The sequence below is a fragment of the Massilia endophytica genome, assembly GCF_021165955.1.
GTDB lineage: Bacteria > Pseudomonadota > Gammaproteobacteria > Burkholderiales > Burkholderiaceae_D > Rugamonas > Rugamonas endophytica.
Window position 1 is genome coordinate 4905234 of the sequence record NZ_CP088952.1, and the last position, 115343, is coordinate 5020576.

Here is a 115343-nt window from a genome sequence, read left to right on the forward strand (position 1 = left end):
GCGCCGGACCAAGGACAGCGTGGCCAAGGAACTGCCGCCGAAGACGGAAATGGTGCGCAAGGTGGAGCTCACGGGCCCGCAGCGCGACCTCTACGAGACCGTGCGCCTGGCCATGGACCAGAAGGTGCGCGAGGAGATCGACCGCAAGGGCGTGGCGCGCAGCCAGATCGTGATCCTGGAAGCGCTGCTCAAGCTGCGCCAGGTCTGCTGCGACCCGCGCCTGGTCAAGACGCTGTCCAGCCGCAAGCAGCAGGCGGCGGGCTCGGCCAAACTTGCCGACCTCATGCAGATGCTGGAAGACCTGCTGGAAGAGGACCGCAAGATCCTCGTCTTCTCCCAGTTCACCTCCATGCTGGAGCTGATCGAGGAGGAGCTCGAGGAGCGCAACATCCCCTACGCCATCCTGACCGGCGAAACGCGCGACCGGGGCGCCCAGGTGGCGGCCTTCCAGCAGGGCGCGGTGCCGGTCTTCCTGATCAGCCTGAAGGCAGGCGGCGTCGGCCTGAACCTGACGGCGGCCGATACCGTGATCCACTACGACCCGTGGTGGAACCCTGCCGCCGAGAACCAGGCCACCGACCGCGCCTGGCGTATCGGGCAGGACAAGCCGGTCTTTGTCTACAAGCTCATCGCAAAGGGTACACTGGAGGAAAAGATTCAGCTTCTGCAACAGAAGAAAGCCGACCTGGCGCAATCCGTGCTGGCCGAAGGCGAGTCGCAGAAACTGGCCCTGACCCAGGAAGACCTGCAGCAGATTTTTGCGCCGCTTGTGGACTGATCGATGCCGACCAACGAAGATTTCCGCCTCATTCTCGACTACAGCAGCGACCTGCACTGGATGATCGACTGCGCCAGCGCCCGGGTGCTGTACACCAGCCCGGCCGCCGGCCGCAAGTTCGGCTATGGCCCGGAAAAATCCCAGGCCGTGGCCGATGCGCTGATGCACGACCTGCCCGCCCGCATCGCCCGTTTCGAGGCGGGCGACGAATCGCGCCGCACCCTGCGCCGGGAGGCCGAGCTCGAAGGGCGGGGCGGCGCCAAGGTGCCGGTGGAGATCGAATCGACCCTCGTGCATGCCGAGGACGGCTCCCTGCGCCTGGTGGGCGTGGTGCGCGACATCAGCGAGCGGCGCGAGCAGGAAGCCCAGCAGAAGCGCTTCGTGTCCATGATCTCCCACGAATTCCGCACGCCGCTGTCCACCATCGACGGCGCTATCCAGCGCCTGGAAATGACGGCGGACGAGGCGGACGAAGCCACCCAGAAGCGCTACCGCAAGATCGCCACGGCCGTCGAAAGGCTGCTGGGCATGATCGAGGAATACCTCACGCCCGAGCGCCTGGCCTCGATCGGCCGCAAGCGCCAACCCAATGAAATCTCGCCGGAGGCCCTGCTGGAAACGGCCGCCGAGCAGGCCCGGCTGCGGCGCGGCGCCGTCGCCGTGCAGAACGAAGGCCTGCCGCAGTGGCTGCGCTGCAATCCGCAGGGTCTGCGCATGTGCCTGGACATCCTGCTCGACAATGCCATCAAGTACTCGCCCGACGGCACACCCGTGGTCCTGTCCGGCCGCAAGGCGGCCGAGGGCGGGGTGGAGCTGACGGTAACGGACTACGGGCCGCCGATACCCGCGGACGAGCTGGGGCGGATCTTTGAAAAAGGCTTCCGCGGCGCCGGTGCGGCGGCGGTGCCGGGATCGGGCCTGGGGCTCTACATGGCCCGTTCCGTGGTGGAAGTCCACGGGGGAACGCTCGGCGTGGAAAATATGCCGGAAAGCGGCAAGAAGTTTCGGATTTGGTTGCCCTTACCCGTATAAGCCTTGCGTATGACGAATTCAGCTATGATAATTCTTAGTTGCAGGCTCTGGCTGCCTAACAAACTGTAAGAATGGCGCATCAATGACGCAAATACTCATCGTGGAAGACAATCTGGAGTACGCCGAGGAGATGGCGGACTTCCTGACTGAGCTGGGCCACGAGGCCCACACCACCAACAATGCCAGTGAAATGTGGTCGGCACTCAGCCAGGGCAAGGTCGGCGTCGTCGTGCTCGACCTGGGCCTTCCCGACGAGGACGGCATCAACGTCATTCCCCGCATGCGCCAGCTCTATCCGCAGATCGGCCTGCTGGTGCTGACGGGCCGGGTCAATTTCGACAGCCGCATCATGGGCCTGCGCCTGGGCGCGGACCACTACCTGACCAAGCCCATCAAATTCCCCGAGCTGGCCGCCCACATCGAGGCGCTGGACCGGCGCGTCGGTCCGCACGAGCCCCAGCCCCTGCCCAACAAATGGACCCTGCGCCTGGCCGACCGCCAGCTCCAGGTGGAAGGGCAATCGATTACCCTCACCGAGAAAGAGTGCAACTTCCTGCACCTGCTCACCATCAATACCCGTCCTGTCCCGCGCGACGTCATCGTGCAGGGCATTGGCGGCGACGATCCGGACGCGGGCCGCCGGGTCGACATGCTGGTCTACCGCCTGCGCAAGAAAGCGCGCAACGGCCTGGGCCAGGACCTTCCCCTGCGCAGCGCCTACGGCGAAGGCTACAGCCTTTCCGCCAGCTTCAACCTTTCCTGATACGTAAATAGGGACAGAGTCGATCGCCATTTTTCGCCGATCGAAATAATTGGGGACGGAGTCGGAGAAAAGCGCTAATATCGGTTTATCCGAACAGCGTTTTTCTCATTTATGGCCCGCCTGCCCCGTCTTGTCATCCCTTCCCAGCCCCATTACATCATCCAGCGCGGCCTGAATGGGCTGCCGGTCTTCCAGGATAGCGCCGACTACGAGGCCTTCATCGGCTGGATGCGGGGCGCCGCGAAGCAGTTCAAGGTCGCCGTCCATGCCTACTCCCTCCTGCCGGGCGAGCTTCACCTGCTCGCCACGCCCGCGGACGAGGGCGGGCTGGCGGGCATGATGCAGCTGCTGGGCCGCTATTACGTTCCCTACTACAACCAGAAATACGCCCGCGCCGGCACCCTCTGGCACGGGCGCTACAAGACTTCCGTCATCGATGCCGCCAACTACCTGCTGCTGTGCAGCCGCTATATCGAGCTGGCGCCCGTGCGCGCCGGGCTGGCGGGGCATCCGGAGCAGTATGCCTGGTCGAGCTACGCCCACCATGTAGGCCAGAAGCCGGAAGGGGCGGTCACGGACCACGCGCTTTACTGGGGGCTGGGCAATACGCCTTTCCAGCGCGAGGCCGCCTATACCGAACTTTCCGCCAACGGCCTGGGCAGCGCGGACATCAAGGCCATCGAAAGCGCCGTCCTCAAGGGCTGGCCCCTTGGCTCGGACAAGTTCAAAACGGAGCTGGAACACCGGGCGAAACGCCAGGTATTGCCCGCAAAACGGGGCCGTCCATTCAAGAAGCCTGTGCAAGCGTGACTGTGTCCCCAATTAATTTTTCGTCCGACTCGGTCTGAATTAATGCGACTCCGACCCTAATTATTTCTGTTGAGTTTTCTTGTGCATTGCACTAATCTGGTTTTTCGTCACTGAAAAGCACCGGAGAATCTGCATGAACGCGCAAGGTTTGTACGACCCAGCCAACGAACACGACGCCTGCGGCGTGGGCTTCGTGGCCCACATCAAGGGCAACAAGAGCCATTCCATCATCGAGCAGGGCCTGCTGATCCTGAAGAACCTCGACCACAGGGGCGCCGTGGGCGCCGACAAGCTGATGGGCGACGGCGCGGGCATCCTGATCCAGATTCCCGACCAGTTCTACCGCGACGAGATGGCCAAGCAGGGCGTGGAGCTGCCTCCGCCCGGCGAGTACGGCGTGGGCATGGTCTTCCTGCCCAAGGAGAACGCTTCGCGCATCGCCTGCGAACAGGAGATCGAGCGCGCCGTGCGCATCGAAGGCCAGGTGGTGCTGGGCTGGCGCAATGTGCCGGTCGATACCGACATGCCTATGTCGCCCCTGGTGCGCGACAAGGAGCCCGTGATCCGCCAGATCTTCATCGGCCGCGGCCCGGACATCATGGTGACCGATGCCCTGGAGCGCAAGCTCTACGTGATCCGCAAGTCCTCCGGCCACGCCATCCAGGCGCTCAAGCTCCTGCACGGCAAGGAATTCTTCGTGCCCTCCATGTCCGCCCGCACCGTGGTGTACAAGGGCCTGCTGCTGGCCGACCAGGTGGGCGTGTACTACCGCGACCTGCAGGACCCGCGCTGCGTTTCCGCGCTGGCGCTGGTGCACCAGCGCTTCTCCACCAATACCTTCCCCGAGTGGCCGCTGGCCCACCCCTACCGCCTGATCGCGCACAACGGCGAGATCAACACCGTGAAGGGCAACTTCAACTGGATGCGCGCCCGCGAAGGCGTGATGAAGTCCGCCGTGCTGGGCGAAGACCTGCAGAAGCTCTTCCCGCTGATTTACGAAGGCCAGTCCGACACCGCCTGCTTCGACAACGCGCTGGAACTGCTGCTGATGGCAGGCTATCCGCTGGCCCAGGCCATGATGATGATGATCCCGGAAGCGTGGGAGAACCACACGCTCATGGACGACAACCGCAAGGCCTTCTACGAATACCACGCGGCGATGATGGAGCCGTGGGACGGCCCCGCCGCCATGGCCTTCACCGACGGCCGCTATATCGGCGGCACGCTTGACCGCAACGGCCTGCGCCCCGCCCGCTACATCGTCACCGACGACGACCTGGTGGTGATGGCTTCCGAATCGGGCGTGCTGCCGATTCCCGAATCGAAGATCATCCAGAAGTGGCGCCTCCAGCCGGGCAAGATGTTCCTGATCGACCTGGAAGCGGGCCGCATCATCGACGACAAGGAATTGAAGGACACCTACGCCAACGCCAAGCCCTACAAGGCCTGGATCAACGCCGTGCGCATCAAGCTGGGCGGCCTGAAGCTGTCCGAATCGCAGAAGGCGCACAATGTGGTGAAGTACGGCCCGGCCACCGGCGAGAAGCCCACCGCCTCCCTGCTGGACCGCCAGCAGGCCTTCGGCTACACCCAGGAAGACCTGCGCTTCCTGATGGCGCCAATGGCCACGGCAGGCGAGGAAGCCGTGGGCTCCATGGGCAACGACTCGCCGCTGGCCGTCATGTCCAACAAGCTCAAGCCGCTGTACCACTACTTCAAGCAGCTCTTCGCGCAAGTGACCAACCCGCCGATCGACCCGATCCGCGAAGCCATGGTGATGTCGCTGGTGTCCTTCATCGGCCCGAAGCCGAACCTGCTGGACACGAACAACGTCAACCCGCCGATGCGCCTGGAAGTGTCGCAGCCCGTGCTGTCCTTCGAGGACATGGAACGCCTGCGCAATATCGGCCAGCACACGGGCGGCAAGTTCAAGTCCTATGAGCTGAACATCTGCTATCCGCTCGCCTGGGGCAAGGAAGGCGTGGAAGCCTCGCTGGCCTCCCTGTGCGCGGAAGCCGTGGACGCCATCAAGTCCGGCCACAATATCCTCATCGTGTCCGACCGCCAGGTGGGCCCGGACCGCGTGGCGATTCCGGCCCTGCTGGCCACCTCCGCCATCCACCAGCACCTGGTGAGCAAGGGCCTGCGCGCCTCCACCGGCCTGGTGGTGGAAACCGGTTCCGCCCGCGAGACCCACCACTTCGCCCTGCTGGCGGGCTACGGCGCGGAAGCCGTCCACCCCTACCTCGCCATGGAAACCCTGATGGACCTGGCGCACGCGCTGCCGGCCAAGGTCACGGGCGAGGAAGCCATCTACAACTTCACCAAGGCCGTGGGCAAGGGCCTGATGAAGGTGATGTCCAAGATGGGCATCTCCACCTACATGTCCTACTGCGGCGCCCAGATCTTCGAAGCCGTTGGCCTGAACAAGTCCCTGGTGGACAAGTACTTCAAGGGCACGGCCTCGAACGTGGAAGGCATCGGCCTGTTCGAAGTGGCGGAAGAGGCCCTGCGCCTGCACAACCTCGCCTTCGGCAACGATCCCGTGCTGGCCGACCAGCTGGATGCGGGCGGCGAATATGCCTACCGCGTGCGCGGCGAAGACCACCTGTGGACGCCGGACGCCATCGCGAAGCTGCAGCACTCCACCCGTGCCAACAACTTCTCGACCTACAAGGAATACGCCCAGATCATCAACGACCAGAGCCGCCGCCACCTGACCTTCCGCGGCCTCTTCGAGTTCAAGATCGACCCGGCGAAGGCGATTCCGCTGGACGAAGTGGAACCGGCCAAGGAGATCGTGAAGCGCTTCGCCACCGGCGCCATGTCGCTCGGCTCCATTTCGACCGAAGCCCACGCCACCCTGGCCATCGCCATGAACCGCATCGGCGGCAAATCGAACACGGGCGAGGGCGGCGAAGACCCGTCGCGCTACGTGAACGAACTCAAAGGCATCCCGATCCGCAAGGGCGAGACCATGGCCTCCATCCTGGGCAAGGACCAGGTGGTAGTGGACATTCCGCTGGAAGAAGGCGACTCCCTGCGCTCGCGCATCAAGCAGGTGGCGTCCGGCCGCTTCGGCGTCACGGCGGCCTACCTGAACTCCGCCGACCAGATCCAGATCAAGATGGCCCAGGGCGCGAAACCGGGCGAAGGCGGCCAGCTGCCGGGCCACAAGGTATCCGAATACATCGCCACGCTGCGCTTCTCGGTGCCGGGCGTGGGCCTGATCTCGCCGCCGCCGCACCACGACATCTACTCCATCGAAGACCTGGCGCAGCTGATCCACGACCTGAAGAACGCCAACCCGCGCGCTTCCATCTCGGTCAAGCTGGTGTCGGAAGTGGGCATCGGCACCGTGGCCGCGGGCGTCTCCAAGGCCAAGGCCGACCATGTGGTGGTGGCAGGCCATGACGGCGGCACGGGCGCATCGCCCCTGTCCTCCGTGAAGCATGCCGGCACGCCGTGGGAGCTGGGCCTGGCCGAAACCCAGCAGACGCTGGTGCTGAACGGCCTGCGCAGCCGCATCCGCGTGCAGGCCGACGGCCAGATGCGCACGGGCCGCGACGTGGTCATCGCCGCCATGCTGGGCGCCGACGAAATCGGCTTCGCCACCGCGCCGCTGGTGGTGGAAGGCTGCATCATGATGCGCAAGTGCCACCTCAACACCTGCCCCGTGGGCGTGGCGACCCAGGACCCCGTCCTGCGCGCCAAGTTCCAGGGCAAGCCGGAACACGTGGTGAACTACTTCTTCTTCGTGGCCGAGGAAGCGCGCCAGATCATGGCCCAGCTGGGCATCCGTACTTACGACGAACTGATCGGCCGTTCCGACCTGCTGGACAAGTCGAAAGCCATCACGCACTGGAAGGCGCAGGGCCTGGACTTCTCGCGCATCTTCTACCAGGCCGTCACGGACAAGCCCCTGGCCATCTACCACAACGAGGAACAGGAGCACGGCCTGGAAAAGGCGCTGGACCACAAGCTCATCGCCCAGGCCCGTGCGGCGCTGGAGAAAGGCGAGCGCGTGTCCTTCATCTCGCCGGTGCGCAACCTGAACCGCACCGTGGGCGCCATGCTCTCGGGCGAAGTGGCCAAGCGCTACGGCCATGAAGGCCTGCCGGACGACACCATCCACATCCAGCTGCAGGGCACGGCGGGCCAGTCCGCGGGCGCCTTCCTGGCCCATGGCATCACCATCGACCTGGTGGGCGAAGGCAACGACTATGTGGGCAAGGGCCTGTCCGGCGGCCGCATCATCGTGCGCCCGAACACCGAGTTCCGCGGCTGGGCGGTGAACAACATCATCGTCGGCAATACCGTGATGTACGGCGCCATTGCAGGCGAAGCCTTCATCAACGGCGTGGCGGGCGAGCGTTTCGCGGTGCGCAACTCGGGCGCCACGGCCATCGTGGAAGGCCTGGGCGACCACGGCTGCGAATACATGACGGGCGGCACCGTGGTGGTGCTGGGCGCCACCGGCCGCAATTTCGCGGCGGGCATGAGCGGCGGCATCGCCTACGTCTACGACCCGGACGGCGAGTTCGAGCGCAAATGCAATATGTCCATGGTCAGCCTGGAAGCCGTGCTGCCTGCGGCCGAGCAGCATGTGGACAAGTCCACCTGGCACGCCCAGCACCGCAACGGCACGCCGGAAGCGGACGAGACCATCCTGAAGCGCCTGATCGAACGCCACTTCAAGCACACGGGCAGCACCCGCGCCCGCCTGTTGCTGGACAACTGGGCGGAGAGCCGCACCAAGTTCGTGAAGGTCTTCCCGAACGAGTACAAGCGCGCCCTGGTCGAAATGGCCGAGAACGCCGCCGTCGAAGCGGAAACCCAGGCGATCGCCGCCTAAAGCCTGGACAGAAAGGAATACAAAGTGGGAAAAATCACCGGTTTCATGGAATTCCAGCGCCAGGAAGAGGGCCATCTGGCGCCCGAGGCGCGGGTCAAGAACTACAAGGAGTTCGTGCTGCACCTGACGGACGAGCAGGCCAAGGTGCAGGGCGCGCGCTGCATGGACTGCGGCATCCCCTTCTGCAACACGGGCTGCCCGGTCAACAACATCATCCCGGACTGGAACGACCTGGTCTACCGCAACCATTACCGCGCCGCGCTGGACGTGCTGCACTCGACCAACAACTTCCCCGAGTTCACGGGCCGCATCTGCCCCGCGCCCTGCGAGAGCGCCTGCACCCTGGGCATCGGCGACGACCCGGTCGGCATCAAATCCATCGAGCACAAGATCATCGATACCGGCTGGGAAAACGGCTGGGTCCTGCCCCAGCCCGCGTCCGTCAAGACGGGCAAGAAGGTCGCCATCGTCGGTTCCGGCCCTGCGGGCCTGGCGGCGGCCCAGCAGCTGGCGCGCGCCGGCCATGAGGTGACGGTCTTCGAGAAGTCCGACCGCGCGGGCGGCCTGCTGCGCTACGGCATCCCCGACTTCAAGATGGAAAAGTCCCATATCGACCGCCGCATCGAACAGATGGAAGCGGAGGGCGTGAAGTTCCGCCTTTCCACCCTGATCGGCAAGGATTTCCCGGCCACGGTGAACAACTGGGCCAAGGAGACCATCTTCCCCGAAGACCTGGAAAAGGACTTCGACGCGGTGGTGATCGCGGGCGGTGCCGAGCAGCCGCGCGACCTGCCAGTGCCGGGCCGCGAACTCAAGGGCGTGCACTTCGCCATGGACTTCCTGCCCCAGCAGAACAAGGTGAACGCAGGCGACAAGGTCAAGGACCAGATCAAGGCCACCGGCAAGCACGTGGTGGTGATCGGCGGCGGCGACACGGGTTCGGACTGCGTGGGCACCTCCAACCGCCACGGCGCGGCCAGCGTGACCCAGTTCGAACTCATGCCCATGCCGCCCGAGCAGGAAAACAAGCCCCTGGTCTGGCCTTACTGGCCGACCAAGCTGCGCACCTCTTCGTCCCACGAGGAAGGCTGCGAGCGCGACTGGGCAGTGGCCACCAAGCGCCTGGAAGGCAAGGGCGGCAAGGTCGAGAAGCTGATCGCCTGCCGCGTCGAATGGAAAGACGGCAAGATGAGCGAAGTGCCGAACTCCGAGTTCGAGCTGAAGGCCGACCTGGTGCTGCTGGCCATGGGCTTCGTGTCCCCGGTCCAGCAGGTGCTGGATGCCTTCGGCGTGGACAAGGACGCCCGCGGCAACGCCCGCGCCACCACGGACGGCGAAGGCTGCTACAAGACCAGCAAGCCGGGCGTGTTCGCGGCCGGCGACATGCGCCGTGGCCAGTCCCTCGTGGTCTGGGCCATCCGCGAGGGCCGCCAGTGCGCCCGCGCGGTGGACGAATACCTGATGGGCTCTTCCGTCCTCCCGCGCTGAGCCGGGCCTGTTACGCACAACGCAGCGCCCCGCCGGGGCGCTGCGTTGTTTGCGCTACCATTTTCGGCCCCCTGATGGTTGTGTTCTTGCAACCTAAGGTTAGATAAATTCCAAATATTGTTGATCTGTTTCGCTAAGCAGGCCAAAATGCAATCTCAAGAAAACGTTTTCAAGCCCTCAAGAAAACGTTTTCAAAAAATAGAACCGGCACGGCCGACATAAAGGAGACTCCATGAACTGCTCACGCCCCGCAGGCGGCTGAGGCCATCGCCAGGTGGCCGCCCTCAGGCTGCCCACAAGACATTCGAAGTTTTGTAGCACCCACCCCACGGCCGAGCCCGCCCAAGAGGCCCGTCCGTTACCAACTCTCAGAGAGGAGACGCAGTGCGTAATCGTAAGAAAGGCGTTGCCGTTCAGCCAAACACCAAACAACGGTTGATTTCCCTTGCCGTGGCCAGCGCGTGCGCGGCCATCGTGCCAGCCCATGCCCAGACCACCGGCGCGGCGCCGGACGAGGAACCCCAGAAGATCATCGTGACCGGCCTGCGCGCCGCCATGCAGTCCACCCTGAACCTCAAGCGCAACGCCGACGGGTTCGTGGACGGCATCGTGGCCGAAGACATCGGCAAGTTCCCGGATACCAACCTGGCCGAGTCCCTGCAGCGCATTTCGGGCGTCTCCATCGACCGCAACCTGGGCGAAGGCGCGCGCGTTACCGTGCGCGGCGTGGGCCCCGACCTGAACATGGTGCTGCTGAACGGCCGCCAGATGCCGACCTCGGCGCTGGACAACCTGAACGGCCGCTCCTTCGACTTCGCCAACCTGGCCTCGGAAGCCGTGTCCCAGATCCAGGTGTACAAGTCGAGCCGTGCCGACACGCCGCCGGGCGGCATCGGCGCCACCATCAACATCATGAGCGCGCGCCCCTTCGACCGTCCCGGCCGCCAGGCGTCCGTGGGCGTAAAGGCCGTCTACGACGAGTCGAACAACCGCCTGCCGGGCGAGAACAAGGTCGGCAAGTCCCTGACCCCGGAAGTGTCCGGCCTGTACAGCGAGACCTTCGGCATGTTCGGCGTCGCCATCTCGGGCAGCTACCAGGAACGCAATTCGGGCGTGAATTCGGCCCTGGTTGCCAACGGCTGGGTCGGCCCCTACAAGGGCAATGAATCGAAGGCCGTGGAACGCCTGGTGCCGGGCGCGGCCGGGATCAAGAACTTCCCTGACGCCAACGATATCTATCTCTGGCCGCAGAACATGAACTACAACACCCGCGGCACCCACCGCGAGCGTACCAACGGCCAGCTGACCCTGCAGTTCAAGCCCAACAAGGACCTGGTCACCACGCTGGACTACACCTACTCGCAGAACAAAATCCACAGCAAGTACAACGAGATGAGCGTGTGGTTCAACAACGGCCCGTCGAGCGGCACCTGGACCGACGGTCCGGTGGCGGCGCCCCTGGTCTACACCACCAACATCACCGACCGCGGCCCCACCACCGCGCCGGAAGACCTGAGCACCAACGGCGGCGACTACGGCACCAAGTCCACCAACGGCTCCACCGGCCTGAATGTGCAGTGGAAGGTTACGCCCTCCCTGAAACTGAACCTCGACGGGCACCACTCCACCGCCGTATCGAAACGGGACAGCCCCTTCGGAAGCAACAACGACCTGGCCACGGCCACCTTCAACCGCGCCATCACCTCGCTGGACTTCAACAACTACATGCCGGTGCTGAGCGTCACCACCGTTCCTGGCAACTCGCCGCACATGGTGGCAGGTTCCTGGTTCCAGGACGGCTACCAGCGCATGGTCATCGACCAGTTCCAGGCGGGCGGCAAACTGTCGCTGCTGGAATCGTCGAACCTGAACTTCGGCCTGTCGCACACCAAGGTCAAGAACCGCTCCCTGTTCAAGCAGGTGCAGCAGAACGCCTGGGGCGGCGCGGGCGACAAGACCCAGGACCAGTCCCTGTGGCATCAGTCCAGGTTGAGCGACTACTTCGGCAAGCTGGGCGGCAGCAGCGACCCGAAACTGATGCAGACGTACTACACCTTCAACCTGGCCGCCATGCGCGAGGCCGCCATCAAGAGCACGGGCGCCCCGCAGGACTTCACGCCCACCCTGGTGAATCCGGACTGGGAACGCCGCACCACGGAGAAGAGCAAGTCGCTGTACCTGCAGATGAACACCGAGTGGGAAATCGCCGGCATGCCGGCCCACACCGGCATCGGCGCGCGCTACGAGAAGACCGACGTGCTCTCCACCACCCTGTCCACCGTGCCGCAGTCCATCGACTGGGTTTCGCAGAATGAGCTGAACCTGAACTCCAGCGGCAGCACCTTCGTCAGCGGCACGGGCAGCTACAACCACGTGCTGCCAAGCCTGGACTTCGACATCGACCCGCGTTCGGACGTGAAGCTGCGCGCCAGCTACGGCGAAACCATCGGCCGCCCGATGTACGACCAGATCATCGCCAGCACCTCGCTGTCGAACAGCCTGGGCGTGACGGGCGTGAACGGCACGGCCGGCAATCCTGGCCTGAAGCCGGTCAAGTCGAAGAACAAGGACCTGTCGGCCGAATGGTATTACGACAAGCAGAGCATGGTATCGCTGGGCCTCTTCCACAAGAGCCTGAGCAATTACGCGGGCAACCGCGTGGTGCAGGGCACCGGCACGGTGACCACCCCGATCGGCGGCAAGTACTACAACCAGGCCATTTCCGCCAGCGGCGGCGGCTGCACCGCGACCGACACCATCTGCGTGCGCAACTACATCTTCCGCACCTTCAACGGCCAGCCTGGCGTGAAGGCCGTGTCGCTGACGCCGAACTCGCTGGGCGTGATCGAGGGCACCATCACCGGCATCGCCGGCGATCCCTTCGTGCCGACCCGCGTGACCACGCCGGTCAACGAGAAGAACGCCAACCTGAAGGGCGCCGAGATCAATGTGCAGCACATGTTCGGCAGCAGCGGCTTCGGCGTGCAGGCCAACTACACCTACGTGAAGTCGGGCCTGACCTTCGACAATACGGGCACGACGGACCAGTTCGCGCTGGTCGGCCTCAGCGACTCTGCCAACCTGGTCGGCATCTACGAAGATGCCAAGTGGAGCATCCGCGCCGCCTACAACTGGCGTGACAAGTTCCTCGTCACCCCGGCGGACAACGGCAAGTCGAACCCGCGCTACACCGACGCCTACGGCCAGCTGGACCTGAGCATCGGCTACAACATCGACAAGAACCTGTCGGTGCAGTTCGAAGGCATCAACCTCACCGACGAAACCGTGCGCCAGTACGGCCGTACCGAGTCGATGGCCCTGTACGCAGCCCAGCAGGGCCCGCGCTACATGCTGTCGGCGCGCTACAAGTTCTAAGCGTGTGAAGCATCCGGCCCGGCGCAAGCCGGGCCGGTTTTCAAGACGGGCCGCGAAGATTGCGGCCCCTGTCGTTTTGGACTGTGCAACAATATCCTCATCAACAGTACGAAGAAGCGCTGTCTTCATGGCCAAAGCACTACCCGAGATCACCCTGGCGCCCGGCGCCACCCTGGACGACGCCCAGCTCACCTCGACCGAACCGTATGTGATCCGCGGACTGGCCGCCGCCTGGCCGCTGGTGCAGGCCGCGCGCGCCTCGGCCGCGGAGGCAGCCGCCTACCTGCAGCGCTTCGGCGGCGGCGCCCCCGTCACCGCCTGGCTGGGCGGCCCTGAGATCGGCGGCCGCTTCTTCTATAACGAGGACATGAGCGGCTTCAATTACGAAGCGCGCCGCGCGCGCCTGGACCAGGTGCTCGGCGAACTGCTCGCCTGTGCGGACAAGGAGCAGCCGCCCGCCATTTACGTGGGCTCGACCATGATCGACGCCAGCCTGCCCGGCCTGCGCGCGGAGAACGACCTGGATTTCGGCGCGCGCGAACCCCTGGCCAGCATCTGGATCGGCAACCGCACCCGTGTCTGCGCCCACTACGACCTGCCGGACAATATCGCCTGCGTGGCCGCGGGCCGCCGCCGCTTCACCCTGTTCCCGCCCGGGCAGATCGGCAACATGTACATGGGCCCTCTCGACTTCAACCCCGCGGGCCAGGCCGTGTCCATGGTGGACCTGGCGCAGCCGGACCTGCAGCGCTATCCCCGCTTCGCCGACGCGCTGGCCGAGGCCCGCGTGGCCGAGCTGGAGGCGGGCGACGCCATCTTCATTCCCAGCATGTGGCTGCACGACGTGGCCGCGCTCGAACCCTTCAACATCCTGGTCAACTACTGGTGGCGCCAGTCCCCGCCCTGGATGGACACGCCGCAGAACACCCTGATGCACGCGCTCCTCAGCATGCGCGACCTGCCGCCCGCGCAGCGGCAGATCTGGAAACAGCTGTTCGGGCACTACGTTTTCGACAGCGACGGCAGCGAGGCGGCCCATCTGCCGCCTTCGGCGCGCGGCATTCTGGCGCCGCTCGACGCCGACGCCGCGCGCAGCCTGCGCGCCTTCCTTCTCAACCGGCTCAATCGTTAAGGTGATTTATGCAAGCTAGCCGCCCGTCCCAACCCCGCCCCATCCGCCGCCTGATCATCGCCGGCGGCGGCACCGCCGGCTGGATGTCGGCCGCCATGCTCTCCAAATCGCTGGGCAGGCTGATGGAGATCATCCTCGTCGAGTCCGACGAAATCGGCACCGTGGGCGTGGGCGAGGCCACCATTCCCACCATGATCAACTTCCACAAGCTGCTGGAGCTGGACGAAGCGCAGTTCATGGCCGCCACCAACGCCACCTTCAAGCTGGGCATCAGCTTCGAGAACTGGCGCGCCATCGGCGAGCACTACATCCATTCCTTCGGCGAAACGGGCATCGACCACTGGACCGCCGGCTTCCAGCATTTCTGGCACAAGGGGCGGGAACGAGGCTTGGCGGGCGGCTACGGCGATTACTGCCTGGAGCTGCGGGCGGCCCAGAAGGAGCGCTTCGCCCACCTGCCGGACGACGGCCTGAACTACGCCTACCACCTCGACGCGGGCGCCTACGCGCGCTTCCTGCGCCGCTTCAGCGAAGGCTTCGGCGTGCGCCGGGTGGAGGGCAAGATCGGCAGCGTGAATACGGACCCGGAGAGCGGCCACATCGCCTCCCTCACCCTGGCGGACGGCAGCGTGCTCGAAGGCGATTTCTTCATCGACTGCACGGGCTTCCGCTCCCTGCTGCTGGGCGGGGCCCTCGGCGTGCCCTACGAGGACTGGTCGGAGCTGCTGCTGTGCGACAGCGCGCTGGCGGTGCAGACGGAATCGACGGAGCGCATGGTGCCCTACACCCGCTCCATCGCCCACGGGGGCGGCTGGCAGTGGCAGATTCCCCTGCAGACGCGGGTGGGCAACGGCCTGGTCTACAGCAGCCGCTACCTGGACGACGACAGCGCGCGCGAGACCCTGCTCGGCAATCTCGACAGCAAACCCCTGTTCGAGCCGCGCCTGATCCGCTTCAAGCCAGGCCAGCGGGCCCAGACCTGGAAGGCCAACTGCGTGGCCTTCGGCCTGTCGAGCGGCTTCCTGGAACCCATCGAGTCGACCAGCATCCACCTGATCTCGCGCAACCTGATCCGCCTGATGCAGCTCTTCCCCACGGACGGCATCAGCGCCGCCGACATCGAGGAATACAACCGCCAGGTGAGCGAGGAAATGGTCCACATCCGCGACTTCATCATCCTGCACTACCACCTCAACGAGCGGCAGGAGCCCCTCTGGCGCGCCTGCCGCGAGATGGAAGTGCCCGCCACGCTGCGCCACCGGCTCGAGCTCTTCGGCGACACGGGCCGCGTGTTCCGGGAGCAGAAGGAGCTCTTCGCGGAAAACTCCTGGATCCAGGTGATGCTGGGCCAGGGCCTGATCCCGGCCAGCCACCACCGCAGCGCCGACCTCATGCCCGACCACGAACTGAAGGGCTTCCTCGACAGCATCCGCACGCGGGTCGACCAGCTCGTGGCCCAGCTCCCGCCCCACAAGGACTACGTGCGCCGCTACTGCGGCAGCTGAGCCCGTGTCCCCTGCTGGTGCCTGGCACCAGAAGGGGACATTTTTGCTGCGGAGCAGCAGATCGGGAAATATTTCCAAATGTAAATTGCTGACCGGCGGGTTATTAGTGTTGTATTATTGACTTCTTGCTCTCCGTCCTGGCGCCCCCTCCGAGGCGTCGCCAGCAGAGGGGGACGTTTCTGGATTACAATATGACATTAAAAACAAAGAGCGTAGCCCGTGCCGAATCTTGTCGAAATCCGTGACCTGCACTTTTCCTATGGTAAGCGGCCCATCCTGGCCGGCCTCCATATGGATTTCCCCAAGGGGAAGGTGATTGCGGTCATGGGCGGCTCCGGTTCGGGCAAGACCACCGTGCTGCGCCTGATCGGCGGCCAGGTCCGCCCCAGGCAGGGCCATGTCCAGGTGGACGGGCAGATCGTCCACAAGCTGAAGACGGCCGACCTGTATCTGCTGCGCCGCAAGATGGGCATGCTCTTCCAGCACGGCGCCCTGTTCACCGACCTCACCGTGTTCGAGAACGTGGCCTTCCCGCTGCGCGAGCATACCGACCTGCCCGATGAGCTGATCCGCGACCTGGTGCTGATGAAGCTGCACGCCGTCGGCCTGCGCAACGCCGCCAAGCTGAAGCCGGGCGAGATCTCGGGCGGCATGGCGCGCCGCGTGGCCCTGGCCCGCTCCATCGCGCTCGACCCGCAATTGATCATGTACGACGAACCCTTTGCCGGCCTCGACCCCATTTCCATGGGCGTGACCGCCAACCTGATCCGCAACCTGAACGACGCCCTGGGCTCGACCAGCATCCTGGTCTCGCACGACGTGAAGGAGTCCTTCCAGATCGCGGACTATGTGTACTTCCTCTCGCAGGGCAAGATCGTGGCCCATGGCACCCCGGCGGACATGCTGGTCTCCACCGACCCTTACGTGAAGCAGTTCGTGCACGCCGAGGCCGACGGCCCCGTGCCCTTCCACTATCCCGGCAAGTCGCTGGCCGACGACCTGGGCCTGGGAGGGCGCGCCTGATGCTGATCCGACCCATCGAACGCCTGGGCCTGGCGGTCCACACCACCGCCCGCGAGTACGTGGAGGCCGTGGGCCTGGCCACGCGCATGTTCTTCGTGATGCTGGGCCTCTCGCCTGGCCTGCTGCGCCGCCCCCGCCTGCTGATCGAGCAGATGCATTTCATCGGCAACTACTCGATGCTCATCATTACCCTGTCCGGCCTCTTCGTGGGCATGGTGCTGGGCCTGCAGGGCTATTACACCCTGAACAAGTACGGCGCCGAGGAGTCGCTCGGCCTGCTGGTCGCCCTCGGCCTGACCCGCGAGCTGGGCCCTGTGATCACGGCACTGCTGTTCGCCGGCCGCGCGGGCACCTCGCTCACGGCGGAGATCGGCCTCATGAAGGCCGGCGAGCAGCTCTCGGCCATGGAAATGATGGCCGTGAACCCGATCCAGCGCGTGCTGGCGCCCCGCTTCTGGGCGGGCGTGGTGTCGGTGCCGGTGCTGGCCTCCATCTTCAGCGCCGTGGGCGTCTTCGGCGGCTACATCGTCGGCGTGAAGCTGATCGGCGTGGACGAGGGCGCCTTCTGGTCGCAGATGCAGAACGGCGTCGACGTGTGGAAGGACGTGTTCAACGGTTTCGTGAAGAGCGTGGTGTTCGGCGTGGCCATCACCTTCATCTCCCTCTACCAGGGCTATGAGGCGCAGCCGACTCCCGAGGACGTGGCAGGCGCCACCACCCGCACCGTGGTGGTGTCGTCCCTGATGATCTGGTGGCTGGACTTCATGCTCACGGCGCTGATGTTCAGCAAGTAATACCCGAGCCGGGCGCTGCTGCCCCGGCAAAAAACGATAGGATAAGTTTTATGCAACGCAAATCTGTGGATCTCTGGGTGGGTCTCTTCGTGGTGGCCGGTGTCGCGGCGCTGATGTTCCTCGCCCTGAAGGCAGGCAATATGAGCACCCTGTCCTTCGCCAAGACCTATGAAATCACGGCCAAGTTCGACAATATCGGCAGCCTCAAGCCGCAGGCGGCCGTCAAGGCCTCGGGCGTGGTGGTGGGCCGCGTGTCGCGCATCGTCTTCGACGACAAGAGCTACAAGGCCTCCGTGACCCTGGACATGGAAGAAGCCTACAAGTTCCCCAAGGACAGCTCGGCCAAGATCCTGACTTCGGGCCTGCTGGGCGAGCAGTACATCGGCATCGAGGCCGGCGGCGAGGAAACGAACCTGAAGGCGGGCGACCGCATCGCCCGCACCCAGTCCGCGGCCGTGCTGGAAGACCTGATCAACCAATTCATCTATAGCAAGGCTGCTGAAGGAAAGGACTCCAACTGATGAGCCAATCGACCCTGCGCCACAGCCTGCTGGCCCTGGCCGCCGCCGCCGCGCTGAGCGGCTGCGCCACCAGCAGCAATCCGGCCGACCCGCTGGAAGGCTACAACCGCGCCATGTTCAAGTTCAACGACGCGGTGGACCGCGCCGTCCTCAAGCCCGTGGCCACCGGCTACAAGAACGTCACCCCGGACTTCGTGCAGACCGGCGTCGCCAACTTCTTCGGCAACCTGTCCGACGTGTGGACCGCCGCCAACAACCTGATGCAGGGCAAGGGCAAGGAAGGCATGTCGGACGTGATGCGCGTGGCGCTGAACTCCACCTTCGGCCTGCTGGGCGTGCTGGATATCGCCTCCGAGGCGGGCCTGCAGAAGCATAACGAGGACCTGGGCCAGACCATGGGCTACTACGGCGTGACGCCCGGCCCCTACATCGTGCTGCCCCTGTTCGGCCCCTCCACCCTGCGCGACACGGTGGGCCTGCCGGCCGACCTGGCCGCCGATCCCTGGGCCTACAAGGACCCCGTCAATGTGCGCAATATCGGCAGCGGCGTGCGCCTGATCGACAAGCGCGCCCAGCTGCTCGACGCGAGCAGCCTGCTGGAGGACGCGGCCCTGGACCGCTATGAATTCGTGCGCGACGGCTGGCTGCAGCGCCGCCGCAGCCAGGTCTACGACGGCGACCCGCCGCCGGAGCCGCAGAAAAAGGAAAGCGACTGAGCAGGGCGCTGCCCCTGCCGGGGGCCGGGCTATAATGGCCCTGTCCGGCTGCGCAGGGGCGCCAGCCGATTTTAAAGGTTAGACAAGATGAAACTGATCAAGCAATTTATCGCATTCGCCACCATGGCCTTCGTGCTGGCCGCTCCGGGCGCCCAGGCGCAGTCCGCCAACGAGGCGCCGGACGTCCTGGTCAAGCGCATCAGTTCGGAAGTGCTGGAAACGGCCAAGAACGACAAGGAAATTCAGGCTGGCAACACCAAGCGCGTCATGGACCTGGTGGAAACCAAGATCCTGCCCTATGTGGACTTCGAGCGCATGACCCAGCTGGCCGCCGGCCGCTACTGGCGCGAAGCCACGCCGGAGCAGAAGCGCGCCCTGTCGGCCGAGTTCCGCACCCTGCTGATCTTCACCTACTCGGGCGCCCTGTCCCAGGTGAAGAACCAGACCGTGGAGTTCAAGCCCCTGCGGGCCGACCCGGCCGATACGGAAGTGGAAGTGCGCTCCCAGGTGAACCAGCCGCGCGGCGAGCCCATTCCCCTGAACTACCGCGTCGCCAAGACCCCGGCAGGCTGGAAGATCTACGACATCAACGTGCTGGGCGCCTGGCTGGTGGAAACCTACAAGGGCACCTTCAGCAGCGAAATCAGCAAGGGCGGCATCGACGGCCTGATCAAGACCCTGGCCGCCAAGAACAAGCAGCTGGCCAGCAAGCCCCTGAACACCAAACCTGCCGTAAAGTAAGCACCATGTCCGAAGCTGCCGACAACCCCATGCAGTCCCTCAGCGCCATGACCGTGGATAACGCCACGGCGGCGCTGGAACACGGCCTGGCCGCCATCCGCGCGGGCCATACCGTGTTCGACCTGCGCAATGTGGTGTCGGTGGACTCGGCCGCCGTGTCCGTCATGCTGGCCTGGCAGCGCGCCGCCGCCGCCGCCGGCGTGGCGCTCCGCCTGGAGCACCTGCCGCCCTCCCTGCGCAGCCTGACCAAGCTCTATGGCGTATGTTCGCTGGTGTCGCCCGCCCTGGCCGACTCCCCGGCGGACCTGCACCACCATTGACCCCCGCCCCACCCCGCCGCGCAGTACCCGCTTTTGCCCCTGCGGCATAGCAAATCCGAAATTCCAATATAATTGACCGTTGCCGTGCCTGTAGAGCACGGCGCTCGCATCCCCGGCCCGCGGGCCGCCAGCGCAACGGTCGAGCGTTGCTCAGAAAACTAACAGCCAAGCATGACAGCAATCGAAATCAGCAATGTCGAGAAGCGCTACAAGTCGCTCCAGGCACTGGGCGGCGTGTCACTCAGGATCGAGGAGGGCGAGTTCTTCGGCCTGCTCGGACCGAACGGCGCAGGCAAGACCACCCTCATCTCCATCATCGCGGGCCTGATCCGGGCCGACGCGGGCACGGTGAAGATCCACGGCCACGACGTGGTGGGCGACTTCCGCGAAGCGCGCAGGAAGCTGGGCGTGGTGCCCCAGGAACTGGTCTTCGATCCCTTCTTCACGGTGCGCGAAACCCTGCGCCTGCAATCGGGCTACTTCGGCCTGAAGAACAATGACAAGTGGATTGACGAGGTCATGGAAAACCTCGACCTCACGAAGAAGGCGGACACCAATATGCGCGCCCTCTCCGGCGGCATGAAGCGGCGCGTGCTCGTGGCCCAGGCCCTGGTGCACAAGCCGCCCGTCATCGTGCTGGACGAGCCCACCGCCGGCGTGGACGTGGAGCTGCGCCAGACCCTGTGGAAGTTCATTTCGCGCCTGAACCGCGAAGGCCACACCGTGGTGCTCACCACCCACTACCTGGAAGAGGCGCAGGCGATGTGCAAGCGCGTCGCCATGCTCAAGCTGGGCAAGGTGGAAGCGCTGGACACCATGTCGAACCTGATCCGCCGCATCAGCGGCTCCCAGCTCATCGTGCACATGAAGCAGGGCGTGCTGCCGGAGGACCTGCGTCCCCTCATCACGCATCCCGAGGAAGCGCAGACGGGCCACAAGTACAGCCTGCGCATCAACGAATACTCCGAGGTCGAGACCATCCTCGCCCGCCTGCGCGAAAGCGGCGCCGTCATCGACGAGATGCAGCTGCAGCAGGCCGACCTCGAAGACATCTTCATCCAGATTATGGAAGGGAACCCCGTCGCATGATTTCCACCGGTTTCCGCACCCTCGTCTACAAGGAAACGCTGCGCTTCTACAAGGTCGCCACCCAGACCATCGCCGCGCCCATCCTGACCGCCATGCTCTACCTGCTGATCTTCGGCCATGTGCTCGAAGGCCGCGTGCAGGTCTATCCCGGCGTGAGCTACACGGCCTTCCTCATTCCCGGCCTGGTGATGATGAGCGTCCTGCAGAACGCCTTCGCGAATTCCTCGTCCTCGCTGATCCAGTCCAAAATCACGGGCAACCTCGTGTTCGTGCTGCTCACGCCCCTGTCGCACTGGGAGCTGTTCTCCGCCTATGTGATCGCCGCCATGGTGCGCGGCATCGTGGTGGGCCTGGGGGTCTTCGTGGTGACGGCCTGGTTCGCGCACATGAGCTTCCAGTGGCCGCTGTGGATCCTCGTGTTCGCCCTGCTGGGCGCCGCCATCCTGGGCACCATGGGCCTGATCGCGGGCATCTGGGCCGAGAAATTCGACCAGCTGGCCGCCTTCCAGAACTTCCTGATCATGCCGCTGACCTTCCTCTCCGGCGTGTTCTACTCCATCCATTCGCTGCCCGCCTTCTGGCTGGGCGTGTCGCACCTGAATCCGTTCTTCTACATGATCGACGGCTTCCGCTACGGCTTCTTCGGCCAGTCCGACATCAATCCCTGGACCAGCCTTGCCATCGTGACCGCCTTCCTGGTGGTGCTGGCGCTGCTGGCCATCCGTCTTCTGCGCAGCGGCTACCGCCTGCGCCACTGAAAGGAATCACCGTGACCACCACTCCTGAAGCCATCCACGGCTATATCGCCGCAGGACTCGAATGCACCCACCTGGAAGTGGAAGGCGACGGCCAGCACTTCCAGGCCGTGATCGTGTCGCCAGCCTTTGCGGGCAAGCGCCCGATCCAGCGCCACCAGCTGGTGTACGCAGCGCTGGGCGACCGCATGCGCGAGGAGATCCACGCGCTGTCGATGAAGACCCTGACCCCCGAAGAATTCCAAGGATAAGCCGACATGGACAAACTTCTCATCACCGGCGGCAAGCGCCTCATGGGCGACATTCCCATCTCCGGCGCCAAGAACGCGGCGCTGCCCATCCTGTGCGCGGGCCTGCTGACGGCGGGCGAGCTGGAACTGTCCAACGTGCCGAACCTGCACGACGTTGCCACCATGCTCAAGCTGCTGCGCCAGACCGGCCTGGCCGTGGAGCAGAACGGCGACAAGGTCACCATGAACGGCAGCAAAATCGACAAGTTCGAGGCGCCGTACGAGCTGGTGAAGACCATGCGCGCTTCCATCCTGGTACTGGGACCGCTGCTGGCGCGCTTCGGCCAGGCCAAGGTGTCGCTGCCGGGCGGCTGCGCCATCGGCTCGCGTCCCGTTGACCAGCACATCAAGGGCCTGCGCGCCCTGGGCGCGGAGATCTCCATCGACGCGGGCTATATCTACGCCAAGGCGAAGAAGCTGAAGGGCGCCCGCGTGGTGACGGACATGATCACCGTCACCGGCACCGAGAACCTGCTCATGGCAGCGACCTTGGCCGAAGGCGAAACCGTGCTGGAAAATGCGGCGCGCGAACCGGAAGTGACCGACCTGGCCCACCTGCTGGTGGCCATGGGCGCGAAGATCGACGGCATCGGCACCGACCGCCTGGTGATCCAGGGCGTGCCCGCGCTGAACGGCGCCAAGCATGCCGTGATCTCGGACCGCATCGAGGCGGCCACCTTCCTCTGCGCCGTGGCGGCGGCTGGCGGCGACATCACCATCCGCAACACCCGCACGGACATCATGGACGCGGCCCTCGACAAGCTGCGCGAGATGGGCGTGCAGCTCACCGTGGGCGACAACTGGATCCGCGCGAAGATGGACGGCCGTCCGAAGCCGGTGAATTTCCGCACCACCGAATACCCCGGCTTCCCCACCGATATGCAGGCCCAGTTCATGGCCGTGAACATCATTGCCGACGGTTCGAGCCGCGTGACCGAAACCATCTTCGAGAACCGCTTCATGCACGTGCAGGAAATGAACCGCCTGGGCGCGAAGATCGACACGGACGGCAACACGGCCCACATCACCGGCGTGAACCAGCTGATCGGCGCGCCCGTGATGGCGACCGACCTGCGCGCATCGGCCTCGCTGGTCATCGCGGGCCTGGCGGCCAAGGGCGAAACCCTGGTGGACCGCATCTATCACCTGGACCGCGGCTACGACCGCATGGAAGTCAAGCTCTCCGCCGTCGGCGCCAATATCACCCGTATCAAGTAAATCATGTCTTCCAACCAGCTTATCCTTGCCCTGTCGAAGGGCCGCATTTTCGAGGACACCCTGCCGCTGCTGGCGGCAGCCGGCATCACGGTCACCGAGAATCCGGAAACTTCGCGCAAGCTGATCCTGCCCACCAACGATCCGGACGTGCGCGTGCTGATCGTGCGCGCCACCGACGTGCCGACCTATGTGCAGCATGGCGCGGCGGACTTCGGGGTGGCAGGCAAGGACGTGCTGCTGGAACATGGCGGCGAGGGCCTCTACCAGCCCATCGACCTGAATATCGCCCAGTGCCGCATGTCGGTGGCGGTGAAGGCGGGCTTCGACTATGAAAGCGCCGTGCGCCAGGGCGCCCGCCTGCGCGTGGCCACCAAGTTCACGCAGACGGCGCGCGAGCACTTCGCGGCCAAGGGCGTGCACGTTGACCTCATCAAGCTGTACGGCTCCATGGAGCTGGCGCCGCTGGTGGGCCTGTCCGACGCCATCGTCGACCTGGTGAGCACGGGCAGCACCCTGCGCGCCAACAACCTGGTGGAAGTGGAGGAGATCATGGACATCTCCTCGCGCCTGGTCGTCAACCAGGCCGCGCTGAAGCTCAAGCGCGCCCGCCTGCAACCGATCATCGAGGCCTTCGACCGCGCCTCCAAAGCCAAGGCCCAACAATCATGATCCGCAAGCTCGACTCCGCCCAGATCGATTTCCAGGAAAAGCTCGACGCCCTGCTGGCCTTCGAAGCAGAAACCGACTACGCCATCGAAACCGCCGTCGCCGATATCATCAAGCAGGTGCGCGCGCGCGGCGACGAGGCCGTGGTGGAATACACCAACAAGTTCGACCGCATTCCCAATGGCGGCGCGCAGGACATGCACGCCTTCGAAATCGGCCGGCAGGAGCTGGACGCGGCGCTGGCCGCGCTGCCGGAGAAGCAGCGCGCGGCGCTGCGCACGGCCGCCGAACGCATCCGCCTCTTCCACGAGCGCCAGAAGCAGGAGCTGCAGGGCTTCAGCTACACGGAGGCCGACGGCACGGTGCTGGGCCAGCGCATCACGCCCCTGGACCGCGTGGGCATCTACGTCCCGGGCGGCAAGGCGGCCTATCCTTCCTCCGTGCTGATGAATGCAGTGCCCGCGAAAGTGGCCGGCGTGGGCGAGATCGTGATGGTGGTGCCGACGCCGGACGGCGTGAAGAACCAGATGGTGCTGGCCGCCGCCGCCATTGCGGGCGTGGACCGCGTGATCGGCATCGGCGGCGCCCAGGCGGTGGCCGCGCTGGCCTATGGCACGGAGAGCATCAAGGCGGTGGACAAGATCGTCGGTCCAGGCAACGCCTATGTGGCCGCTGCCAAGCGCCGCGTCTTCGGCGCCGTGGGCATCGACATGATCGCCGGGCCTTCCGAAATCCTCGTCCTCTGCGACGGGACCACGGACCCGGACTGGGTGGCCATGGACCTGTTCTCCCAGGCCGAGCATGACGAACTGGCGCAGGCCATCATGCTCTGCCCGGACGCGGACTACATCGCGAAGGTGGAAGCGAGCATCGCCAAGCTGCTGCCGGAAATGCCGCGCGCGGAAGTGATCCGCACCTCGCTGAAGGACCGCGGCGCCCTGGTCAAGGTGAAGGACATGGAGGAAGCCTGCGCCATCGCCAACAGCATCGCCGCCGAACACCTGGAGATCTCCGCCGAGAACCCGCAGCAGTGGGCCGGGCGCATCCGCCACGCGGGCGCCATGTTCCTGGGCCGCTTCTCTTCCGAATCCCTGGGCGACTACTGCTGCGGCCCGAACCACGTGCTGCCGACTTCGCGCACGGCGCGCTTCTCCTCGCCCCTGGGCGTCTACGACTTCCAGAAGCGCTCCTCCGTGATCCACGTGAGCGAGGCGGGCGCGCAGACCCTGGGCAAGGTGGCGGCCGAACTGGCTTATGGGGAGGGCCTGCAGGCACACGCCCGCAGCGCCGAACTGCGCCTGAAGACGGGCGCATGAAGAGCTGGGTCAACCAGGTATTCTGCGAGGACGCGCTGGAAGGGTTAAAGCGCATCCCGGACGGTTCCGTCGACCTGATTTTGACCGACCCGCCGTACAACCTGGGCAAGGACTACGGCAACAGCTCGGACCAGCAGACAGTGGACGACTACCTGCGCTGGACCGAGCAATGGGTGGATGCCGCGCTGCCGAAGCTGAAAGCCAACGGCAGCCTGTACATCTTCCTCACCTGGCGCTTTTCGCCGGAGATCTTCGTGATGCTGAAAAAGCGCATGACGATGATGAACGAGATTATCTGGGACCGCCGCGTGCCTTCCATGGGCGGCAGCACCCGCAGCTTCACCTCGGTGCACGATACGGTAGGCTTCTTCGTGCGCCGCAAGGATTACTACTTCGACCTCGACGCCGTGCGCATTCCCTACGACGCCGAAACGAAGAAAGCCCGTTCGCGCTCCATCTTCGTGGGCGCGAAATGGCTGGAAGTGGGCTACAACCCGAAAGATTTGTGGAGCGTATCCAGGCTTCACCGCGAGCATTCCGAGCGGGTCGATCACCCGACGCAGAAGCCGCTGGAGATTATCGAGCGCATGGTCAAGGCCTCCTGCCCGCCGGACGGCGTGGTGCTGGACCTGTTCATGGGCAGCGGAACGACGGCCGTCGCGGCAAAGCGCTGCGGCCGCAACTTTGTCGGCTTCGAACTGAATGCCGAGTACTGCAGGATCATCGCCGAACGGCTGGCGCGGGAAGACGAACCCGCGCCGCAGAAGAAACCATCGACCCGGAGTAAAACGAAATGTCCCTCGATCGCCTGATCGCCAACACCATCCGTTCCGACGTGCGCGCCATCGGCGTGTATCACGTGCCGGACGCGAGCGGCTACGTGAAGCTCGACGCGATGGAGAATCCCTACGAGCTGCCGCAGGCGCTGCGCCGCGAGCTGGGCGAGCGCCTGGCCGACGTGGCCCTGAACCGCTATCCCGTGGGCTCCTATGCCACGATCAAGCAGCGCATCGTGGCCAAACTGGGCGTCCCGGCGGGCTACGACGTCATGCTGGGCAACGGCTCGGACGAACTGATCGCCATCATGGCCGCCAGCTGCGCCCACCAGGACCGCCGCGCCGTGATGATGGCGCCCATTCCCGCCTTCGTGATGTTCCAGCGCTCGGCCCAGATGGCGGGCATGGATTTCGTGGGCGTGCCCCTGAAGGCCGACCTCTCGCTCGACCTGCCCGCCGTGCTGGCCGCCATCGCGGAGCACAAGCCCGCGCTGGTCTTCCTGGCCTACCCGAACAACCCCACGGGCAACCTGTTCGACGAGGCGGCGATGGTGGAGATCATCCGCGCCCAGGGCGAGAACGGCCTGGTGGTGGTGGACGAAGCCTACGAGCCCTTCGCCCAGAAGAGCTTCATGGCCCGCCTGCCCGAGTTCGAGAACCTGATCGTGATGCGCACCCTGTCCAAGCTGGGCCTGGCGGGCATCCGCCTGGGCTACATGTCCTGCGCCCCGGCGCTGCTGGAAGAGTTCGACAAGGTGCGTCCGCCGTACAATGTGAACGTGATGACCCAGGCCGCCGCCGAATTCGCCCTCGACCACCTCGAGGTGCTGAACGAACAGGCCGGCCTCCTGCGCGACCAGCGCGGGAAGCTGGGCGCCGCCCTGGCCGCGCTGCCGGGCGTGACGGTCTTCCCGTCCGCCGCCAATTTCATCCTGATCCGGGTGCCGGACGCCGATGCTGCTCAGAAGCAACTGCTGTCCCGCAAAGTCCTGATCAAAAATGTGAGTAAAATGCACGATGTGCTGGCCAATTGCCTCCGTATCACGGTCAGCACGCCGGAAGAGAATGCCGCCCTCCTCGACGCCCTCAAGGCTTCGCTGGCGGCCTGATCCAACCAAGAGCCCTTCATGAACCGCACCGCCGACATTACGCGCAACACCAACGAGACCCAGATCCGCGTCGCCCTCAACCTGGACGGCACCGGCGTCCAGAAGCTGAACACGGGCGTTCCCTTCCTGGACCACATGCTGGACCAGATCGCGCGCCACGGCCTGATCGACCTGGACGTGCAGGCCACGGGCGACACCCATATCGACAACCACCATACGGTGGAAGACGTCGGCATCACCCTCGGCATGGCCGTGGCCAAGGCCATCGGCGACAAGAAGGGCATCCGCCGCTACGGCCACGCCTATGTGCCGCTGGACGAAGCCCTGTCGCGCGTCGTCATCGATTTCTCGGGCCGTCCCGGCATCGAATACCATATTCCGTTCACCCGCGCGATGATCGGCGGCTTCGACGTGGACCTGACCCTGGAATTCTTCCGCGGCTTCGTGAACCACGCCCAGGTCACCCTGCACATCGACAACCTGCGCGGCACCAATGCCCACCACCAGTGCGAAACGGTGTTCAAGGCCTTCGGCCGCGCCCTGCGCATGGCCGCGGAGCTGGACGACCGCGCCGCAGGCGCCATCCCATCCACCAAAGGAAGCCTGTAATCACCCTCATTCAGGCTCTGGGCATATGAAAAAGATCGTTGTAGTTGACTACGGCATGGGGAATCTGCGCTCCGTCGCGCAGGCCCTGCGTGCCGTCGCGCCGGAAGCGGATGTCCGCATTTCCGGCGAAGTGGCCGATATCGAAAGCGCCGAGCGCATCGTGCTGCCCGGCCAGGGCGCCATGCCGGACTGCATGCGCAGCCTGCGCGAATCCGGCGTGCAGGAGGCCCTGCTGCGCGCGGCCGAAAGCAAGCCCCTGCTGGGCGTGTGCATCGGCGAGCAGATGCTCTTCGACGGCAGCGAGGAAGGCAATGCCTCCGGCCTGGGCCTCCTGCCCGGCAAGGTGGTGCGCTTCCGCCTGGACGGACGCGTGCAGGACGACGGCTCCCGCTTCAAGGTGCCGCAGATGGGCTGGAACAAGGTGAAGCAGGTGCGTCCGCACGCGCTGTGGGAAGGCATTGCCGACGACGCGTACTTCTACTTCGTCCACAGCTATTTCGCGCAGCCGGAAAACAGCGCGCACGTGGCGGGGGAAACCGTGTACGGTGAGGCCTTCTGCTGCGCCGTGGCACGGGACAATATCTTCGCCACCCAGTTCCACCCCGAGAAGAGCGCAGGCGCGGGCCTGCAGCTGTACAAGAATTTCGTTCACTGGAACCCTTAACTTTTCACCCAACCTTTTATCGAAACCATGCTGCTCATTCCTGCCATCGACCTCAAGGACGGTCACTGCGTTCGCCTGAAACAGGGCGACATGGAACTTGCCACCGTGTTCTCCGAAGACCCCGCCGAGATGGCGCGTCATTGGCTGAAGCAGGGCGCGCGCCGCCTGCACCTGGTTGACCTGAACGGCGCCTTCGCGGGCAAGCCGAAGAACGAGGGCGCGGTGAAGTCCATCCTGGCGGCCGTGCGCGAGTTCGCCGAAGAGAACGACATCGACGAGATCCCCGTGCAGCTGGGCGGCGGCATCCGCGACCTGGACACCATCGAGCGCTATCTGGACGACGGCATCAGCTACATCATCATCGGCACCGCCGCCGTGAAGAGCCCCGGCTTCCTGCATGACGCCTGCGGCGCCTTCCCCGGCCACATCATCGTGGGCCTGGACGCCAAGGACGGCAAGGTGGCCACCGATGGCTGGAGCAAGATGTCCGGCCACGAGGTGATCGACCTGGCGCAGAAGTTCGAAGGCTATGGCGTGGAGTCCATCGTCTACACCGACATCGGCCGCGACGGCATGATGGCGGGCGTGAACATCGAGGCCACCGTGAAGCTGGCCCAGGCCGTGCGCATCCCCATCATCGCATCGGGCGGCGTGCACACCATCAAGGACGTGGAAGCCCTGTGCGCCGTGCAGGACGAAGGCATCGAAGGCGTGATCTGCGGCCGCTCCATCTACGAAGGCACGCTGGACCTGAACTCGGCGCAGCTGCGCGCCGACGAACTGTCGGGCGACACCGAATAAGGACATCATGCTCGCCAAACGCATCATCCCCTGCCTGGACGTGACCAATGGCCGCGTCGTCAAGGGCGTCAACTTCACCGAGCTGCGCGACGCCGGCGACCCGGTGGAAATCGCGCGCCGCTATGACGAGCAGGGCGCGGACGAACTCACCTTCCTCGACATCACCGCATCGAGCGACAACCGGGGCCTGATCCTGGACATCATCGAGGCCGTGGCCTCGCAGGTCTTCATTCCCCTCACCGTGGGCGGCGGCGTGCGCCAGGTGGAGGACGTGCGCCGCCTGCTGAACGCGGGGGCGGACAAGGTCAGCCTGAACACCTCCGCCGTCAGCAATCCCCAGCTGGTGTACGACGCCTCGCAGAAGCACGGTTCCCAGTGCATCGTCGTGGCCATCGACGCCAAGCAGGTCGCTCCCGGCAAGTGGGAAGTGTTCACCCATGGCGGCCGCAATGCCACGGGCCTGGACGCCGTGGAATGGGCGAAGAAAATGGAATCGCTGGGCGCGGGCGAACTGCTGCTCACCAGCATGGACCGCGACGGCACCAAGTCCGGCTTCGACCTGGGCTTGACGCGTGCCGTGTCCGACGCGGTGAGCGTGCCCGTGATCGCCTCCGGCGGCGTGGGCGGCTTGCAGGACCTGGCGGATGGCGTGAAGGAAGGCCGTGCCGACGCGGTGCTGGCCGCCTCCATCTTCCACTATGGCCAGCACACCGTGCAGGAAGCCAAGCGCTTCATGGCGGCGCAGGGCATTCCCATGCGGCTGGTGTAAGCATGACGACGCCAACCCTCGCCAAAGCCAAGTGGCTGAACCGCGTAAAATGGGACGAGCACGGCCTGGTGCCGGTGATCGCCCAGGAGGCGGTCAGCAACGACGTGCTGATGTTCGCCTGGATGAACCGCGATGCCCTGTACAAGACCGTGGAGCTGGGCGAAGCCGTCTACTGGAGCCGCTCGCGCAAGAAGCTGTGGCACAAGGGCGAGGAGTCCGGCCACGTGCAGAAGGTGCTGGAGATCCGCCTCGACTGCGACGAGGACGTGGTGCTGCTCAAGATCGAGCAGGCGGGCGGCATCGCCTGCCATACCGGCCGCCATTCCTGCTTCTTCCACAAGTTCGAGGGCGACCCGAAGGAAGGCGACTGGCAGGATGTGGAGCCGGTGCTGAAGGACCCTGAAACGATTTATACGGACAAGAAGAAATGAGCACGGTACTGGACCGCCTGGCGCTGCTGATCGAAGGCCGCAAGCCCGCCAACGGCGGCGACCCCGCCACCTCCTATGTGGCCAAGCTCTTCGCCAAGGGCGACGACGCCATCCTGAAGAAGGTGGGCGAGGAAGCCACAGAGACCGTGATGGCGGCCAAGGACGCCCGCGTCTCCGGCGACAGCAGCAAGGTCCTGTACGAGTGCGCCGACCTGTGGTTCCATTCCATGGTGATGCTGGCCCAGTTCGGCCTCACGCCGCAGCAGGTGCTGGACGAGCTGGCGCGCCGCGAAGGCATGTCCGGCATCGAGGAAAAAGCTTCGCGCCAACCAGATTAAGGATAGAAAAGTGGACAACTGCCTGTTCTGCAAGATCGCCGCCAAACAGATCCCTTCCTCCATCGTCTACGAGGACGATGAGCTGATGGCCTTCAAGGATATCAACCCCGCCGCGCCCGTGCATCTGCTGGTGATCCCCAAGCAGCACGTGGCCACCCTGGCCGACACCAGCGAGGCCCACGCTCCCCTGCTGGGCAAGATGCTGGCCCTGGCGCCGAAGCTGGCGAAGGAGCACGGCATTTCCGTGTCCTACGACGCGGACGGCACGCCGAGCGGCGGCTACAAGACCACCATCAACACGGGGCCGGATGGCGGCCAGGAAATCTACCACCTGCACCTGCACGTCTACGGCGGCCCCCGCCCCTGGCGCGGCCTGCGTTGACTTTCTGACAGCCAACATGACAGGCACATGACAGTGCCTGCATCGCGTATACTGTCTGTTCTAACCGAATTCGGGCGTTGCCGCCCTGCAAGGAGAAAATGATGGGTTCTATGAGCATCTGGCACTGGCTGATCGTCCTGGTGGTGGTCATGCTGGTGTTCGGCACCAAGAAACTGGGCAATATCGGTTCCGACCTCGGCAAGGCCGTGAAGGGCTTCAAGGACGGCGTGAAGGGCGACGAGGAACAGGCGAACGCCCAGCCCGCCCCGCCTCCGGCCCAGGTGACCGACAAGGGCACCATCGAGGTGGAAGCCAAGGAAAAGCACAAGGTTTAAGTAGGTGATCGATCTCGGTCTTTCCAAACTGGCCATTATCGGGGTCGTCGCGCTGGTCGTGATCGGTCCCGAGCGGCTGCCCAAGGTGGCGCGCATGGCCGGCACCCTGTACGGACGCGCCCAGCGCTACCTGCACGAGGTAAAGAACGAGGTGAGCCGGGAGATCGAGCTGGAGGAGCTGCGCAACCTGCAGAAGAACGTGCAGGAAACGGCGCAGTCCTTCAAGGCCGATGTCGAGAGTTCGATCTCGAAGAACATGGCCGAGGTGGAGGATGCCTTCCGCATCGATAATCCGCTCCACGACGAATACCATCACGACAGTTTTACATCCAGCGAAGACCTGGCGCGCAAGGCCAAGGAATTCCGGCGCAAGCGCCTGGTGCGCACCTCGGCCGTGCCGCTGTGGTACAAGCAGCGCAACGGCGGCCGCATGCACGTGGTCTCCGGCGCGGCGCGCGTGGCGCGTTTCCGTCCGCGCAGCGGCAAACCACCTGCATCGTTCTACTAAATGAGCACTGACAACCCGGCCGAAGAAACCTTCATCAGCCATCTCATCGAGCTGCGCGACCGCCTGGTCAAGGCGTCCATCGGCATCGTGCTGGTGACGGTGGCCCTCATGTTCTGGCCCGGCCCTTCCCATATCTACGACTTCATCGCCCAGCCGATGATCGCCTCCCTGCCCGTGGGTTCGAAGATGATCGCCACCGGCGTCATCGCGCCCTTCCTGGTGCCCATGAAGGTGACGCTGGTGCTGGGCTTTATCCTGGCCCTGCCCTGGGTGCTGTACCAGCTGTGGGCCTTCGTGGCGCCCGGCCTGTACACGCACGAGAAGCGCCTGATCGCGCCGCTGGTCATCTCGTCCTCCCTGCTCTTCGTGTCGGGCGTGGCCTTCTGCTACTTCTTCGTGTTCGGCCGTGTGTTCAAGTTCATCGCCGAGTTCTCGCCGACCTCCATTGCCGTGACGCCGGATATCGAGAACTATCTCGATTTCGTCATGTCCATGTGCCTCGCCTTCGGCGCCACCTTCGAGGTGCCCGTGGTGGTGGTGATCCTGGTGCGGATGGGGATTGTGTCGCTGGCCAAGCTGAAGGAGTGGCGGCCGTATGTGATCGTGGGCGCTTTCGTCATCGCCGCGATTGTGACCCCGCCGGACGTGGTGAGCCAGTTCTCGCTGGCGATTCCCATGTGGTTGCTGTTTGAGCTGGGCCTGCTCGTATCGCCGATCTTCGTGAAAGTCACCCAAGCCCCGGAAGAGCAGGCCTGAGCGTCACGCGGGCCAGAACAGCTTCGCCAGCGTGATGAGGTGCAAGAGCATCATCACCGCAAACATGCGGTTGATGCGGCGATACAGGGCATCGAACATCTGTTGTACTTCTGCAAGTATTTCTGCCTTGAGAAGCACCAAGTCCGCCTTCGTAGCGACAGGGTTAGCTTCCAGAACATCGGCAAGCGCCGCTGCGTGCGCCTCTGCCTGACGTTGCGGCACGCCCGCATCCGTCAGCTTGCGGATAAACTCGTCGAGGTCGAAACGCATCGGCATGATCATCACCAGCCCCCATTCATATTAGCAGGTGCTGACGATGTTATGCGCCCGCAGGCCGGGAAGGCTTGTGCGGGCGCAGGGAAACTACTGCATCAGTTCGCGGATCACTTTTACGGGCGCGCTGCCGTAGCTCAGGAAGTCCTCGTGGAAATCCTTCAGGGAGAACTTGCTGCCCAGCGCCTGCTTGCGCTGCTCGCGCAGCTCCATGATCTCGCTGTAGCCGCTGAAGTAGCTGGTGAGCTGCACTGAGCTCAGCTGCACGCGGCGCCACTTCTCTTCCGCTTCGCGCTGGGTCTGGAAGGCCTGGCGCGTGAGCAGGTCGATGGCCTGCTCGCGCTGCATGCCCAGCACGTGCACGCTGTAGTCGAGGATGGTGTTCGTCACGCTGCGCAGGTTCCACTTCGACCACATCAGCCACATCTCCGGCGCATTGCCGCCATAGCCCGATTCCAGCATCATGCGTTCGCTGTACACCGCCCAGCCTTCCACCATGGCGCCATTGCCGAAGATGGCCTTGACCAGCGAAGGCGACTTGTTCGCGTACACCAGCTGCGCATAGTGGCCGGGAATGGCCTCGTGCATGTTCAGGATCTGCAGCATCCAGTGGTTGTATTCGCGCAGCGTGCTTTCCGCCTGCTCGGGCGTGGCGTCGTCCAGCGGCGTCACGTTGTAGTAGGTGCGGTCCTGCGGGCGGTAAGGGCCGGGGGCCTCGATGCTGGCGCCCGCGACGCCGCGCTGGTAGACCGGCGTCGGCCGCACCACCAGGGGCTTGTCCGGGTCCAGCGTCAGCAGCTGGTTGCGGGCCACGTAATCCTGCAGCTGCGGAATCTGGCGCTGGATCTCCGCGAAGAACTGGTCGCGCTGCACGTGGTTGGCGGAGAGCAGGGAGATCATCATGCCGATCTTCGCGATACGGTCCGCGGGCTTGGGCTTGTCGTCCATGTACTTCGGCCATAGCTCGTCCGTGTAGCGCTCCATGTTCGCCAGCAGCTGCTCGCGCGCCGCCAGGGCCTTCTGGTAGGTCTGCTCGGCGCTCCCCGCCGCCTGGATGTCGAAGCCGAACTTCGCCTCATACAGCTCCTTGCCGATGCGGAAGGAACGGCCGCTGCGCGCCTGCTCCATCGTCTTGTCCAGCTCGGAGAGCCAGGCGGCATAGGATTCCACGGCCGTCTTCGCGGCGGCGATGCGCTGCGCGAACAGGCCTTTCTCGTTCGCGGCCAGGGGCGACAGTTCGGCCTCCTTCGCCAGCTCGTCCAGCAGGGCGGTGACGCCCGGCGCCTGGGCGATGGCCAGCTGCGTATGCTCGCGCGTGGGATTCACGATGTTCTTGCGCGCCGCCTCGTAGTACTGCGGCGCATTCGCGATGCGGCGCAGCAGGGTGCGCAGGCGCTGGGGCTTGGCCGCGTATTCGGTGTGCAGGATGTAGTCGAGGGGGCTGGCGATGTTGTACAGCGCCGGATTCCACTCGTACTCGCGGAAGGTGTTCAGATACCACAGGTCCGACTGCAGCTTGTTCAGCAGCAGCGCATGGTCGGTACGCTGGCGCGGCGACAGGTCGCGCGCATTGATCTTGCCGAGCTTCTCCAGCCATTCCTCGATAAAGGCCTGCTGGCGCTGGCGGGTGGCGGGATCGAGCACGGTGAGCGTGGCGGCCGTGTCGTACTTGCCCATCACAATGGCGGACTCGGGATCGATGCGCCAGAGCGCCGTGAGGAACTGGCCGCTGGCGGTGTCGAAACTGCGGTCCTGGCGGCGTTCGGCGGGCAGGGTGGCCGGAGCGGCCGCCTGGGGCGCCTTGGCGGCCTTGGCGCCTTTGCCGCCCTTTTTGACGCCCTTGGCCGCGGTGGGCGCCTTGACGGAGGATTTCTTGCCCGGCTTGCTGCTTTTCTTGCTCACCGCCGTCCTGGCAGGCTTACCGGACTTGGCCGGTTTCTTGGCCGCCTCGGCCGGCGCAAGCGCCAGGCTCATCAGCATTGCGGCCAAGGCAATCTTGGTCTTGATCATTCATTGAACCCCGTTAAGTGGTGCGTGCGAGAGTATCACTAATCAGGCTGGGCGGGACGCGCCTGTTACACGGCGCTACAAAGCTCAGGCCAGCCTGTTTTCGCGGATGAGCGTCTGGTGGCGGGTGTTGACGAGGCCCACTGCGTCCTTGCCGCGCGCCATATGCGTGAGCACGATCTCGCTGGACTTGGTGAAGCGGTGGCCGATGCGGATGGTGTAGGAGCGGAACAGCCAGCTCCAGAAGGACTGCACGAAAGTCGCCTCGTCCATATCGCGCCATTTCACGCCCTGCACGCCCCTGGCCCAGGGCAGGATGCCGGAGTAGAGCCATACGCCCACGTCGTCGTAGTAGAGCTGCACGCTGCGCAGCACCATGACGCGGTAGATCACGATGGCCGCCGACACCAGCAGCACGGCCGCCGCCAGCCACTCCGAATAGAGAAAGGCGGCGCGCAGCAGGAACAGCATGAGCAGGGCGAACAGGGAGATGCCGATGTAGGCCGTCCAGGCCTTGCGGGCCAGCGGGGTGGCGTGGGCGCCGATGTCCGTCGTGTTGTCTTCTTCCATGCCGGAATGATTGCATGGAAATGGGGCTTTGCAAAGGCTCAGGACCGGTGGCGGCTGTCCAGGCGGTCGCCCCGGTCCTGGGCGGCGAACTGATCGAGAATGCCGGCGATCTGCACGCCCTGGCTCTCCGCTTTCAGGTCCACCCGCATCAGGCAGGTGTTGCGCTGTACGGGCGTGCGCAGCTCGGACTGGGCGGACTGCCGGTTCTGGCTGCCGCGCGGCGGCGTGGGCGCATCGCGCAGGTCGATGATGAAATTGCCCTGCACAGGGCCGCCGTCGTCCTCCAGGGGACGCATGTGGATGGCCTCGGGCGCCACGCCTGCCTCCAGCAGCGCGTCGCGCGCCCTGCAGGCCACGTCGAAACTGTCGAAAACACGCAGCAGGGAATCGGCCATGATGTGCTCCTTGTATGAGCTTCCATCATAGCGCCGCCGCCTGCGCGGCAGCGCGCGCTTAACGGCGCAGGCCTTCCTGCAGCATGGCCAGCATGTCCTCCGCGCTCATGCGGGCCGAGGTGTCGCTGCCGTCGAGCAGGCTGTCGGCCAGCTCGCGCTTGTGCGCATGCAGGTCCACGATGCCTTCCTCGATGGTGCGGCGCGCCACCAGGCGGTAGATGGTGACGGGGCGCTGCTGGCCCATGCGGTGGGCGCGGTCCGAGGCCTGGTCTTCCACGGCGGGGTTCCACCACGGGTCCATGTGGATCACGTAGTCGGCCGCCGTGAGGTTGATGCCGACGCCGCCCGCCTTCAGGCTGATGAGGAAGACGTCGCCCTCGCCAGCCTGGAAGGCGTCCACGCGGCGCTTGCGCTCCGCCATGGGCGTGGCGCCGTCGAGATACTGGTAGCTCACGCCGTGCGCGTCCAGGTGCACGCGGATCAGGGACAAGTGGTCGACGAACTGGCTGAACACGAGCACCTTGTGCCGGTTCTCCAGCAGGCCGCCGAGCAGCTCCGAGAAGGCATCGAGCTTGCTGCTGCGCAGGCCGAGCGCCGGCGCCACCAGGTTCGGATTGCAGCAGGCCCGGCGCAGCTTCATGATCTCGGCCAGGATCTGCATGGACTTGCGGTCGGCCGGGCCTTCGATGGCGGCCAGCTTCTCCAGCGCATCGCGCCGCAGCGATTCATACAGCGCCGCCTCGTCGGCCGAGAGATCCACTTCCAGCGTGATCTCGGTGCGGGCAGGCAGCTCGGTGAGCACCTGGGCCTTGGTGCGGCGCAGGATGAAGGGGCTTATCAGGCGGCGCAGGCGGTTGCGCGCACCCACTTCGGCCTTCGCGTCCTGCTGGCGCTCGATGGGGCCTGCGAAGCGCAGGTTGAACTGGTCCAGCGATCCAAGCAGGCCCGGATTGATGAAGCGGAACAGGTTCCACAGCTCGCCCAGGTGGTTTTCCAGCGGCGTGCCGGTGACGGCCATGCGGAAGCCGCCGCGCAGCGCCATCACGGCCTGCGAGCGCTTGGTGGCGGCGTTCTTGATGGCCTGCGCCTCGTCCAGCACGATGGTGTGCCACTGCTGCTTCACGAAGCGTTCGGACTCCAGCTGCAGCAGGCCATAGCTCACGATCACGAGGTCGAAAGGGCCGGCGCTGCCGATGGTCTCCGCGCGGTCGCCCGCGCCGAACATCTTCACGTTCAGGGTTGGCGCGAAGCGGGCCGCTTCCGCCGCCCAGTTCAGGCAGACCGAGGTTGGCGCCACCACCAGCGCGGGGCCTTGCGGCGCGCGCGTGAGCAGCAGGGCCAGGGTCTGGAGCGTTTTGCCCAGGCCCATGTCGTCGGCGAGGCAGGCGCCCACGCCCCAGTGGGCCAGGCGGGCCAGCCATTCGAAGCCCGCCTGCTGGTAGTCGCGCAGCTCCGCCCGCAGTGTGCTCGGCAGCGCGGGCCGATAGTCGGCCAGCGCTTCGATGCGCGCGAGATGCTCGCGCCACATCTGGTCCGCTTCCACCCCGCTCACTTCGGACGCCAGCTCTTCCAGCACGAAGGCCGCGAGGCGATGCACCTTCATGCCCGCGTCGTCTTCGCTGCCGAAGTCCTGCAGGTCGGTGAGGCGGCGGTGCAGCTCCTCGGACAGGGCAAGGAACTGCTTGTCGCCCAGCTGCACGAAGCGGCTCTTGCTTTGCTCGATGAGGTCCAGCAGGGTGCGCAGGTCCATCACCTTGCCTTCGTCCAGCTGCAGTTGTCCGTCGACGGCGAACCAGTCCTTCTTGCTCTTGATGTTCAGCTTGAGCTGCTTGGTGTACACCGGTTTGCTGAGGCGGAAGGCCTCGCCATCGGGCCAGGCCAGCACGATATCGTCCAGCGCCTGCAGCTCGGCCAGCAACTCCAGCGCCAGCGCGGGCTGGCCAAGCAGCCATTCACCGTGGTCCTGTTCCGCCTCTTCCAGCACCGGGCATTTCAGCACCAGCTGGCGCTGCCGGTCACGCTCGTCCGCCAGGTTGCGGCGTGCCTGCACCGGCCTGCCGCCCACGTCCGCGATCACGCTCTCCGCGCCCTCGCCGGGAGCGTAGTAAGGACCGGCGTCGCGCAGCGGCCGTACCTGCACCTGCATGCGCAGGCCCTGCTGGTAAGGCAGCAGGTGCACGTGCATGCGGGTATCCGCATCCACCTGCTCCGCGTTCGCCGCGCCGCCGCCGATATCCGACTGCACGGTGACGATGGAGGACACGGCGCCTATCGCCTCCAGCACCTGTTCCTCGGCATGGGCGGGCACGAGCAGGCCATCGCCCACAATGGCGGCAATGCGGCGGTGTTCCTCCAGCACGCTTACCACGCGCAGGCGGGTCGGCGTTTCCTTCACCACCACCACGCTGCAATTGGGATCGAGGATGGCGGGCACCAAAGTAAGGCGCAGCTGGCTGCCTTCGCTGCGGATCAGGAGCTCGGGCTGCCCAGCCAGCAGTTCCACCCGTGTTTCCGGCGCATCCATCCAGAACACATGGGGGTGGCCCACCAGCGACAGCGCCGCCTGCTCAGTATCGATGTCGTAGCGCAGGCCGGAGGAATAGGCCTGGCGCGAAGGGGCGATGGTGCTGCTGATGCGGATATCCTGCGGTGTCAGGTAGTCCAGCTGCACGGCCTCCTCGCGCAGGCGCTTGAGTGCCACGGGACGGCCCTTGCCCCACTGCCCGCGCGCGTCGCGCTTCTGCTCGCGCGGCTCGATCTCCACGATGCCGTGGCCCGGGCTGTAGCTCACCACCCACATCAGGCGCGCTTCGCCGCCGTTGTCGACGGGGCCCTGGTGGAGATTGATCAGGGCCGAGAGCTGGCGCTGCCAGGCTTCCTGCCGCTCGAACCAGGTGGCCATGTCGCTGAAGCCCAGCTGCTCGCGTAACGCCGCCGCGCGCGTGGCCGACGCTTCCTCGCCCAGGTGGCCGAGCAGGCCGTGGGCCTGGCCAGCGATCAGCTGGAAGCCTGCGGCTTCGGCATGCTGCACCAGGTCCTGCAGTTCGGCCTTGCGCTGCTTCAGCTGTGGCAGCGAGAGCCAGTAGTAGAGCAGCGCCTGGAACAGCTGCGGCTGCATCCCGCTTTCCCAGCCGCGCGAGAGCACCACGTCCGTCTGCATGGTGCCCGCCCGGATCTGACGCAGCATGCTGAGCATGGCGTGTATCGGCAGGTCGGGATTGGCCTGCGCATGCACTGCGAGATCGAGATAGCTCTCGGCGGACTTCAGGTGCTTGGCGTCGCCATTGCGCAGCAGGGAAAGCACATAGAGATGGCCACCCAGGCCCTGGAACAGGTGCTTGCGCTTGCCCGATTCGCGGCGGATGGATTTCAGCGCACCCTCGAAGCCCGCGATGGCGCCATTGGTGTCGCCGCGCAGGGCCCGGATGGCGCTCGCCAGGTACTGCGGCATGGCGCCTTCCAGCCCTTCCAGATAGCGGCCCGCGTCCTGCAGGTTGCCGCACAGGATGGCCTGCTCGGCGAGGGCAAGCCGCAGCGCATCGCTCACATGCTGATTCGCTGCCGCGCGGCGCTGGAAGTGGCGTTCGGCGAAGCCGCGCACCTGGGCCGCCAGCGCCGGGTCGCGCTGGGTGTGCTGGAGCAGGAGCATGAGCACATCGTCCTGCAGCAGCGGGTGCACGAGCATCAGCATGCCCGGCTCGAAGGGGCGGGTGAAGATGTCGACAATGGGATGCAGCTGGGCCGCTTCGTAGCAGACCATGCAGGCCTGCAGCAGCGGCGCCACCTGCTGCGGGTTCTGGCTGCGCAGAAGGGCCATGCGCAGGCGCGCCACGCCGTGCCGGTAGCTGCGCGGCTCGTAGGCGCCGTTCCAGTTCTGGCGCATGGGTGTCAGCGCCTCGTAGGCCTTGCACAGGCTCTCCAGCATATGCCCGCCGATGGCCGCGCGGATGGCGGGCCAGCGCAGGCGGGCATTGCACAAATAGCCGCGGCCCACGGCAAGGCTGATCAGCGCGAGGCGTTCCAGCTTGAGCAGCGGGTCGTCCAGCGTGAGGGCGGTGAAGGGCTGGCCCTGGGCATCCGTCACGCCCGCCTTGACGATGTGATCGAGAATGGCGGTGCGCCCCATCGGCTCGCCGACCAGGGCGAGCAGGGCGAGAATGGACTTTTCCGAGGCGTGCAGGGCCTCGAATTCGAGCAGGGGATCGGACATCTATGCGGACAAATTATGGATCTCGACCGGCGCGGTATCGCCGGACTGCATGCCGAATACGCGCTGGTAGAAGTACAGCTCCGCCTCCAGCGTGCGGATGATGTTCCCGCCCTTGCGGAAGCCATGGCCCTCGCCCTCCAGCGGCACGTAGGCCACGGGCACGCCGCGCTCCTTCAGCGCCTGCACCATCTTCTCCGACTGTTGCGGCGGCACCACCTTGTCGTCCAGGCCCTGGAAGAAAATCATGGGGCGCGAGAGACGGGCGGTGTGGTTGATGGGCGAGCGCTGGCGGTACAGCTCTTCGGCTTCCGGCTGCGGCGCGATCAGGTATTCGTTGTAGTGCGACTCGAACTTGTGCGAGTCCTCGTCCAGCCCCTTGAGGTCGGACACGCCATAGTAGCTGGCGCCCGCCTTGAACACATCGTGGAAGGTGAGGGCGCAGAGCGTCGTCAGGCCGCCCGCGCTGCCGCCGCGGATGATCAGGCGATCGGGATCGGCAAGGCCGCGTTCAGCGAGGAAGCGCGCCCCCGCGATGCAGTCTTCCACGTCCACGATGCCCCACTGGCCCTTCAGCGCGTCGCGGTAGGCGCGGCCGAAGCCCGTGCTGCCGCCGTAGTTCACGTCCAGCACGCCGAAGCCGCGGCTGGTCCAGAACTGCGTCGCCAGCTTCAGGGTGCTGGCCGCCATGCCGGTCGGGCCGCCGTGGCTGATGACGATGACGGGCGGCTTCGTGCCCTGCGGCGCCTGCACGTCCTGGTTCGCGGGCGGATAGAAGAAAGCGTGCGCGGTGCGGCCGTTCGCGCTGGGGTAGCTGATGCTGTCCGGGACCGAGAGGTAGCCGCTGTGCGGCAGGTCGGCGATGGATTTCGCCAGCACTTCCAGCTCGTTGTTGCTCAAATCGATGCGCGCGATCTCGGCGGCGATGGTGGGGCTGCCGCCCAGCAGGGCCACACAGCCAGGCCCCACGCGCAGTTCGCGGATCTCCTGGTATGGGCAGGCGATGGCTTCCAGCTTGCCGCTGCCAATGAGAAGGCGCGCCAGGCGGCTCACGCCCTTGTCGATATAGGTGCAGATGATTTCATCGGCCGAGCGGAAGCCGTACATGCTGTTTCCGAAGGTCCAGTGCGGCGATGCGAACTCCGCCTCCATGGGGCAGATCGCTTCCACATGGCCCGTGTGCAGGCGGTACAGGTTCCACCATCCGCTGCGGTCGGACACGAAATAGAGCTGCCCGTCCGGCGACCATTCCGGCTGGCAGACCGATTCCCCCTCGCCGCCCGCCACGCAGGCCGCCTTGCCCAGGGAGCCGTCGTGCAGCACTTCGGCCAGCCACAACTGGGTGCCCTGCCAGGGCATGCGCGGATGGTCCCAGGTGAGCCAGGCCAGCGACAGGCCGTCCGGCGACAGGCGCGGGGAGGAGTAGAAATCGTGGCCCTGGGCCAGCACGGTCTCGCTGCCGTCGAAGCCCACGGCGCACAGCGTATTCACCGGCTGGGCGTGGGATGCGGGATCGTCCGGATGCTGCTCGCGCACCGCGATCAGGCGCTGGCGCGCGCGGTCCGCCACGAAATCCGCGAAACGCTGGCGTCCCGGCGCGGTGAACGGCTCGGGCGCGGCGCCTTCGCGCAGCAGGTACAGGCGGTTATCGGCGAACTGCGAAAAGTAGACGGTATCGCCGTCCACCGCATAGGCGCCGCCGCCGTATTCGTGCACGCGGCTGCGCACATTCAGGGGCGCGGGAGTCAGCTCCTCCACACGCTCGCCGTGCAGCCGTTTCAGGGTATTGCGTCCTGCTTCGGCGGCCCGGCCCTCGAGCCAGTACAGGTCCGTGCCTTCGCCCACCATCAGGGACGACAGCGGCACCGAGCCCGCAGCCACCGTGGCCGCCTCGATGGGCGAAGGCCAGGTGCCGTATGGAGCGGTCAGCGGGGCGGGCGTGAAGGTCATGGAGACTCCGAATCGCGTTAAAAAGTGGCGGCAGGAATGCGATAATAACGTCTTTCGTCCCGCTTTTGATTGCCTTTCATGCCACAATTTGCCCCGCTGAAGAACGACACTTTCCTGCGCGCCCTGCTGCGCCAGCCCACCGAGTACACCCCGGTGTGGCTGATGCGCCAGGCGGGCCGCTACCTGCCGGAATACCGCGCCACGCGCGAGAAGGCGGGTTCGTTCATGGGCCTGGCCACCAATCCTGACCTGGCCACCGAGGTGACCCTGCAGCCGATCGACCGCTATCCGCTGGACGCGGCCATCCTGTTCTCGGACATCCTCACCGTGCCGGACGCCATGGGCCTGGGCCTCTATTTCGTGGAAGGCGAAGGGCCGAAGTTCGAGCGCCCGCTGAAGACCGAGGAAGACGTGAAGGCCCTGCGCCTGCCGGAACCGGGCTCGCTGGACTATGTGTTCAAGGCCGTGACCCAGATCCGCACCGAGCTGAATGGCCGCGTGCCGCTGATCGGCTTCTCCGGCAGCCCCTGGACGCTGGCCTGCTATATGGTGGAAGGCCAGGGTTCGCGCGAATTCCACACCATCAAGAAGATGCTGTACGGCCGTCCGGACCTGATGCACCACATCCTGGACATCAACGCCCGCGCGGTGGCCGAATACCTGAACGCCCAGATCGATGCGGGCGCCCAGGCCGTGATGGTCTTCGATTCCTGGGGCGGCGCCCTGGCGGATGGGGCCTACCAGCAGTTCTCCCTGCAGTACATGCAGAAAGTGGTATCCCTGCTCAAGCGCGAGAAGGACGGCGTGAAGATTCCCGCCATCGTGTTCACCAAGGGCGGCGGCCACTGGGCCGAGGAGATCGCGGCCATCGGCGCCGACGCCATGGGCCTGGACTGGACGGCCAATATCGGCAAGATCCGCGCCCTGGTCGGCGACAAGGTGGCGCTGCAGGGCAACCTCGATCCCGCCATCCTGTTCGCCTCGCCGGAGCAGATCAAGGCCGAGGTGGCCCGTGTCCTGGAATCGTTCGGCAAGCACAACACCGGCCACGTCTTCAACCTGGGGCACGGCATTTCCCAGTTCACGCCGCCGGAGTCCGTGAGCGTGATGGTGGAAACGGTTCATTCGCTGAGCCGGGCGATGCGCGGCTGAGCTGGCTGCCCCACTTATACACATTTTTATTGCCTGAGGAAATATTAGGCAATAATCCTGGGCATCATCGGAAGTATTTTCCAAGCCATTGAAAACAAAGGACTTTTTCATTGGCTATTTGGACAACAATTTGCTATCAGTAAACGTTATTCGCCGGGGCAGCAAACCCGGCAGTGGTATTCTCCACAAAGTTATCCACAAAATCTGTGGAGAATTTTGAAAACTGCTTAGTAAACCGTAACTTAGTCACAATATTGAAGAAGTGTCTCAGCTTCCTGCTGCGGCGCGGCAAAACGATGTTGCGGAAACGCAAATCTTGCGGCTGGCCTGACAGTACAATGGCAGGTTCGCAGCGCTGCGAAAAAAACGCGGCTCAGCCGCAAAAAAAGCTTGATTTCGGCAGCAAACTGGTATCTCCGGGGCCGACTTATGCACAGCAGGCATAAATAAATGCGGCCGATGGCCCCTCTGGGAAGGGCTTTGCAAGTGACTGATTTTAAAGAAGAAAAAAATCGCGTTTTTGCCCCTTCGGCGTGAATTCCTACAAATCCGATGTTACTTTCCTGCTCAGCCCTTCCGCTTGTTCACAAAGTTATCCCCAGAATCTGTGGATAGTGCGAGGCGCTGACGAATGACTGCCTGCATCCTCCGTATCGTGCTGGATACGCCGCTGAACGCGGTGTTCGATTACCGCTGGCCTTGCGCTCCCTCAGAAGAACCGCAAACCGGGCAATTGGCCGTGGTGCCTTTCGGCCGGCGCGAGGTGGTGGGACTCATTGTCGAGGTGCTGCATGAAACGGATGTGCCGCCGGAAAAGCTCAAGGACGCGCTGGCCGTGCGCAGCCAGCTGAGTCCGCTTTCCCCAACCTGGCTGGCGCTGGCGGGCTTTGCCGCCGACTACTATCAGCGCCCCCTGGGCGAAGTGGCCCTGCCGGGCCTGCCGAAGAACCTGCGCGTGCTGACCACTGTGGCGCTCGACCGCGCCATCAAGAAGCTGGCGAAGCTGGAGGACAGGCACGACGGCAATCCGGTGGACATGCCGGTGCTGAACGCTGCCCAGCAGACGGCGGCGGATTCCATCGGCGGCGCCCAGGGCTTCAGCCCGAAGCTGCTGTATGGCGTGACCGGCAGCGGCAAGACCGAGGTCTATCTGCAGGCCTGCGCCCAGGTGCTGGCGCGCGAGCCGCAGGGGCAGATCCTTATCCTCGTGCCCGAGATCAACCTCACGCCCCAGCTGGAAGCGAACATCCGCGCCCGTTTTCCCGGCGTGATGCTGGCCACGCTGCACAGCAGCCTTTCCGAAGGCGAGCGCCTGCTGCACTGGCTGGCGGCGCACCAGGGGCAGGCGCGCATCGTGCTCGGCACGCGCCTCGCCGTGCTGGCCTCCATGCCGAACCTGAAGCTGATCGTCATCGACGAGGAGCACGACCCCTCCTACAAGCAGCAGGAAGGCCTGCGCTATTCCGCGCGCGACCTCGCCGTGTGGCGCGCCTGGCAGCTGCAGATTCCCATCGTGCTCGGCTCGGCCACGCCATCGCTGGAGACCTGGCACCACGCACTCTCCGGCCGCTACCGCAAGCTGGAGCTGCGGGAACGCGCGGTGAAGCAGGCCACGCTGCCCGCCGTGCGGCTGCTGGACATGGAGCGCGACAAGCCGCGCGACGGCCTCACCTCGCAGCTGGTATCGGCGCTGCGCCTGCGCATGGAGCGCGGCGAACAGTCGCTGCTCTTCCTGAACCGGCGCGGCTACTCGCCCGTGATCTGCTGCGAATCCTGCGGCTGGGTGAGCGACTGCAAGCGCTGCACCTCCTTCATGGTGCTGCACAAGCCTGAGCACCGCCTGCGCTGCCACCATTGCAGCCTGGAGATGCGCATTCCGCGCCACTGCCCCACTTGCGGCAACGTGGACCTGCAGCCAATCGGCCGCGGCACGCAGCGCGTGGAGGAAGGCCTGCAGGCCATGTTCCCGGAAGCGCGCATCCTGCGCATCGACGCCGACTCCACGCGCCGCAAGGGCAGCGCGCAGGAAGCTTTCGATACCGTGCACCGGGGCGAGGTGGATATCCTGATCGGCACGCAGATGGTCGCCAAGGGCCACGACTTCAAGAAGCTCACGCTGGTGGGCATCCTCAATCCCGATACGGCGCTGTTCTCGCAGGATTACCGCGCCAGCGAGCGCCTCTTCGCGCAGCTGATGCAGGTGGCGGGGCGCGCGGGCCGCGCAGCGCAGAAGGAAGGCGGCAGCGCGAGCGAGGTGCTGATCCAGACCCGCTATACGCAGCATCCGCTGTATGCGGCCGTCGTCAATCACGACTACGACCATTTCGCCACCGCCCTGCTGGACGAACGCAGGCAGGCGGGCCTGCCGCCTTACCTGTTCCAGGCCATGCTGCGCGCGGAGGCGCCGGAGCTGGCCACGGCCATCGAGTTCCTGCAGGGTGCGCGCGGCTGTGTGGAGCATCCCGGCATCACCATCAACGATCCCATCCCCATGAGCATGACCCGCGTGCACAACGTGGACCGCGCCCAGCTGCTGGTCGAATCGGCATCGCGGCCCGCCTTGCAGGCCTTCCTGAAGGAGTGGATGGCGGCGCTGCGCGCCATGAAGACGCGCGTGAAGTGGTCGCTCGAAGTGGACCCGCTGGATATCTAAGGCTGCACCAGGTAGCGCCGCGCTGTCGTGATCACCTGTTCGGCGAGGGCGCGGGTGAAGGGGGTATCCAGTTCCCAGGCATGCCAATACAGGGGCACATCGATGTAGGCGCCCGGCGCCAGGTCCACCAGCTGCCCCTGCGACAGCGCATGCGCCGCCTGCAGGTAGGGCAGCAGGCCGTAGGCCAGGCCGCCGAACAGGGTATCGTTGAGGGCCGTGGACAGGGGCAGGGTGTGATGGGGGAAGGCGCCTTCGAACGCCAGGTGTTCGCGCAGGAAGCTTCTCATGAGTTCACGGTCGTGCACCACCGAGGGCGCCAGGGGCACGGCTTCGCGCATGAAGCCGTCGCCGAACCAGTGGCCCGCGAACACGGGCGTCGCCACGCAGACGTAGCGCATTGCGCCCAGGGGCATGGACGACGCGCCCTTGGCCTCGGCAACCGGTCCGGCAGCCACGCAGCCGAAGACGCCGCCCTCGCGCAGCAGGTGGCGCGCCGCGCCGTCCTCCAGGGAGCGCACGTCCAGCTGGCAGCGCGGCGGGGAGAGCAGGGGCGGCAGGGCCAGGGGGAACCAGGTGGCCAGGCTGGCGGCATCCACCGCCACGGAAATCTCGGGCATGCTGACCACGTTGCCCAGGTCGATGTCCAGGGACGCTTCCATCAGCTTCACGCTGCGGTAATGGGAAATCAGGCGCTGGCCCAGGCCGGTGGGCACGGCGGGCGAACCCCGCACGATGAGCAGCCGGCCCGCGGCATCCTCCAGGGCCTTGATGCGCTGGGATACGGCGGGCTGGCTGATGCCGAGCGCCGAAGCCGCCTTGTCGAAACTGCCGTGGCTGGCCACTGCATCCAGGACCGCCAGGGCCCGGTAATCGAGATTTTCCATAAGTTAAGCTTATAGAAATCAAAATGGATAAGCAAGGCTAATGCAATCGTGCGGCCGCCCGCAGCCACCTGCTCAAGCGTGTAGACTCGCTGCATGAACGAACTCCATTGCGATGTCGCCGTCATCGGCGCAGGTTCCGCAGGGCTGACGGCTTACCGCGCCGCCCATGCAGCGGGCAAACGCGTGCTGCTGATCGAAGGCGGCCCCTACGGCACCACCTGCGCCCGCGTCGGCTGCATGCCGAGCAAGCTCCTCATTGCAGCGGCCGAGGCGGCGCATGTGGCGTCCACGGCGGACGGCTTCGGCGTCCATGCCTCGCCAGTGCGCATCGATGGCGAAGCCGTGATGGCGCGGATGCGCAGCGAACGGGACCGCTTCGTCGGCTTCGTGCTGGAAGGCGTGGACGATATTCCCGCCGGGGACAAGCTGCGCGGCTACGCCCGCTTCACCGCCCCGGACCGGCTCATGGTGGGCGACCACACGGTCGTGCATGCTTCCCGCATCGTGATCGCCACCGGCTCCTCGCCCATCGTGCCCGAGGAATGGCGCAAGGCGGGCCCCAACGTCATCAGCAGCGACGCCGTCTTCGACTGGACCAACTTGCCGGAGTCGGTGGCCGTGATCGGCACCGGGGTGATCGGGCTGGAGCTGGGCCAGGCCCTGCACCGGCTGGGCGTGCGCGTCGCCATCGTGGCGCGCGGAAGCAGCGTGGCCCAGCTGGGCGACCCCGAAGTGCTGGCCAATGCGCGCGGCGTGCTGGCCGAGGAGCTGGACCTGCGCTTCCAGACCCAGGTGGTGAGCATTGTGGCCGACAGCGGGCAGCTGGCGCTGACCACGCGCGACGGCGAAGGCAAGGAGCGCCGCGAGCATTTCCAGTATGTGCTGTCCGCCATCGGCCGCGAGCCGAACGTGCATGCGCTGGGGCTGGAGAACGCCGGCATCGAGCGCGACCGCCGGGGCGTGCCCTTGTACGACCCGCACACCATGCAGTGCGGAACGAGCGCCATCTTCATCGCGGGCGATGCCAGCGACGAGCTGCCCCTGCTGGGGGAAGCGGCCGACCAGGGCCGCATCGCGGGCCACAACGCCGCGCACTTCCCCGATGTGCAGCCCGGCCTGCGCCGCATCCCGCTCACCATCGCCTTCACCGAGCCGAATATCGCCACCCTGGGCGCGGGCTACAAGGCCCTGTGCAGCAGCCACAAGGGCGGTTTCGCCGTGGGACAGGTGTCCTTCGCCAACCAGGGCCGCAGCCGCGTCATGCGGCAGAACCGGGGCATGCTGCGCGTCTACGGCGAATACGGCAGCGGCCGTTTCCTGGGCGCGGAAATGATCGGGCCGCGCGGCGAGCACATCGGCCACCTCCTTTCCTGGGCCGTCCAGGCGGGGCTGACGGTAAAGGCCATGCTCGATATGCCTTTCTACCACCCCGTGGTGGAGGAGGGCGTGCGCACCGCCCTGCGCGACCTGGACCAGCAGCTGGCCAAGCCGCCCGGCAGCCGCCCCGATTGTCCCGACTGCACACCGGGCGACTGACGCAAATACAACATCCTGTCCTGCACAGTTGAAATTCTGCAATAGTCCATTAAAGTTTTGCTATAGACTCTTGACTCTTGGCAATAAGTTGCTCACAGAAGGCAACTATGCTGCGCAGAACAACGGGGCGGCACATGGGCATCAGGCGACTGACACACGGCGATATCCGCGAGGGCGAGACCCTGGCGTGGGACGTCTATGGGGAGAACGGCGCCCTGCTCGTGCGCAAGGGGCACCGCCTGGCCAACGAATCCCAGGTGGATAACCTGGTGGCGCGCGGCTTCATCGAAGACCACAGCATGCCTTCCGACCGCGCGCCCGCCGCGCCCGAACCCGTATCCGCCCTTCGCCTGCTGAACCGCGCCGCGGCCCAGCTCGCCCCCGTGCTGCAGGGCCTGGCCAGCGGGGGCAGCGGCGTGCAGCCCCTGCTGGAAGAGATTGCCAACCTGGTCATGGAAGCGGTCGAGGTGAGCGACGAAGTGGCGGCCGCCTCCGTATTGCACAACCAGCGCCACACGCCTTACCGCGTGCGCCATTGCGTCGATACGGCCGTGGTGGCGCTCATTGCCGCGCGGGCGCTGAAGCGCGACCCCGCCGAAATGCGCAGCATGGTGCTGGCGGCCCTGACCATGAACATCGGTATGTTCCACCTGCCGGAACAGGGCGAGCTGAGCGAGGAAGAACAGGGCGTATTGCAGGCCCATCCCAACCTCGGCGCCGGCCTGCTGCGCGCGGCCGGCATCGAAGACGAAACCTGGCTGCGCTGCGTGCAGACCCACCACGAGAACGAGGACGGCACCGGCTATCCGGCCGGTCTGAAGGGGGAGGAGATTCCGGCCCCGGCCAAGCTGCTGGCGCTGGCCGACCGCTACTGCGCCCGGGTGGTGGACCGCCCCAGGCGGCGCGCCATGCTGCCCAACCTGGCCTTGCGCGATATCCTGCTGGAAGCGCGCCATGCGCTCGATGCGCAGATGGGGGCGGTGCTGATCCGGGAGCTGGGCGTCTATCCCATCGGCACCTTCGTGCGCCTGCAGAACGGGGAGATCGGGGTGGTATGGCGGCGCGGCAGCAATTCCACCACGCCGCGCGTGCTCTCCATGATCGGACCGCGCGGCGCGCCGCTCGAAACCTTCCTTCAGCGCGATACGCGCGTCGAAATGAACAGCATCCGCGAAGTGCTCAGCGCCGATCAGGCGCAGATCGATCTGCGCATGGATACGGCCTGGGGCCGCGCCGCCGCCGTTTAATTCAGCATCGAGTCGAGCCTGCCCTGTTCGGCCAGGTCGCGCAGCACGCGGATGGTGTCGATGTCCGATTCCTGGTAGGCCGAACGGCGGAAGTCATCGTACATCTTGTTGGCTTCGTCCGTCGCGGCGTCGTGGCCGTCGTCGTACTCGAAGCGCACATACAGGCGCTCCGGCTGGGGAGCCTCGATGGTCATCACCAGGCTGGACTTGCTGATGTCGCCCTGGGCCGCCACCTCGACCCGCACCCGGTGCGGATATTCCAGCACCACGCGGTCGTCGATCACCAGGTTGCCATAACGCTGGCGGCGGCTGAAACCGGCCTCGCTGCGGTCGGCGATGGTGCATTCGTCCAGATGGGGCACGAAGAGCTTGGGCGATTCCGCCCGCAGCACCAGGCCGCGCCACAGCTGCTCGTGGCTGATGGTGTCGATCAGCGGGTTGAGCGGATCGTTGATTTCAATGAGGTGCTCGAATTTCATAGTGCGCTCTTGGCTTGTCTCTCCCGGATACCACTATATTCTGCCGCGAGCCGAAATATCAATGCTTGTCGCGATACAATGGACGGCTGAGTTGCCCCATCCTGCCTGAAATCATGTCCAATGCACCACAATTTGGCCTCAACGGGCCGCAAAGCGAAGCCGTGCTCTATCTCGACGGTCCCGCCCTTGTGCTGGCGGGCGCGGGCTCGGGCAAGACGCGCGTCATCACCCAGAAGATCACCCACCTCATCGAGGACCGGGGCTACGACCCGCGCACCATCGCCGCGCTGACCTTCACCAACAAGGCGGCCCTGGAGATGCAGGAAAGGGTGGGCAAGATGCTCAAGCAGCCGCGCCAGGCCAAGCTGCTCACCGTGTCCACCTTCCACTCCCTGGGCGTGAAGATCCTGCGCCAGGAGGCCAACCACCTCGGCCTGAAGGACCGCTTCTCCATCATGGACAGCGACGACTGCTATTCCCTGGTGCAGGACCTGGCCATCACCACGGACAAGCAGCTGATCCGCGGCATCCAGAACGATATCTCGCTGTGGAAGAACGGCCTGGTGACGCCGGAAGAGGCGCTGCGCAACGCCCAGAGCGAGGACGAGGCGCAGTCGGCGCGCATCTACGCCAGCTACGTCGCTACCCTGGCCGCCTACCAGGCCGTGGACTTCGATGACCTGATCCGCCTGCCGGTGGAGCTGTTCCGCAGCGTGGAAACGGTGCGCGACAAATGGCAGCGCCGGCTGCGCTACCTGCTGGTGGACGAATACCAGGACACCAACACCTGCCAGTACGAGCTGGTGAAGCTGATGGTGACGGGCCTGGGCAAGAAGCCCATGTTCACCGCCGTGGGCGACGACGACCAGGCCATCTACGCCTGGCGCGGCGCCACCATCGAGAACCTGCGCAACCTGCAGGTGGACTTCCCCGACCTGAAGCTGATCAAGCTGGAACAGAACTACCGCTCCACCACGCGCATCCTGCAGGCGGCCAATGCTGTCATCTCGAACAACCCCAAGCTGTTCGAGAAGGCGCTGTGGTCCGAGCACGGGCTGGGGGAACCGATCAAGGTGCACGCCATGGCGAACGACGAGCAGGAGGCCGAGCAGGTGGCCATCATGATCTCGGCCGACCATTTCGAGCGCAAGAACAAGTGGTCGGACTATGCGATTCTCTATCGCGGCAACCACCAGGCACGCGTGATCGAACAGGCGCTGCGCAACCAGCGCATCCCCTACACCATCTCCGGTGGCCAGAGCTTCTTCGACAAGGCGGAGATCAAGGACATCATTGCCTATCTGCGCCTGCTGGCCAACCAGGACGACGATCCGGCCTTCATCCGCGCCGTGACCACGCCGCGCCGGGGCATCGGCCAGTCCACGCTGGAGGTGCTGGGAGCTTTCTCCGGCCAGTGGCAATGCTCGCTGTTCGAGGCCGTGTTCAAGGGCGGCATCGAAGCGAAGCTGAACGACCGCCAGCTCAAGCCCCTGCGCGACTTCTGCAACTTCATCAACGCCCTGGAATCGCGCGCCAGCCGTCCCGGCCCTTCGGGCAGCGGCGACAATGCGGCGCAGGTGCTGGACGACCTGATGGAGGCGATCAACTACGAGCACTACCTGTACGACTCCTTCGAGGAGCGTGCGGCGCAGAGCAAGTGGCAGAACGTGCTGGACTTCACCAACTGGCTGAAGGACCGGGGCCGCGGCGGCAAGGACCGCGAAGGCGAAGAGCGCAATGTGCTGGAGCTGACCCAGATGGTGGCGCTCATGTCCATGCTGGAGGGGAAGGACGAAGATCCGGATGCGATCCGCATGTCCACCCTGCACGCATCGAAGGGGCTGGAATATCCGCACGTTTTCCTGGTCGGCGTCGAAGAAGGCATCCTGCCGCACAAGGGCGATCCCGATGCGCCGGTCGAAACGCTGGCCCAGCGCATCGAGGAGGAGCGGCGCCTCATGTACGTGGGCATCACGCGCGCCCAGCGCACCTTGCAGCTCACGTGGTGCAAAAAGCGCAAGCGCGCCGGCGAGCATGTGCACTGCGACGTATCGCGCTTCATCGCGGAGATGCAGCTGGATGTGGGCGACGCGCCGCCCAAGGAATCTGAGGTGTTAACGCCACGCGAACGCCTGGCGCGCATGAAAGAACTGCTTTCCGCTCCCAGAAGTTAAGTGTCTGGTGCTACGATGGGTTACGCCATCCGGCGCCATAAAAAAAGTCACTGGGAGAATTTGAATGATTGCACTTTCTGCACGCAGCCTGCTGCTTGCCGGCCTCCTGGCCGGCGCTTCCTTCACTGCCTCCGCAGTGGAAACCGTCACCAAGCCCGAAGCCGAGACCATGGTGCGCAAGGCCGTCGCCTACCTCAAGGCCCATGGCCGCGAGAACACCTTCGCTGAAGTGAACAAGAAGGACGGCCAGTTCGTGGACCGCGATCTCTATATCGTGGTCTACGGCCTGGATGCCACCGTTCACGCCCATGGCGCCAACGCGCGCATGGTCGGCAAGAACCTCATGGAGATCAAGGACGTGGACGGCAAGGCCTTCGTCAAGGAACGCGTCACCATGGCGCAGAAGAAGGTGCCGTTCTGGCAGGAGTACAAATTCACCAACCCGGTCAGCGGGAAGATCGAGCCGAAGGCCATGTACTGCATTCCGGAAGAGGATCTCGTGGTGTGCGGCGGCGTCTATCTGAAGTAAGATGCGGGGCCGCACCGTCCGGTGCGGCCAATTCGCGGAGAACACGCAGTGAGCAGTGAAGACCGTTTCATCGACATCGAAATCAAGCTGGCGCACCAGGAAGACATGGTCGAATCCCTGAACCAGCGCATCTACGAACAGCAAAAGCAGATCGACAAGCTGGAATCCATGCTGCATGCCCTGGCCGAACATATGCGCACGCGCGACGCGTCGCAGCAGCCGATCAACGAGCGTCCGCCGCATTACTGAGCTGTATCAATCCGGCGCCGCGCCGCGCATCTACACTGGCTGAATGGACAGGCTCGCCCGGGCCTGCCGTTCGCCCGGATGCGCCATGTCCCGATCCCTGCCCGCCAGCGCCGCAGCCAGCATCTCCCTCCGCAGCGGCATCGCCTTCATCCTGGTGGGAGGCTGCGCCACCGCGCTTCACTACCTGACCGCCTTCGCCTGCGTGGTCCTGTTTGCCGTGCCGGTGCTTGCCGCATCCGGCATTGGTTTCGTGCTGAGCGCCGCCGCCAACTACCTGGCCAACGCCCGCTTCACCTTCCGTAGCGCCGCCGCCCACCGCAGCGCCGCTCCACGCTTCGCCATTGTGGCGTGCAGCGGGCTGGCGCTGAACAGCATTCTCCTCGCGCAGGGCATGGCCGCAGGACTGGGCGCCGTACCCGCGCAGATCCTCGCCACCATTGGAGTCCTGATATGGAACTACTTGGCCAGCGCACTCTGGACCTTCCGCCGCCGCAGGCAGTAAGGGATTGTCCAAGACTCAGCCTCGTCCTCCCCTGCTTCAACGAGGAAGAAGTGCTGCCGGAAACGGCGCGCCAGCTCTCGGCCCTGGTGCAGCGGCTGCTGGCCGAAGGCAGCATCGCGCCCGGCAGCGCCATCTGCTTCGTGGACGACGGCAGCAGCGACCGCACCTGGGTCCGCATCTCCCAGCTGGCCGAGGACTATCCCGCTCTCTGCGGCATCAAGCTCAGTGCCAACCGGGGACACCAGAACGCCCTCCTGTGCGGCCTGCTGACCGCGCCCGGCGACGTGCTGGTGAGCCTGGACGCGGACCTGCAGGACGATCTGCGCGCCATCCCGGCCATGCTCAAGGCCTACCGCGAGGGCAGCGACATTGTGTTCGGAGTGCGCAGCAGCCGCGTGAAGGACAGCTTCTTCAAGCGGGCCACGGCGCAAGGCTACTACCGCCTGCTGGCCGCGCTGGGCGTGCGCATCGTCTACAACCACGCCGACTACCGGCTCATGAGCCGCCGCGCCCTGGAGGCGCTGCGCGAATACGGCGAAACCCATCTCTTCCTGCGCGGGCTGGTCCTGCAGCTTGGCTTCCGCACGGCCACCGTGCCGTACGAACGGGCTGCGCGCTTCGCAGGCACGTCGAAATATCCGCTGGCGAAGATGCTGGCGCTGGCATGGCAGGGCGTCACCTCATTCTCCGCCTATCCCCTGCGCCTGATCACCGGTGCGGGAGCCATCGTTTCCGCGGGCAGCATCGGGCTGGCCGCGTGGGCGCTGGCGATCCGCCTATTCACCGACCAGGCCCTGCCCGGCTGGGCTTCTGTCGTTATTCCGATGTACTTCCTGGGCGGTATCCAGCTGCTGGGGCTTGGCGTCATCGGCGAATACCTCGCAAAGGTCTACGAAGCGTCCAAGCAGCGGCCCCGCTTCCACGTCGAGAAGCTGTGCGGCCGCACCTTCGAGCGCGGCGGGGAGCGATGAGGCACGCGCTGCCCGCAGGGCTGCTCTCGCTGCTGGCGCTCTATCTGTTCCTGAGCGCTCCCACCAATGCGGACTTCTGGTGGTACGACGCATCGCGCCATGCCATGAACGGCGTCTTCCTGCGCGACCTGCTCCTCGAAGGCGGCTGGCGCGCGCCCATCGATTTCGCCCGCGCCTACTATGCGCAGTACCCGGCCATCAACGTCGGCTTCTATCCCCCGTTCTTCTATCTCAGCTCCGTGCCCTTGCTGGCGCTGTTCGGCGCCAGCCACGCCGTGTCGCAGGCCGCTGTGGCGCTGTATGCGCTGCTCGCAGGGCTCGGCGCCTACGCCCTGTGCCGCCGCGCCATGGACCGGGGCGCGGCGCTGGCCGCCGCCGCCATCCTCCTCACCTTCCCGGCCACGGCCCTGTGGGCACGGCAGGTGCAGCTCGATGTTCCGGCGCTGGCCCTGCTGCTTGCGGGGGCCGCCTGCCTGGCTGCCCACCTTGAAGATGGCGCCATGCGATGGCTGTGGGCAGCGGCAGCCTTCCTCGGGCTGGCCGTGCTCACGCGCGTGCAGGCCATGCTTGCCTTGCCCCTGCTTCTGTATCTTCTGCTGCGCCCCTATCCCGGAAGGCCGCCGCTCAAGCGCCGGCTGGCGGCCGTGGCGCTCGCGGCTGTGCTCGCGGCGCCCGCCTTCGCCATGGCGCTCTGGTTCAGCATGGAGAATCAGGCGCTGGCGACGGCGACCCCGGGCATGCCTGCGCTGGCAAGCTTCGAGAACTGGACGTGGTATGCCGCACGTCTGCCGCAGGCGCTTGGCTGGCCCGCCGCTGCCTTCATCGCCTGCTGCCTGCCCCTGGTCCTGGCGCGCAGGAGCATGGCGCCGGCGATGCGCGTGGGCTGGCTGATGGCGGGCGTGGCCTGGCTCTTCTACACCGTCGTATCGAACAAGGACCCGCGCTTCAACCTGCCGGGCTACGCCTTCCTTTTCCTCGCCGTGGCGATGACGGCATGGTCCTGCAAGCCCGCGCTGGCCAGGGCTTCGCTCTGGCTGCTGCTCGCCGTTCAGCTCGCGCAGCTCGCCATGGCCGCCGTGCCCGTTGCGGCGGGCTATGCGGATGCGGCAAGGGCGGTGCAGGCCGCCGCCCCGAAAAAAGCGACGGTGCTGGTCTCGGCGCATCGCGACGGCAGCTTCATCTACGCCCTGCGCACGCTCGGCCAGCGCCGCGACATCGGTGTGCGGCGGGCGGACAAGCTCTTTGTGGATATCACGATCATGCGCGAACTGGGCATCCGCGACCGTGGGCTGGACCGCCATGCCATCCTCGCCCTGCTGGACAAGGAAAAGGTGGATATTCTCGTCGTCCAGCCGGGCTATCTGGGCGACCAGCCTACAATGCGCGAGTTCGAAGCGCTGCTGGCCGACCGCAGCCTGTTTGCGCCCATCGCCGCAATTCCCCTGAGCGGCCAGCTTGACCGGAGCGAACGGCAGCTGCTCCTTTTCCGCCGCCTTCATCGCCCATAGTTACCCTTCATCCGCCAATTTAGCCCATTCGTCGGAAACCGCTGCCGCGCGCGGGGCGCTTGCATAGAATGGCGCTCTCGCTGACTTCAGGAGCCGACATGAAAGCCCTCTTCTTCGCTGGCTGCCTCGCGGCCGCAGGCGGCGCAGTGGCCAGCCCCTGCCTCGAACGCCTCGTACCCTATGGCGCGGCCATTCCCGCGCCCGAATACCGCCTGGAGCTGGGCGGCCTCGTTTATCTGGGTGCGCAGCATTCCTCCGATCCCGGAGAAGCGCAGTTTGCCGACATCGAGAAGCGCTGGAATGCCATGAAACCGGATGTGGCCTTCTACGAAGGCCCCAATCGCCCGGTCCCCGCGAACCGTGAAGAAGCTATCCGGCAGACGGGGGAATCCGGCTTCGTGCGCTATCTGGCCGCACGGGACGGCGTGGCGCTGGCGAGGCTGGAACCGGAGCCGAAAGACGAAGCGGCCTGGCTGCTCCAGCGCTTCACGCCGGAGCAGGTCAGTCTTTTCTACACTTTGCGCGAGGCGGCCCGCCTGCGCGAGCGGCGCAGTATGGACGAAGAGGCCATCACCATGGCCATTGGCCAGATGCTGGAACGTGCCGCGGGCATGGGTCTTCCCATCTCTTTCCGCAGCACAGCCGAGGTGGCGGCGGCCTACCGGCGCTACTGGACCGAGCCGGCGCAATGGTGGCAGGCGCCCTCGCGCTGGTTCGATCCCAGGGCCCGTTCGGCCGATACCGGCGGCATCTTCACCAACGAGGTCAATGCGCAGTCCAGCGCCTTCCGCAACGTGAATATGGTGAACCGTCTTTCCGCCGCCGTACGGGAAGGGAAAAAGGTGTTTGCCGTAGTGGGCCGCGACCATGTGTCGCATCAGGCCGACGCGCTGCGCTGCAGCATCGCCACACCCTGATCTCCCTGCTATGATCGTGCGTTCGCGTGCCGCCGCTACAGGCGGCATTCCCTTTGGCCTTGAACGGAACCCACGATATGACTTCTGTACGAATGCTCGCCGTCGCCGCTGCCCTGAGCATGGCGTTCGCTCCGCTGTCCCAGGCCGCGCCCGCCGCCGCCAATCCCTTCTTCACGCAAAGCCCGCTGCCTCTGCAGTACCCCGTGTTCGACAAGATCCGCAACGAGCACTTCGCGCCGGCCTTCAAGAAGGGCATGGAGCAGGAGCTGAAGGAAATCGCGGCCATCGCCAACAATCCGAAGCCCGCCACTTTCGAGAACACCATCGTGGCCATGGAACGCAGCGGACGCCTGCTGCACCGTGTGTACACCACTTTCAGCAACCTGCAGGGCGCCAACACCAACGATGCGCTGGATGCCATCGACCGCGAGATGTCGCCCAAACTGGCAGCGCACAGCGACGCCATCCACCTGAATGCGAAGCTGTTCAAGCGCGTCCAGAGCCTCTACGACAAGCGCGATACGCTGGGCCTCGATCCGGAATCCGCCTACCTGCTGGAGCGCTACCACATCGATTTCGTACGCGCGGGCGCGAAGCTGAACGCGGCGGACAAGGAAAAGCTCAAGGCCCTGAACGCGCAGATTGCCACCCTGCAGACCACCTTCACGCAGAACGTGCTGAAGGAAACGAATGCTTCCGCCCTGATCGTGGACAGCCGCGAGGAGCTGGCCGGTCTTCCCGATGCCGCCATCGATGCCGCCGCAGCAGCGGCCAAGGAGCGCGGCATGGAAGGCAAGTACGCCCTGGCGCTGATGAACACTTCCGGCCAGCCGCCGCTGGCGGAGCTGAGCAATCCCGCCGTGCGCGCACGCCTGATGAAGGCATCCCTCGAGCGCGGCAGCCATGGCGGTGAGTTCGACAACCGCGAGGTGGTGCGCAAGCTCGCCACGCTGCGCGCAGAACAGGCCGCGCTGCTGGGCTACGAGAACTACGCCGCCTACTCGCTGGAAGACCAGACGGCCAAGACGCCGGCCAACGTCAACAAGCTGCTCGCCGAACTGGCCAAGCCCGCAGTGGACAACGCCCGCCGTGAAGGAGCGGACCTGGAAGCGGTCGCCGGAAAGCCCATCGCCGCCGCCGACTGGAGCATCTACACCGACAAGGTGCGCGCCCAGCGCTACGCTTTCGACGAGAAGCAGATCAAGCCCTACTTCGAACTGGACCGCGTGCTGAAGGACGGCGTCTTCTTCGCCGCCACCAAGCTGTATGGCATCACCTTCAAGGAGCGCAAGGACCTGCCGGTTTATAACCCGGACGTGCGCGTCTTCGATGTCTTCGATACCGATGGCAAGCAATTGGCCATCTTCATCGCCGACATGTACGCCCGCAGCAACAAGCAGGGCGGGGCATGGATGAACGAGTACGTGTCCCAATCGAAGCTGCTCGGCACCAAGCCCGTGGTGGCGAACCACCTGAACATCCCCAAGCCTCCTGCAGGCGAACCGACCCTGCTGACCTTCGACGAAGTGAAGACGGCCTTCCACGAATTCGGCCACGCGCTGCATGGCATGTTCTCGGACGTGAAGTACCCTCGCTTCGCCGGTCCGAGCGTGCCGCGCGACTTCGTCGAGTATCCGTCGCAGGTGAACGAGATGTGGGCCGTGTGGCCGGAGGTGCTGGAGAACTACGCGCGCCACTACAAGACGGGCGAGCCGATGCCGAAGGCGCTGCTGGACAAGATCATGGCCTCGCGCAAATTCAACCAGGGCTTCGCCACCACCGAATACCTGGCAGCCTCCTTGCTCGACCAGCGCTGGCACCAGCTCAAGCCTTCCCGGGTTCCGTCCGACGTGCTGGCCTTCGAGGCTGCCGCGCTGAAGGACGCGGGCGTGGATTACGCCCTGGTGCCGCCGCGCTACCGCACCACCTACTTCTCCCACGCCTTCTCCGGCGGCTATTCGGCGGGCTACTACGCCTACCTGTGGTCCGAAAAGCTCGACGCGGACAGCGTGGAATGGTTCAAGGAAAACGGCGGCCTGCTGCGCAAGAACGGCGACTGGTTCCGCAAGACCCTGCTGTCGCGCGGCGGGACGGCGGACGCCATGAAGCTGTTCCAGGACTTCCGCGGCCGCGATGCCGTCATCGAACCCTTGCTCGAACGCCGCGGCCTGAACGGCAAATAAGGAGAGAGACCATGTACCGTCCACAAATCCTCATCATCGCGGCCAGCCTGGCCGTGGCGGGCATCGTGCATGCCGCGCCTTCCGCGCCAGTGCTCGCGGAATCGAACCCCTTCGCCAAGGCCAGCACCCTGCCTTTCCAGTACCCGGTGTTCGACCGCATTCATGACGAAGACTATGGTCCCGCCTTCGATGCAGGCATCCGCGAGCAGGCGGCCGAGGTGCAGGCCATCGCCAACAACAAGGCCGCGCCCACTTTCGACAACACCATCGTCGCCCTGGAACGCAGCGGCACGCTGCTGACCCGCGTATCGAATGTGTTCTTCAACCTGTCCGGCACCAACACCAACCCCGCCATGCAGCAGCTGGACCGCGACCTGGCGCCGAAGCTGGCAGCGCACAGCGATGCGATGCGCCTGAACGGCAAGCTGTATGCGCGCATCAAGGCCCTGTACGACAAGCGCGACAAGCTGGGCCTCGACCCCGAGTCGAAGTACCTGCTGGAGCGCTATCACACCGACTTCGTGCGCGCGGGCGCGAAGCTGTCGGAGGCGAACAAGAAGAAGCTGAAGGCCTACAACGCCGAACTGGCGGCCCTGCAGACGAACTTCGCGCAGAACGTGCTGAACGAGTCGAACGACTCCGCCCTTATTGTGGACACGCGCGAAGAGCTGGCGGGCATGCCGGACAAGGCCATCGATGCCGCCGCCGCCAACGCCAAGGCGCGCGGCCTGGAAGGGAAGTTCGCCATCCCCATCGTGAACACCACGGGCCAGGCTTCGCTGGAAGTACTGACCAACCGCACGACGCGCGAGCGCCTGCTGCAGGCCTCGATGGGGCGCGGCAGCCGCGGCGGCCCTTACGACAACCGCGAACTGGTGCTGAAGCTGGCCAAGCTGCGCGCGGAACGCGCCCAGCTGCTGGGCTACAGCAGCCACGCGGCCTACACGCTGGAAGACCAGACCGCGCACGACACCGCGGCCGTGAACAAGCTCCTGGCCGAATTCGCCCGCCCCGCCGTTGCCAATGCGCGCAAGGAGGCGGCCGACATCCAGAAGCTGATCGACGCCGAGAAAGGCGGCGCGCCGCTGGGCGCTGCCGACTGGTCCTTCTACACCGACAAGGTGCGCCAGGCGCGCTACGCCTTCGACCAGAACCAGATCCGGCCCTACTTCGAGTTGAACAGCGTGCTGCAGAACGGCGTCTTCTTCGCCGCCAACAAGGTCTATGGCCTCAGTTTCAAGGAGCGCAAGGACCTGCCGGTGTATAACCCGGACGTGAGGGTCTTCGACGTCTTCGACGCCGACGGCAGCCAGCTCGCCATCTTCATCGCCGACTTCTACGCCCGCAGCAACAAGCGCGGCGGCGCATGGATGAACGCTTACGTGTCGCAGTCGAAGCTCACAGGCGCGAAGCCGGTAATCGCCAATCACCTGAACATCCCCAAGCCCGCCGATGGCGAGCCCACGCTGATGACCTACGACGAGGTGCGCACCATGTTCCACGAGTTCGGCCATGCCCTGCACGGCATGTTCTCGGACGTGAAATATCCGCGCTTCTCCGGCACCCGCGTGCCGCGCGACTATGTCGAATTCCCCTCACAGGTGAACGAGATGTGGGCCGTGTGGCCTGAAGTGCTGAACAACTACGCCAGGCATTACCAGACGGGCGCGCCGATGCCGAAGGAGCTGCTGGACAAGGTGCTCGCGTCCGGCAAGTTCAACGAGGGCTTCCGCACCACCGAGTATCTGGCGGCCTCCATCCTGGACCAGCGCTGGCACCAGCTGGGCGCGAACCAGATCCCGGGCGACGTGCTGGCCTTCGAAGCCGCCGCGCTGAAGGACGCGGGCGTGGACTTCGCGCCCGTGCCGCCGCGCTACCGCACCACCTACTTCTCCCACGTGTTCTCCAGCGGCTATTCGGCGGGCTACTACGGCTACCTGTGGGCCGAGAAGCTCGACGCGGACGCCGTGGAATGGTTCAAGGAGAACGGGGGCATGCTGCGCCAGAACGGCGACCGCTTCCGCAAGATGCTGCTCGCGCGCGGCGGCACCATGGATGCGATGCAGATGTACCGCGACTTCCGCGGCCGCGATGCGCGCATCGAGCCGCTGCTGGAACGGCGCGGCCTCACCGGGCAATAAAGGCTTGACCTGTCCAATGTAGACAGGTTTATGCTGGATGCATGAACGATGAAGACTTCCTGCGCCAGCTCGGCGACTGCACGCTGCCTCCGCAGCATTTCAACCATCTCGGCCATGTGCGGCTGGCATGGCTCAACCTGCGCCGCCGGCCTTTCGGGCAGGCGGTGCAGCACACTTGCGGAACCATCCGCAACTACGCCACCCACCTGGGCGCGTCCGGCAAGTTCCACTGCACCGTGACCACGGCCCTCGTGCACCTGCTGCGCGAGGCGGGCGCCTGCCGTCCCGATCTCGATTGGGAGGGCTTCCTGTGCGAGGCCGCGCCCCTGCTGGCGGATGCGCGCGGCAGGCTGTCCCTGCACTATTCCGAGGGCGTTCTCGCCAGCGAGGCTGCGCGCCAGGCCTTCGTGCCGCCGGACCGGGCGCCCCTGCCATGAGCGCTTCCTACAGCGTGGGCCGGATGGCGCGGCGCGCGGGCATCTCGCGCACCACGCTGCTGTACTACGAAAGCCTCGGCCTCGTGGCGCCCGCGCGCACTGCGGCGGGCTACCGGCGCTACAGCGAAGAGGATGCGCAGCGCCTGGAACGCATCCGCGGCTACCGCGCCACGGGCCTCAGCCTGGAAGCGGTGGCGGCCCTGATCGACGAGGCGCAAACGCCCTCCCTGCTGCAGCAGCGCCTGCGCGAGATCCACCTGGAGATCGCCCGCCTGCGCGAACAGCAGGCCGTGCTGGAAAGGATGCTGGGGCAGGCCGGTGCGGAGCCGATGAACAAGGAGCGCTGGACCGCCCTGCAGCGCGCGGCGGGCGTGGACGATGCGGCCATGGCCCGCTGGCACGCCCTGTTCGAACGCCAGGCGCCCCAGGCCCATGAGGACTTCCTCTGCTCGCTCGGCCTGGACGGGGACGAGATTGCGCGCATTCGTGGCTGGGCACGCGGAATCGGTGTATAAGTTCGTCTGTAGCCACTTTCACAAGGGGACGACACGATGGACAATAATCTGAAAGAGTCGCTGCGCAATCTGCACCGCAGCCTGGCCAATGCCGGCCCGGTGGACGAGGAGTTGCAGGAGCTGCTGCGCCAGCTCGATGAAGATATCCGCCAGCTGCTGGAACAGCGCGCCGCCGATACGGAAGAAGCGACCACCACCTACGGACTGGCCGAACGCACCCAGGAAATCTCCGCCCGCTTCGCGGCCCGCCATCCCTCGCTCGAACCGACGCTGCGCGAGCTGGGCCGCATCCTGGGCAATATGGGCATCTGACAGAGGAACCGGGCCCCGGCCAGAGGGTAGCCGGCGCCCGGTTGGCTGGCGTCAGGGAAACGCCAGCATGGGCGGCTCTTCGCCGCCAAAGCTGAAGTCGGGATGCCGCGCAGCGATCATCTCTTCAATCTCGCGGATGCGCCGCAGTGGAACATCCACCATCATCAGCACTTCGCCGTTCTGGATACGGTCGGCGTATTTTTCGAGTTTCTTGTTCGGGATGGCGCAGGCATTCATGCCGGAGGCCCAGGCCCCGAACAGCGCGCCGCCCAGCGCCATGAGCAGGATGGCGGCGGTGCGCATGGTCAGCCCCTCGGGCGGCATCAGCACCAGCAGCACGCCGGCAAGGAAACCCACGATGCCCCCGATCACCACGCCCAGCTGGGCGCCATGGATCAGGTCGGTTTTGATGACGAAACTGCAGTCCGGCATGTCTTTCGGCAAAGTGCCTTCGCGCGCCATGAAGTGGATGTGGCGCTCTTCGATGCGTGCCAGCAAGAGCTCATCGAGCATGGCGCGGGCGGCGGGAATATTCGGTAGAACGTAATAGACTCTGCGGCGCATGATGGTCTCCCCCTGGGCTATTTTATCGTTATAGCAAAAGACCCGCCGAATGCAATGCCGCCTCCCAAGTTATTGAAAAATAAAAGCTTTTATGCCGTGCCCGCCTGGTCCGGACGCGCGCAGGCGGCCAGTTTCCGGTACAATGCTGCGGATGAACTCCCCGGTAAACCTTTTTGCGGCCGTCCCCAAGCGGTCTGCCCGCGCTCCCGCTGCGCCTTTCCTGCCCATGTCCCGCGAAGAAATGGACAAGCTGGGCTGGGACGAGTGCGACGTCATCCTGATCACGGGCGACGCCTATATCGACCATCCCAGCTTCGGCATGGCCCTGGTCGGGCGCCTGCTGGAGGCGCAGGGCTACCGGGTGGGCATCATCGCCCAGCCTGACTGGCAGTCGGCCGAGGCCTTCCGCGCCCTGGGCAAGCCGCGCCTGTATTTCGGCGTGACCGCGGGCAATATGGACTCCATGGTCAACCGCTACACGGCCGACCGCAAACCCCGTTCCGACGACGCCTACACGCCGAACGGCGAACCGAACAAGCGTCCGGACCGCGCGGTCTCGGTGTACGCCCAGCGCTGCCGCGAAGCCTTCCCCGGCACGCCGGTGGTGATCGGCTCGATCGAAGCCTCGCTGCGCCGCATCGCCCACTACGATTACTGGTCGGACAAGGTGCGCCGCTCCGTGCTGTTCGAGTCCAAGGCCGACATGCTGATCTTCGGCAACGCCGAGCGCGCGCTGGTGGACCTCACCCGCCGCATGGCCGAGGGCGAGAACATCAAGACCATCCGCGACCTGCGCGGCACCGCCTTCCTCGTGCCGTCCGGCTGGATGCCGGGCGAGGACTGGGGCGTGCACAACAGCACCCGCGTCGATATTCCCGGCAAGATCGATGCCCATCCCGATCCCTACCTGATGGTGCAGCCGAACACGCCGTCCTGCGCCACGGAGAACGGCGGCGCGCCGGCCGCCGAGGTCAACCCGGCCATGGTCGAGCCCAAGGCCGAGGTGGCGAAGCCGATCCGCATCATGAGCCGCGAAGAGCGCCTGGCCCTGCAGAAGGAAAAACACAACAGGACCGTGGTGCGCCTGCCGTCCTACGAAACCGTGAGCACCGATCCGGTGATGTACGCGCACGCCTCGCGCGTGTTCCACCTGGAATCGAATCCCGGCAATGCGCGCGCCCTGGTGCAGGCGCATGGCGACCGCGATGTGTGGATGAACCCGCCGCCCCTGCCGCTGCAGATGGACGAGATGGACAACGTCTACGACCTCGAATACGCGCGCGGCCCCCACCCGAGTTACGGCAATGCCAATATCCCGGCCTGGGAAATGATCCGCTTCTCGGTGAACATCATGCGCGGCTGCTTCGGCGGCTGCACCTTCTGCTCGATCACCGAGCACGAAGGCCGCATCATCCAGAGCCGTTCCGAGCCGTCCATCCTGCGCGAGATCGAGCATATCCGCGACAAGACCAAGGGCTTCACCGGCATCATCTCCGACCTGGGCGGGCCCACCGCGAACATGTACCGCCTGTCCTGCAAGGACAAGGAGATCGAATCGACCTGCCGCCGCCTGTCCTGCGTGTACCCGTCGATCTGCGTGAACCTGGGCACCAACCACAATCCGCTGATCAAGCTGTACCGCAAGGCGCGCGCCATTCCGGGCGTGAAGAAGGTGCTGATCCAGTCCGGCCTGCGCTACGACCTGGCCGTGCGTTCGCCGGAATACGTGAAGGAGCTGGTGACCCACCACGTGGGCGGCCTGCTGAAGATCGCGCCGGAGCACACCGAGACCAATGTGCTGAGCAAGATGATGAAGCCGGGCATCGGCGCCTACGACGAGTTCAAGGCCCTGTTCGAGAAGTACTCCATCGAGGCGGGCAAGAAGCAGTACCTCATTCCCTACTTCATCGCCGCCCACCCGGGCGCGACGGACGAGGACATGCTGAACCTGGCGCTGTGGCTGAAGAAGAACAACTTCCGCCTGGACCAGGTGCAAACCTTCATGCCCACGCCCATGGCCATGGCGAGCGCCATGTACCACTCGCGCAAGAACCCGCTGCACAAGGTGACGGAAGAGTCGGAAACGGTGGAAACGCCGCGCACGCTCAAGCAGCGCCAGGCGCACAAGGCCTTCCTGCGCTATTACGATCCGAAGAACTGGCCCATCCTGCGCGACACGCTGCGCCGCATGGGGCGCGGCGACCTGATCGGCACGGGGGAGCGCCACCTCATTCCGCCGTATGTGGTGGGCGAGGAGAACTTCAAGCCCGCGGCGGGCAAGCGCGCGATGCCCATGCTGGCGCCGGGCGCGGACAAGCGCGGCAAGCTGCCCCCGGCGGCAGCGGGCGGACGGGGCAGGCCCAATGCCCTCACCGGTTCCCTCACGGCGCGCGCCACGGTTGAGACCAAGACCCGGCCGTCCATCCTGGACACTATCAAGGTGAAACCGAAAGCGGCCGTCAAACCGGTGCGCAGCGGCCGCAAGTAATCCAGGCAGGACGCGAATCCGCAACAGCATGGCCGTTTCTCCGGAAACGGCCATGTTGTTTTTGGGCATCTGTCACATTTCGATGCAATAATGCTGGTTTACGGCGCTGCGCCCGAGGGGCTGCAGCACATCTGCATCGACAATTGGAATCCTTATGAAGATGACCCTGAAGTCCCTTTTCCTCGTGCCCGTGCTGGCGCTGATGGCAGCCTGCGGCGGCGGCGGCGATGACAAGGCCGCAACGCCCACCACGCCGGCGACGCCAACCCTGGTCTCCATCGCCCTTACGCCCGCCAATCCCACCCTGGTAGTCGGCGCCACCCAGCAGCTGACGGCCACCGGCACCTATTCGGACGGCAAGAGCAGCGCACTGAAGGATGGCATCACCTGGGCCGCCAAGGGCAATGTCGTGTCCGTCTTCACGAGCGGCCTGGTCACGGCCAAGGCCGTGGGTACGGATACGGTGACCGCGACGGTGGGCAGCATCGTGGGCAGCACGAGCTTCACCGTCACCGGCCCCTGGGCCGATGCAGCCGCGGGCGGCAACCAGACCCTGGGCCTGCGCAAGGACGGCACGCTGTACGGCTGGGGCTGGAACCGCTGGGGCCAGCTGGGCAACGGCACCACGGCCGACCAGAGCAAGCCTGCCGCCGTGAGCGGCAACGTCACCACCTGGGCCAAGGTGGTCAGCGGCGAATTCCATACCCTGGCCGTGCGTACCGACGGCACGCTGTGGGCCTGGGGCTTCAACCAGAACGGCCAGCTCGGCCTGGGCAACACCCTCGACAAGGCTGTTCCAACCCAGATCGGCACCGCCAAGGACTGGGTCACGGTTGCCGCGGGCAAGTCGCACTCCATCGCCATCAACAAGAAGGGCGAACTGTGGGCCTGGGGCCGCAACTTCAACGGCCAGCTGGGCGACGGCACCGCCATCGACAAGCTGGTGCCGACCCGCATCGGCACCGCCACCAACTGGAAATCGGCCAGCGCGGGTGTTGCCCATACCGTGGCGCTGAATACGATCGGGGAGCTGTACGGCTGGGGCGCCAACGAAAGCGGCCAGGTCGGCAACGGCGCCCTGGCGGACGTGAATGCGCCGGTGCGCATCGGCACCCAGAACTGGGTCTCGGTGGCGGCGGGCGGCAGCCACACGCTGGGCATTCTCTCCAACGGCACCCTGTTCGCCTGGGGCGCGAACGACGTCGGCCAGCTCGGCAACGACGCCTTCGCCAACGTGACGGCGCCGGTTCAGATCGGCACCGACAGCAACTGGGCCTACCTCGCGGCCGGTGCGCGCCACTCGCTCGCCGTGAAGGCCGACGGCACGCTGTGGTCCTGGGGCTCGAACAGCGACGGCCAGCTTGGCAGCGGTACGGTGGCGGACCGCCGCATTCCCGTCCAGGTGGGCACGGCCACCGCCTGGAAAGCCGTGTCGGCAGGCCTGAACCACAGCGTCGCCCTGCAAAGCGACAGCACCCTGTGGACCTGGGGCCGCAACGCGGAAGGCCAGCAGGGCAACGGCAACAACAACACGGTGCTGAGCCCGGCGCTGCTCCAGTAAGGTCCTCCCATGCGGGCGAAAGGGCGGACTGGGTCCGCCCTTTTTCTTTTCGTGCCATGCTGCATGAAAGCCACATTTTTGTCTTGGACGGCGCGGAACCCGATACAATCAGTTAACTGGTCTTGACGTCCCGCTAACCTGGTTCCGGCTTATAGTGCGTCCATTCTTCCTCGTCCTGCTGCTCTCCCTGCTCACCGCTGGCGCCCAGGCGCAGGACAAGGTGGTGCTTCAACTGAAGCACATCCACCAGTTCCAGTTCGCGGGCTACTACGCCGCCATCGAGAAAGGCTATTACCGCGATGCGGGCCTGGAGGTGGAGCTGGCCGAAAGCACGGACGGCACCGAACCCGAACGCGCCGTGCTGTCGGGCCGCGCCCAGTACGGCGTCGGCAGCAGCGCGCTGCTGCTCTCCCGCCTCTCCGGCAAGCCCTTCGTGGTGCTGGGCGTGATCTTCCAGCATTCTCCCTATGTGCTGGCGATGCGCCAGCAGGAGCCCAATCCCGACATCCGCAGCATCATCGGCAAGCGGGTCATGATCGGCACCCTGAACGACGAAATGAGCCAGGCCGACGAGCTGCTGGCCTACCTGAAAAAGGAAGGCATCACGCCCGACCGCCTGATCCGCCGCGAACACAGCTTCAACCCGGACGACCTCGTGTCCGGCAAGGTGGACGCCATGTCCATCTACCTGACCAACGAGCCCGACTACCTGGACCGGGTGGGCTTCCCCTACGATATCTACAATCCGCGCTCGTCGGGCATCGACTTCTACGGCGACAACCTCTTCACCAGCGAGCAGGAACTGGCTTCCCATCCGGACCGCGTGAAGGCCTTCCGCGCCGCCAGCCTGAAGGGCTGGCAGTACGCGATGAGCCATCAGGAGGAGATTGCCGACCTTATCCTGAACAAGTACTCGCGCCGCAACGACCGCCTACACCTGCTGTACGAGGCGCGCCAGATGGTGCCCCTGGTGCAGCCCGTGCTCGTGGAAATCGGCTACATGAATCCGGACCGCTGGCAGCATATCGCCGACATCTATACCGACCTTGGGCTGCTGCCGAAAGGCGTGTCCTTTTCCGGATTCCTCTACAACACGGAGAGCGGATCCCAGCTGGTGTGGCTCTACCGGGTCGCAGGCGCGGCGGGCCTGCTGCTGCTCGCGGGCGCGGCCATCCACTTCACCCTGCTGGCGCGGGAACGCAGCCGCGCCCAGGAGGCCATCCGGCTCGGCGAGCGGCGTTTCCGCACCATGTTCGAATCCGCGCCCATGGGCATTGCCCTGGTCGATTCGCGCACGGGCCGCTTCGCCGACATCAATCCGCGCTATGCCGAAATCGCGGGGCGCGCCGTGGACGAAATCAGGAACGGCACCTGGATGGACGTGGTCGACCCCGAGGACGTGGCCTTGATCGTGCCGCAGATGAAGGAATTCGCCGAACGCGCGCTGCCCGGCTTCAAGACCACGGCCCGCCTGGTGCGGCCGGACGGCACGCGGGTCTGGGTGGAGGCTTCCATCACGCCGGTGGAGGCAGGCAGCGCGGGCGGGCCGTCCATGCACCTTTGCATGATCGAGGACGTCACGGACCAGAAGAAGACGGAAGCCCTGATCTGGCAGCAGGCCAATTTCGACACGCTCACCCAACTGCCCAACCGCCGCATGTTCCTGGACCGGCTGCAGCACGACATCCTGAAGAGCCGGCGCGACGGCACCCGCATCGCCATCCTCTTCATCGATCTCGACCACTTCAAGGAAGTCAACGACACCCTGGGCCACCACCAGGGCGACGTGCTGCTGGTGGACGCGGCGCGCCGCATCAGCGCCTGCGTGCGCGAGTCCGATACCGTGGCCCGCCTGGGCGGCGACGAATTCACCGTCATCCTGCCCGACCTGGACGAGGTGGACCGGGTCGAAACCATCGCCCAGAACATCATCGACAGCCTGCTCATGCCCTTTTCGCTGGGCCAGGAGCAGGCTTTCGTGTCGGCCTCCATCGGCATCACGCTTTATCCCGACGACGCGGGCAGCATGGAGGACCTGCTGAAACACGCGGACCAGGCCATGTACGCGGCCAAGGGCGCGGGGCGCAACCGCTTCAGCTACTTCACGCCCGCGCTGCAGGTGGCTGCCCTGAACCGCATGCGCCTGACCAACGACCTGCGCGGGGCGCTGAAGGGCGAGCAGCTGCGGCTGTACTTCCAGCCCATCGTGCACCTGAAGACGGGGCATATCCGCAAGGCGGAAGCCCTGCTGCGCTGGGAGCATCCGCAGCGCGGCATGGTCAGCCCGCTCGAATTCATTCCCCTGGCCGAAGCAAGCGGCCTGATTGTCGATATCGGCCAGTGGGTGTTCCAGGAGGCCGTGCGCTGGGCCCAGCGCTGGCGGCAGGATGTCCACCCCGAATTCCAGGTGAGCGTGAACCAGTCGCCGCTGGAATTCCAGCGCGAGGGCGCCAGCTACGAGAACTGGCTGCGCTATCTGCAGCAGCAATCGCTGTCCGGCCAGGCCCTGGTGGTGGAGATCACGGAAGGCCTGCTGCTCGACGCCAGCAGCGCCGTCACGGACAAGCTGCTGCAGCTGCGCGATGCGGGCATCCAGGTCGCGCTGGACGATTTCGGCACCGGCTATTCCTCCCTGTCCTACCTGAAGAAATTCGATATCGACTACCTGAAGATCGACCGCAGCTTCACCCGCAACCTGGCGCCCGACTCCAGCGACATGGCCCTGTCGGACGCCATCATCGTCATGGCCCACAAGCTCGAGCTGGAGGTGATCGCGGAAGGGGTTGAAACCCCGGAACAGCGCGAACTGCTGGCCGCCGCGGGCTGCGACTACGGCCAGGGCTACCTCTTCGCCCGCCCCATGCCCGCCGCCGACTTCGACCTGATGCTGCGCCAGCAGCGCGCCGCCTGAAGCAAACCTGTCATTCCAGCCACAAAGTCGGATAATGACGGTCCCGTTTCGGGGTTTCGATAGCGACACTCAATTGAAACCATTGGAACAATCAATTTTCCAAATTAACGGGAAAGCCGTACACTGGCATCTCAAATTTGATAACAACCTCACGAGGAAACCACAATGTCTCTGATCAACACCCAAGTTAAGCCCTTCAAGGCCACCGCTTACCACAACGGCAAATTCGTGGACCTGAGCGAAGATTCCCTGAAAGGCAAGTGGTCGGTATTCGTGTTCTACCCGGCGGACTTCACCTTCGTCTGCCCGACCGAACTGGAAGACCTGGCGGACAACTACGCCGAGTTCCAGAAGCTGGGCGTGGAAGTGTACGGTATCTCGACCGACACCCACTTCGCCCACAAGGCCTGGCACGACACCTCGGACGCGATCAAGAAAGTGAACTACCCGCTGATCGGCGACCCGACCGGCCACCTGTCGCGCAACTTCCAGGTCATGATCGAAGAAGAAGGCCTGGCCCTGCGCGGCACCTTCGTGATCAATCCTGACGGCTTCATCAAAGTGATGGAAGTGCACGACAACGGCATCGGCCGCGACGCCTCCGAGCTGCTGCGCAAGGTGAAGGCCGCCCAGTACGTGGCTTCCCACCCGGGCGAAGTGTGCCCGGCCAAGTGGACCGAAGGCGCCGCCACCCTGACCCCGTCCCTGGACCTGGTCGGCAAGATCTAAGCACTAGCAGTACCCCGATACCTGGCCGGCGGGGGAACTCCCGGCCAGGTAAACAAAAGCAAAGGAATACAGTCATGTTGGATGCCAATCTCAAAACCCAGTTGAAAGCCTATTTGGAAAAAGTGGTGCAGCCGATTGAGATCGTCGCATCGCTCGATGACTCCGCGAAGGCGCGGGAAATGCAGGAACTGCTCGGCGAGATCGGCGCCTTGAGCGACAAGATTACCGTGGTCGAGGACAATGCCGCCAACGTGCGCAAGCCCTCGTTCTCGATCAACCGCCCTGGCAGCGATATCGGCGTGCGCTTCGCCGGCATCCCCATGGGCCATGAATTCACCTCCCTCGTGCTGGCGCTGCTGCAGGTGGGCGGCCACACCATCAAGCTGGACGAGGCCGTGATCGAACAGATCCGCAACCTGGACGGCGACTACGAGTTCGAGACCTTTATCTCGCTCAGCTGCCACAACTGCCCGGAAGTGGTGCAGGCCCTGAATGCGATGTCCGTGATTAACCCGCGCATCAAGGTCACCACCATCGACGGCGGCGTATTCCAGAAAGAAGTGGAAGAGCGCCAGATCATGGCCGTGCCCATGATGTTCCTGAACGGCCAGCACTTCGGCCAGGGCCGCACCAATGTCGAGGAGATCCTGTCCAAGCTGGACACCAATGCGAGCGTGCGCGCCGCGGCGGAACTGAACAAGAAAGACGTGTTCGATGTGCTCATCGTCGGCGGCGGCCCCGCAGGCGCCGCGTCGGCGATCTACGCGGCACGCAAGGGCATCAGGACCGGCGTGCTGGCCGAGCGTTTCGGCGGCCAGGTGCTCGACACCCTGGCCATCGAGAACTTCGTGTCCGTGACCGAGACCGAAGGCCCGAAATTCGCGGTGGCGCTGGAGCAGCACGTGAAGGCCTACGAAGTGGACATCATGAATACCCAGCGCGCTGCGAAGCTGGTGCCGGGCAAGGTCTCCGAAGTCCATACCGAAAGCGGCGCCGTGCTGAAGGCGAAGACCGTGATCCTCTCGACCGGCGCGCGCTGGCGCGAGATCAACGTGCCGGGCGAGAAGGAGTACCGCAACCATGGCGTGGCCTACTGCCCGCACTGCGACGGCCCCCTGTTCAAGGGCAAGCGCGTGGCAGTGATCGGCGGCGGCAACTCCGGCGTGGAAGCGGCCATCGACCTGGCAGGCATCGTGTCCCACGTGACCCTGATCGAATTCGGCGCCGAGCTGCGTGCGGATGCGGTGCTGCAGCGCAAACTGCGTTCGCTGAAGAACGTGGACATCGTGGTGTCGGCGCAGACCACCGAGATCCACGGCGACGGCAAGAAGGTGAATGCCCTGAGCTACACCGACCGTGCCAGCGGCGAAGCGAAGCGCGTCGAGCTGGAAGGCGTGTTCGTTCAAATCGGCCTGGTGCCCAACACCGAATGGCTGAAAGGCACGGTGGCCCTTTCGCGCCACGGCGAGATCGAAGTGGATGCGCGCGGCCAGACCTCGGTGCCTGGCGTGTTCGCGGCGGGCGATGTGACGACAGTGCCTTACAAGCAGATCGTCATTGCAGTGGGCGAGGGAGCGAAGGCGGCGCTGTCGGCCTTCGACCACCTGATCCGCTCCGGCGATGAGGAAGAAGTAGTGGCGGACGCAAAGCAAGCTGTAGCCGTCTAAGGGCAGGGGACAGACCCCGGACGGGGTCTGTCCCCGTTACCCCAGTCCGCCACTGAACATGGTCAGCCAACTGTGTTCGGTGGCGGACTAAGCTTTTGGGGACAGACCCTGTGCAGGGTCTGTCCCCGCTGCCGTCATCACTCCAGATCCGCGCTGGCCTGGCGTTGACGCAGGGCCAGCGCGTGCCGATGCCGCGCGCGCAGGCGCGGGTTGGTTATCAGCCTGCCCAGAGTCTCGCCGATCACCATCACCACTCCCAGCAGGGGCAGCACCAGCATCAGACCCGCCACGCCCGCCACCGAGCCGCCGATAAAGATCATCAGCACCGTCACCAGCGGATGGATACGCAGGCTGCGGCCCAGGGTCAAAGGCATGAACACGAAGTCGTCCAGCAGGCGCGCTGCAATGAAGACGACGATGGCGCTGTAGGCGATCATCGTATCGCCCGGCGCGTCGGCCGACGCCACCAGCACCACCATGATGCAGCCCAGGATGGAGCCGACGAAGGGAATCCACGCCAGCATGGCCGCGATCAATCCAAGCAGCACGGGCGAGGACACCCCGATCACCCACAGCCCGAAGGCCAGTACCGCGGTATCGAGCACCGTGAGCTTCAGCATGCCCTGGAAGTAGCGGCGCGCCGTCTGGTCCACCTCATGCAGCAGGAAGAGGGTCTTCTCGAAGAAGGCGTTCGGCACGGCGCGCGCGAGGAAGCGCTTGAAGCGCCCGCCGTCGCGCAGGAAGAAGAAGGTCAGGAAGGGCGCCAGCAGCAGCGAGGGTATCCATGCCACGGCGCCCACCAGGAGGCCGGGCAGGTGCTCGGTGAAGAAGTCGTGCGTGTAGGCGCTGAAGCGGGCGTTGATGGTGTCCGACAGGCCCGCCTGATGCAGCACGGGGAACTTGTCTTCCAGCGAGAGCAGGGTATTGCGCACGAAGGAAGTGCCGCCCTCGATATAGCGTTCGGGCAGTCCCTGCCAGGTGCTGCTGGGGCTCATGGACAGCCAGGCCATCAGCGCCAGGCCGAAAAGCAGCATGCAGAGGACGAAGCCGCTGCCCACCAGCAGGGCGGCGCTGTTATGGCTGAAGCCCATGCGCAGCAGGCGGTGCATGGGCGGCAGCAGCACGTAATAGAGAATAATCCCGAGCAGGAAGGGCACCGTCAGCCACAGCATGTGCTGCAGCAGGAAGAGCAGCAGGCAGGTGGCGAGCACGATGGCGCTCCATACCACGGGTCCTGGACGGCGGCCGGACATTTACAGGATCTCGATCTGGGGGCTGCCGCACATCCACTCGCGCAGGCGGGCGCCGATATGGCGCGCCAGGGCGAGCGAAATCTTGTAGCCGATGACGGCATCGGTTTCCATCAGTCCCATGAAGTCGGCGCGGAAGAATACGGCCAGCTGGCAGTTGTCCAGGGCGCGCGCCTGGGCGCTGCGGGGAGAGTTGTCCAGCAGGGCGAGGTCGCCGAAGAAGGAGCCGGCCGGCAGTTCGGCCACCACTTCCTTGCCGTTGGCGCCAGCGCGGGTGATCTGCACGCGGCCCGAAATCACCAGGTAGAGGGCCTGGCCTTCCTCGCCTTCGTCGAAGATGATTTCCTCGGCCAGGAAGCGGCGCTCGTGCATGAGGCCGTCCACGATCTTCAGTTCCAGCGGCGTCAGCGAGGAAAACAGCGCCGACTCGCGCAGCCGGTTCAGGCGCGGCGACAGGGCGGGCGATTTCAGGAAACCAAAGATCACGTGCAGCTCCGTTCGGGCGATGTGTTGTTACAACACCATTGTCGCCGGTTTTTCGCGCTTGCCACCGTTTACCGGCGGAAGGTGTTGCAGAGGGGACACAAAAAGGACGGCAAATGAAAAGAGCCCGATCGATGATCGGGCTCTCTGGATTCTGGCGGAGTGGACGGGGCTCGAACCCGCGACCCCCGGCGTGACAGGCCGGTATTCTAACCAACTGAACTACCACTCCTAATTCTTCGCATTTCCTGGTGGGCGCTGAGAGGGTCGAACTCCCGACCTAATCCTTGTAAGGGATCCGCTCTACCAACTGAGCTAAGCGCCCGTCCAATGTTTCGGAACTGCTTGAACGTTTGTCACAACGTTCAGAAGAGGCCGTATTCTACAGCGCCCTTTCCGCAGTCTGCAAGGGGTTTTCGTGCATTTTCCGAAAATCTTGCGGAATTGGCCATTCGGAGTGGTACGCTGCGGTTCCAAGCCCACCCTGGAGATGCCGATGCGCGCTTCCGACGACGATGCCCTCTACGCCCGCGTCAGCTGGCGCCTCCTGCCTTTCCTCTTTCTTTGCTATGTGGCGGCGTATCTGGACCGGGTCAATGTGGGCTTCGCCAAGCTGCAGATGCAGGCCGATCTCGCGCTGTCGGACACGGTGTACGGCATTGGCGCGGGCATTTTCTTCCTGGGCTACTTCCTGTTCGAGGTGCCTTCCAATCTCCTGCTGGCGAAGGTGGGCGCGCGGCGCTGGATCGCCCGCATCATGATCAGCTGGGGCCTGGTGTCGGCGGCCACCATGTTCGCCGACAGCCCTGCCAGCTTCTATGTGCTGCGCTTCCTGCTCGGGGTGGCGGAAGCGGGCTTCTTCCCGGGCGTGGTGCTGTACCTCACCTACTGGTATCCCTCGCGGCGGCGCGCGCGCATCGTGGCCCTGTTCATGAGCGGCGTTGCGGTTGCAGGCGTATTGGGCGGGCCGCTGTCCGGCTGGATCATGCACAGCCTCGACGCGGCGGGCGGCCTGCATGGCTGGCAGTGGCTCTTCCTGCTGGAAGGCCTTCCATCCATCGCCCTGGGCGTGTGGACCCTGTTCTGGCTGGACGATGGCATCCGCAGCGCGCGCTGGCTGAACGAAGCGGAGCAAGGGCGCCTGGTGGCGGCGCTGGCCGAAGACGGCGAGCCGCGCGCCCACTGGCCGCTGCGCCACGTATTCGGAAGCGGGCGTGTGTGGCTGCTGGCGATCATCTACTTCTGCTTCGTGATGGGGCTGTACGGCGTGAGCTTCTGGCTGCCGCAGCTGATACGCAACAGCGGCGTGAAGGACGTGTTCGAGATCGGGCTGCTCACGGCCGTCCCCTACGCCATCGCCGCCATCGTGATGGTGCTGGCCGCATGGCATTCGGACCGGCAGGGCGAGCGGCGCTGGCATACCGCCATTGCGGGACTGGCTGGCGCTGCGGGCCTGCTGGCCTCCACCGCCTATGCCGATAATACCGTCGCGGCCATGGCGGCATTGAGCCTGGCGACGGCGGGCATTCTCACGACCTTCCCCATTTTCTGGAGCCTGCCCACCGCGATGCTGGGCGGAGCGGCTGCCGCAGCGGGCATCGCCCTGATCAATTCCGTCGGCAACCTGGCGGGCTTCCTCAGCCCCTATCTCGTGGGCGCGATCCGCGATGCCACGGCATCGACGGCGCATGGCATGACCCTCCTGGCGGGCAGCCTCCTGATGGGAGCTCTCCTCACGGTCTTCTCCGTGGGCAGGCAGGGAGAGGTGCTGTGAAGGGCGAACGCGAAATCCTGCTGGAGCTGTTCCAGGCCGCCGTGCGCGCCGTCGATCCGCTGCATATTCTCGCGCCGCATCTGCCGCCGCCGCCGAAGGGCCGCACCATTGTGATCGGCGCGGGAAAGGCTTCAGCGCGCATGGCGCAGGCCGTGGAGCGGCATTGGAAAGGAGCGCTCACGGGGCTCGTCGTCACGCGCTACGGCCACGGGGCGCCCACGCAGCACATCGAGATTGTGGAGGCGGGCCATCCCGTGCCGGACGAGGCGGGCCACCGGGCGGCGCGGCGCATGCTGGACATGGTGCGCGGCCTCGGCCCGGACGACCTGGTGCTGTGCCTGATGTCGGGCGGCGGGTCGGCGCTGCTTTCACTGCCCGCCGAAGGCATCGGCATCGACGAGAAGCGCGATATCAACCGCGCCCTGCTGAAAAGCGGTGCGCCGATCAATGAAATGAACAGCGTGCGCAAGCACCTGTCCGCGATCAAGGGCGGCCGGCTGGCGCTGGCCTGCGGCGCGGCGCAGGTGATGACGCTGGTGCTCTCCGACGTGCCGGGCGACGATGCTTCGGTGGTCGCCTCCGGGCCCACGCTGGCGGACGGCAGCACGGCGGCCGAGGCCTTGTCCATCCTGCAGAAATACGGGATTGCCGTGTCGCCCGCCGTGCGCGCCGTGCTGGAAGATCCTGCGAACGAAACCCCCAAACCGGGCGATCCGCGCCTTGCGCATCACCGCAGCGCCATCGTCGCCACCGCGCAGGACGCGCTGGAGGCGGCGGCGCAGGACGCGCGTGCGGAAGGCCTGGCGCCGCTTATCCTGAGCAACTGCATGGAAGGCGAGGCGCGCGAGGTCGCGATTGTGCATGCCGGCATTGCGCGCCAGGTGGTGCTGCACGGGCAGCCGCTGCCCAGGCCCTGCGTGATTCTCTCCGGCGGCGAAACCAGCGTCACCGTGCGCGGCCAGGGCCGGGGCGGGCGCAATGCCGAGTTCCTGCTGGCGCTGGCCATGGCCCTGCAAGGCCTGCCGGGGGTGCACGCTCTCGCCTGCGACACGGACGGCATCGATGGCACGGAAGACAATGCGGGCGCTCTGCTCGCGCCCGATTCGCTGCAGCGGGCGCGCGCGCTCGGCATCGATGCGAAAGCGCTGCTGGCCGATAACGACGGCTACCGCTTCTTCAGCGCCCTCGGCGACCTGGTGGTGACGGGACCGACGCGCACAAACGTGAACGACTTCCGGGCGATCCTGATTCAATAGAAGTGACGGATGCCCATGCCCAGGCTGTTGCCGCGCGCCTGGCCGCTCAGGCTGTCGCTCATGGCAATCGCATACAGGTCGGTGCGCTTGGACATGCGATGGTCGTATCCCGCCGAGACCGTACGCCGCGCGAGCCTGCCGTTCAGGAGGCTGCCGCTGCGGTGCGACTCGGCCGCCGCCAGCAACACCGCGCCCAGACCCGCGGGGATGCTGAGACCCAGGCTGGCAGTGCGCCCGCGCATGCCGAGCGGGCCAGCGGTTTCCTCCCGCGTGCGCTGGAAGGTGCCGGTGAGCTTGGCCTTGCCGAAGTCGTAGCTTGCGCCCGCGATGGCGGCGCGCTGCGCCGTCACGGCGGCAAAGTTGATGGGAGCCCGGCTCGGCTCCATGATGGGGTTGCCCTGGTTGGGATTGCTCTCGCGGACATGCTGCGCCACCATCGTCAGCGCCAGCGGGCCGTTCTGGTACAGGGCCGTGACGGCGGCGTTGTTGGCGCCTGCCTTGCCCTCCCGTTCGCCCGGCTGGAAATGCAGGCTGGTGCGCAGGCCCTTCCAGGTGGGCGAGGTGTACGCAATGTGGTTGCTCCAGCCGCTGTCGCCCGCGATACCCGCCGCCCAGTTGCGCGCGCCAAGCGGACCGGTGGGAATGAAGGAATGCTGCAGCAGCGGCGAGAACACGAGGGAATTGCCGAAGGGATTGAACGGGATCATGGCCAGGAAGGCGGGCGAGGCCGCGCGCCCCAGCTGCAGCCGGCCGTAGCGGCCGCTCAATGCCACGTTGGCGTCGCGCGAGAACAGGTTGTCGCCCGCGAAACGGCCGGACATGCCGGTATCCATCTGGAACATGCCCGCCACGCGGAACTCCGCGCGCAGGCCGCCGCCTAGGTCTTCCTCGCCCCGGAAGCCGAAGAAGGAGGTGGTCATGCCGCCGCTGCCCACCACATTGCGCCGCGCCGCGTCGCCGCTGGCCTTGAGGGAACCGAGATAGGTGTCCAGCCCGCCGGTAACACTCACCTGGGACTGGGCCAGGGCGGGAATGCAGGCGGCCATCAGCAGCGGAAACAGGGCAGGAATGCGCATGGGGTGTCCAAAGCGAAGGAGATGGCAAATTCTACGCCCGTTCGCGCCAGCCTTGCCATAGTGCTACAAGCCCAATATTACTGGATATAATTACAGTATGAGCCAGGAACGCCGCATTGCCCACCTCGACATGGATGCATTCTATGCATCGGTGGAGCTGCTGCGCTATCCCGAACTGCGCGGGGTGCCCGTGGTGGTGGGCGGCGGCTCGCGCCACGCGCCCCGCCTGCGCGCGGACGGCACGCACGAATTCTCGCGCCTGCGCGACTACGTGGGGCGTGGCGTGCTCACCACAGCCAATTACGAGGCGCGCAAGCTGGGCGTCGGTTCGGCCATGGGCACGATGAAGGCGGCCAAGCTGGCGCCCGATGCGGTGCTGCTGCCCGTGAACTTCGACAACTACCGCCATTACTCCCGTCTCTTCAAGGCGGCCGTGGCCGGCATAGCGCCCGCCATCGAAGACCGGGGCATCGACGAGATCTATATCGATCTCACGGACGTGCCCGGCGAAACGCGGGAGCTGGCGCTGCGCATCAAGCAGGCGGTGTTCGATGCCACGGGGTTGACGTGCTCCATCGGCGTGACGCCGAACAAGCTGCTCTCCAAGATCTGTTCGGACCTGGAGAAGCCGAACGGCCTCACCATCCTCGGCTACGAGGATGTGCCCGCCCGTATCTGGCCGCTGCCCGCGCGCAAGGTGAACGGCATCGGTCCGAAGGCGGCGGCGCGGCTGGCGGACCTGGGCATCGAGACCGTGGGGCAGGTGGCGCAGGCCGATCCCAAGCTGCTGCAGGAGCATTTCGGCCTCAACTACGCCGAATGGCTCAAGCGCGTGGCGCACGGGCGGGACGAGCGGGGCATCTCCACGCGCTCCGACCCGAAAGGGATGAGCCGCGAAACGACCTTCGACCGCGACCTGCATGCGAAGCAGGACCGGGAAGAGCTCTCCGGCATCTTCACCCGCCTGTGCGAGAAGGTGGCGGCGGACATGCAGCGCAAGGGCTATGTCGGCTGCACCGTGGGCATCAAGCTGCGCTATGCCGACTTCCGCACCGTGACGCGCGACGTGACCCTGCCCCAGCCGACGAACGACGCCATGGCGATCCGGCGCGCGGCGGGCGAATGCCTGCGCCGCGTGCCGCTCGACCAGCGCCTGCGCCTGCTGGGCGTGCGGGTCAGCACCCTGAGCTCGCTGGACGAGCTGCCGCCCGGTGCGCTGGCCCGGCAGGGGGAGTTGTTCGCTGATCAATAACTCGCGATAATGGGCCCGCGCTGCACGGATTGCAGCCCACACAGGGAGTTCCACATCGACGAAGCACGTTTGCGTCCGCGCCACGCCTGGCTCGCGGTTCTGCTGATATTGCATATTGCCGCTCTGCTGGCCTGGCAGCAGGGCGCGCGGATCGCTCCGCCCGCGCTTGCGGCGCGCAGCGAGCTTGTTTTCGTCATGCCGCCGCCGGCGCGGCCCGTGGCGGTCCCGCCCGTGCAGGGCCGTTCGGCGCCCCAGCCGAAGGCGCCCTCCGCAAGGCGCATGGAGCCCGAAGCCATCACCGTGATGCCAGCGACGCCCGCCACGCCGCCCCCGGCCGAGGCTGCGCCTGCACTTCCTGCCGATCCCTTTTCCGACAGCAAGCCGCTGGCCGCCACGGCGCGCGACGCCGTCGGCACCGCGATGAAATCCCTGCAGAAGGAGCGGCCCCATGCTTTCCTGAGCACCGTGCAGTCGGCCGGGACCATCGAACGCGCCCTGGCGAAAGCGGCTGGCACAACCGGGACGCGGTTGGAGGAGCTGGTGTTGCCGGACGGCCGCCGCATGACGCGGGTGCGTGCCGGCGGCGGCACTTATTGCGTGGTGATGGACTCCCCAGCGGGCTCAGCCGGGCGTGACGTTTTTCGCGACGGCGTGAAGTCGAGAACGGTGACTTGCCCCAACTAGCACGTGTAAAATACCGTTCCCCTGAAACAAGCTGAACAAGGCCCGTACACCTTATGTGGTTCAAGAATCTACAGATTTACCGTCTGCCCGCCCCGTGGGCATTTACCCCGGAACAACTTGAAGAAGCCCTGCGCCCGCATTCGTTCACGCCTGCCAGCAGCAACGAGATGATGCGCCAGGGATGGGACTCGCCGCGCGGCAATGGCTCGCTCGTGCACGTGGTCAACAAGCAGATGCTCCTGCTGCTGGGCACCGAAAAGAAACTGCTGCCTACGACCGTGGTGAACCAGGTGGCCAAGGCCCGCGCCGCCGAGCTGGAAGAACAGCAAGGTTTCGCCCCAGGCAAGAAGGCCATGAAGGAACTGAAGGAACGCGTGCACGACGAACTGCTGCCGCGCGCCTTCACCATCCGCAGCAATGTGTGGACCTGGATCGACCCGGTCAACGGCTGGCTGGTGGTGGATGCGGCAAGCCCGGCCAAGGCGGACGAAGTTATCAAGCTGCTGCTGAAGGCCGTGGACCGCATGCCGCTGGAAAGCCTGCGCGTGCAGCGTTCCCCGGTGGGTGTGATGACGGCCTGGCTGCAGGACGACGAAGCGCCGGCCGGTTTCACGGTCGACATGGATACCGAACTGCGCGCCACGGGCGAGAGCAAGGCGGCGGTGCGCTATGTGCGCCACACCCTGGAGCCGGAAGAAGTGCGCCGCCACATCGCGGCGGGCAAGCAGTGCACGCGCCTGGCCATGACCTGGGACAGCAAGATCTCCTTCGTGCTGACGGAAGCGCTGGCGATCAAGGGCGTCAAGCCGCTGGACGTGATGAAGGAAAACGAAGCCACCACCCGCAACGACGAAGAGCGTTTCGACGGCGACTTCATGCTGATGACGGGCGAACTGAGCAAGCTGCTCAAGGACGTGGTCGAAGCGCTGGGCGGCGAGGCCGCAGCGTAATACGAGGCGGCGCCAGCGCCGCCTTTTTTCTTACAGCGGCTGGAAGACTCCGGCCGCGCGGTTCTTCTGCACGTTGTCCCAGGCGAAGATCTGTCCGTTCATGGCCACGTACACGCCGGGCGGAAGGGTCTGGGCGGCGGCGCAGGCGAAGCCCAGGTTGAACAGCGCATCCGAGTTGTCGATCTCGTAGGGAATCATGGCGCCGGTCAGCACGATGGTCTTGCCCAGCGCAACGGGGCCCAGCACGGCGGCCGTTTCCTTCATCGTGTCCGTACCGTGCACGATCACGATGGCCTTCTCCGGGGCCGCCTGGCAGCTGGCCAGCACGCGGGCGCGGTCGGCGTCCACCATATCCAGCGAATCCAGCAGGGGCAGTTGCTCCAGCTCCACACCAACGGTAATGCGGGCGCGGGCGAGGGCGGCGGGCAGATGGCTCTCGGCGAAGCCCAGAGTGCCGTTCAGTTCGTTGTAGTGTTTATCGAAAGTGCCGCCGGTAGCGAGAATGCGCAAGGTCATGGTGATGTCGTCAATCGAATGCAGAATGGCGCATGATAGCCTGAAGCCCCCGGCTTGAAAAATCTTTGTGTGTACTCATCTGGAAAGCTTCATGAACGTTGAGTACACTGAATTCTTTGTTCCGTACCGCCATGAAAGCGCTCGCACCCGGCACCGTCATTTTCCATCGCCACCGTGGCTACGGGGTGATCACGGCCGTCAATCTCCTGACGGGCTGGATCGCTGCGCGCTTCGGCAGCGAGCAGCGCACGCTCGACCTGAATCTTTCCAGTGACGAAGTGCAGTTCGCGGACGGGGAAGCCATCCTCTTCCGCCGCGCCCCGCCCGACCGCATGCCGCACGCGCGGCTGATGGCCATGGTGCGCGCGCTGCACCTGGCGGGCTACCAGAAGCTCTACCTCTACACCTGGCCCAAGCCCTCGGGGCTGCACTGGCGCTGGCACCTTTTCACGGGGCAGCGCGACTGGATGCAGCGCCCCTGGCGCGAAGGCTGGTACGGCTCGGGCGCCGACTACAACGTCAATCCCGTGATGGGCTGGGGCGACAATCCGGGCGCCACGACGGACGAGCTCATCCACGCCCTCGCGAAATTCGACCCGCAAGGCCTGGCGCAGGCGCTGGGCAAGGACGAAGACCACACGGCCTGGTTCGCGCAAGTGTGCGAGCACTTACTGCCGGGCTATATGTACAGTCTCGACATGCAGCGGCCGGAAGGTGCGCCGCTGAGCGACATGCCGGCGGTACCCGTGATCCCGGTACGCGCCAGCCTGCCGCCCTATCCCGGCCCCGACATCGGCTGGCCGCCCGGCTGGCAGGGCCTCTGGACCCGCGTCCACGCCATGCCCGCGCCCCGCATCAACCTCACCGGCATCCCCGAAGCCTGACCTGCAGCCCTACGGCCGCGCTCGTGTCCACTTCTGGTGCCAGGGAAGATTTTTGGACACGAGCTTGTCGGTAGTGGCCTTAGTGCCGAGTTTGTGTCCACTTTTCTTCCCTGGCACCAGATTTGGACACGGGCTCGTCAGTTGCGGGTATAGCCGGGGTTGAGGATGGTTTGGCAGCGGCCTTCGGTGAAGTCGATCAGGTTGCGGAAGGCGTGGGTGAAGTAGAGCTCGTAACTGTCCTTTTCCACGTAGCCCAAGTGGGGCGTGGCCAGCACGTTGGGCATGCGCAGCAGGGCCGAGTCTTCCTGCAGGGGTTCGCTGGGGAAGACGTCCAGCGCCGCCGCACCAGGACGGCCTGCCGCCAGCGCCGCTTCCAGCGCGCCGTCGGCGACCAGTTCGGCCCGGCTGGTGTTGACGAAGAGGGCACCAGGCTTCATGCGCGCCAGGTCGTCCGCCGTGACGATGCCGCGCGTGGCGTCCGCCAGCCGCAGGTGCAGGGTCAGCACGTCGGCCTGCTCGAAGAAGGTCTCGCGGCTCGGCGCGGCGGCATGGCCGTCCGCCACCGCCGCGGCCCGGCTGGATTCGCTGCCCCACACCAGCACCTGCATGCCGAAGGCGCGCGCATAGGTGCCGATGAGCTTGCCGATCTTGCCGTAGCCCCAGATCGCCAGGGTGCGTCCGCCCAGCACCGTGCCCAGGGTGTTGAAGGCGGGCTCGGTGGATACCGTCTGCCACAGCCCCCGCTTCAGGTTGGCCGCATAGGGAACGATCTTGCGCTGCGCCGCCATGATCAGGGCCCAGGTGAGCTCGGCCGGAGCGGTAGGCGAACCCACGCCTTCGGCAATCGCAATGCCCAGCTCCGTCGCCGCCGCCACGTCGATGTGGCCGCTCACCTTGCCCGTCTGGGAAATCACTTTCAGGTTCGGCAGTTTCGACAGCAGCGCCCGGCTCAGGGAGGTGCGCTCGCGGATCAGGACCAGGGCGTCGAAGGGCTGCAGCCGCGCCGCCAGCTGGCCCATGCCGCGGATGGTGTTGGTGAAGACCTTGACCTCGTGGCCGTTCAATTGTGCGAAGCAGTCGAGCGTTCGCACCACATCCTGATAGTCGTCCAGAATCGCAATTTTCATGGGAGTTGGCAGAAGTTAGTGTGGAAATGGTAGGGAAATAACAGGATGCACAATATCTGGAATAGCCTACTACATTGGTCAACCATTTTTCCTACATTTTTGTCTGAATCGCAGGGGTGGAGGTGTACAATCGGCCACAATCAGGTCGTCAAACAGACGAGTTTGCCGCGGCCGAACGTTCCATCTCCCGCCTATATTGCCGCAGGGAGCGCGCCGTCGAGCAATCCGGCGCACCGACAGAACCGCCGTACACCGCCGATGCATTTCGAATGCTATTCCGAGCGCAAGCCATAAGCTGACGACGATCCTGCCGTGCCGGGACAAGACAGAATTCTTAATTGGCATTGGAGGTACTATGAATCAGCCCGTGATGGGAGGCGTTGCAACAATGAACGCACCAGCTTACATCAAACAGCAAAAGCTTATCAATTGGGTCGCCGAGGTGGCCGCATTGACCAAGCCCGACCGCATCTACTGGTGCGACGGCTCGCAGGAAGAGTACGACCGCCTCTGCGCCGAGATGGTTGCCGCAGGCACCATGAAGAAGCTGAATGAGGAGAAGCGCCCGAACTCCTACCTGGCCTGCTCGGACCCTTCCGACGTGGCCCGCGTGGAAGACCGCACCTTCATCTGCTCCGCCACCAAGGAGCAGGCCGGCCCCACCAACAACTGGATCGACCCCGCCGAAATGCGCGGCACCCTGAACGGCCTGTTCGACGGCTGCATGGTGGGCCGCACCATGTACGTGGTGCCCTTCTCCATGGGCCCCCTGGGTTCGCCCATCGCCCATATCGGCGTGGAACTGTCCGACTCGCCCTACGTGGCCGTCAACATGCGCGTCATGACCCGCATGGGCAAGGCCGTCTACGACGTGCTCGGCGCCGACGGCGCCTTCGTGCCCTGCGTGCACTCGGTGGGCGCGCCCCTGAAGGCCGGCCAGAAGGACGTGCCATGGCCCTGCAACAGCACCAAGTACATCGTGCACTTCCCCGAGACCCGTGAAATCTGGTCCTACGGTTCGGGCTACGGCGGCAACGCGCTGCTGGGCAAGAAGTGCTTCGCCCTGCGCATCGCCTCCAACATGGGCCACCAGGACGCGAAGGACGGCAATCCGGGCTGGCTGGCCGAGCACATGCTGATCCTGGGCGTGGAGTCGCCCGAAGGCAAGAAGCACTATGTGGCTGCCGCCTTCCCATCCGCTTGCGGCAAGACCAACTTCGCCATGCTGATTCCGCCTGCGTCCTTCAAGGGCTGGAAGATCACCACCATCGGCGACGACATCGCCTGGATCAAGCCGGGCAAGGACGGCCGCCTGTACGCCATCAACCCTGAGGCCGGCTATTTCGGCGTGGCCCCGGGCACGAACGAGAAGACCAACTCGAACTGCATGGCTTCGCTGCGCGAAAACACCATCTTCACCAACGTGGCCCTCACCGACGACGGCGATGTGTGGTGGGAAGGCATGACCAAGGAAGCCCCGGCCCACCTGATCGACTGGCAGGGCCGCGACTGGACGCCTGCCTCCGGCACCAAGGCCGCCCACCCGAACGCCCGCTTCACCGTGGCCGCCACCCAGAACCCGGTGATCGACCCGGCCTGGGACGATCCGGCCGGTGTGCCGATCTCGGCCTTCATCTTCGGCGGCCGCCGCTCCACCACCGTCCCGCTGGTGACCGAAGCGCGCGACTGGACCGAGGGCGTGTACATGGCCGCCACCATGGGCTCGGAAACCACCGCCGCAGCCGCCGGCCAGATGGGCGTGGTGCGCCGCGACCCGTTTGCCATGCTGCCTTTTATCGGCTACAACATGAGCGACTACTTCCAGCACTGGCTGAACTTCGGCAAGAAGCTGGGCGCCCAGGCGCCGAAGATCTTCTGCGTGAACTGGTTCCGTACCGACGAGCACGGCCACTTCGTCTGGCCCGGCTTCGGCGACAATATGCGCGTGCTGAAGTGGATGCTGGAACGCATCGAAGGCAAGGCGGGCGGCATCGAGACCCTGTTCGGCACCACGCCGCGCTACGGCGACCTGAAGTGGGACGGCATTCCCTTCTCGCCGGAAGAGTTCGAAACCATCACCTCCATCGACAAGGACGCCTGGCGCGAGGAGCTCAAGCTGCATGCCGAGCTCTTCGACAAGCTGGCCTACCACCTGCCCCAGGAGCTGGTGGACAACAAGGCCAAGCTGGAACAGCGCCTGTCGGCCTGACCTCCCATGCCAAACCGCCCGGTAAGCCGGGCGGTTTTTTTTGCTGGTAATTTCGCACATGTGTGCTAAACTGCCTGCATGGATGCCCTGACTGCCAAAAGCGAAGCCACCTTTGCCGCCATTCTTTCTGCCGCCAGCGATATGGCGGCGGCCGAGGGCATCGGCAAGCTGTCGCTGGGCGAGCTGGCCAAGCGCACGGGCATCAGCAAGAGCGGGGTGTTTTCCCGCGTCGGCTCGCTGGAGCAGCTGCAGGAAGCCGTGCTGGATGAATACGACCGCCGCTTCTCGGAAGATATTTTCCTGCCCACCCTGAGCCTGCCGAAGGGCCTGCCCCGGCTGCAGGCCCAGGTGAGCAACTGGATACGCCGCGTGAGCGACGAGGCCCCGCGCGGCGCCTGCCTCTATACGGCGGGCGCCTTCGAGTTCGACGACCTGCAGGGACCGCTGCGCGAGCGCCTGGAGCAGGGCGTGCTGACCTGGCGCGCCTCGCTGCGCCGCACGGTGCTGCAGGCCATGGAGGCCGGCCACCTGCGGCCCGATACCGATCCCGAACAGCTGGTGTTCGAGATCTACAGCCTGATCGTGGGCGTCATGCACGACACCCGCTTCCTGCGCGACAGCGAAGCGCCGCGCCGCATGCAGCGCGCCTTCAACCGCCTGATTTCAACCTACAAGAGTTTCAACGTCGAATAAGCGCGTGCGCGGCCCGCCATGGCCGCGCCTTTTTTTGATCTGAGTTCGCACGGGTGTGCGAAATGGAGGCTGGAAATGACTACCTTGCTATGGCTTCTGCCGGTCGGTTTCGTTGCGGTGCGCTGGAGCGGCCTGTTCGACCTGCTGCGTTCCATTCCCGACAGGAACGAGGACTTCGGCGAAGACTTCTGAGCCGAAAAAAAAGCGCGCCGGGCGGCGCGCTTCGGGTCTTACTTCTTCTTCAGCAGCGGCACCAGGTACTTGCCGGTGACGCTGTCCGGGTTGGCCGCCACCTCTTCCGGCGAGCCGGTGGCGATGATGCGTCCGCCGCCCGCGCCGCCTTCGGGGCCCAGGTCCACCACCCAGTCGGCCGTCTTGATCACGTCCAGGTTGTGCTCGATGATCACGAGGGTATTGCCCTGGTCGCGCAGGCGGTGGATCACCTTGAGCAGCAGGTCGATATCGTGGAAGTGCAGGCCGGTGGTGGGCTCGTCCAGGATATACAGGGTGCGCCCCGTGTCGCGCTTGGACAGCTCCAGCGACAGCTTCACGCGCTGCGCCTCGCCGCCCGAGAGGGTGGTGGCGCTCTGTCCCAGCTTGATATAGCCCAGGCCCACGTCCAGCAGGGTGTGCAGCTTGCGCGCGATGACGGGCACGGCCTTGAAGAATTCGTGCGCGTCCTCCACCGTCATCTCCAGCACCTCGGTGATGCTCTTGCCCTTGTAGTGCACTTCCAGGGTTTCGCGGTTGTAGCGCTTGCCGTGGCAGACGTCGCAGGGCACGTACACGTCCGGCAGGAAGTGCATCTCCACCTTGATCACGCCGTCGCCCTGGCAGGCTTCGCAGCGGCCTCCCTTCACGTTGAAGGAGAAGCGGCCCGCGCTGTAGCCGCGCTCCTTGGCCACCGGCACCGTGGAGAACAGCTCGCGGATGGGCGTGAACACGCCCGTGTAGGTGGCCGGGTTCGAACGGGGCGTGCGGCCGATGGGCGCCTGGTCCACGGCAATGACCTTGTCGAAATGCTCCAGGCCGCTGATCGTGTCGTGCGGCGCCGGTTCCGTCTGCGAGCCGTAGAGGTGGCGCGAGAGGGCGGGATAGAGCGTGTCGTTCACCAGGGTGGACTTGCCAGAGCCGGACACGCCCGTCACGCAGGTCAGCAGGCCGACCGGCACGTTCAGGGTCACCTTCTTCAGGTTGTTGCCCGTGGCGCCCGTCACCGTCAGCTGGCGCTTGGGGTCGGACTGGTGGCGCTTCTTCGGCACCTCGATCTTCAGCGAGCCGTTCAGGTACTGGGCCGTCAGGGACTTCTTGTTCTTCAGGATGTCCTTCAGCGGGCCGGAGGCGATCACGTCGCCGCCGTGCACGCCCGCGCCCTGGCCCATGTCCACGATGTAGTCGGCGGTGCGGATGGCGTCTTCGTCGTGCTCCACCACCAGCACGCTGTTGCCGATGTCGCGCAGGTGCTTGAGGGTGTCGATCAGGCGGTCGTTGTCGCGCTGGTGCAGGCCGATGGACGGCTCGTCCAGCACATACATCACGCCCGTCAGGCCGGAGCCGATCTGGGATGCGAGGCGGATGCGCTGGGCCTCGCCGCCGGAGAGGGTGTCGGCCGAGCGGTCCAGGGACAGGTAATCCAGGCCCACATTGTTCAGGAAGGTCAGGCGCGACACGATCTCCTTGATCACGCGGTCGGCGATGTCGCGCTTGGCGCCCTTGAGCTTGAGCTGCTCGAAGAAGCTGAGCGAATCGCGCAGGGGCTTCTCGGCGATCTCGTAGATGGCCCTCTCCTGCTTGCCGCTGCCGATCTTCACATGGCGCGCCTCTACGCGCAGGCGGGCGCCTTCGCAGGTGGGGCATTTCTTCTCGTTGATGAACTTGGCCAGCTCTTCCTTCACGGCCATGGAGTCCGTTTCGCGGTAGCGCCGCGCGAGATTGTTCACCACGCCTTCGAAGGTATGCTCCTTCACTATCGTGCGGCCGCGCTCGTTGATATAGGCGAAGGGCACCGCCGTCTTGCCCGAGCCGTGCAGCACCACTTCCTGCGCGCTGGCGGGCAGCTGCTCGAAGGGCACGTCCAGGTCGAAGCCGTAGTGGGCGGCGAGGCTGGTGAGCATCGAATAGTAGAACTGGTTGCGCCGGTCCCAGCCCTTCACGGCGCCGGAGGCGAGCGAGAGGTTGGGGAAGGCGACAATGCGCTTGGGGTCGAAGAACTCGATATGGCCCAGGCCGTCGCAATCGGGGCAGGCGCCCATCGGGTTATTGAAGGAGAACAGGCGCGGCTCCAGCTCCTGCAGGGAATAGCCGCAGGTGGTGCAGGCGAACTTGTTCGAGTACACGTGCTCGACGCCCGTGTCCATTTCGTAGGCCACGGCGCGGCCGTCCGCCAGGCGCAGGGCGGTCTCGAAGCTTTCGGCCAGGCGCTGCTTGATCTCCGCATTCACCTTCACGCGGTCGATCACCACGTCGATCGTGTGCTTCTCCGTTTTCTTCAGCTTGGGCAGGTCGTCCACTTCGTAGATCTTCGCGTCGTGGGTGCCGCTCTGCACGCGGAAGCGCACGAAGCCCTGGGCCTGCATCTGCTCGAACAGGTCGGCGTGCTCGCCCTTGCGGTTGGCCACCACGGGGGCCATGATCATCAGCTTGGTGCCCTCGGGCATGGCCAGCACGGCGTCCACCATCTGCGACACCGATTGCGCGGAGAGCGCATGGTCCGGGTGGTTGATGCAGTAGGGCGTGCCCACGCGCGCATACAGCAGGCGCAGGTAGTCGTGGATCTCGGTCACCGTGCCCACCGTGGAGCGCGGGTTGTGCGAGGTGGCTTTCTGCTCGATGGAGATGGCGGGCGAGAGGCCCTCGATCATGTCCACGTCCGGCTTTTCCATCAGCTGCAGGAACTGGCGCGCATAGGCCGACAGCGATTCGACATAGCGGCGCTGGCCTTCCGCATACAGCGTGTCGAACGCCAGGGAGGACTTGCCGGAGCCGGAGAGGCCGGTAATGACGATCAGCTTGTTGCGCGGCAGATCGAGGTTGATGTTCTTCAGGTTGTGCGTACGGGCGCCGCGGATGCGGATATATTCCATTGAGCTTGGGCCTTGGGTTCGGAGTGCTTGACGCGGATCAGGTAACTGGGCTATATACTGTATATAATACCAGTATTCAAGATTCGCCGCAAAACCGCAGAAAATTCCTCGCTGCGGGCCCCTTGCCCTGTCATATAATCATCGTTTAGCAATAATTTACGCAGGAGTACTACATGGCATCTGTCAACAAAGTCATCATCGTCGGCAACCTGGGCCGTGACCCGGAGATCCGCTACATGCCGAGCGGCGATGCCATCGCCAATATTGCCGTGGCGACCTCCTTCCGCAGCAAGGACAAGAACACCGGTGAGCAGAAGGAAGTCACCGAGTGGCACCGCATCTCCTTCTTCGGCCGCCTGGCCGAAATCGTGGGCCAGTACCTGAAGAAAGGCTCTTCGGTCTACGTGGAAGGCCGCCTGCAGACCCGCAAGTACACGGACAAGGATGGCGTGGAGAAGTACGCCACCGACATCATCGCCCAGGAAATGCAGATGCTGGGCGGCCGCCAGGGCATGGGCGGCGGCGATGCCATGGGCGGCGACGACATGGGCTACGACGCGCCGCCGGCCCGTCCGGCGCCCCGTCCGCAAGCGGCTGCGCCTGCACCGCGCCCCGCTCCCCGTCCTGCGCCGAACTTCTCGGACATGGACGACGACATCCCCTTCTAAAGCGCTTTCATCGCCAGACAAAAGCCTGCGCGCCTGTGGCCGCAGGCTTTTTAGCTTTGGCGCTCCGCGTCAGGAGGCGCGATGGGCAGGGAGCAGGCCTGCACATGCTGCCGGGCCCAGTGGTTCAGCGTCGCATCGGAGGCGGCAAGCAGGGCATGGGTAGCGGCGTAGTTCCTGACCCCATCCGGCAGCGCCTCGAGCAGCGCATCGGGCGGGGCGCCGTCCGCAGCGGCCGTTTCCGTGAGAAAGAGGAAGAAGGCGTGCCGACGGTATTCCACGGTGTTGTCGCCGATATAGGGATAGAGCCCTTTCATCAGCACCATGCTGTTGTAGAGCCTTAGCAGGGAGCGCGGATTCGTCATGCCAAACAGGGCCGCGCATTCCCGGAAGACCAGGGCCTGCCCGGGAGTGGCGAGCAGGTGCTCGTCCCCGTCCTCCGCCTCGTCGGCGGCAGGGGATTCGGAAGGGGGCTCCTCGCCGGCCGCATCGGCAGGGAGCTCCAGGGAGGCGTGGGCTGGCGCTTCGGGCGCGCCGCCCGCTGCCGGCCCGGCGGGGAGCTCCGGCACATCGAACAGCGCATGGTTGATATAGCGGGCCACCGCGGCGGGGGAAGGCTCCGGCAGGACCACGGACACCTGCAGGATCTTGGCCAGGAACTCGCGGCTCAGGCGGGCGCTGGCCCCGGCGGGCGCGGCCTTGTCCTGCAGGCGCTGCGCGACCGCGTCGAACAGCACGCGGTAGTCCACGGCGAAGACCAGCACCACCTCCCGGAATTCGGCAACCAGGCGGGTGGCCTCCACCGTGCGCCAGACGTTCTCCCGGCTGCAGCGGTCCAGATCGTCCACCACCAGCACATAGGTCTTCGGCTTTGCGGGCGCCTTCCCGTGGGAGGGAAGATAGTCGCGCAGCCGGAAGCGCGAGGCCCTGAACAGCCCGGCCAGCTCGCTGCGGATGCGGTGCGTCAGGCCGATGTGCTCGGCGTAACTGATATGTTTCAGGAAGGAGCGCAGGCCCTGGGTCAGTGGGCTCTTCCAGGCCAGCTGCGCCGCGAACAGCAAGGTCACCGCGCCCGTGATCCAGATGCGCATCGTTTCGTTCCAGAGCGCGTAGGCCTGGAAGCGGTACTTGCCGTCCAGGGCCTCCAGCGGCGCCAGGGTCAGCGCGCACAGCAGGAGCACCAGCAGGGTCAGGCCGAGCGCCGCATCGTCAATGAGGATGCGGTGCTTGAGCCGCAGCCAGAGGCGCCCGATCCAGCTGTGCCCGGCATAGACCTGCCGCATGATGGCGTCGGCCAAGGCGGCCGGCATGCTGCCGACGGTCTCGTTTTCCCAGGCATTGAACTCGATGATTTCCACGTCGCGCTCGCCGCCCACCTGGTTCCTGAGCAGGCTGACGACCGTGCTCTTGCCGCTGCCCCAGCGGCCGAACAGGCCGATGGCCAGCGACCGGTTCTGGGATTTGGAGCGGATGATACTGCGCAGCACCTGCACCAGGCGTTCGCGCTGCATCAGGTCGCGGCTAGCGGCGCCGTCCGCGATGGGGCGCACCCATCCGGCTCGCCCGGGTGGCGGCTCGGACGGGCCGGTCAGCGTGACGGCGCCGTCCTGCGGCGCCGTCTCGTCCACGGACAACCCGGCTTCCGCCCACAATTGCGCGTTGCCGCCGAAGTCCCACACATGCCGTTCGGCAGACGAGGGGGCGATGCGGAAGCCAAAGCGGGTCGCCTGCAGGAGCGCGGCCCGGTCGGTGAAGCTGCGCAGCAGCACGACATCCCCGATGTCTCCGAGGTCGTAGCCAGTCGCCCGCCGGGCGGTCAGCACCAGCCAGCCGGCCGAGGCGATCTCCTCGGGAAGTGCCGGCTTCTCGCGGCTTGAAATGCGGATCAGCCGGATGCCGCCATGGCGCGCGGCATTGAGCTCATGGTAGGCGGCGTCCACTTCCGCCAGGTCGCGGCAGATGAACACGGTGCGGCGCTCGCCCACGGCGGGGACGGCCAGCCGGACAGCCTGCCTGAGCGCCTCGGCCGACCACGCGGGGCTGCGGAAATAGGCAGGCATGGCATGGAATACGGGCGCCGACAGCATGCCCGCGCTAGCGGCCTCGGCAGTGCTCAGCGAATAGACGGGTTCGCCGAAGGATTGCTGCACTTCGATACTGGGCGCGGACGCGAAGGCCACCACGGCGCGGGCGCCAGCGAGGACGCCGCTCACCCGGGTTTCCCCCCACTGATTGGCAAACGACAAGGCCTCGGGGGTGATGACGATCTCGCCGCCCTGGAGCCCGCCCTCCTCGTCGCGCTCGCTGCGCAAGAGCTGGGCGACGGTGGCGAAACGGATCAGCTCCCGCCTTCCCGCCCCCAGCTGCGCCAGCCGCTGCTGCAGCAGCTCGACCTCGACGCGCGTGTAGGCGAGGATCAGGACGGGAGAGAGGCCCTCGAGCAGCTCGCGGACGATGTACTCGATGACCTTGGTCTTGCCGCTCTGCAGCGGCATCTCGACAAGGATGCGGGCCTGCTGGCGGCGCAGCGCGTCCAGCACCGCTTCGGCGGCCTGGAGCTGGTGGTTCAGGAGGAAGAGGTTGCTCATGAGGCTATCTATATATAGAGGAGGCCGGTCCGGCCCCCAGTGGAGAACTATAGCGGAGCGGTCTCTTGTTGCAAAGAAATAAAGAACGGCGAATCCGCCACAGCCCAGCCGGGGAGCAAAGGGGGTAAACCCGGTCTATTCAATAAATTGCACTTGTGTAAACCAGTAGTTATCTAGACAAGTTAACCCCGCAAACCCGCATGTTTCCGAGACTGAAGGTTACGTTTCTATTACAAATTGTTGTTTTTGCTCTGTTTTTTGCTGCGCTGCAGATGTTGCTGGGAAACCGCGCGGTGACAAATTTGCGAAAATTTTCGTGCTTAGGGGCAACTCACTTGGGATATACTGATCAGTAATCGCTGTCAGTCCCGCCGCGATTTGGGAGGGCGGCAGTGTTAAAGTGATGCATTAGGGCATCAAGCCGCTTAATGCCGGGCCCCGCCAGGTCGCTTTACATGGCTGGAGTGCCGGTTTTGAGTAGGCAAAGGATCTTGCTTGCAGTACAGGCAAGTAGAAATTTATCGAGTGTTGCTTCCCGTACATAAAGTTACGGGTTTTTGTGTCGCTAACAGGTTGTAGGTTTTTGTGTTCGGTCCAGACAGGTTTGTTGCGGAAATGTCAAATCGGTCAGCCAACGACGTAATTGCACCGCTTCAGGGTGCGGTGCTTTAACTAAATTTTCCGCAGCTAGGGTCTCAGGAGAAAAAAATGACGATGATGCAAGGTTTTACCAATTCGGCCGATATGCGGGCTCTAAGCACCAGCTTCATCAATGGGCTGGGCACTGACGAGATCGCCGTGATGACGTCCACGCAGCTGTCCTGGCTGACGACAGCACAAGTGCGTGCACTGAATTCCACGCAGATCGCCAGCATGACGACCACTGCGCAGCTGTCCGGTCTGGGTACCGAACAGGCGGCAGTGCTGGCCAGCGAGCAGCTGGCCGCGATCACCACCAACAACCTCGCCGTGCTCGGCACGGACGACGTCCGCGCGCTGGTGTCGACCGTGCTGAATACGCTGGCCACGGACAAGTTCCGTGCCCTGACCTCGAACCAGATCGGCGGCCTCTCCACCGCCCAGCTGTCCGCCCTCAACAGCCAGACCCTGAACGCCGGCCTGAGCAGCGTCCAGATCGCAGGCCTGACGACCCAGCAGGCAGCAGCCCTGACCTCGACCCAGCTGAACACGCTGAGCACCAATGTGCTGTCGAACATCAGCACCGCTGACATCGCAGCCATCAAGACCCATTCCCTGGCCGGCCTGAACTCGACCCAGTTCGACGCCCTGAGCAGCAACCAGCTCCAGGGTCTGACCTCCTACCAGGCTGGCGCACTGAATGCGACCCAGGCTGCGGGCCTGACCAGCGCCGACCTCGGTATTCTCGAAACCGTCGACGCCAAGGCCCTGAAGACCAACTTCATCGCCGCCCTGAACTCCGTTCAGCTGAGCGGTATCGGCTCGAACCAGGTAGCTGTGCTGAGCAGCGCCCAGATCGCCCAGATCGCCGCGAACGCGTTCAACGCCGCTTTCGGCACGGACGACGTCGCTGCGCTGAACAGCTCTTCCATCGGCGGCCTGACCAGCGCCCAGCTGGCCGGCATGTCGAGCACCAATCTGCGCGCCATCGAGACCCAGGACCTGCGCGCCATCAAGACCAACGCCATCGTCGGCATCAACTCCTCGATCTTCGCCCAGCTGACCACCGACCAGGTCGCTGCCCTGACGAGCGTGCAGATCTCCGCCCTGGGCACCAGCTATTCCCTGACCTCGGTGCAGGTGGCTGCCCTGAGCACCGCCCAGGCCGCCGGCCTGACTTCGGCACAGCTGAACGCGATGCCGACCTCGACGCTGGCACAGATGGGCACCGCCGCCCTGGCCGCGATCAAGACCAACGCCCTGGCCGGCATGAACTCCTACCAGTTCGACGCCCTCAACACGGCCCAGCTGGCTGCTCTGACCTCCGTGCAGGCCGGCGGGCTGAACTCGGTGCAGGCTGCAGGCCTGAGCAGCACCGACCTGGCCGCCCTGGAAACGGCCGACGTGAAGGCGCTGAAGACCAACTTCATCGCCGCCCTGAACTCGGTCCAGCTGAGCGGCATCACCGCCGGCCAGGTTGGCGTGCTGAGCAGCGCGCAACTTGCCAACGTCGCTGCGAACGCCTTCAATGCCGCCTTCGGTACGGATGACATCGTCGCCCTGACCACCGCCAATATCGGCGGCCTGGGCAGCGCCCAGCTGGCCGCGATGACGAGCACCAACCTGCGCGCCATCGAGACCCAGGACCTGCGCGCCCTGAAGACCACGGCCTTCGTCGGCATGACCTCGACCCAGTTCGGCCAGCTGACCACCACCCAGGTGAACGCCCTGACCTCGGCCCAGATCGCCGCGATGGGTTCGGGCTATGTGCTGACCTCGACCCAGATCGCCGCCATGACCAGTGCGCAGGCAGCGACCCTGACCTCGACCCAGCTGAACGGCCTGAGCACCGACTCCCTGGCCCAGCTGAGCACCGCTGCCATTCCGGCAATCAAGACCAACGCCCTGGCCGGCCTGAACTCCTACCAGTTCAACGCCCTGAACACGGCCCAGCTGGCAGCCCTGACCACGGTCCAGGCAGGCGCCCTGAACTCGGTGCAGGCCGCGGGCCTGAACAGCGCCGACCTGAGCACGCTGGAAACGGCCGATGTGAAGGCGCTGAAGACCAACTTCATCTCCTCCCTGAACTCGGTGCAGCTGAGCGGTGTGACCGCCGCCCAGGTGGCCGTGCTGAGCAGCGCGCAGATCGCCAACGTCGCCGCGAACGCCTTCAACAGCGCCTTCGGTACGGATGACATTGCCGCCCTGACCACGGCCAACATCGGCGGCCTGGGCAGCGCTCACCTGGCCGCGATGACGAGCACCAACCTGCGCGCCATCGAGACCCAGGACCTGCGCGCCCTGAAGACCACGGCCTTCGTGGGTATGACCTCGACCCAGTTCGGCCAGCTGACCACCGACCAGGTGAACGCCCTGACCTCGGCCCAGATCTCCGCGATGGGTTCGGGCTACGTGCTGACCTCGACCCAGATCGCCGCCATGACCACCGCGCAGGCTGCGACCCTGACCTCGACCCAGCTGAACGGCCTGACCACGGATTCCCTGGCCCAGCTGAACACCGCTGCCATGGCCGCGATCAAGACCAACGCCCTGGCCGGCCTGAACTCCTACCAGTTCAACGCCCTGAACACGGCGCAGCTGGCTGCCCTGACCACGGTCCAGGCAGGCGCCCTCAACTCGGTGCAGGCCGTGGGCCTGAACAGCGCCGACCTGAGCACCATGGAAACGGCCGATGTGAAGGCGCTGAAGACCAACTTCATCTCCGCCCTGAACTCGGTGCAGCTGAGCGGTGTCACCGCCGGCCAGGTGGCCGTGCTGAACAGCTCGCAGATCGCCAACATCGCTGCGAACGCCTTCAATGCCGCCTTCGGTACGGATGACATCGCCGCCCTGACCACCGCCAACATCGGCGGCCTGGGCAGCGCCCAGCTGGCCGCGATGACGAGCACCAACCTGCGCGCCATCGAGACCCAGGACATCCGCGCCCTGAAGACCACGGCCTTCGTCGGCATGACCTCGACCCAGTTCGGCCAGCTGACCACCGACCAGGTGAACGCCCTGACCTCGGCCCAGATCTCCGCGATGGGCTCCGGCTACGTGCTGACCTCGACCCAGATCGCCGCCATGACCACCGCGCAGGCTGCGACCCTGACCTCGACCCAGCTGAACGGTCTGACCACGGATTCCCTGGCCCAGCTGAACACCGCTGCCATGGCCGCGATCAAGACCAATGCCCTGGCTGGCCTGAACTCCTACCAGTTCAACGCCCTGAACACGGCCCAGCTGGCAGCCCTGACCACGCTGCAGGCGGGCTCGCTGAACTCGGTGCAGGCCGTGGGCCTGAACAGCGCCGACCTGAGCACGCTGGAAACGGCCGATGTGAAGGCGCTGAAGACCAACTTCATCTCGGCCCTGAACTCGGTGCAGCTGAGCGGCGTCACCGCCGCCCAGGTGGGCGTGCTGAGCAGCGCCCAGATCGCCAACGTGGCGGCGAATGCCTTCAACGCCGCCTTCGGTACGGATGACATCGCCGCTCTGACCACCGCCAACATCGGCGGCCTGGGCAGCGCCCAGCTGGCCGCGATGACGAGCACCAACCTGCGCGCCATCGAGACCCAGGACATCCGCGCCCTGAAGACCTCGGCCTTCGTGGGCATGACCTCCACACAGTTCGGCCAGCTGACCACGGATCAGGTGAACGCCCTGACCTCGGCCCAGATCGCCGCGATGGGTTCCGGCTACGTGCTGACCTCGAGCCAGATCGCCGCCATGACCACCGCGCAGGCAGCGACCCTGACCTCGACCCAGCTGAACGGCCTGGGCACCGACTCGCTGGCCCAGCTGAACACCGCTGCCATGGCCGCGATCAAGACCAATGCCCTGGCCGGCCTGAACTCCTACCAGTTCAACGCCCTGAACACCGCCCAGCTGGCTGCCCTGACCACGGTCCAGGCAGGCGCGCTGAACTCGGTGCAGGCTGTGGGCCTGAACAGCGCCGACCTGAGCACGCTGGAAACGGCCGATGTGAAGGCGCTGAAGACCAACTTCATCTCGGCCCTGAACTCGGTGCAGCTGAGCGGCGTCACCGCCGCCCAGGTGGCCGTGCTGAGCAGCGCCCAGATCGCCAACGTGGCCGCGAATGCCTTCAACGCCGCCTTCGGTACGGATGACATCGCCGCCCTGACCACCGCCAACATCGGCGGCCTGGGCAGCGCTCACCTGGCCGCGATGACGAGCACCAACCTGCGCGCCATCGAGACCCAGGACATCCGCGCCCTGAAGACCAGCGCCTTCGTGGGCATGACCTCGACCCAGTTCGGCCAGCTGACCACCGACCAGGTGAACGCCCTGAGCTCGGCCCAGATCTCCGCGATGGGTTCCGGCTACGTGCTGACCTCGAGCCAGATCGCCGCCATGACCACTGCGCAGGCTGCGACCCTGACCTCGACCCAGCTGAACGGTCTGGGCACGGATTCCCTGGCCCAGCTGAACACCGCTGCCATGGCCGCGATCAAGACCAACGCCCTGGCCGGCCTGAACTCCTACCAGTTCAATGCCCTGAACACGGCCCAGCTGGCAGCCCTGACCACGGTCCAGGCTGGCGCGCTGAACGCCACCCAGGCGGCAGGCCTGAACAGCGCCGACCTGAGCACGCTGGAAACGGCCGACGTGAAGGCGCTGAAGACCAACTTCATCTCCGCGCTGAACTCGGTGCAGCTGAGCGGCGTCACCGCCGCCCAGGTGGGTGTGCTGAGCAGCGCGCAGATCGCCAACGTGGCGGCGAACGCCTTCAACGCCGCCTTCGGTACGGATGACATCGCCGCCTTGACCACCGCCAATATCGGCGGCCTGGGCAGCCAGCACCTGGCCGCGATGAGCAGCACCAACCTGCGCGCCATCGAGACCCAGGACATCCGCGCCCTGAAGACCTCGGCCTTCGTGGGCATGACCTCGACCCAGTTCGGCCAGCTGACCACCGACCAGGTGAATGTCCTGAGCTCGGCGCAGATCGCCGCGATGGGTTCGGGCTATGTGCTGAACTCGACGCAGATCGCCGGCATGACCACCGCGCAGGCCGCAACCCTGACCTCGACCCAGCTGAACGGTCTGAGCACGGATTCCCTGGCCCAGCTGAACACCGCTGCCATGGCCGCGATCAAGACCAATGCCCTGGCCGGCCTGAACTCCTACCAGTTCAACGCCCTGAACACGGCCCAGCTGGCAGCCCTGACCACGGTCCAGGCTGGCGCGCTGAACGCCACCCAGGCGGCAGGCCTGAACAGCGCCGACCTGAGCACGCTGGAAACGGCCGACGTGAAAGCGCTGAAGACCAACTTCATCGCTGCCCTGAACTCGGTGCAGCTGAGCGGCGTCACCGCCGCCCAGGTGGGTGTGCTGAGCAGCGCGCAGATCGCCAACGTGGCGGCGAACGCCTTCAATACCGCCTTCGGTACGGATGACATCGCTGCCCTGAACACGGTGAATATCGGCGGCCTGACGAGCGCCCACCTGGCCGCGATGACGAGCACCAACCTGCGCGCCATCGAGACCCAGGACCTGCGCGGCCTGAAGACCAGCGCCTTCGCCGGCATGACGACGACCCAGTTCGCACAGCTGACCACCGACCAGGTGAATGCTCTGAGCTCGGCCCAGATCGCCGCGATGGGTTCGGCCTACTCGCTGACCTCGACCCAGATCCCGACGATGAGCACCGCCCAGGCTGTGCTGCTGACCTCGACCCAGCTGAACGCCCTGAGCACGGACGCCCTGTCGCTGATGGGTACTTCGGCCCTGGCCGTGCTCAAGACCAGCGCCCTGGCCGGCCTGAACTCTTACCAGTTCAACGCCCTGAGCTCGACCCAGCTGCAAGCCCTGACCTCGGTCCAGGCTGGCGCGCTGACCGCGACCCAGGCAGCGGGCCTCACCAGCTCCGACCTCAGCATCGTCGAGACCGCCGATGTGAAGGCGCTGAAGACCAACTTCATCGCCGCCCTGAACTCGGTGCAACTGAGCGGTATCGCAGCGACTCAGGTGGCTGTGCTGAGCAGCGCCCAGCTGAGCAACGTGGCGGCTTCGGCCTTCACCTCCGCCTTCGGCACCGACGACATCGCTGCGCTGACCACGGCCAACGTGGGCGGTCTGACGAGCGCCCAGGTAGCGGCCATGACCAGCACCAATCTGCGTGCCCTGGAAACGGCGGACCTGCGTGCCCTGAAGACCAACGCCATCGCAGGCCTGAACAGCTCGACCTTCGGCACGCTGACGTCTGTCCAAGTGGGTGTCCTGAGCAGCAGCCAGATCTCGGCCCTGGGCACGTCCTACGCGCTCAATTCGGATCAGATCGCTGGTCTGCGCACCGAACAGGCTGTGAAGCTGACCTCGACGCAGATCAACGCAATGGCGACCTCGGCCTTGGCCCTGATGGCTACCAACAGCGTGGCGGCACTGTCGACCACGATGATCGGCGGCATGAGCACGGCGGCTGTCCAGGCGTTGACTTCGACCCAAGTCATCGCGTTGACCTCGCTTCAGGTCCGCGCCTTGAACTCGGCACAGCTTGGCGCGCTGGGCACGCTGGAACTGAGTGTGATGGAAACGCAGGACCTGCGTGCGATCAGCACGGCTGCCCTGACGGGTCTGAGCACGCAATACTTCAGCGCAATGACCACCGCGCAGATGCCGGCCCTCACCACTGCGCAAATGCAGGCGATGACTTCGACCCAGCAGGCAGCGTGGAACAGCTCGCAGATCCAGGCCCTGACGGCGGCGCAGATGCCGTTCCTGAAGTCGACCCCGATCATCCTCGACCTGAACGGCGACGGCGTGAGCACCTTGGGTACCAACGCAGGTGTGCAGTTCGACATCTACGCCAGCGGCGCCAAGACCAACACCGGCTGGGTGGGCGGTGGCGACGGCCTGCTGGTCCTGGACCGCAACGGCGACGGCCAGATCAACGACGGCGGCGAGCTGTTCGGCAGCTCGGTCACCCTGGCTGACGGCAGCCGTGCGAAAGACGGCTACGTGGCGATGCAGGCCCTCGACAGCAATGGCGACGGCAAGCTGAGCGGCGAAGACAGCGCCTTCGGCGACCTGAAGGTCTGGGTCGACAACGGCGACGGCATCAGCCAGTCCGGCGAGCTGCGCAGCCTGAGCGACCTGGGCATCGTGAGCCTCGACCTGAACGCCCAGAGCAGCAGCGTGGAGCAGAACGGCAACACCATCGGCCTGACCTCGAGCTACACGACGGCCGACGGCGCCAGCCACGACATGGCCGACGTCTGGTTCCAGGTGAACGTGGATCAGGACGACCTGCGCAACAAGGTGGCCGGCCTGACCCAGGCACTGGGCGCCTTCAGCGAGCACGTGGCCCAGCCAGTACCGGGCACGGCGGTGAGCCTGCTGCAGAGCAGCGCGGCGCAGAGCGTGGGCCTGAACGTGGCGGCCATGGCCACGACGCTGAAGCAGTTCGGCGCCGACGGCAAGCTGCTGGAAGCCTCCGGCCTGGCCGGCTCCGAGAGCACCAAGCTCAAGGCGCTGCACCAGGAGCACAGCACCGGCTTCCTGGCAGTACCGAAGTAATCAGCCTCCGCGGGCCGGCTCCGGCCGGCCCCGGCGGTGCGACGGAACGGCAAGATTTCGGTCTTGCCGTTTTTTTTTCGGATGAAGCTATCCCTGCGGTAGAATCGGTTCATGCAAGCGAACTTTCCCCACACGGCAGTGCAATGCCTGACTGCCATCGCGCAGCACCACGGTCTGCAGATCAACCCGGAACGCCTGATCGACGACTACGCCCTCGGCGCGGAAGAGCCCGGTAACAACCTGCTGCTGCGCATGGCGGGCGACATCGGCATGAAGGCCAAGGTCGGCCGCCTGAGCTGGGAGGGCCTGCGCAAGCAGGGCGGCGTCTTCCCCCTCATGGCGCGCCTGCGCAACGGGCACATGGTCATCGTGGCCGGCCTGGGCGACAACGAGCAGGTGGCCGTGCTGGACCCGCAGCAGGGCGGCCTGGCCATGGAAGCGCGCGAGGCCTTCTGCGCGCGCTGGGAGGGCGAGGTGCTGTTCGTGCGGCGCCAGCACAAGCTGAGCGACCCCAACCAGCCTTTCGGCCTGCGCTGGTTCATTCCCGAGATTCTCAAGCAGAAGACGGCCTACCGCGACATCTTCATCGCCGCCGTGGCGATCCAGGTGCTGTCCCTGGCCTCGCCCATGTTCTTCCAGCTGGTGATCGATAAGGTGCTGACCCACCAGAGCGTGACCACGCTGTGGGTGCTGACGGTGGGCGTGGTGATCGCGCTCGGCTTCGAGGCGGCCCTGGGCTATGTGCGGCAGATGCTCACCATCGCCGCCTCCAACAAGATCGACATGCGCCTGACCCGGCGCACCTTCGCTCACCTGCTGAGCTTGCCGATCGACTACTTCGAGAGCAGCACGGCCGGCATCATCGCCCGCCACATGCAGCAGCTCGACCGCATCCGCAACTTCCTCACGGGCCGCCTCTTCATGACGGCCCTGGACCTGATCTCCCTGGTGGTCTTCATCCCTATCCTGTTCTCCTATTCGGTGCTGCTGGCCACGCTCGTGCTGGTGTTCGCGGCCCTGATCGGCGGCATCGTGATGGCCATGGTGCCCACCTTCCAGCGCCGCCTGCACGCCATGTACGCAGCCGAAGGCCAGCGCCAGGCCATGCTGGTGGAAACCATCCACGGCATGCGCACGGTGAAGGCCCTGGCCATCGAGCCCAGCCAGCGCCGCATCTGGGACCAGCGCTCGGCCGAGGCGGTCACCATGCACTACCGGGTGGGCAAGCTGGGCCTGACGGGCAATGCCATCACGGACTTCCTCAGCAAGCTGCTGCCCGTGCTCATCATCGTGCTCGGCGCCCAGTCCGTGTTCGACCAGACCATGACCATCGGCGCCCTGATCGCCTTCCAGATGCTGTCCCAGCGCGTCACCAACCCCCTGATTTCCGTGGTGGGCCTGGTCAACGAATACCAGGAAACGGCGCTCTCCGTGCGCATGCTGGGCGAGGTGATGAACCGCGCGCCGGAAGGGCGCAGCGGGGCGGGCGGCCTGCGCCCCGTGCTGCAGGGCGAGATCCGCTTCGAGGACGTAACCTTCCGCTACCCCGGCTCGCCCAACACGGCCCTGGACCGCACCAGCTTCACCATCAAGCCCGGCACCGTGGTCGGCATCGTGGGCCGCAGCGGCTCGGGCAAGACCACCCTGACCAAGGTCATCCAGGGCCTCTACGCCGTACAGGAAGGCATCGTGCGCTTCGACGGAACGGACGCGCGCGAGATCGAGCTGCCCCACCTGCGGCGCCAGATCGGCGTCGTGCTGCAGGAGAACTTCCTCTTCCGCGGCACCGTGCGCGAGAATCTCACCGTCACCAAGCCGGACGCCACCTTCGAGGAGATCGCCGCCGCGGCCGCGGCCGCGGGCGCGGACGAATTCATCGAGCGCCTGCCGCAGGGCTACGACACCCTGCTCGAAGAGAACGCCTCCAACCTGTCCGGCGGCCAGAAGCAGCGCCTGTCCATCGCGCGCTCCCTGCTGGCCAAGCCCCGCATCCTCATCCTGGACGAAGCGGCCAGCGCCCTCGATCCGGAGAGCGAAGCCATCTTCATCAACAACCTGTCGAAAATTGCCGTGGGCCGCACCGTGGTGATGATCTCGCACCGCCTCTCCACCCTGGTCAATGCCGACGCCATCCTCGTGATGCAGCGCGGCCGCCTGGTGGACGCCGGCACCCACAAAGAGCTGCTGGAGCGCAGCGACACCTATCAGCACCTATGGAACCAACAAACAAGCCATCTGTGAACGAGCGCAGGCGCCGCGGCAGCGAGGAAACGGAACTCGACTTCCTGCCGGACGCGGACGCGATCGAGCGCAGCCCCCTGCCGCGCTCGGTGCGCATCACCCTGCACCTGCTGGTGGCGGCCATGGCCATCTTCATCCTGTGGGCCAGCCTGTCGAAGGTGGACACGGTGGTCACGGCGCGCGGCCGCCTGGTCAATCCCCTGCCCAATATCGTGGTCCAGCCGCTGGACAATTCCATCGTCGAGAAGATCAATGTGCGCGTGGGCCAGGTGGTGAAGAAGGGCGAGCTGCTGGCCACCCTCGACCCCACCTTCACCCGCGCCGACGACGCCCAGCTGCGCACCCGCCTGGCCAGCCTGGAGACCCAGATCGCCAGCCTGAACATGGAGCTGAACGGCGGCAGCGGCGGCGCGGCAGGCGGCGCCGACGCCCGCCTGCAGGCCCAGCTGCAGGCCGAGCGCCAGGCCAACTACAAGGCCCAGCAGGTGCGCCTGGAAGAGAACATCGCCCGCCTCAAGGCCAGCATCGAGACCAATCTGCGCGACCAGCAGGTGCTGACCCAGCGCCTGGCCTCCCTGTCGCAGATCGAGGCCATGCAGGAGAAGCTGGTGGCCGAGAACTTCGGCGCCAAGATGCAGCTGCTGGAGGCGCGCGACCGCCGCCTGGAGGTGGAGCGCAGCCTGATCATGGGCCGCAGCCGCGATGCCGAACTGGCCAAGGAACTGGGCGCGGCCCAGGCCGAGCTGTCCGCCTTCGGCAAGGGCTGGCGCCAGAAGTCCCTGGAAACCCTGCTGGAAGCGACGCGCGAGCGCGACAGCATCCGCGAGCAGCTGGCGAAGGCCGACAAGCGCAACCAGCTGGTGCAGCTGAGCGCTCCGGCCGACGCCGTGGTGCTCGACATCGGCAAGCTCTCCGAAGGCTCGGTGGCGCGCGCGGCCGAACCCATGTTCACCCTGGTGCCCCTGGGCGCCCAGCTGGAGGCCGAGGTGGAGATCGATTCCCTGGACGTGGGCTACATCAAGACGGGCGACCACGCCTACCTGAAGTTCGACGCCTTCCCCTTCCAGAAGCACGGCGCGCTGGACGGCAGGGTGCGCACCATCAGCTCGGACGCCTTCCGCCGCGAGCAGGTGCAGCCCGGCCAGGGCACGGATGCCTACTACACCAGCCGCATCGCCTTCGGCAAGGCCACCCTGCGCAAGATGGCGCCGGGCGCCCGCCTGCTGCCGGGCATGACGGTCTCGGCCGAGATCGTTGTCGGCCAGCGCTCCGTCATGTCCTACCTGCTGTGGCCGCTCACCAAGGCCATGGACGAGTCCATCCGCGAGCCCTGATCAGCCTTCCAGGCGCTCGCAGACAAGTTCGGCGATGGCCAGCGAGGCCGTCAGCCCGGGCGATTCGATCCCGAAGAGATTGACCAGCCCCGGCACGCCGTGCGCGGCCGGGCCGTCGACCACGAAGTCGGCGGCGGGGCTGCCCTGGGGCCCGAGCTTGGGGCGCACCCCCGCGTAGTCGGGCTGCAGGGCGCCGTCCGGCAGGCCCGGCCAGTATTTGCGGATCTCCGCATAGAAGCCGTCGGCGCGTTCGCGCCGCACCGTGTACTCGGGACGTTCCACCCATTCCACGTCCGGCCCGAAGCGGGCGCGGCCCGCCAGATCCAGGGTCAGGTGCACGCCCAGCCCGGCCTGCTCCGGCACGGGATAGACCAGGTGGCTGAAGGGCGCCTTCACGCTGCAGGAGAAGTAATTGCCCTTGGCGTAGAAGGCCTGCGGCCGGTGTTCCGGCGCCAGGTCCTCCAGGCGCGCCGCCAGGTCCGGCGCGTCCAGCCCGGCGCAGTTGATGACGGAGCGGGCCAGCCAGCGCTCGCCCTGCACCTCCAGGGCGATGCCGTCCGCTTCCACCCGCCAGCCCTGCAGCGGCGCTTGCAGCACCAGGCTGGCGCCCGCCTGCTCGGCATCGCCAAGCAGGCTCAGCATTAAACCGTGGCTGTCGATGATGCCCGTGCTGGGCGACAGCAAGGCGCCCTCGCAGCGCAGGGCGGGCTCCATGTCCCGGGCCGCTGCGGCCTCCAGGACTTGCAAATCATGCACGCCATTGCGGGCCGCCTGTTGCTGAATGGCCTCAAGTTGCGCCAATTGCTGCGGCGTCGTTGCAACGATCAGCTTGCCGCACCGGTGGTGCGCCACGCCCCGTTCCGCGCAATAGGCGTACAGGGCCTCGCGCCCGCGCACGCACAGGCGCGCCTTCAGGGAACCGGCCGGATAATAGATGCCCGCGTGGATCACCTCGCTGTTCCGGGCGCTCGTGCCGCTGCCGATGCAGTCGCTTGCTTCCAGAATGACAACCTCGCGCCCGCGCAAGGCCAGGGCCCGCGCCACCGCCAGGCCGATCACGCCCGCGCCGATCACCACGCAGTCCAGTTTATCTACCATAAAGCATTCCAATCTAAGCGAGAAACAGCAGTGTAACTCTTGCCTTGCAGCAGTTGACGCCCTCTGCGGGAAGAAATATCATCGGTTCGATCCGCTCGAAGGATATCGCTCCACACAGCAGAGCAACAGGCCCCGGGCCCTTTGTCCGGCCCCGCAGTTCCACAGCAAAGCAGAGCTTTCCCCATGCAGCAACTTATCAATAGTTACACCGACAAGCTGTCCGCAGCGCTCCGCATGGACGCCATGCAGCAGGTGCCGGTGCTGGCCGAGGCCATGCGCGAAGCCTGGCGCACCCAGCACACCATCTACTTCTGCGGCAACGGCGGCAGCGCGGGCAATGCCATCCACCTTGCCAACGACTTCCTCTACGGCGTGGGCAAGGAGCACGGCATCGGCATGCGCGTGGAGTCCCTGAGCGCCAATGCGGCCGTGCTGACCTGCCTGGGCAACGACATCGGCTACGACCGCATCTACGCCGAACAGCTGCGCGTCAAGGCCGACAAGGGCGACGTGCTGGTCGTGCTCTCCGGCAGCGGCAATTCGCCCAACATCGTCAAGGCCCTGGAGATGGGCAACGAGCTGGGCATGACCACCTTCGCCCTGCTCGGCTACTCCGGCGGCAAGTGCAAGGACCTGGCCCAGCACCCCATCCACTTCCCGATCGACGATATGCAGATCGCCGAAGACCTGCAGCTGGTGATCGGCCACATGTGCATGCAGTGGCTGTGCGAGCAGAAAGCTTCCTGAGCCCCGGCGCGCGGAGGCTTGCCGCGCCTTCCGTTCAACCCGTTTCCTGACTGAGCCCATGCAACATCGATTCCTCGTCATTGGCAGCAACTCCTTTTCCGGCGCGGCCTTCGTGGCCTACCTGCTGGAGCGCGGCCACAGCGTCATCGGCGTCAGCCGTTCCGAAGAGCCCCATCCCGTCATGCTGCCCTACAAATGGCGCGAGCCCAAGGGCAGCTTCGCCTTCCACCAGGTCGACCTGAACCGCAACCTGCCGGACCTGATCGCGCTCATGAACGAGCAGCAGCCGGAGTACGCGGTCAACTTCGCGGCCCAGGGCATGGTGGCCCAGAGCTGGCTGCAGCCGGCCCACTGGTACCAGACCAACGTGGTGTCCCAGGTGCTGCTGCACGACGAGATGCGCAAGCTGCGCTACCTGAAAAAATACGTGCACGTCACCACGCCCGAAGTCTACGGCAGCACGGACGGCTGGCATGCCGAGAGCTTCCACTTCGCGCCCAGCACACCGTACGCCGTCTCGCGCGCGGCCTGCGACCTGCACCTGATGAGCTTCTTCAAGGCCTACAGCTTCCCGGTCTGCTTCACGCGCGCCGCGAACGTGTACGGGCCCGGCCAGCAGCTCTACCGCATCATGCCGCGCGCCATGCTGTATGCGCGCCTGGGCAAGCAGATGGAGCTGCACGGCGGCGGCCACTCGGTGCGCTCCTTCATCCATATCGACGACGTGGCCGACGCCACCCTGCGCATCGCCGACCACGGCGTGCCGGGCGAGAGCTACCACATCTCCACCTGGGAAACGGTGTCCATCCGCCAGCTGGTGGAGCGCGTCTGCGACATGACGGGCGTGGCCTTCGCCGACCTGGTGAAGGTCACGGAAGACCGCCTCGGCAAGGACCAGGCCTATCTGCTCGACAGCAACAAGATCCGCAAGGAACTGGGCTGGGCCGACACCATCAATCTCGATACGGGCATGCAGCAGACGCTGGCCTGGGTCGACAACAACCTCGACACGCTGAAGACTCTGCCAGCGGACTACATTCACAAAGCATAGGGATCAAGCATGAAACTTCTCATTACCGGCGGCTGCGGCTATGTCGGCACCGTGCTCACCGAACAGCTGCTCAAGGACGGCCACACCATCACCGTGGTCGACACCCAGTGGTTCGGCAACCACCTCAAGCCCCACCCCCAGCTGACCGTGCTCAAGCAGGACACCCGCGACGTCGATGCCATCCCCCTGCAGGGCGTGGACACCATCATCCACCTGGCCAATATCGCCAACGATCCGGGCGTGGAAATGAACCCCACCCTGTCCTGGGAAGTGAATGTGCTGGCCACCCAGCAGCTGGCCGACCGCGCCGTGCGCAACGGCGTGCGCCACTTCATCTTCGCCAGCTCCGGCAGCGTGTACGGCGTGAAGGACGAGCCCCAGGTCACGGAAGACCTGGAGCTGGTGCCCATCACCGCCTACAACAAGACCAAGATGGTGGCCGAGCGCGTGCTGCTCTCCTACACCGACAAGATGCGCGTGCACAATGTGCGCCCGGCCACCGTGTGCGGCTGGTCGCCGCGCATGCGCCTGGACGTGAGCGTGAACATGCTCACCATGCAGGCCCTGAAGAACGGCAAGATGACCGTGTTCGGCGGCGACCAGACCCGCCCCAACATCCACATCCAGGACATGGTGAACGTGTACCGCCACTTCCTGGCCAATCCCGACCTGCCTTCCGGTAACTACAACGCGGGCTTCGAGAACATCTCCATCCTGGACATCGCCAACCGCGTGGCGGGCACCGTGCCGGCCGAGATCGTGGTGACGGCCTCGAACGATCCCCGTTCCTACCGCCAGAACTCGGACAAGCTGCTGGCCACCGGCTTCAAGCAGCAGCACAGCGTGGCCGACGCCATCCGCGACGTGTCCGAGAAATTCAAGTCCGGCGAGCTGGTGGACAAGGACGAGTACTACACCGTGCGCTGGATGAAGCACCTGAACCTGCAAGCCTGACAATGACCACTTCCGTTCAACTCGCGGCCCAGTTCCGCGCGACCGCCGTCGAGATGTCGCACCGCGCCGGTGCGGCCCACCTCGCCTCGGCCATGTCCTGCATCGACATGGTGGCGGCCCTTTACCACTCCGTGCTCAAGGTCGATCCGGCCCGGCCCCAATGGGAGGAGCGCGACCGCTTCATCCTGTCCAAGGGCCACGCCGCCACCGCCCTGTATGCGGCCCTGGCCTACAAGGGCTTCATCAAGCCGGAAGACCTGCTCACCTATGGCAAGGCGGGCTCCCTGCTGGAAGAGCACCCGACGCCGCGCCTGCCGGGCGTGGAGACGGCTACCGGCTCCCTGGGCCACGGCCTGGCCTGCGGCATCGGCATGGCCCTGGCGGCCCGCATCCAGCAGCGCAGCTACCGCACCTTTGTGCTGATGAGCGACGGCGAGTGCAACGAAGGCTCGGTCTGGGAATCGGCCCTGTTCGCCTCGGCCAACAAGCTGGGCAGCCTGACCGCCTTCGTCGACTTCAACAAGTGGCAGGCCACGGGCCGCAGCCGCGAAGTGCTGGGCCTGGACCCGCTGGCCGAGAAGTTCCGCAGCTTCGGCTGGAACGTGCACGAGATCGACGGCCACGACCACGCGGCCATCCTGGCAGCCGTGGCGGATACCCGCGCCGACCAGCCGACCATGGTGGTCGCGCACACGGTCAAGGGCAAGGGTGTGTCCTTCATGGAAGATGACAATAACTGGCACTATCGCATTCCTACCGTGGAAGAAGTGCAATCGGCCAAAGCGGAGTTGGGCGTACTATGAGAAATGCTTTTGCCAAAGCCGTCACCGAACTGGGCGACGAATATCCTGAACTGGTGATGCTGGCCGGCGACATCGGCAACCGCCTGTTCGACAAGTTCAAGGACAAGCACCCGACCCGCTTCTACAACTGCGGCGTCGCGGAAGCGAACATGACGGGCCTGGCCTCGGGCCTGGCCGCTTCCGGCCTGCGTCCCATCACCTACACCATCACGCCCTTCAACACCACGCGCGTGCTGGAACAGATCCGCCTGGACATCTGCTACCCCAACCTGCCCGTGATCGTGGTGGGCACGGGCGCCGGCCTGTCCTACGCGAACCTGGGCGCGACCCACCATTCGATGGAAGACATCGCCATCCTGCGCACCCTGCCGAACATGCACGTGGTCTGCCCCGCCGACCCGGTGGAAGTGAAGGGCGCCGTGCGCGACGCGCTGCGCCTGGGCCGTCCCACCTATATCCGCCTGGGCAAGAAGGGCGAACCGGCGATCCACCCGAGCGAGCCGGACTTCCGCATCGGCAAGGGCATCACGGTGCGCGAAGGCAAGGACGTCGTCATCTTCAGCGTGGGCAACATGATCAAGCCCGCGCTCGACAGCGCCGAACAGCTGGCCGCGCGCGGCATCTCGGCCCAGGTGGTGAGCCTGCACACCGTCAAGCCCCTGGACGACGCGCTGCTGGCGCAGAGCTTCGCGGACAAGAAGGTGGTGGCCGTGGTGGAAGAGCACAGCTTCACGGCCGGTGCCGGCAGCGCCGTGCTGGAATGGGGCCATGTGCGCCGCGTCAACCTGGACAAGCTGGTCTGCGTGGCCGGTCCCGACCGCTTCCTCTCCGGCTGCGGCGAACAGGACGAGGCGCGCGAGCTGGTCGGCCTGACCTCGCACGCCATCACGCAGCAGATCGTCGACCGCCTTGGATAAGCTTATGCGCCTCGGTCTCGATTTCGACAACACCCTGATCAGCTACGACACGCTGTTCCGCCAGGTCGCCCTGGACAAGGGCCTGGTGCCGCAGGAAACCGCGCCGCAGAAGAACGCGGTGCGCGACTACCTGCGCCAGCAGGACCGCGAGGACGAGTGGACCAGGCTGCAGGGCGAAGTCTACGGCGGCCGCATCCTGGAGGCGGCGCCCTATCCCGGCATGCGCGACACCCTGGCCCATATCGCCACGCACGGCGTGCCCATGGTGATCGTCAGCCACAAGACGCGCTATCCCTACCTGGGCGAGCGCTGGGACCTGCACGCGGCGGCCCGCAGCTGGCTGGAGAAGCACGGCTTCCACGCGGAAGACGGGCTGAACTGGCAGCAGGAACAAGTCTTCTTCGAGCTGTCGAAGGAAGAGAAGATCGCCCGCATCGTGGCCCAGCAGTGCACCCACTACGTGGACGACCTGCCGGAGATCCTCGACATGCTGCCGGACACCGTGCACAAGATCCTGTTCTCGCCGGACGGCAATGTGACGCCCAAGGCTGGCTGGACCGTGATGTCCGACTGGCAGCAGCTGCCGGGCCTGCTCAAGCTGGCATGAGCGCGGCCTTGCCGGCCGCCGTGGCGGCCTTTTGCGCCGCCCATGGCGTGCTGCCGCCCATTGCCGCCGAACCCCTGCGCACGGGCCGCAACAGCGAAGTGCAGCGCCTGGTGCACGCGGGCGGGCTCACCCTGCTCAAGCGCTATTTCCAGCATCCCGCCGACCGGCGCGACCGGCTCGGCACCGAATTCGGTTTCCTCAGCGTCTGCCAGCAGCAGGGCCTGGCCCATGTGCCGCAGGCCCTGGCCATGGACCGCGAGCTCAATTGCGCGCTCTACAGCTTCCTGCCCGGCCAGCGTCCCGCCGTCCCGGCCGACGGTCACGTCGACCAGGCGGCCCGCTTCATCCTCGCCCTGAACGGCCTGCGCGGCAGCCCCGGCGCGGCGGCCCTGCCGCCCGCCTCGGACGCCTGCTTCAGCATCGAGGCCCATCTGGGCCTGGCCGCCAGCCGCATCGCCCGCCTCATGGCCGTGGCGCCGGACAGCGCGGTGGCCGCCGAAGCCTGCGCCTTCGTGCGCGATACGCTGGAGCCGGCATGGCGCGCCCTGGACGCGGCGGCCCGCGCGGCCCTGGCGCCCGGCGAGCTGGCGGCGGAACTGCCGTCCTCCGCGCGCATCCTCTCGCCTTCCGATTTCGGCTTCCACAACAGCCTGGAGCACGAAGGCGTGCTGGCCTTCGTCGATTTCGAATACGCGGGCTGGGACGATCCCGCCAAGCTCATCTGCGACTTCCAGTGCCAGCCCGAGCTGCCCGTGACGCCGCAGCAGGGCGCCCGCTTCCGCGGCGCCCTGCTGGCCGGGCTGGGCGACGATGGCGCCGTGGCGCGCCGCGTGGCGCTGCTCCTGCCCCTGCACCGGATAAAATGGTGCTGTATCCTGCTCAACGAACTGCGTTCGGAAGACCGCCAGCGCCGCCTGCACGCGGGCGTGGACGCCAATGCCCTGCTGGAGACCCAGCTGGCCAAGGCGCGCAACTACTTCCAGACCCATCTCGCAACTATCGCTTAAGAAAGAAGCCATGGCTTACATCGATTTCCTTTCCTCGGTCCACAAAAGCACTACGCGCGACTACCTGGCGCGGGTGAACGACCCCGACTATCCGAAGGCCAAGGCGGCCGCCCTGGCCAAGCAGTGGGGCTTCGACTACTGGGACGGCGACCGCAAGATCTGCTACGGCGGCTACAAGTACATGCCGGGCCGCTGGGCGCCCGTGGCCCAGGCCATGATCGACCACTACGGCCTGAAGGCGGGCGACAAGGTGCTGGACATCGGCTGCGGCAAGGCCTTCCTGCTGTACGAGATGTCCCTCATCGAGCCGGGCCTGGAAATCCACGGCATCGACGTGTCGGAATACGCCATCGAGCATGGCAAGGAAGAGATCAAGGACCGCCTGCAGGTGGGCAATGCCACCAAGCTGCCCTTCCCGGACCGGCATTTCGACCTGGTGTTTTCCATCAACACCATGCACAACCTGCACAACTACGAGCTCGACGCCGCCCTGCGCGAAATGGAGCGCGTGGGCAAGAAGAACAAATACCTCTGCGTCGAGTCCTACCGCAACGAGGAGGAGAAGGCCAACCTGCTGTACTGGCAGGTGACCTGCGAAGCCTTCTGCACGCCCGAGGAATGGGAGTGGTGGTTCAAGCAGACCGGCTACACCGGCGACTATTCCCTGATCTATTTCGAGTGAGGCCACGATGAGCGCAATGCCAAAAACCATGAAGGCCGCCGTGCTGGTGGCGCAGAAGCAGCCGCTGGCGATCGAGGAGATCACCATGCCCGAGGCCCTGGCCGTGGGCCAGGTGCTGGTGAAGGTGCACTACAGCGGCATCTGCGGCTCCCAGCTGGGCGAGATCGACGGGGCCAAGGGCGAGGACAAGTACATTCCCCACCTGCTGGGCCATGAGGCCTCCGGCACCGTGCTGGACGTCGGCCCAGGCGTGCGCCACGTGAAGGTGGGCGACAAGGTGGTGCTGCACTGGCGCAAGGGCCTGGGCATCGAGGCCGAGACCCCGCACTACAGCAGCAATGGCCGCAGGATCAACGCGGGCCAGGTGACCACCTTCAGCGACTACACCATCGTGTCCGAGAACCGCGTCACCGCCATCCCCCAGGACAGCGACCTGGAAGTGGCGGCCCTGTTCGGCTGCGCCGTGACCACGGGCTTCGGCGTGGTGGAGAACAACGCGAAGCTGCGCATCGGCGAATCCGTGGTGGTGTTCGGCGCGGGCGGCATCGGCCTGAACATCGTGCAGGCGGCGGCCCTGGTGTCGGCCTACCCCATCATCGCCGTGGACATCCACGACAGCAAGCTGGAACTGGCGCGCGAAATGGGCGCCACCCACCTGATCAACAGCGCCAAGGTGGACGCGAAGCAGGCCATCCTGGACATCGTGGGCCCGGCGGGCCTGGACGCCTTCATCGACAACACAGGCCAGCCCGCCATCATCGAGATGGGCTATGGCATCACCAAGCCGCAAGGCCGGGTGACCCTGGTGGGCGTGCCGAAGAAGGGCAACAACATCAATATCTATTCCCTGCCGCTGCACTTCGCCAAGGGCCTGTCCGGCTCCCACGGCGGCGAGGCCGTGCCGCAGACGGATATCCCGCGCTACCACGACCTGTTCCGCGCCGGCCGCATCCAGCTGAAGAACCTGATCACCAATGTGTACACCCTGGACCGCATCAACGAGGCGATCGACGGCGTGCGCAGCGGCGCCATTGCGGGCCGCTGCGTGATCAGGATGGACTAGGGAAGAAAGGGCGCGTCAGCTGCGGTTGGCGCGCTCGTAGGCCTGCGGGGTGCCGATATCGAGGAAGAACTCGGGCGTTTCGTAGGTGGCGATGCGGCCCACCAGGTGCGGCAGCACCTCGTTGCTGAAGTCGGTCGCCTGGGCGAACTCCTTCTCCATCATCGCCAGCAGTTCCGCCGACAGCAGGTAGACCGCGCCGTTGGCCAGGTTGCCCGGCGGATTGGCCTTCTTCTCGTGGAAGGCCTGCACCACACCCTCTTCATCCAGCTCCACGATGCCGCAGCTCTGCGGGGTCTCCGTGCGGAAGGTCATCATCGTCATCAGGCAGTGGGCGGGCCGCTCGCGGTGCGCCTGCTGGAAGGCCTTGAAGTCGGCCAGGCAGTAGTTGTCCGCGTGGATCAGCATGCCGTCCTCGCCTTGGAAGAAGCCCAGGTTGGCGCGCAGGGTGCCCGCCGTGTTCAGCAGCACCTCCTCGTGTGCCTGGAGGATGGCGTGGCGGTCCGGGCGGGAGGCGATGAAGGCCCGCACCTGGTCCGGCAGGTAATGGGTGTTGACGAGGAAGGCGCGCACGCCCGCCGCGCTCAGGCGGTCGATCCAGATGCCCAGCAGGGGCTCGCCCTTGATGGGTACCAGGCATTTGGGCACGCTGTCGGTGAGGGGGCGCAGGCGGGTGCCGAAGCCCGCGGCCAGCAGCAGGGCCCTCATGCGCCCAGCTCCTGCAGCAGTTCCCCCGTGCGGATGGGCAGGTTGCCCACCCGGCCCACCTGGATGGCGGCGGCGAGCGAACCCAGGCAGGAAGCTTCCCAGATGTCCGCGCCGCAGGCCAGGGCCAGCACGCCCGTGATCAGCAGGCTGTCGCCGGCGCCCGCCACGTCGCGCGGGGCCGAGTTCAGGGCGGCGATGCGGTCCGTCATCCAGCCGCTGGCCGCGCCTTCCCCGTTATGGATCAGCAGGCCTTCCGCCCCCAGGGTCAGCAGCACGTTCTTCGCGTCGGCCTGCTGGCGCAGGGCCTCGGCCAGCACCACCAGGCCATCGTCGCGGTTGCGGGTGGCCAGGCGGGCCTCGTGCTCGGTCGGCGTCACCATGTCCATGCCGCGGAAGCGGGCGATGTCGCCCACCTGGGAGGAGGACTGGCTGTCGGCCGCCAGCACCACGCCGCGCGCCTTGGCCATGGCCGTGATCTGGTCCACCACAGGCTGCGGCAGGCAGCCGTAGTTAAAGTCGGAGAACACCAGTACGCTGGCATCGGCCAGGGCCGCCTCCACCTCGGCCAGCAGCTGCTCCTGCAGGCGGGTCGAGATGGCCGCCTGGTGCAGGTGGCTCACGCGCAGCATGCTCTTGCCCTGGCAGCGGTAGCGCTGCTTCAGGGTGGTGGGGCGGCTGTCGTCCACCAGCATGCGGGCCTGCACGCCGTGCGCCGCCAGTTCCTTCGCCGCGTAGTCGCGCGTGGCGTCCTGGCCCGTGACGGACACGAACTGCACGGAAGCGCCCATGCCCGCCGCGTGCGCGGCCACGATGCCCGCGCCGCCGACGAAGCGCAGGGTGTCGATGGGCGTGACCACGATGGTGGGGTCCTCGCGCGACATGCCCAGGGGCTCGCAGGTGATGTATTCGTCCACGATCAGGTCGCCCACCACGCACACCTTGGCGCCCACGAACTTGCGCACCAGCTCGGCCAGGCGGGCCTTGGCGATGCCGTGGCGCTCCATATAGGCCTTGGGCAGGCCGATGGTGCGCAGGTCCACCTGCTGCATCTCGCGGTGCAGCAGGTCGAGCGAGGAGAACATGCTCTCGC

Annotated in this window: 94 protein-coding genes and 2 tRNA genes (2 of these 96 cut by a window edge); 75 read left to right on the plus strand and 21 right to left on the minus strand. The window is 65.6% G+C overall.

Annotated elements, in window-relative coordinates; all coding sequences use genetic code 11:
• The 33 genes from LSQ66_RS22550 to tatC form a co-directional block, all read left to right on the plus strand.
• Positions 1 to 778, plus strand: partial view of a DEAD/DEAH box helicase gene (locus tag LSQ66_RS22550; RefSeq protein ID WP_231767404.1) — the 3' portion only. It extends 2339 nt beyond the left edge of the window; the window shows 778 of its 3117 coding nt (coding positions 2340-3117); its start codon lies off the left edge, out of view; it ends in the stop codon at positions 776 to 778.
• Between the two features lie 3 nt (positions 779 to 781).
• Positions 782 to 1810: a PAS domain-containing sensor histidine kinase gene (locus LSQ66_RS22555; protein WP_231767405.1), complete on the plus strand. Its 1029-nt coding sequence runs from the start codon at positions 782 to 784 to the stop codon at positions 1808 to 1810.
• Positions 1811 to 1892: 82 nt separating this feature from the next.
• A complete protein-coding gene (locus LSQ66_RS22560; protein ID WP_231767406.1) occupies positions 1893 to 2573 on the plus strand; it encodes a response regulator transcription factor in 681 nt (226 codons plus the stop codon).
• A gap of 111 nt (positions 2574 to 2684) precedes the next feature.
• On the plus strand, positions 2685 to 3383 hold the full coding sequence (locus tag LSQ66_RS22565) for a transposase (RefSeq protein ID WP_231767407.1): 699 nt from the start codon (positions 2685 to 2687) through the stop codon (positions 3381 to 3383).
• A 133-nt stretch (positions 3384 to 3516) separates the two neighbouring features.
• Positions 3517 to 8238, plus strand: coding sequence for a glutamate synthase-related protein (locus LSQ66_RS22570; protein ID WP_231767408.1), 4722 nt, complete (start codon positions 3517 to 3519; stop codon positions 8236 to 8238).
• A 24-nt stretch (positions 8239 to 8262) separates the two neighbouring features.
• Positions 8263 to 9726, plus strand: coding sequence for a glutamate synthase subunit beta (locus LSQ66_RS22575; RefSeq protein WP_231767409.1), 1464 nt, complete (start codon positions 8263 to 8265; stop codon positions 9724 to 9726).
• Positions 9727 to 10110: 384 nt separating this feature from the next.
• The gene (locus LSQ66_RS22580; RefSeq protein ID WP_231767410.1) at positions 10111 to 13101 is read left to right on the plus strand and encodes a TonB-dependent receptor; all 2991 of its coding nucleotides are present in this window, start codon (positions 10111 to 10113) and stop codon (positions 13099 to 13101) included.
• Positions 13102 to 13228: 127 nt separating this feature from the next.
• On the plus strand, positions 13229 to 14233 hold the full coding sequence (locus LSQ66_RS22585) for a cupin-like domain-containing protein (protein ID WP_231767411.1): 1005 nt from the start codon (positions 13229 to 13231) through the stop codon (positions 14231 to 14233).
• Between the two features lie 8 nt (positions 14234 to 14241).
• Positions 14242 to 15738: a tryptophan halogenase family protein gene (locus LSQ66_RS22590; RefSeq protein ID WP_231767412.1), complete on the plus strand. Its 1497-nt coding sequence runs from the start codon at positions 14242 to 14244 to the stop codon at positions 15736 to 15738.
• A gap of 219 nt (positions 15739 to 15957) precedes the next feature.
• The gene (locus tag LSQ66_RS22595; RefSeq protein ID WP_231767413.1) at positions 15958 to 16761 is read left to right on the plus strand and encodes an ABC transporter ATP-binding protein; all 804 of its coding nucleotides are present in this window, start codon (positions 15958 to 15960) and stop codon (positions 16759 to 16761) included.
• The gene (gene mlaE, locus LSQ66_RS22600) at positions 16761 to 17555 is read left to right on the plus strand and encodes a lipid asymmetry maintenance ABC transporter permease subunit MlaE (RefSeq protein ID WP_231767414.1); all 795 of its coding nucleotides are present in this window, start codon (positions 16761 to 16763) and stop codon (positions 17553 to 17555) included. Before LSQ66_RS22595 ends, mlaE begins: the two co-directional genes overlap by 1 nt.
• 50 nt (positions 17556 to 17605) lie before the next feature.
• Positions 17606 to 18076: an outer membrane lipid asymmetry maintenance protein MlaD gene (gene mlaD / locus LSQ66_RS22605; RefSeq protein ID WP_231767415.1), complete on the plus strand. Its 471-nt coding sequence runs from the start codon at positions 17606 to 17608 to the stop codon at positions 18074 to 18076.
• Complete coding sequence (locus LSQ66_RS22610; protein WP_231767416.1) at positions 18076 to 18792, plus strand: MlaA family lipoprotein; 717 nt, start codon at positions 18076 to 18078, stop codon at positions 18790 to 18792. Before mlaD ends, LSQ66_RS22610 begins: the two co-directional genes overlap by 1 nt.
• An 87-nt stretch (positions 18793 to 18879) precedes the next feature.
• Positions 18880 to 19533, plus strand: a complete 654-nt coding sequence (locus tag LSQ66_RS22615; protein ID WP_231767417.1) for an MlaC/ttg2D family ABC transporter substrate-binding protein — start codon at positions 18880 to 18882, stop codon at positions 19531 to 19533.
• 5 nt (positions 19534 to 19538) lie between these two features.
• Positions 19539 to 19853, plus strand: a complete 315-nt coding sequence (locus LSQ66_RS22620; RefSeq protein WP_231767418.1) for an STAS domain-containing protein — start codon at positions 19539 to 19541, stop codon at positions 19851 to 19853.
• Positions 19854 to 20024: 171 nt separating this feature from the next.
• Complete coding sequence (locus LSQ66_RS22625) at positions 20025 to 20942, plus strand: ABC transporter ATP-binding protein (protein WP_231767419.1); 918 nt, start codon at positions 20025 to 20027, stop codon at positions 20940 to 20942.
• Positions 20939 to 21700 (plus strand): ABC transporter permease, encoded by a 762-nt coding sequence (locus LSQ66_RS22630; RefSeq protein ID WP_231767420.1) that lies wholly within the window; start codon positions 20939 to 20941, stop codon positions 21698 to 21700. The genes LSQ66_RS22625 and LSQ66_RS22630 overlap by 4 nt, the downstream gene beginning before the upstream one ends.
• Before the next feature lie 11 nt (positions 21701 to 21711).
• Positions 21712 to 21948, plus strand: coding sequence for a BolA family protein (locus LSQ66_RS22635; protein ID WP_231767421.1), 237 nt, complete (start codon positions 21712 to 21714; stop codon positions 21946 to 21948).
• 6 nt (positions 21949 to 21954) lie between these two features.
• Entirely contained in the window at positions 21955 to 23205 is a 1251-nt protein-coding gene (gene murA / locus LSQ66_RS22640; protein WP_231767422.1) for a UDP-N-acetylglucosamine 1-carboxyvinyltransferase, read from the plus strand.
• A 3-nt stretch (positions 23206 to 23208) separates the two neighbouring features.
• A complete protein-coding gene (gene hisG / locus LSQ66_RS22645) occupies positions 23209 to 23874 on the plus strand; it encodes an ATP phosphoribosyltransferase (RefSeq protein WP_231767423.1) in 666 nt (221 codons plus the stop codon).
• The gene (hisD, locus tag LSQ66_RS22650) at positions 23871 to 25187 is read left to right on the plus strand and encodes a histidinol dehydrogenase (RefSeq protein ID WP_231767424.1); all 1317 of its coding nucleotides are present in this window, start codon (positions 23871 to 23873) and stop codon (positions 25185 to 25187) included. The genes hisG and hisD overlap by 4 nt, the downstream gene beginning before the upstream one ends.
• Entirely contained in the window at positions 25184 to 25999 is an 816-nt protein-coding gene (locus LSQ66_RS22655; protein WP_231767425.1) for a DNA-methyltransferase, read from the plus strand. The genes hisD and LSQ66_RS22655 overlap by 4 nt, the downstream gene beginning before the upstream one ends.
• Positions 25981 to 27072: a histidinol-phosphate transaminase gene (hisC, locus tag LSQ66_RS22660; protein ID WP_231767426.1), complete on the plus strand. Its 1092-nt coding sequence runs from the start codon at positions 25981 to 25983 to the stop codon at positions 27070 to 27072. The genes LSQ66_RS22655 and hisC overlap by 19 nt, the downstream gene beginning before the upstream one ends.
• Positions 27073 to 27090: 18 nt before the next feature.
• Positions 27091 to 27681 carry an imidazoleglycerol-phosphate dehydratase HisB gene (gene hisB, locus LSQ66_RS22665; RefSeq protein ID WP_231767427.1) on the plus strand — a complete coding sequence of 197 codons (591 nt, stop codon included), beginning with the start codon at positions 27091 to 27093 and terminating at the stop codon, positions 27679 to 27681.
• A 25-nt stretch (positions 27682 to 27706) separates the two neighbouring features.
• Positions 27707 to 28345 carry an imidazole glycerol phosphate synthase subunit HisH gene (gene hisH, locus LSQ66_RS22670; RefSeq protein ID WP_231767428.1) on the plus strand — a complete coding sequence of 213 codons (639 nt, stop codon included), beginning with the start codon at positions 27707 to 27709 and terminating at the stop codon, positions 28343 to 28345.
• A gap of 27 nt (positions 28346 to 28372) precedes the next feature.
• Positions 28373 to 29146, plus strand: coding sequence for a 1-(5-phosphoribosyl)-5-[(5-phosphoribosylamino)methylideneamino]imidazole-4-carboxamide isomerase (gene hisA, locus LSQ66_RS22675; protein ID WP_231767429.1), 774 nt, complete (start codon positions 28373 to 28375; stop codon positions 29144 to 29146).
• A gap of 7 nt (positions 29147 to 29153) precedes the next feature.
• Positions 29154 to 29915 (plus strand): imidazole glycerol phosphate synthase subunit HisF, encoded by a 762-nt coding sequence (gene hisF / locus LSQ66_RS22680; protein ID WP_231767430.1) that lies wholly within the window; start codon positions 29154 to 29156, stop codon positions 29913 to 29915.
• 2 nt (positions 29916 to 29917) lie between these two features.
• Positions 29918 to 30346, plus strand: coding sequence for a phosphoribosyl-AMP cyclohydrolase (gene hisI, locus LSQ66_RS22685; RefSeq protein WP_231767431.1), 429 nt, complete (start codon positions 29918 to 29920; stop codon positions 30344 to 30346).
• Positions 30343 to 30684 (plus strand): phosphoribosyl-ATP diphosphatase, encoded by a 342-nt coding sequence (locus LSQ66_RS22690; RefSeq protein WP_231767432.1) that lies wholly within the window; start codon positions 30343 to 30345, stop codon positions 30682 to 30684. Before hisI ends, LSQ66_RS22690 begins: the two co-directional genes overlap by 4 nt.
• 10 nt (positions 30685 to 30694) lie before the next feature.
• Positions 30695 to 31066, plus strand: coding sequence for a histidine triad nucleotide-binding protein (locus LSQ66_RS22695; protein WP_231767433.1), 372 nt, complete (start codon positions 30695 to 30697; stop codon positions 31064 to 31066).
• Between the two features lie 101 nt (positions 31067 to 31167).
• On the plus strand, positions 31168 to 31401 hold the full coding sequence (gene tatA, locus LSQ66_RS22700) for a Sec-independent protein translocase subunit TatA (protein WP_231770182.1): 234 nt from the start codon (positions 31168 to 31170) through the stop codon (positions 31399 to 31401).
• A gap of 4 nt (positions 31402 to 31405) precedes the next feature.
• A complete protein-coding gene (gene tatB / locus LSQ66_RS22705) occupies positions 31406 to 31909 on the plus strand; it encodes a Sec-independent protein translocase protein TatB (protein WP_231767434.1) in 504 nt (167 codons plus the stop codon).
• Positions 31910 to 32665 carry a twin-arginine translocase subunit TatC gene (gene tatC, locus LSQ66_RS22710; RefSeq protein ID WP_231767435.1) on the plus strand — a complete coding sequence of 252 codons (756 nt, stop codon included), beginning with the start codon at positions 31910 to 31912 and terminating at the stop codon, positions 32663 to 32665.
• Positions 32666 to 32668: 3 nt separating this feature from the next.
• Here the strand turns inward: tatC and LSQ66_RS22715 are convergent, their stop codons facing one another.
• The 6 genes from LSQ66_RS22715 to LSQ66_RS22740 all read right to left on the minus strand — a co-directional run bounded on the left by LSQ66_RS22715 (position 32669) and on the right by LSQ66_RS22740 (position 42067).
• Positions 32669 to 32947 (minus strand): hypothetical protein, encoded by a 279-nt coding sequence (locus LSQ66_RS22715; RefSeq protein ID WP_231767436.1) that lies wholly within the window; start codon positions 32945 to 32947, stop codon positions 32669 to 32671.
• A gap of 81 nt (positions 32948 to 33028) precedes the next feature.
• Positions 33029 to 34948, minus strand: a complete 1920-nt coding sequence (locus tag LSQ66_RS22720) for a DUF885 domain-containing protein (RefSeq protein WP_231767437.1) — start codon at positions 34946 to 34948, stop codon at positions 33029 to 33031.
• Between the two features lie 84 nt (positions 34949 to 35032).
• Positions 35033 to 35515, minus strand: a complete 483-nt coding sequence (locus LSQ66_RS22725) for a hypothetical protein (protein ID WP_231767438.1) — start codon at positions 35513 to 35515, stop codon at positions 35033 to 35035.
• Positions 35516 to 35553: 38 nt separating this feature from the next.
• Positions 35554 to 35910 (minus strand): hypothetical protein, encoded by a 357-nt coding sequence (locus tag LSQ66_RS22730; RefSeq protein WP_231767439.1) that lies wholly within the window; start codon positions 35908 to 35910, stop codon positions 35554 to 35556.
• A 58-nt stretch (positions 35911 to 35968) separates the two neighbouring features.
• Positions 35969 to 40120: a DEAD/DEAH box helicase gene (locus LSQ66_RS22735; protein ID WP_231767440.1), complete on the minus strand. Its 4152-nt coding sequence runs from the start codon at positions 40118 to 40120 to the stop codon at positions 35969 to 35971.
• The gene (locus LSQ66_RS22740) at positions 40121 to 42067 is read right to left on the minus strand and encodes a S9 family peptidase (RefSeq protein WP_231767441.1); all 1947 of its coding nucleotides are present in this window, start codon (positions 42065 to 42067) and stop codon (positions 40121 to 40123) included. It lies immediately after the preceding gene.
• 78 nt (positions 42068 to 42145) lie between these two features.
• Here LSQ66_RS22740 and hemE point away from each other — a divergent pair, with 78 nt between their 5' ends.
• Both hemE and LSQ66_RS22750 read left to right on the plus strand, forming a co-directional pair.
• Positions 42146 to 43219 (plus strand): uroporphyrinogen decarboxylase, encoded by a 1074-nt coding sequence (gene hemE, locus LSQ66_RS22745; protein WP_231767442.1) that lies wholly within the window; start codon positions 42146 to 42148, stop codon positions 43217 to 43219.
• 631 nt (positions 43220 to 43850) lie between these two features.
• Positions 43851 to 45872: a primosomal protein N' gene (locus LSQ66_RS22750; RefSeq protein ID WP_231767443.1), complete on the plus strand. Its 2022-nt coding sequence runs from the start codon at positions 43851 to 43853 to the stop codon at positions 45870 to 45872.
• Here the strand turns inward: LSQ66_RS22750 and LSQ66_RS22755 are convergent.
• Positions 45869 to 46756, minus strand: a complete 888-nt coding sequence (locus LSQ66_RS22755; RefSeq protein ID WP_231767444.1) for an ArgP/LysG family DNA-binding transcriptional regulator — start codon at positions 46754 to 46756, stop codon at positions 45869 to 45871. The genes LSQ66_RS22750 and LSQ66_RS22755 overlap by 4 nt on opposite strands.
• Positions 46757 to 46849: 93 nt before the next feature.
• Here LSQ66_RS22755 and LSQ66_RS22760 point away from each other — a divergent pair, with 93 nt between their 5' ends.
• Both LSQ66_RS22760 and LSQ66_RS22765 read left to right on the plus strand, forming a co-directional pair.
• Positions 46850 to 48292 carry a dihydrolipoyl dehydrogenase gene (locus LSQ66_RS22760; protein ID WP_231767445.1) on the plus strand — a complete coding sequence of 481 codons (1443 nt, stop codon included), beginning with the start codon at positions 46850 to 46852 and terminating at the stop codon, positions 48290 to 48292.
• A gap of 134 nt (positions 48293 to 48426) precedes the next feature.
• Positions 48427 to 49539 carry an HD-GYP domain-containing protein gene (locus LSQ66_RS22765; RefSeq protein WP_231767446.1) on the plus strand — a complete coding sequence of 371 codons (1113 nt, stop codon included), beginning with the start codon at positions 48427 to 48429 and terminating at the stop codon, positions 49537 to 49539.
• On the opposite strand, the gene LSQ66_RS22770 is transcribed toward LSQ66_RS22765, so the two are convergent.
• Positions 49536 to 50018, minus strand: a complete 483-nt coding sequence (locus LSQ66_RS22770) for an SRPBCC family protein (protein WP_231767447.1) — start codon at positions 50016 to 50018, stop codon at positions 49536 to 49538. The two genes, LSQ66_RS22765 and LSQ66_RS22770, sit on opposite strands and share 4 nt — an antisense overlap.
• Before the next feature lie 113 nt (positions 50019 to 50131).
• Between LSQ66_RS22770 and LSQ66_RS22775 the strand changes: the two genes are divergently transcribed.
• The 12 genes from LSQ66_RS22775 to LSQ66_RS22830 all read left to right on the plus strand — a co-directional run bounded on the left by LSQ66_RS22775 (position 50132) and on the right by LSQ66_RS22830 (position 62456).
• Entirely contained in the window at positions 50132 to 52192 is a 2061-nt protein-coding gene (locus LSQ66_RS22775; protein WP_231767448.1) for a UvrD-helicase domain-containing protein, read from the plus strand.
• Between the two features lie 64 nt (positions 52193 to 52256).
• Positions 52257 to 52721 (plus strand): cache domain-containing protein, encoded by a 465-nt coding sequence (locus LSQ66_RS22780; RefSeq protein WP_231767449.1) that lies wholly within the window; start codon positions 52257 to 52259, stop codon positions 52719 to 52721.
• Positions 52722 to 52769: 48 nt separating this feature from the next.
• Positions 52770 to 52970 (plus strand): SlyX family protein, encoded by a 201-nt coding sequence (locus LSQ66_RS22785; RefSeq protein WP_231767450.1) that lies wholly within the window; start codon positions 52770 to 52772, stop codon positions 52968 to 52970.
• Positions 52971 to 53055: 85 nt separating this feature from the next.
• Positions 53056 to 53472 carry a GtrA family protein gene (locus LSQ66_RS22790; RefSeq protein WP_231767451.1) on the plus strand — a complete coding sequence of 139 codons (417 nt, stop codon included), beginning with the start codon at positions 53056 to 53058 and terminating at the stop codon, positions 53470 to 53472.
• Positions 53421 to 54443 carry a glycosyltransferase family 2 protein gene (locus LSQ66_RS22795; protein ID WP_231767452.1) on the plus strand — a complete coding sequence of 341 codons (1023 nt, stop codon included), beginning with the start codon at positions 53421 to 53423 and terminating at the stop codon, positions 54441 to 54443. Before LSQ66_RS22790 ends, LSQ66_RS22795 begins: the two co-directional genes overlap by 52 nt.
• Positions 54440 to 55951 carry a glycosyltransferase family 39 protein gene (locus LSQ66_RS22800; protein ID WP_231767453.1) on the plus strand — a complete coding sequence of 504 codons (1512 nt, stop codon included), beginning with the start codon at positions 54440 to 54442 and terminating at the stop codon, positions 55949 to 55951. Before LSQ66_RS22795 ends, LSQ66_RS22800 begins: the two co-directional genes overlap by 4 nt.
• Before the next feature lie 98 nt (positions 55952 to 56049).
• Positions 56050 to 56868, plus strand: a complete 819-nt coding sequence (locus LSQ66_RS22805; RefSeq protein WP_231767454.1) for a hypothetical protein — start codon at positions 56050 to 56052, stop codon at positions 56866 to 56868.
• A 77-nt stretch (positions 56869 to 56945) separates the two neighbouring features.
• On the plus strand, positions 56946 to 59051 hold the full coding sequence (locus LSQ66_RS22810; protein WP_231767455.1) for a M3 family metallopeptidase: 2106 nt from the start codon (positions 56946 to 56948) through the stop codon (positions 59049 to 59051).
• Between the two features lie 11 nt (positions 59052 to 59062).
• The gene (locus LSQ66_RS22815; RefSeq protein ID WP_231767456.1) at positions 59063 to 61192 is read left to right on the plus strand and encodes a M3 family metallopeptidase; all 2130 of its coding nucleotides are present in this window, start codon (positions 59063 to 59065) and stop codon (positions 61190 to 61192) included.
• A gap of 41 nt (positions 61193 to 61233) precedes the next feature.
• Positions 61234 to 61629 carry a hypothetical protein gene (locus tag LSQ66_RS22820; protein WP_231767457.1) on the plus strand — a complete coding sequence of 132 codons (396 nt, stop codon included), beginning with the start codon at positions 61234 to 61236 and terminating at the stop codon, positions 61627 to 61629.
• On the plus strand, positions 61626 to 62144 hold the full coding sequence (locus LSQ66_RS22825) for a MerR family transcriptional regulator (protein ID WP_231767458.1): 519 nt from the start codon (positions 61626 to 61628) through the stop codon (positions 62142 to 62144). Before LSQ66_RS22820 ends, LSQ66_RS22825 begins: the two co-directional genes overlap by 4 nt.
• A gap of 36 nt (positions 62145 to 62180) precedes the next feature.
• The gene (locus LSQ66_RS22830) at positions 62181 to 62456 is read left to right on the plus strand and encodes a DUF4404 family protein (protein ID WP_231767459.1); all 276 of its coding nucleotides are present in this window, start codon (positions 62181 to 62183) and stop codon (positions 62454 to 62456) included.
• Between the two features lie 51 nt (positions 62457 to 62507).
• Here the strand turns inward: LSQ66_RS22830 and LSQ66_RS22835 are convergent, their stop codons facing one another.
• Positions 62508 to 63020, minus strand: a complete 513-nt coding sequence (locus tag LSQ66_RS22835) for a DUF1269 domain-containing protein (protein WP_231767460.1) — start codon at positions 63018 to 63020, stop codon at positions 62508 to 62510.
• Positions 63021 to 63246: 226 nt separating this feature from the next.
• Between LSQ66_RS22835 and LSQ66_RS22840 the strand changes: the two genes are divergently transcribed.
• The 5 genes from LSQ66_RS22840 (at position 63247) to ahpF (ending at position 72376) form a co-directional block, all read left to right on the plus strand.
• Entirely contained in the window at positions 63247 to 65508 is a 2262-nt protein-coding gene (locus tag LSQ66_RS22840; RefSeq protein WP_231767461.1) for a YgiQ family radical SAM protein, read from the plus strand.
• Positions 65509 to 65662: 154 nt separating this feature from the next.
• Positions 65663 to 67069, plus strand: coding sequence for an RCC1 domain-containing protein (locus LSQ66_RS22845; RefSeq protein WP_231767462.1), 1407 nt, complete (start codon positions 65663 to 65665; stop codon positions 67067 to 67069).
• A gap of 154 nt (positions 67070 to 67223) precedes the next feature.
• Positions 67224 to 69980 carry an EAL domain-containing protein gene (locus LSQ66_RS22850; RefSeq protein ID WP_231767463.1) on the plus strand — a complete coding sequence of 919 codons (2757 nt, stop codon included), beginning with the start codon at positions 67224 to 67226 and terminating at the stop codon, positions 69978 to 69980.
• Positions 69981 to 70145: 165 nt separating this feature from the next.
• Positions 70146 to 70709, plus strand: a complete 564-nt coding sequence (gene ahpC / locus LSQ66_RS22855) for an alkyl hydroperoxide reductase subunit C (RefSeq protein ID WP_231767464.1) — start codon at positions 70146 to 70148, stop codon at positions 70707 to 70709.
• A gap of 74 nt (positions 70710 to 70783) precedes the next feature.
• Entirely contained in the window at positions 70784 to 72376 is a 1593-nt protein-coding gene (gene ahpF / locus LSQ66_RS22860) for an alkyl hydroperoxide reductase subunit F (protein WP_231767465.1), read from the plus strand.
• A 137-nt stretch (positions 72377 to 72513) separates the two neighbouring features.
• Here ahpF and LSQ66_RS22865 read toward each other — a convergent pair whose 3' ends face one another.
• The 4 genes from LSQ66_RS22865 to LSQ66_RS22880 form a co-directional block, all read right to left on the minus strand.
• On the minus strand, positions 72514 to 73629 hold the full coding sequence (locus LSQ66_RS22865) for an AI-2E family transporter (RefSeq protein WP_231767466.1): 1116 nt from the start codon (positions 73627 to 73629) through the stop codon (positions 72514 to 72516).
• Entirely contained in the window at positions 73630 to 74112 is a 483-nt protein-coding gene (locus tag LSQ66_RS22870) for a cyclic nucleotide-binding domain-containing protein (RefSeq protein ID WP_231767467.1), read from the minus strand.
• Positions 74113 to 74264: 152 nt separating this feature from the next.
• Positions 74265 to 74341 (minus strand) — tRNA-Asp (locus LSQ66_RS22875).
• Positions 74342 to 74358: 17 nt separating this feature from the next.
• Positions 74359 to 74434 (minus strand) — tRNA-Val (locus LSQ66_RS22880).
• 171 nt (positions 74435 to 74605) lie between these two features.
• Here LSQ66_RS22880 and LSQ66_RS22885 point away from each other — a divergent pair.
• The gene (locus LSQ66_RS22885) at positions 74606 to 75883 is read left to right on the plus strand and encodes an MFS transporter (protein ID WP_231767468.1); all 1278 of its coding nucleotides are present in this window, start codon (positions 74606 to 74608) and stop codon (positions 75881 to 75883) included.
• Positions 75880 to 77139 (plus strand): glycerate kinase type-2 family protein, encoded by a 1260-nt coding sequence (locus LSQ66_RS22890; protein ID WP_231767469.1) that lies wholly within the window; start codon positions 75880 to 75882, stop codon positions 77137 to 77139. The genes LSQ66_RS22885 and LSQ66_RS22890 overlap by 4 nt, the downstream gene beginning before the upstream one ends.
• Here the strand turns inward: LSQ66_RS22890 and LSQ66_RS22895 are convergent.
• Complete coding sequence (locus LSQ66_RS22895; protein WP_231767470.1) at positions 77133 to 78215, minus strand: porin; 1083 nt, start codon at positions 78213 to 78215, stop codon at positions 77133 to 77135. The genes LSQ66_RS22890 and LSQ66_RS22895 overlap by 7 nt on opposite strands.
• A gap of 97 nt (positions 78216 to 78312) precedes the next feature.
• Between LSQ66_RS22895 and dinB the strand changes: the two genes are divergently transcribed.
• From dinB to LSQ66_RS22910, 3 genes are all read left to right on the plus strand, one after another.
• Positions 78313 to 79467 carry a DNA polymerase IV gene (dinB, locus tag LSQ66_RS22900; RefSeq protein WP_231767471.1) on the plus strand — a complete coding sequence of 385 codons (1155 nt, stop codon included), beginning with the start codon at positions 78313 to 78315 and terminating at the stop codon, positions 79465 to 79467.
• A gap of 69 nt (positions 79468 to 79536) precedes the next feature.
• A complete protein-coding gene (locus tag LSQ66_RS22905; protein ID WP_231767472.1) occupies positions 79537 to 80151 on the plus strand; it encodes a hypothetical protein in 615 nt (204 codons plus the stop codon).
• A 53-nt stretch (positions 80152 to 80204) separates the two neighbouring features.
• A complete protein-coding gene (locus tag LSQ66_RS22910; RefSeq protein WP_231767473.1) occupies positions 80205 to 81101 on the plus strand; it encodes a recombination-associated protein RdgC in 897 nt (298 codons plus the stop codon).
• 30 nt (positions 81102 to 81131) lie between these two features.
• Here the strand turns inward: LSQ66_RS22910 and LSQ66_RS22915 are convergent, their stop codons facing one another.
• Positions 81132 to 81617, minus strand: coding sequence for an asparaginase domain-containing protein (locus LSQ66_RS22915; RefSeq protein WP_231767474.1), 486 nt, complete (start codon positions 81615 to 81617; stop codon positions 81132 to 81134).
• Between the two features lie 131 nt (positions 81618 to 81748).
• On the opposite strand from LSQ66_RS22915, the gene LSQ66_RS22920 reads away from it, so the two are divergent.
• The gene (locus LSQ66_RS22920) at positions 81749 to 82501 is read left to right on the plus strand and encodes an L-asparaginase (protein WP_231767475.1); all 753 of its coding nucleotides are present in this window, start codon (positions 81749 to 81751) and stop codon (positions 82499 to 82501) included.
• A 137-nt stretch (positions 82502 to 82638) separates the two neighbouring features.
• Here the strand turns inward: LSQ66_RS22920 and LSQ66_RS22925 are convergent, their stop codons facing one another.
• A complete protein-coding gene (locus tag LSQ66_RS22925; protein WP_231767476.1) occupies positions 82639 to 83628 on the minus strand; it encodes a D-2-hydroxyacid dehydrogenase family protein in 990 nt (329 codons plus the stop codon).
• 355 nt (positions 83629 to 83983) lie between these two features.
• Here LSQ66_RS22925 and LSQ66_RS22930 point away from each other — a divergent pair, with 355 nt between their 5' ends.
• A complete protein-coding gene (locus LSQ66_RS22930; RefSeq protein WP_231767477.1) occupies positions 83984 to 85837 on the plus strand; it encodes a phosphoenolpyruvate carboxykinase (GTP) in 1854 nt (617 codons plus the stop codon).
• A gap of 78 nt (positions 85838 to 85915) precedes the next feature.
• Positions 85916 to 86530 carry a TetR/AcrR family transcriptional regulator gene (locus LSQ66_RS22935; RefSeq protein ID WP_231767478.1) on the plus strand — a complete coding sequence of 205 codons (615 nt, stop codon included), beginning with the start codon at positions 85916 to 85918 and terminating at the stop codon, positions 86528 to 86530.
• A 230-nt stretch (positions 86531 to 86760) separates the two neighbouring features.
• Here the strand turns inward: LSQ66_RS22935 and uvrA are convergent, their stop codons facing one another.
• The gene (gene uvrA, locus LSQ66_RS22940; RefSeq protein ID WP_231767479.1) at positions 86761 to 89613 is read right to left on the minus strand and encodes an excinuclease ABC subunit UvrA; all 2853 of its coding nucleotides are present in this window, start codon (positions 89611 to 89613) and stop codon (positions 86761 to 86763) included.
• Between the two features lie 173 nt (positions 89614 to 89786).
• Here uvrA and ssb point away from each other — a divergent pair, with 173 nt between their 5' ends.
• The gene (gene ssb / locus LSQ66_RS22945; protein WP_231767480.1) at positions 89787 to 90281 is read left to right on the plus strand and encodes a single-stranded DNA-binding protein; all 495 of its coding nucleotides are present in this window, start codon (positions 89787 to 89789) and stop codon (positions 90279 to 90281) included.
• Positions 90282 to 90331: 50 nt separating this feature from the next.
• Here the strand turns inward: ssb and LSQ66_RS22950 are convergent, their stop codons facing one another.
• Positions 90332 to 92866: a P-loop NTPase fold protein gene (locus tag LSQ66_RS22950; protein ID WP_231767481.1), complete on the minus strand. Its 2535-nt coding sequence runs from the start codon at positions 92864 to 92866 to the stop codon at positions 90332 to 90334.
• Between the two features lie 708 nt (positions 92867 to 93574).
• On the opposite strand from LSQ66_RS22950, the gene LSQ66_RS22955 reads away from it, so the two are divergent.
• From LSQ66_RS22955 to LSQ66_RS22965, 3 genes are all read left to right on the plus strand, one after another.
• Positions 93575 to 101044 (plus strand): beta strand repeat-containing protein, encoded by a 7470-nt coding sequence (locus tag LSQ66_RS22955; protein ID WP_231767482.1) that lies wholly within the window; start codon positions 93575 to 93577, stop codon positions 101042 to 101044.
• Between the two features lie 111 nt (positions 101045 to 101155).
• Complete coding sequence (locus tag LSQ66_RS22960) at positions 101156 to 103285, plus strand: peptidase domain-containing ABC transporter (protein ID WP_231767483.1); 2130 nt, start codon at positions 101156 to 101158, stop codon at positions 103283 to 103285.
• On the plus strand, positions 103282 to 104619 hold the full coding sequence (locus LSQ66_RS22965) for an HlyD family type I secretion periplasmic adaptor subunit (protein ID WP_231767484.1): 1338 nt from the start codon (positions 103282 to 103284) through the stop codon (positions 104617 to 104619). The genes LSQ66_RS22960 and LSQ66_RS22965 overlap by 4 nt, the downstream gene beginning before the upstream one ends.
• Here LSQ66_RS22965 and LSQ66_RS22970 read toward each other — a convergent pair whose 3' ends face one another.
• Positions 104620 to 105717 carry an NAD(P)/FAD-dependent oxidoreductase gene (locus LSQ66_RS22970; protein WP_231767485.1) on the minus strand — a complete coding sequence of 366 codons (1098 nt, stop codon included), beginning with the start codon at positions 105715 to 105717 and terminating at the stop codon, positions 104620 to 104622.
• A gap of 183 nt (positions 105718 to 105900) precedes the next feature.
• On the opposite strand from LSQ66_RS22970, the gene LSQ66_RS22975 reads away from it, so the two are divergent.
• The 9 genes from LSQ66_RS22975 to LSQ66_RS23015 are packed head-to-tail and all read left to right on the plus strand — an operon-like array spanning position 105901 to position 113548.
• Positions 105901 to 106464: an SIS domain-containing protein gene (locus LSQ66_RS22975; protein WP_231767486.1), complete on the plus strand. Its 564-nt coding sequence runs from the start codon at positions 105901 to 105903 to the stop codon at positions 106462 to 106464.
• A gap of 58 nt (positions 106465 to 106522) precedes the next feature.
• Positions 106523 to 107515, plus strand: a complete 993-nt coding sequence (locus tag LSQ66_RS22980) for a GDP-mannose 4,6-dehydratase (RefSeq protein WP_231767487.1) — start codon at positions 106523 to 106525, stop codon at positions 107513 to 107515.
• 9 nt (positions 107516 to 107524) lie between these two features.
• Positions 107525 to 108469: an NAD-dependent epimerase/dehydratase family protein gene (locus LSQ66_RS22985; protein ID WP_231767488.1), complete on the plus strand. Its 945-nt coding sequence runs from the start codon at positions 107525 to 107527 to the stop codon at positions 108467 to 108469.
• A gap of 2 nt (positions 108470 to 108471) precedes the next feature.
• A complete protein-coding gene (locus tag LSQ66_RS22990; RefSeq protein ID WP_231767489.1) occupies positions 108472 to 109272 on the plus strand; it encodes a transketolase in 801 nt (266 codons plus the stop codon).
• Positions 109269 to 110189 carry a transketolase family protein gene (locus tag LSQ66_RS22995; RefSeq protein WP_231767490.1) on the plus strand — a complete coding sequence of 307 codons (921 nt, stop codon included), beginning with the start codon at positions 109269 to 109271 and terminating at the stop codon, positions 110187 to 110189. Before LSQ66_RS22990 ends, LSQ66_RS22995 begins: the two co-directional genes overlap by 4 nt.
• Positions 110190 to 110193: 4 nt before the next feature.
• The gene (locus LSQ66_RS23000; protein WP_231767491.1) at positions 110194 to 110796 is read left to right on the plus strand and encodes an HAD family hydrolase; all 603 of its coding nucleotides are present in this window, start codon (positions 110194 to 110196) and stop codon (positions 110794 to 110796) included.
• Positions 110793 to 111803 (plus strand): phosphotransferase, encoded by a 1011-nt coding sequence (locus LSQ66_RS23005; RefSeq protein ID WP_231767492.1) that lies wholly within the window; start codon positions 110793 to 110795, stop codon positions 111801 to 111803. Before LSQ66_RS23000 ends, LSQ66_RS23005 begins: the two co-directional genes overlap by 4 nt.
• A 10-nt stretch (positions 111804 to 111813) precedes the next feature.
• The gene (locus tag LSQ66_RS23010) at positions 111814 to 112485 is read left to right on the plus strand and encodes a class I SAM-dependent methyltransferase (protein WP_231767493.1); all 672 of its coding nucleotides are present in this window, start codon (positions 111814 to 111816) and stop codon (positions 112483 to 112485) included.
• A 7-nt stretch (positions 112486 to 112492) separates the two neighbouring features.
• Complete coding sequence (locus tag LSQ66_RS23015; protein WP_231767494.1) at positions 112493 to 113548, plus strand: zinc-binding dehydrogenase; 1056 nt, start codon at positions 112493 to 112495, stop codon at positions 113546 to 113548.
• A 15-nt stretch (positions 113549 to 113563) separates the two neighbouring features.
• Here the strand turns inward: LSQ66_RS23015 and LSQ66_RS23020 are convergent, their stop codons facing one another.
• Complete coding sequence (locus tag LSQ66_RS23020; RefSeq protein ID WP_231767495.1) at positions 113564 to 114253, minus strand: nucleotidyltransferase family protein; 690 nt, start codon at positions 114251 to 114253, stop codon at positions 113564 to 113566.
• Positions 114250 to 115343, minus strand: the 3' portion of a protein-coding gene (locus LSQ66_RS23025; RefSeq protein ID WP_231767496.1) for a PfkB family carbohydrate kinase. The gene runs 343 nt beyond the window's last position; the window shows 1094 of its 1437 coding nt (coding positions 344-1437); its start codon lies beyond the right edge, outside the window — the gene reads right to left on this strand; its stop codon occupies positions 114250 to 114252. The genes LSQ66_RS23020 and LSQ66_RS23025 overlap by 4 nt, the downstream gene beginning before the upstream one ends.

Coding starts and splice junctions, on each gene's coding strand:
- LSQ66_RS22555 (WP_231767405.1), top strand. CDS start 782: ATGCCGACCAACGAAGATTTCCGCCTCATTCTCGACTACAGCAGCGAC.
- LSQ66_RS22560 (WP_231767406.1), top strand. CDS start 1,893: ATGACGCAAATACTCATCGTGGAAGACAATCTGGAGTACGCCGAGGAG.
- LSQ66_RS22565 (WP_231767407.1), top strand. CDS start 2,685: ATGGCCCGCCTGCCCCGTCTTGTCATCCCTTCCCAGCCCCATTACATC.
- LSQ66_RS22570 (WP_231767408.1), top strand. CDS start 3,517: ATGAACGCGCAAGGTTTGTACGACCCAGCCAACGAACACGACGCCTGC.
- LSQ66_RS22585 (WP_231767411.1), top strand. CDS start 13,229: ATGGCCAAAGCACTACCCGAGATCACCCTGGCGCCCGGCGCCACCCTG.
- LSQ66_RS22590 (WP_231767412.1), top strand. CDS start 14,242: ATGCAAGCTAGCCGCCCGTCCCAACCCCGCCCCATCCGCCGCCTGATC.
- mlaE (WP_231767414.1), top strand. CDS start 16,761: ATGCTGATCCGACCCATCGAACGCCTGGGCCTGGCGGTCCACACCACC.
- mlaD (WP_231767415.1), top strand. CDS start 17,606: ATGCAACGCAAATCTGTGGATCTCTGGGTGGGTCTCTTCGTGGTGGCC.
- LSQ66_RS22610 (WP_231767416.1), top strand. CDS start 18,076: ATGAGCCAATCGACCCTGCGCCACAGCCTGCTGGCCCTGGCCGCCGCC.
- LSQ66_RS22615 (WP_231767417.1), top strand. CDS start 18,880: ATGAAACTGATCAAGCAATTTATCGCATTCGCCACCATGGCCTTCGTG.
- LSQ66_RS22620 (WP_231767418.1), top strand. CDS start 19,539: ATGTCCGAAGCTGCCGACAACCCCATGCAGTCCCTCAGCGCCATGACC.
- LSQ66_RS22625 (WP_231767419.1), top strand. CDS start 20,025: ATGACAGCAATCGAAATCAGCAATGTCGAGAAGCGCTACAAGTCGCTC.
- LSQ66_RS22630 (WP_231767420.1), top strand. CDS start 20,939: ATGATTTCCACCGGTTTCCGCACCCTCGTCTACAAGGAAACGCTGCGC.
- murA (WP_231767422.1), top strand. CDS start 21,955: ATGGACAAACTTCTCATCACCGGCGGCAAGCGCCTCATGGGCGACATT.
- hisG (WP_231767423.1), top strand. CDS start 23,209: ATGTCTTCCAACCAGCTTATCCTTGCCCTGTCGAAGGGCCGCATTTTC.
- hisD (WP_231767424.1), top strand. CDS start 23,871: ATGATCCGCAAGCTCGACTCCGCCCAGATCGATTTCCAGGAAAAGCTC.
- LSQ66_RS22655 (WP_231767425.1), top strand. CDS start 25,184: ATGAAGAGCTGGGTCAACCAGGTATTCTGCGAGGACGCGCTGGAAGGG.
- hisC (WP_231767426.1), top strand. CDS start 25,981: ATGTCCCTCGATCGCCTGATCGCCAACACCATCCGTTCCGACGTGCGC.
- hisB (WP_231767427.1), top strand. CDS start 27,091: ATGAACCGCACCGCCGACATTACGCGCAACACCAACGAGACCCAGATC.
- hisH (WP_231767428.1), top strand. CDS start 27,707: ATGAAAAAGATCGTTGTAGTTGACTACGGCATGGGGAATCTGCGCTCC.
- hisA (WP_231767429.1), top strand. CDS start 28,373: ATGCTGCTCATTCCTGCCATCGACCTCAAGGACGGTCACTGCGTTCGC.
- hisF (WP_231767430.1), top strand. CDS start 29,154: ATGCTCGCCAAACGCATCATCCCCTGCCTGGACGTGACCAATGGCCGC.
- hisI (WP_231767431.1), top strand. CDS start 29,918: ATGACGACGCCAACCCTCGCCAAAGCCAAGTGGCTGAACCGCGTAAAA.
- LSQ66_RS22690 (WP_231767432.1), top strand. CDS start 30,343: ATGAGCACGGTACTGGACCGCCTGGCGCTGCTGATCGAAGGCCGCAAG.
- tatA (WP_231770182.1), top strand. CDS start 31,168: ATGGGTTCTATGAGCATCTGGCACTGGCTGATCGTCCTGGTGGTGGTC.
- tatC (WP_231767435.1), top strand. CDS start 31,910: ATGAGCACTGACAACCCGGCCGAAGAAACCTTCATCAGCCATCTCATC.
- LSQ66_RS22715 (WP_231767436.1), bottom strand. CDS start 32,947: ATGATCATGCCGATGCGTTTCGACCTCGACGAGTTTATCCGCAAGCTG.
- LSQ66_RS22720 (WP_231767437.1), bottom strand. CDS start 34,948: ATGATCAAGACCAAGATTGCCTTGGCCGCAATGCTGATGAGCCTGGCG.
- LSQ66_RS22725 (WP_231767438.1), bottom strand. CDS start 35,515: ATGGAAGAAGACAACACGACGGACATCGGCGCCCACGCCACCCCGCTG.
- LSQ66_RS22730 (WP_231767439.1), bottom strand. CDS start 35,910: ATGGCCGATTCCCTGCTGCGTGTTTTCGACAGTTTCGACGTGGCCTGC.
- LSQ66_RS22735 (WP_231767440.1), bottom strand. CDS start 40,120: ATGTCCGATCCCCTGCTCGAATTCGAGGCCCTGCACGCCTCGGAAAAG.
- LSQ66_RS22740 (WP_231767441.1), bottom strand. CDS start 42,067: ATGACCTTCACGCCCGCCCCGCTGACCGCTCCATACGGCACCTGGCCT.
- hemE (WP_231767442.1), top strand. CDS start 42,146: ATGCCACAATTTGCCCCGCTGAAGAACGACACTTTCCTGCGCGCCCTG.
- LSQ66_RS22750 (WP_231767443.1), top strand. CDS start 43,851: ATGACTGCCTGCATCCTCCGTATCGTGCTGGATACGCCGCTGAACGCG.
- LSQ66_RS22755 (WP_231767444.1), bottom strand. CDS start 46,756: ATGGAAAATCTCGATTACCGGGCCCTGGCGGTCCTGGATGCAGTGGCC.
- LSQ66_RS22760 (WP_231767445.1), top strand. CDS start 46,850: ATGAACGAACTCCATTGCGATGTCGCCGTCATCGGCGCAGGTTCCGCA.
- LSQ66_RS22765 (WP_231767446.1), top strand. CDS start 48,427: ATGGGCATCAGGCGACTGACACACGGCGATATCCGCGAGGGCGAGACC.
- LSQ66_RS22770 (WP_231767447.1), bottom strand. CDS start 50,018: ATGAAATTCGAGCACCTCATTGAAATCAACGATCCGCTCAACCCGCTG.
- LSQ66_RS22775 (WP_231767448.1), top strand. CDS start 50,132: ATGTCCAATGCACCACAATTTGGCCTCAACGGGCCGCAAAGCGAAGCC.
- LSQ66_RS22780 (WP_231767449.1), top strand. CDS start 52,257: ATGATTGCACTTTCTGCACGCAGCCTGCTGCTTGCCGGCCTCCTGGCC.
- LSQ66_RS22790 (WP_231767451.1), top strand. CDS start 53,056: ATGTCCCGATCCCTGCCCGCCAGCGCCGCAGCCAGCATCTCCCTCCGC.
- LSQ66_RS22795 (WP_231767452.1), top strand. CDS start 53,421: ATGGAACTACTTGGCCAGCGCACTCTGGACCTTCCGCCGCCGCAGGCA.
- LSQ66_RS22800 (WP_231767453.1), top strand. CDS start 54,440: ATGAGGCACGCGCTGCCCGCAGGGCTGCTCTCGCTGCTGGCGCTCTAT.
- LSQ66_RS22805 (WP_231767454.1), top strand. CDS start 56,050: ATGAAAGCCCTCTTCTTCGCTGGCTGCCTCGCGGCCGCAGGCGGCGCA.
- LSQ66_RS22810 (WP_231767455.1), top strand. CDS start 56,946: ATGACTTCTGTACGAATGCTCGCCGTCGCCGCTGCCCTGAGCATGGCG.
- LSQ66_RS22815 (WP_231767456.1), top strand. CDS start 59,063: ATGTACCGTCCACAAATCCTCATCATCGCGGCCAGCCTGGCCGTGGCG.
- LSQ66_RS22820 (WP_231767457.1), top strand. CDS start 61,234: ATGAACGATGAAGACTTCCTGCGCCAGCTCGGCGACTGCACGCTGCCT.
- LSQ66_RS22825 (WP_231767458.1), top strand. CDS start 61,626: ATGAGCGCTTCCTACAGCGTGGGCCGGATGGCGCGGCGCGCGGGCATC.
- LSQ66_RS22830 (WP_231767459.1), top strand. CDS start 62,181: ATGGACAATAATCTGAAAGAGTCGCTGCGCAATCTGCACCGCAGCCTG.
- LSQ66_RS22835 (WP_231767460.1), bottom strand. CDS start 63,020: ATGCGCCGCAGAGTCTATTACGTTCTACCGAATATTCCCGCCGCCCGC.
- LSQ66_RS22840 (WP_231767461.1), top strand. CDS start 63,247: ATGTCCCGCGAAGAAATGGACAAGCTGGGCTGGGACGAGTGCGACGTC.
- LSQ66_RS22845 (WP_231767462.1), top strand. CDS start 65,663: ATGAAGATGACCCTGAAGTCCCTTTTCCTCGTGCCCGTGCTGGCGCTG.
- ahpC (WP_231767464.1), top strand. CDS start 70,146: ATGTCTCTGATCAACACCCAAGTTAAGCCCTTCAAGGCCACCGCTTAC.
- ahpF (WP_231767465.1), top strand. CDS start 70,784: ATGTTGGATGCCAATCTCAAAACCCAGTTGAAAGCCTATTTGGAAAAA.
- LSQ66_RS22865 (WP_231767466.1), bottom strand. CDS start 73,629: ATGTCCGGCCGCCGTCCAGGACCCGTGGTATGGAGCGCCATCGTGCTC.
- LSQ66_RS22885 (WP_231767468.1), top strand. CDS start 74,606: ATGCGCGCTTCCGACGACGATGCCCTCTACGCCCGCGTCAGCTGGCGC.
- LSQ66_RS22895 (WP_231767470.1), bottom strand. CDS start 78,215: ATGCGCATTCCTGCCCTGTTTCCGCTGCTGATGGCCGCCTGCATTCCC.
- dinB (WP_231767471.1), top strand. CDS start 78,313: ATGAGCCAGGAACGCCGCATTGCCCACCTCGACATGGATGCATTCTAT.
- LSQ66_RS22910 (WP_231767473.1), top strand. CDS start 80,205: ATGTGGTTCAAGAATCTACAGATTTACCGTCTGCCCGCCCCGTGGGCA.
- LSQ66_RS22915 (WP_231767474.1), bottom strand. CDS start 81,617: ATGACCTTGCGCATTCTCGCTACCGGCGGCACTTTCGATAAACACTAC.
- LSQ66_RS22920 (WP_231767475.1), top strand. CDS start 81,749: ATGAAAGCGCTCGCACCCGGCACCGTCATTTTCCATCGCCACCGTGGC.
- LSQ66_RS22925 (WP_231767476.1), bottom strand. CDS start 83,628: ATGAAAATTGCGATTCTGGACGACTATCAGGATGTGGTGCGAACGCTC.
- LSQ66_RS22930 (WP_231767477.1), top strand. CDS start 83,984: ATGAATCAGCCCGTGATGGGAGGCGTTGCAACAATGAACGCACCAGCT.
- LSQ66_RS22935 (WP_231767478.1), top strand. CDS start 85,916: ATGGATGCCCTGACTGCCAAAAGCGAAGCCACCTTTGCCGCCATTCTT.
- uvrA (WP_231767479.1), bottom strand. CDS start 89,613: ATGGAATATATCCGCATCCGCGGCGCCCGTACGCACAACCTGAAGAAC.
- ssb (WP_231767480.1), top strand. CDS start 89,787: ATGGCATCTGTCAACAAAGTCATCATCGTCGGCAACCTGGGCCGTGAC.
- LSQ66_RS22950 (WP_231767481.1), bottom strand. CDS start 92,866: ATGAGCAACCTCTTCCTCCTGAACCACCAGCTCCAGGCCGCCGAAGCG.
- LSQ66_RS22955 (WP_231767482.1), top strand. CDS start 93,575: ATGACGATGATGCAAGGTTTTACCAATTCGGCCGATATGCGGGCTCTA.
- LSQ66_RS22960 (WP_231767483.1), top strand. CDS start 101,156: ATGCAAGCGAACTTTCCCCACACGGCAGTGCAATGCCTGACTGCCATC.
- LSQ66_RS22970 (WP_231767485.1), bottom strand. CDS start 105,717: ATGGTAGATAAACTGGACTGCGTGGTGATCGGCGCGGGCGTGATCGGC.
- LSQ66_RS22975 (WP_231767486.1), top strand. CDS start 105,901: ATGCAGCAACTTATCAATAGTTACACCGACAAGCTGTCCGCAGCGCTC.
- LSQ66_RS22980 (WP_231767487.1), top strand. CDS start 106,523: ATGCAACATCGATTCCTCGTCATTGGCAGCAACTCCTTTTCCGGCGCG.
- LSQ66_RS22985 (WP_231767488.1), top strand. CDS start 107,525: ATGAAACTTCTCATTACCGGCGGCTGCGGCTATGTCGGCACCGTGCTC.
- LSQ66_RS22990 (WP_231767489.1), top strand. CDS start 108,472: ATGACCACTTCCGTTCAACTCGCGGCCCAGTTCCGCGCGACCGCCGTC.
- LSQ66_RS22995 (WP_231767490.1), top strand. CDS start 109,269: ATGAGAAATGCTTTTGCCAAAGCCGTCACCGAACTGGGCGACGAATAT.
- LSQ66_RS23000 (WP_231767491.1), top strand. CDS start 110,194: ATGCGCCTCGGTCTCGATTTCGACAACACCCTGATCAGCTACGACACG.
- LSQ66_RS23005 (WP_231767492.1), top strand. CDS start 110,793: ATGAGCGCGGCCTTGCCGGCCGCCGTGGCGGCCTTTTGCGCCGCCCAT.
- LSQ66_RS23010 (WP_231767493.1), top strand. CDS start 111,814: ATGGCTTACATCGATTTCCTTTCCTCGGTCCACAAAAGCACTACGCGC.
- LSQ66_RS23015 (WP_231767494.1), top strand. CDS start 112,493: ATGAGCGCAATGCCAAAAACCATGAAGGCCGCCGTGCTGGTGGCGCAG.
- LSQ66_RS23020 (WP_231767495.1), bottom strand. CDS start 114,253: ATGAGGGCCCTGCTGCTGGCCGCGGGCTTCGGCACCCGCCTGCGCCCC.